Origin of the sequence: Pseudomonas sp. 9.2(2024), from assembly GCF_039695385.1 — a bacterium.
Lineage (GTDB): Bacteria > Pseudomonadota > Gammaproteobacteria > Pseudomonadales > Pseudomonadaceae > Aquipseudomonas > Aquipseudomonas paraglycinae.
In genome coordinates this window covers 3,950,606-4,064,099 of the sequence record NZ_CP155585.1, presented here as the reverse complement: position 1 = coordinate 4,064,099, position 113,494 = coordinate 3,950,606, and the positions used below count along the sequence as shown (strand labels likewise).

At 61.1% G+C, this 113,494-nt stretch carries 100 protein-coding genes and 1 pseudogene (2 of these 101 cut by a window edge); 42 read left to right on the top strand and 59 right to left on the bottom strand.

Features of this window, described 5'->3' with window-relative positions; all coding sequences use genetic code 11:
- Positions 1-435 carry the 3' portion of a Bkd operon transcriptional regulator BkdR gene (gene bkdR, locus ABFB52_RS18130; RefSeq protein WP_085602691.1) on the top strand. It extends 54 nt beyond the left edge of the window, so the window shows 435 of its 489 coding nt (coding positions 55-489); its start codon lies beyond the left edge, outside the window; the stop codon is at positions 433-435.
- 14 nt (positions 436-449) lie between these two features.
- On the opposite strand, the gene ABFB52_RS18125 is transcribed toward bkdR, so the two are convergent.
- Together ABFB52_RS18125 and ABFB52_RS18120 are read right to left on the bottom strand one after the other, a co-directional pair.
- A complete protein-coding gene (locus tag ABFB52_RS18125; RefSeq protein ID WP_085746063.1) occupies positions 450-1,310 on the bottom strand; it encodes a tyrosinase family protein in 861 nt (286 codons plus the stop codon).
- Positions 1,311-1,437: 127 nt separating this feature from the next.
- A complete protein-coding gene (locus ABFB52_RS18120) occupies positions 1,438-2,301 on the bottom strand; it encodes an MBL fold metallo-hydrolase (RefSeq protein ID WP_129973998.1) in 864 nt (287 codons plus the stop codon).
- Between the two features lie 98 nt (positions 2,302-2,399).
- On the opposite strand from ABFB52_RS18120, the gene ABFB52_RS18115 reads away from it, so the two are divergent.
- Genes ABFB52_RS18115 through ABFB52_RS18105 form a run of 3 tightly spaced genes read left to right on the top strand, consistent with a single transcriptional unit; the run spans position 2,400 to position 4,831 of the window.
- The gene (locus ABFB52_RS18115) at positions 2,400-2,738 is read left to right on the top strand and encodes a metalloregulator ArsR/SmtB family transcription factor (RefSeq protein ID WP_007952897.1); all 339 of its coding nucleotides are present in this window, start codon (positions 2,400-2,402) and stop codon (positions 2,736-2,738) included.
- A 38-nt stretch (positions 2,739-2,776) separates the two neighbouring features.
- Positions 2,777-4,021, top strand: a complete 1,245-nt coding sequence (locus ABFB52_RS18110) for an FAD/NAD(P)-binding oxidoreductase (RefSeq protein ID WP_129973999.1) — start codon at positions 2,777-2,779, stop codon at positions 4,019-4,021.
- A gap of 9 nt (positions 4,022-4,030) precedes the next feature.
- Entirely contained in the window at positions 4,031-4,831 is an 801-nt protein-coding gene (locus tag ABFB52_RS18105) for a sulfite exporter TauE/SafE family protein (RefSeq protein WP_129974000.1), read from the top strand.
- A gap of 47 nt (positions 4,832-4,878) precedes the next feature.
- On the opposite strand, the gene ABFB52_RS18100 is transcribed toward ABFB52_RS18105, so the two are convergent.
- From ABFB52_RS18100 to ABFB52_RS18070, 7 genes are all read right to left on the bottom strand, one after another.
- Complete coding sequence (locus tag ABFB52_RS18100) at positions 4,879-6,159, bottom strand: TRAP transporter large permease (protein ID WP_129974001.1); 1,281 nt, start codon at positions 6,157-6,159, stop codon at positions 4,879-4,881.
- Complete coding sequence (locus ABFB52_RS18095; protein ID WP_129974002.1) at positions 6,159-6,686, bottom strand: TRAP transporter small permease; 528 nt, start codon at positions 6,684-6,686, stop codon at positions 6,159-6,161. The genes ABFB52_RS18100 and ABFB52_RS18095 overlap by 1 nt, the downstream gene beginning before the upstream one ends.
- A 78-nt stretch (positions 6,687-6,764) precedes the next feature.
- Positions 6,765-7,736, bottom strand: coding sequence for a TRAP transporter substrate-binding protein (locus ABFB52_RS18090; protein ID WP_129974003.1), 972 nt, complete (start codon positions 7,734-7,736; stop codon positions 6,765-6,767).
- A gap of 57 nt (positions 7,737-7,793) precedes the next feature.
- Positions 7,794-8,687, bottom strand: a complete 894-nt coding sequence (locus ABFB52_RS18085) for an SMP-30/gluconolactonase/LRE family protein (RefSeq protein WP_129974004.1) — start codon at positions 8,685-8,687, stop codon at positions 7,794-7,796.
- 46 nt (positions 8,688-8,733) lie between these two features.
- Complete coding sequence (locus tag ABFB52_RS18080) at positions 8,734-9,558, bottom strand: NAD(P)-dependent oxidoreductase (protein WP_129974005.1); 825 nt, start codon at positions 9,556-9,558, stop codon at positions 8,734-8,736.
- A 149-nt stretch (positions 9,559-9,707) separates the two neighbouring features.
- Positions 9,708-11,003, bottom strand: coding sequence for an OprD family porin (locus ABFB52_RS18075; protein ID WP_129974006.1), 1,296 nt, complete (start codon positions 11,001-11,003; stop codon positions 9,708-9,710).
- 172 nt (positions 11,004-11,175) lie between these two features.
- Positions 11,176-12,126 carry a polysaccharide deacetylase family protein gene (locus tag ABFB52_RS18070; protein WP_085746073.1) on the bottom strand — a complete coding sequence of 317 codons (951 nt, stop codon included), beginning with the start codon at positions 12,124-12,126 and terminating at the stop codon, positions 11,176-11,178.
- 210 nt (positions 12,127-12,336) lie between these two features.
- Between ABFB52_RS18070 and ABFB52_RS18065 the strand changes: the two genes are divergently transcribed.
- Together ABFB52_RS18065 and ABFB52_RS18060 are read left to right on the top strand one after the other, a co-directional pair.
- A complete protein-coding gene (locus ABFB52_RS18065) occupies positions 12,337-13,992 on the top strand; it encodes an MFS transporter (RefSeq protein ID WP_085746074.1) in 1,656 nt (551 codons plus the stop codon).
- On the top strand, positions 13,989-15,131 hold the full coding sequence (locus ABFB52_RS18060) for an HlyD family secretion protein (RefSeq protein WP_039767224.1): 1,143 nt from the start codon (positions 13,989-13,991) through the stop codon (positions 15,129-15,131). The genes ABFB52_RS18065 and ABFB52_RS18060 overlap by 4 nt, the downstream gene beginning before the upstream one ends.
- A gap of 2 nt (positions 15,132-15,133) precedes the next feature.
- Here the strand turns inward: ABFB52_RS18060 and copD are convergent, their stop codons facing one another.
- The 3 genes from copD to ABFB52_RS18045 are packed head-to-tail and all read right to left on the bottom strand — an operon-like array spanning position 15,134 to position 16,839.
- Complete coding sequence (copD, locus tag ABFB52_RS18055) at positions 15,134-15,991, bottom strand: copper homeostasis membrane protein CopD (protein ID WP_085746075.1); 858 nt, start codon at positions 15,989-15,991, stop codon at positions 15,134-15,136.
- A gap of 3 nt (positions 15,992-15,994) precedes the next feature.
- Positions 15,995-16,357, bottom strand: coding sequence for a copper homeostasis periplasmic binding protein CopC (copC, locus tag ABFB52_RS18050; protein WP_129974007.1), 363 nt, complete (start codon positions 16,355-16,357; stop codon positions 15,995-15,997).
- A 47-nt stretch (positions 16,358-16,404) separates the two neighbouring features.
- Positions 16,405-16,839, bottom strand: coding sequence for a GNAT family N-acetyltransferase (locus ABFB52_RS18045; RefSeq protein WP_129974008.1), 435 nt, complete (start codon positions 16,837-16,839; stop codon positions 16,405-16,407).
- 146 nt (positions 16,840-16,985) lie between these two features.
- On the opposite strand from ABFB52_RS18045, the gene ABFB52_RS18040 reads away from it, so the two are divergent.
- The gene (locus tag ABFB52_RS18040; RefSeq protein ID WP_007952885.1) at positions 16,986-17,606 is read left to right on the top strand and encodes a TetR/AcrR family transcriptional regulator; all 621 of its coding nucleotides are present in this window, start codon (positions 16,986-16,988) and stop codon (positions 17,604-17,606) included.
- Between the two features lie 295 nt (positions 17,607-17,901).
- Here ABFB52_RS18040 and preA read toward each other — a convergent pair whose 3' ends face one another.
- The 3 genes from preA to hydA form a co-directional block, all read right to left on the bottom strand.
- On the bottom strand, positions 17,902-19,176 hold the full coding sequence (gene preA, locus ABFB52_RS18035) for an NAD-dependent dihydropyrimidine dehydrogenase subunit PreA (protein WP_129974353.1): 1,275 nt from the start codon (positions 19,174-19,176) through the stop codon (positions 17,902-17,904).
- Positions 19,177-20,544, bottom strand: coding sequence for an NAD(P)-dependent oxidoreductase (locus ABFB52_RS18030; protein WP_085746078.1), 1,368 nt, complete (start codon positions 20,542-20,544; stop codon positions 19,177-19,179).
- A gap of 177 nt (positions 20,545-20,721) precedes the next feature.
- Entirely contained in the window at positions 20,722-22,161 is a 1,440-nt protein-coding gene (hydA, locus tag ABFB52_RS18025) for a dihydropyrimidinase (protein WP_129974354.1), read from the bottom strand.
- 620 nt (positions 22,162-22,781) lie between these two features.
- Between hydA and ABFB52_RS18020 the strand changes: the two genes are divergently transcribed.
- From ABFB52_RS18020 to ABFB52_RS18010, 3 genes and pseudogenes are all read left to right on the top strand, one after another.
- Positions 22,782-24,266, top strand: a complete 1,485-nt coding sequence (locus ABFB52_RS18020; protein ID WP_129974355.1) for an NCS1 family nucleobase:cation symporter-1 — start codon at positions 22,782-22,784, stop codon at positions 24,264-24,266.
- A gap of 30 nt (positions 24,267-24,296) precedes the next feature.
- Positions 24,297-25,580, top strand: a complete 1,284-nt coding sequence (locus ABFB52_RS18015; RefSeq protein WP_007952875.1) for a Zn-dependent hydrolase — start codon at positions 24,297-24,299, stop codon at positions 25,578-25,580.
- A 75-nt stretch (positions 25,581-25,655) separates the two neighbouring features.
- Positions 25,656-26,576, top strand: a pseudogene (locus ABFB52_RS18010) (DHH family protein).
- Positions 26,577-26,581: 5 nt separating this feature from the next.
- On the opposite strand, the gene ABFB52_RS18005 reads toward ABFB52_RS18010, so the two are convergent.
- Complete coding sequence (locus ABFB52_RS18005) at positions 26,582-26,791, bottom strand: hypothetical protein (RefSeq protein WP_085746082.1); 210 nt, start codon at positions 26,789-26,791, stop codon at positions 26,582-26,584.
- Positions 26,792-27,095: 304 nt separating this feature from the next.
- Between ABFB52_RS18005 and ABFB52_RS18000 the strand changes: the two genes are divergently transcribed.
- A complete protein-coding gene (locus tag ABFB52_RS18000) occupies positions 27,096-32,948 on the top strand; it encodes a DUF3320 domain-containing protein (RefSeq protein ID WP_129974133.1) in 5,853 nt (1,950 codons plus the stop codon).
- A 134-nt stretch (positions 32,949-33,082) separates the two neighbouring features.
- Here the strand turns inward: ABFB52_RS18000 and ABFB52_RS17995 are convergent, their stop codons facing one another.
- The 8 genes from ABFB52_RS17995 to ABFB52_RS17960 form a co-directional block, all read right to left on the bottom strand.
- Positions 33,083-34,471, bottom strand: a complete 1,389-nt coding sequence (locus ABFB52_RS17995; protein ID WP_129974132.1) for an amidohydrolase family protein — start codon at positions 34,469-34,471, stop codon at positions 33,083-33,085.
- 12 nt (positions 34,472-34,483) lie between these two features.
- The gene (locus ABFB52_RS17990) at positions 34,484-35,839 is read right to left on the bottom strand and encodes a nucleobase:cation symporter-2 family protein (protein ID WP_085746084.1); all 1,356 of its coding nucleotides are present in this window, start codon (positions 35,837-35,839) and stop codon (positions 34,484-34,486) included.
- Between the two features lie 91 nt (positions 35,840-35,930).
- On the bottom strand, positions 35,931-36,995 hold the full coding sequence (locus ABFB52_RS17985; RefSeq protein WP_129974131.1) for a GTP-binding protein: 1,065 nt from the start codon (positions 36,993-36,995) through the stop codon (positions 35,931-35,933).
- Positions 36,992-37,615: a UbiX family flavin prenyltransferase gene (locus ABFB52_RS17980; protein ID WP_129974135.1), complete on the bottom strand. Its 624-nt coding sequence runs from the start codon at positions 37,613-37,615 to the stop codon at positions 36,992-36,994. Before ABFB52_RS17980 ends, ABFB52_RS17985 begins: the two co-directional genes overlap by 4 nt.
- Before the next feature lie 11 nt (positions 37,616-37,626).
- Entirely contained in the window at positions 37,627-39,012 is a 1,386-nt protein-coding gene (locus ABFB52_RS17975; protein ID WP_085746087.1) for a UbiD family decarboxylase, read from the bottom strand.
- A 146-nt stretch (positions 39,013-39,158) separates the two neighbouring features.
- Positions 39,159-40,064 (bottom strand): amidohydrolase family protein, encoded by a 906-nt coding sequence (locus ABFB52_RS17970; RefSeq protein WP_007952854.1) that lies wholly within the window; start codon positions 40,062-40,064, stop codon positions 39,159-39,161.
- A 4-nt stretch (positions 40,065-40,068) separates the two neighbouring features.
- Positions 40,069-40,998: an amidohydrolase family protein gene (locus ABFB52_RS17965; RefSeq protein ID WP_007952852.1), complete on the bottom strand. Its 930-nt coding sequence runs from the start codon at positions 40,996-40,998 to the stop codon at positions 40,069-40,071.
- A gap of 367 nt (positions 40,999-41,365) precedes the next feature.
- Complete coding sequence (locus ABFB52_RS17960) at positions 41,366-42,298, bottom strand: LysR substrate-binding domain-containing protein (RefSeq protein ID WP_085746089.1); 933 nt, start codon at positions 42,296-42,298, stop codon at positions 41,366-41,368.
- Between the two features lie 118 nt (positions 42,299-42,416).
- On the opposite strand from ABFB52_RS17960, the gene ABFB52_RS17955 reads away from it, so the two are divergent.
- The 6 genes from ABFB52_RS17955 (at position 42,417) to ABFB52_RS17930 (ending at position 49,527) form a co-directional block, all read left to right on the top strand.
- The gene (locus tag ABFB52_RS17955) at positions 42,417-42,881 is read left to right on the top strand and encodes a (2Fe-2S)-binding protein (RefSeq protein ID WP_085602752.1); all 465 of its coding nucleotides are present in this window, start codon (positions 42,417-42,419) and stop codon (positions 42,879-42,881) included.
- Positions 42,881-45,088, top strand: coding sequence for a molybdopterin cofactor-binding domain-containing protein (locus tag ABFB52_RS17950; RefSeq protein ID WP_129974130.1), 2,208 nt, complete (start codon positions 42,881-42,883; stop codon positions 45,086-45,088). The genes ABFB52_RS17955 and ABFB52_RS17950 overlap by 1 nt, the downstream gene beginning before the upstream one ends.
- Before the next feature lie 6 nt (positions 45,089-45,094).
- Entirely contained in the window at positions 45,095-45,985 is an 891-nt protein-coding gene (locus ABFB52_RS17945) for a LysR family transcriptional regulator (RefSeq protein WP_011334794.1), read from the top strand.
- Between the two features lie 77 nt (positions 45,986-46,062).
- Entirely contained in the window at positions 46,063-47,553 is a 1,491-nt protein-coding gene (locus ABFB52_RS17940) for a helix-turn-helix transcriptional regulator (RefSeq protein WP_085746091.1), read from the top strand.
- 179 nt (positions 47,554-47,732) lie between these two features.
- Positions 47,733-47,975: a DUF1652 domain-containing protein gene (locus tag ABFB52_RS17935; protein ID WP_011334792.1), complete on the top strand. Its 243-nt coding sequence runs from the start codon at positions 47,733-47,735 to the stop codon at positions 47,973-47,975.
- 898 nt (positions 47,976-48,873) lie between these two features.
- Entirely contained in the window at positions 48,874-49,527 is a 654-nt protein-coding gene (locus ABFB52_RS17930; protein ID WP_256656687.1) for a TRIC cation channel family protein, read from the top strand.
- A 45-nt stretch (positions 49,528-49,572) separates the two neighbouring features.
- Here the strand turns inward: ABFB52_RS17930 and ABFB52_RS17925 are convergent, their stop codons facing one another.
- The gene (locus ABFB52_RS17925; protein ID WP_085687598.1) at positions 49,573-50,340 is read right to left on the bottom strand and encodes an SDR family oxidoreductase; all 768 of its coding nucleotides are present in this window, start codon (positions 50,338-50,340) and stop codon (positions 49,573-49,575) included.
- Positions 50,341-50,378: 38 nt separating this feature from the next.
- Positions 50,379-51,446 (bottom strand): phosphotransferase family protein, encoded by a 1,068-nt coding sequence (locus ABFB52_RS17920; protein WP_129974129.1) that lies wholly within the window; start codon positions 51,444-51,446, stop codon positions 50,379-50,381.
- A 190-nt stretch (positions 51,447-51,636) separates the two neighbouring features.
- On the opposite strand from ABFB52_RS17920, the gene ABFB52_RS17915 reads away from it, so the two are divergent.
- Complete coding sequence (locus ABFB52_RS17915; RefSeq protein ID WP_007958887.1) at positions 51,637-52,032, top strand: DUF4280 domain-containing protein; 396 nt, start codon at positions 51,637-51,639, stop codon at positions 52,030-52,032.
- Between the two features lie 225 nt (positions 52,033-52,257).
- Here ABFB52_RS17915 and ABFB52_RS17910 read toward each other — a convergent pair whose 3' ends face one another.
- The 12 genes from ABFB52_RS17910 to tssB all read right to left on the bottom strand — a co-directional run bounded on the left by ABFB52_RS17910 (position 52,258) and on the right by tssB (position 65,507).
- Positions 52,258-52,800, bottom strand: coding sequence for a toxin-antitoxin system YwqK family antitoxin (locus tag ABFB52_RS17910; RefSeq protein WP_129974333.1), 543 nt, complete (start codon positions 52,798-52,800; stop codon positions 52,258-52,260).
- A gap of 12 nt (positions 52,801-52,812) precedes the next feature.
- Entirely contained in the window at positions 52,813-54,822 is a 2,010-nt protein-coding gene (gene tssI, locus ABFB52_RS17905) for a type VI secretion system tip protein TssI/VgrG (RefSeq protein ID WP_129974332.1), read from the bottom strand.
- A 15-nt stretch (positions 54,823-54,837) separates the two neighbouring features.
- Positions 54,838-55,212 (bottom strand): hypothetical protein, encoded by a 375-nt coding sequence (locus ABFB52_RS17900; protein WP_007958880.1) that lies wholly within the window; start codon positions 55,210-55,212, stop codon positions 54,838-54,840.
- Positions 55,213-55,219: 7 nt separating this feature from the next.
- The gene (locus tag ABFB52_RS17895) at positions 55,220-55,846 is read right to left on the bottom strand and encodes a DNA/RNA non-specific endonuclease (protein WP_007958878.1); all 627 of its coding nucleotides are present in this window, start codon (positions 55,844-55,846) and stop codon (positions 55,220-55,222) included.
- A 170-nt stretch (positions 55,847-56,016) separates the two neighbouring features.
- The gene (locus tag ABFB52_RS17890) at positions 56,017-57,063 is read right to left on the bottom strand and encodes a hypothetical protein (RefSeq protein WP_085746096.1); all 1,047 of its coding nucleotides are present in this window, start codon (positions 57,061-57,063) and stop codon (positions 56,017-56,019) included.
- A gap of 46 nt (positions 57,064-57,109) precedes the next feature.
- On the bottom strand, positions 57,110-59,650 hold the full coding sequence (tssH, locus tag ABFB52_RS17885) for a type VI secretion system ATPase TssH (protein WP_102717619.1): 2,541 nt from the start codon (positions 59,648-59,650) through the stop codon (positions 57,110-57,112).
- Between the two features lies 1 nt (position 59,651).
- Positions 59,652-60,677: a type VI secretion system baseplate subunit TssG gene (gene tssG / locus ABFB52_RS17880; protein ID WP_129974331.1), complete on the bottom strand. Its 1,026-nt coding sequence runs from the start codon at positions 60,675-60,677 to the stop codon at positions 59,652-59,654.
- Positions 60,641-62,434 (bottom strand): type VI secretion system baseplate subunit TssF, encoded by a 1,794-nt coding sequence (gene tssF / locus ABFB52_RS17875; RefSeq protein WP_129974330.1) that lies wholly within the window; start codon positions 62,432-62,434, stop codon positions 60,641-60,643. Before tssF ends, tssG begins: the two co-directional genes overlap by 37 nt.
- A complete protein-coding gene (gene tssE / locus ABFB52_RS17870; protein WP_085746100.1) occupies positions 62,418-62,861 on the bottom strand; it encodes a type VI secretion system baseplate subunit TssE in 444 nt (147 codons plus the stop codon). The genes tssF and tssE overlap by 17 nt, the downstream gene beginning before the upstream one ends.
- A gap of 15 nt (positions 62,862-62,876) precedes the next feature.
- Positions 62,877-63,374 (bottom strand): Hcp family type VI secretion system effector, encoded by a 498-nt coding sequence (locus ABFB52_RS17865; protein ID WP_007958866.1) that lies wholly within the window; start codon positions 63,372-63,374, stop codon positions 62,877-62,879.
- A 76-nt stretch (positions 63,375-63,450) separates the two neighbouring features.
- Positions 63,451-64,935: a type VI secretion system contractile sheath large subunit gene (gene tssC / locus ABFB52_RS17860; RefSeq protein ID WP_007958864.1), complete on the bottom strand. Its 1,485-nt coding sequence runs from the start codon at positions 64,933-64,935 to the stop codon at positions 63,451-63,453.
- A gap of 29 nt (positions 64,936-64,964) precedes the next feature.
- Positions 64,965-65,507 carry a type VI secretion system contractile sheath small subunit gene (gene tssB / locus ABFB52_RS17855; protein ID WP_129973155.1) on the bottom strand — a complete coding sequence of 181 codons (543 nt, stop codon included), beginning with the start codon at positions 65,505-65,507 and terminating at the stop codon, positions 64,965-64,967.
- 228 nt (positions 65,508-65,735) lie between these two features.
- Between tssB and ABFB52_RS17850 the strand changes: the two genes are divergently transcribed.
- From ABFB52_RS17850 to tssA, 5 genes are read left to right on the top strand one after another with little or no spacing between them, the layout of a single operon-like run.
- Positions 65,736-66,182 carry a hypothetical protein gene (locus ABFB52_RS17850; protein ID WP_039767163.1) on the top strand — a complete coding sequence of 149 codons (447 nt, stop codon included), beginning with the start codon at positions 65,736-65,738 and terminating at the stop codon, positions 66,180-66,182.
- A 46-nt stretch (positions 66,183-66,228) separates the two neighbouring features.
- On the top strand, positions 66,229-67,560 hold the full coding sequence (gene tssK, locus ABFB52_RS17845) for a type VI secretion system baseplate subunit TssK (RefSeq protein WP_129973156.1): 1,332 nt from the start codon (positions 66,229-66,231) through the stop codon (positions 67,558-67,560).
- Positions 67,561-67,578: 18 nt separating this feature from the next.
- Entirely contained in the window at positions 67,579-68,343 is a 765-nt protein-coding gene (locus ABFB52_RS17840) for a DotU/TssL family secretion system protein (protein ID WP_129973157.1), read from the top strand.
- Positions 68,340-72,161 (top strand): type VI secretion protein IcmF/TssM N-terminal domain-containing protein, encoded by a 3,822-nt coding sequence (locus ABFB52_RS17835; RefSeq protein ID WP_129973158.1) that lies wholly within the window; start codon positions 68,340-68,342, stop codon positions 72,159-72,161. Before ABFB52_RS17840 ends, ABFB52_RS17835 begins: the two co-directional genes overlap by 4 nt.
- Entirely contained in the window at positions 72,158-73,246 is a 1,089-nt protein-coding gene (tssA, locus tag ABFB52_RS17830; protein ID WP_129973159.1) for a type VI secretion system protein TssA, read from the top strand. The genes ABFB52_RS17835 and tssA overlap by 4 nt, the downstream gene beginning before the upstream one ends.
- On the opposite strand, the gene ABFB52_RS17825 is transcribed toward tssA, so the two are convergent.
- Together ABFB52_RS17825 and ABFB52_RS17820 are read right to left on the bottom strand one after the other, a co-directional pair.
- Entirely contained in the window at positions 73,243-74,211 is a 969-nt protein-coding gene (locus ABFB52_RS17825) for a 2-hydroxyacid dehydrogenase (RefSeq protein ID WP_007958849.1), read from the bottom strand. The two genes, tssA and ABFB52_RS17825, sit on opposite strands and share 4 nt — an antisense overlap.
- A 172-nt stretch (positions 74,212-74,383) precedes the next feature.
- Positions 74,384-74,767, bottom strand: a complete 384-nt coding sequence (locus tag ABFB52_RS17820; protein ID WP_007958838.1) for a tautomerase family protein — start codon at positions 74,765-74,767, stop codon at positions 74,384-74,386.
- Between the two features lie 273 nt (positions 74,768-75,040).
- Between ABFB52_RS17820 and ABFB52_RS17815 the strand changes: the two genes are divergently transcribed.
- The 3 genes from ABFB52_RS17815 (at position 75,041) to ABFB52_RS17805 (ending at position 76,990) form a co-directional block, all read left to right on the top strand.
- Positions 75,041-75,235 (top strand): hypothetical protein, encoded by a 195-nt coding sequence (locus ABFB52_RS17815; RefSeq protein ID WP_007958836.1) that lies wholly within the window; start codon positions 75,041-75,043, stop codon positions 75,233-75,235.
- A gap of 48 nt (positions 75,236-75,283) precedes the next feature.
- Positions 75,284-75,454 (top strand): hypothetical protein, encoded by a 171-nt coding sequence (locus tag ABFB52_RS17810; protein ID WP_007958834.1) that lies wholly within the window; start codon positions 75,284-75,286, stop codon positions 75,452-75,454.
- 255 nt (positions 75,455-75,709) lie between these two features.
- Positions 75,710-76,990 carry an HAAAP family serine/threonine permease gene (locus ABFB52_RS17805; RefSeq protein WP_129973160.1) on the top strand — a complete coding sequence of 427 codons (1,281 nt, stop codon included), beginning with the start codon at positions 75,710-75,712 and terminating at the stop codon, positions 76,988-76,990.
- A 299-nt stretch (positions 76,991-77,289) separates the two neighbouring features.
- On the opposite strand, the gene acnB is transcribed toward ABFB52_RS17805, so the two are convergent.
- Complete coding sequence (acnB, locus tag ABFB52_RS17800; RefSeq protein WP_041475328.1) at positions 77,290-79,899, bottom strand: bifunctional aconitate hydratase 2/2-methylisocitrate dehydratase; 2,610 nt, start codon at positions 79,897-79,899, stop codon at positions 77,290-77,292.
- 468 nt (positions 79,900-80,367) lie between these two features.
- On the opposite strand from acnB, the gene ABFB52_RS17795 reads away from it, so the two are divergent.
- The gene (locus ABFB52_RS17795) at positions 80,368-80,838 is read left to right on the top strand and encodes a DUF1289 domain-containing protein (RefSeq protein WP_039767141.1); all 471 of its coding nucleotides are present in this window, start codon (positions 80,368-80,370) and stop codon (positions 80,836-80,838) included.
- Between the two features lie 124 nt (positions 80,839-80,962).
- Here the strand turns inward: ABFB52_RS17795 and ABFB52_RS17790 are convergent, their stop codons facing one another.
- Entirely contained in the window at positions 80,963-81,826 is an 864-nt protein-coding gene (locus ABFB52_RS17790; protein WP_007958823.1) for a universal stress protein, read from the bottom strand.
- A 159-nt stretch (positions 81,827-81,985) separates the two neighbouring features.
- Here ABFB52_RS17790 and miaE point away from each other — a divergent pair, with 159 nt between their 5' ends.
- The 3 genes from miaE to ABFB52_RS17775 all read left to right on the top strand — a co-directional run bounded on the left by miaE (position 81,986) and on the right by ABFB52_RS17775 (position 84,729).
- Entirely contained in the window at positions 81,986-82,594 is a 609-nt protein-coding gene (gene miaE, locus ABFB52_RS17785) for a tRNA isopentenyl-2-thiomethyl-A-37 hydroxylase MiaE (RefSeq protein ID WP_129973162.1), read from the top strand.
- A 140-nt stretch (positions 82,595-82,734) separates the two neighbouring features.
- Positions 82,735-83,442: a response regulator gene (locus ABFB52_RS17780; protein WP_085746108.1), complete on the top strand. Its 708-nt coding sequence runs from the start codon at positions 82,735-82,737 to the stop codon at positions 83,440-83,442.
- Positions 83,443-84,729, top strand: a complete 1,287-nt coding sequence (locus ABFB52_RS17775) for an ATP-binding protein (RefSeq protein WP_129973163.1) — start codon at positions 83,443-83,445, stop codon at positions 84,727-84,729. It abuts the gene before it with no gap.
- Positions 84,730-84,762: 33 nt separating this feature from the next.
- Here the strand turns inward: ABFB52_RS17775 and ABFB52_RS17770 are convergent, their stop codons facing one another.
- Positions 84,763-85,662 (bottom strand): bestrophin family protein, encoded by a 900-nt coding sequence (locus ABFB52_RS17770; RefSeq protein WP_129973164.1) that lies wholly within the window; start codon positions 85,660-85,662, stop codon positions 84,763-84,765.
- 29 nt (positions 85,663-85,691) lie between these two features.
- A complete protein-coding gene (moaA, locus tag ABFB52_RS17765; RefSeq protein ID WP_129973165.1) occupies positions 85,692-86,690 on the bottom strand; it encodes a GTP 3',8-cyclase MoaA in 999 nt (332 codons plus the stop codon).
- 357 nt (positions 86,691-87,047) lie between these two features.
- Here moaA and ABFB52_RS17760 point away from each other — a divergent pair, with 357 nt between their 5' ends.
- The 4 genes from ABFB52_RS17760 to ABFB52_RS17745 all read left to right on the top strand — a co-directional run bounded on the left by ABFB52_RS17760 (position 87,048) and on the right by ABFB52_RS17745 (position 92,073).
- Positions 87,048-89,372: an FdhF/YdeP family oxidoreductase gene (locus ABFB52_RS17760; protein WP_102687027.1), complete on the top strand. Its 2,325-nt coding sequence runs from the start codon at positions 87,048-87,050 to the stop codon at positions 89,370-89,372.
- Positions 89,373-89,481: 109 nt separating this feature from the next.
- On the top strand, positions 89,482-90,897 hold the full coding sequence (locus ABFB52_RS17755) for a cytochrome ubiquinol oxidase subunit I (RefSeq protein ID WP_129973166.1): 1,416 nt from the start codon (positions 89,482-89,484) through the stop codon (positions 90,895-90,897).
- A 17-nt stretch (positions 90,898-90,914) separates the two neighbouring features.
- Entirely contained in the window at positions 90,915-91,931 is a 1,017-nt protein-coding gene (gene cydB, locus ABFB52_RS17750) for a cytochrome d ubiquinol oxidase subunit II (protein ID WP_129973167.1), read from the top strand.
- Positions 91,918-92,073, top strand: coding sequence for a DUF2474 domain-containing protein (locus tag ABFB52_RS17745; protein ID WP_102687029.1), 156 nt, complete (start codon positions 91,918-91,920; stop codon positions 92,071-92,073). The genes cydB and ABFB52_RS17745 overlap by 14 nt, the downstream gene beginning before the upstream one ends.
- 46 nt (positions 92,074-92,119) lie before the next feature.
- Here the strand turns inward: ABFB52_RS17745 and ABFB52_RS17740 are convergent, their stop codons facing one another.
- Positions 92,120-92,971 carry a CAP domain-containing protein gene (locus tag ABFB52_RS17740; protein ID WP_102687030.1) on the bottom strand — a complete coding sequence of 284 codons (852 nt, stop codon included), beginning with the start codon at positions 92,969-92,971 and terminating at the stop codon, positions 92,120-92,122.
- A 199-nt stretch (positions 92,972-93,170) separates the two neighbouring features.
- Between ABFB52_RS17740 and ABFB52_RS17735 the strand changes: the two genes are divergently transcribed.
- Positions 93,171-93,791 (top strand): cell wall hydrolase, encoded by a 621-nt coding sequence (locus tag ABFB52_RS17735; RefSeq protein WP_085746115.1) that lies wholly within the window; start codon positions 93,171-93,173, stop codon positions 93,789-93,791.
- Here the strand turns inward: ABFB52_RS17735 and ABFB52_RS17730 are convergent.
- Positions 93,788-94,675, bottom strand: a complete 888-nt coding sequence (locus tag ABFB52_RS17730; protein WP_102717605.1) for a LysR family transcriptional regulator — start codon at positions 94,673-94,675, stop codon at positions 93,788-93,790. The genes ABFB52_RS17735 and ABFB52_RS17730 overlap by 4 nt on opposite strands.
- Before the next feature lie 103 nt (positions 94,676-94,778).
- Between ABFB52_RS17730 and ABFB52_RS17725 the strand changes: the two genes are divergently transcribed.
- Positions 94,779-96,179: an MFS transporter gene (locus tag ABFB52_RS17725; protein WP_129973168.1), complete on the top strand. Its 1,401-nt coding sequence runs from the start codon at positions 94,779-94,781 to the stop codon at positions 96,177-96,179.
- Here the strand turns inward: ABFB52_RS17725 and ABFB52_RS17720 are convergent.
- From ABFB52_RS17720 to ABFB52_RS17705, 4 genes are all read right to left on the bottom strand, one after another.
- On the bottom strand, positions 96,124-97,539 hold the full coding sequence (locus ABFB52_RS17720) for a heavy metal sensor histidine kinase (protein WP_129973169.1): 1,416 nt from the start codon (positions 97,537-97,539) through the stop codon (positions 96,124-96,126). The two genes, ABFB52_RS17725 and ABFB52_RS17720, sit on opposite strands and share 56 nt — an antisense overlap.
- Entirely contained in the window at positions 97,536-98,207 is a 672-nt protein-coding gene (locus ABFB52_RS17715; RefSeq protein WP_007950581.1) for a heavy metal response regulator transcription factor, read from the bottom strand. The genes ABFB52_RS17720 and ABFB52_RS17715 overlap by 4 nt, the downstream gene beginning before the upstream one ends.
- A 12-nt stretch (positions 98,208-98,219) precedes the next feature.
- Positions 98,220-98,477: a DUF2790 domain-containing protein gene (locus tag ABFB52_RS17710; RefSeq protein ID WP_129973170.1), complete on the bottom strand. Its 258-nt coding sequence runs from the start codon at positions 98,475-98,477 to the stop codon at positions 98,220-98,222.
- A 147-nt stretch (positions 98,478-98,624) separates the two neighbouring features.
- Positions 98,625-99,338 (bottom strand): murein L,D-transpeptidase catalytic domain family protein, encoded by a 714-nt coding sequence (locus ABFB52_RS17705; RefSeq protein WP_085746119.1) that lies wholly within the window; start codon positions 99,336-99,338, stop codon positions 98,625-98,627.
- A gap of 151 nt (positions 99,339-99,489) precedes the next feature.
- Between ABFB52_RS17705 and ABFB52_RS17700 the strand changes: the two genes are divergently transcribed.
- The gene (locus tag ABFB52_RS17700; RefSeq protein WP_102687034.1) at positions 99,490-101,103 is read left to right on the top strand and encodes a L,D-transpeptidase family protein; all 1,614 of its coding nucleotides are present in this window, start codon (positions 99,490-99,492) and stop codon (positions 101,101-101,103) included.
- A gap of 3 nt (positions 101,104-101,106) precedes the next feature.
- Here ABFB52_RS17700 and ABFB52_RS17695 read toward each other — a convergent pair whose 3' ends face one another.
- On the bottom strand, positions 101,107-101,622 hold the full coding sequence (locus ABFB52_RS17695; protein WP_129973171.1) for a DoxX family protein: 516 nt from the start codon (positions 101,620-101,622) through the stop codon (positions 101,107-101,109).
- A 57-nt stretch (positions 101,623-101,679) separates the two neighbouring features.
- Positions 101,680-101,883 carry a hypothetical protein gene (locus ABFB52_RS17690; RefSeq protein ID WP_085746122.1) on the bottom strand — a complete coding sequence of 68 codons (204 nt, stop codon included), beginning with the start codon at positions 101,881-101,883 and terminating at the stop codon, positions 101,680-101,682.
- Between the two features lie 241 nt (positions 101,884-102,124).
- On the opposite strand from ABFB52_RS17690, the gene glsB reads away from it, so the two are divergent.
- On the top strand, positions 102,125-103,033 hold the full coding sequence (glsB, locus tag ABFB52_RS17685; RefSeq protein ID WP_064379522.1) for a glutaminase B: 909 nt from the start codon (positions 102,125-102,127) through the stop codon (positions 103,031-103,033).
- 69 nt (positions 103,034-103,102) lie between these two features.
- Positions 103,103-104,605 (top strand): aldehyde dehydrogenase family protein, encoded by a 1,503-nt coding sequence (locus ABFB52_RS17680; RefSeq protein WP_129973172.1) that lies wholly within the window; start codon positions 103,103-103,105, stop codon positions 104,603-104,605.
- Between the two features lie 48 nt (positions 104,606-104,653).
- Here ABFB52_RS17680 and ABFB52_RS17675 read toward each other — a convergent pair whose 3' ends face one another.
- The 3 genes from ABFB52_RS17675 to cynS all read right to left on the bottom strand — a co-directional run bounded on the left by ABFB52_RS17675 (position 104,654) and on the right by cynS (position 106,109).
- Positions 104,654-105,313 carry a carbonic anhydrase gene (locus tag ABFB52_RS17675; RefSeq protein ID WP_129973173.1) on the bottom strand — a complete coding sequence of 220 codons (660 nt, stop codon included), beginning with the start codon at positions 105,311-105,313 and terminating at the stop codon, positions 104,654-104,656.
- 11 nt (positions 105,314-105,324) lie between these two features.
- Positions 105,325-105,561, bottom strand: coding sequence for a DUF2790 domain-containing protein (locus tag ABFB52_RS17670; protein ID WP_085746126.1), 237 nt, complete (start codon positions 105,559-105,561; stop codon positions 105,325-105,327).
- 83 nt (positions 105,562-105,644) lie between these two features.
- A complete protein-coding gene (cynS, locus tag ABFB52_RS17665) occupies positions 105,645-106,109 on the bottom strand; it encodes a cyanase (RefSeq protein ID WP_011334741.1) in 465 nt (154 codons plus the stop codon).
- 120 nt (positions 106,110-106,229) lie between these two features.
- Here cynS and cynR point away from each other — a divergent pair, with 120 nt between their 5' ends.
- Complete coding sequence (cynR, locus tag ABFB52_RS17660) at positions 106,230-107,108, top strand: transcriptional regulator CynR (RefSeq protein ID WP_129973174.1); 879 nt, start codon at positions 106,230-106,232, stop codon at positions 107,106-107,108.
- A gap of 72 nt (positions 107,109-107,180) precedes the next feature.
- Here cynR and ABFB52_RS17655 read toward each other — a convergent pair whose 3' ends face one another.
- Complete coding sequence (locus tag ABFB52_RS17655; protein ID WP_047293552.1) at positions 107,181-107,510, bottom strand: hypothetical protein; 330 nt, start codon at positions 107,508-107,510, stop codon at positions 107,181-107,183.
- Between the two features lie 127 nt (positions 107,511-107,637).
- Here ABFB52_RS17655 and ABFB52_RS17650 point away from each other — a divergent pair, with 127 nt between their 5' ends.
- Entirely contained in the window at positions 107,638-108,009 is a 372-nt protein-coding gene (locus ABFB52_RS17650; protein WP_052026217.1) for a hypothetical protein, read from the top strand.
- A gap of 12 nt (positions 108,010-108,021) precedes the next feature.
- On the opposite strand, the gene ABFB52_RS17645 is transcribed toward ABFB52_RS17650, so the two are convergent.
- Together ABFB52_RS17645 and ABFB52_RS17640 are read right to left on the bottom strand one after the other, a co-directional pair.
- Entirely contained in the window at positions 108,022-108,525 is a 504-nt protein-coding gene (locus tag ABFB52_RS17645; RefSeq protein ID WP_129973175.1) for a GNAT family N-acetyltransferase, read from the bottom strand.
- Positions 108,526-108,572: 47 nt separating this feature from the next.
- Complete coding sequence (locus tag ABFB52_RS17640; protein WP_129973176.1) at positions 108,573-110,516, bottom strand: DNA topoisomerase III; 1,944 nt, start codon at positions 110,514-110,516, stop codon at positions 108,573-108,575.
- A gap of 277 nt (positions 110,517-110,793) precedes the next feature.
- Here ABFB52_RS17640 and ABFB52_RS17635 point away from each other — a divergent pair, with 277 nt between their 5' ends.
- Entirely contained in the window at positions 110,794-112,200 is a 1,407-nt protein-coding gene (locus ABFB52_RS17635) for a serralysin family metalloprotease (RefSeq protein WP_129973177.1), read from the top strand.
- Positions 112,201-112,294: 94 nt separating this feature from the next.
- Here ABFB52_RS17635 and ABFB52_RS17630 read toward each other — a convergent pair whose 3' ends face one another.
- Positions 112,295-113,494 carry the 3' portion of an MFS transporter gene (locus ABFB52_RS17630; protein ID WP_102717595.1) on the bottom strand. The gene runs 15 nt beyond the window's last position, so 1,200 of the gene's 1,215 nt are visible here — the last part of the coding sequence; the start codon falls outside the window, past its right edge; the stop codon is at positions 112,295-112,297.

Sequence of the window (113,494 nt, the reverse complement as noted above, 5' to 3'; positions counted from 1 at the left end):
GCGCGCATCACCAACGCCGACCTGGCCCGTTCGGTCAATCTGTCGCCGACGCCGTGCTTCAACCGGGTCAAGGCAATGGAAGAGCTGGGGCTGATCCGCGAGCAGGTGACCCTGCTGGATGCCGACCTGCTGGGGCTGCACGTCAACGTGTTCATCCACGTCAGTCTCGAGAAGCAGGTAGAGGAAGCGCTGCAGCATTTCGAAGAGGCGATTTCCGACCGCCCCGAAGTCATGGAGTGCTACCTGATGGCCGGCGACCCGGATTATCTGATCCGCGTGCTGGTGCCGACCATTCAGGCGCTTGAACGCTTCATGATGGACTTTCTGACCAAAGTCCCCGGCGTGGCGAACATCCGGTCAAGCTTTGCCCTCAAGCAGGTGCGCTACAAAACGGCACTACCATTACCGGCCAATGGCCTGATCCTCGGGAGCTGAGTGCTCAGCCCTGATCAGAGATCGGCATAGCCGTAATCCAGACTTGCCGTGTTCAAGGTCTGTTCCACCCTGAAAGGCTGAAGCCAGGGCGCAGGTTCATTGTCCGGATTGAACATCAGCGTTGAACCGAGCATCCCGTGTGGTGCGTTCTCGGGAAATGCGATCACCGGCTCGGTCGGGTGTTTGCGCTTCCAGCGCTCCCAGAGAAAGTCGAGATAACAGTGGTGCAAGAAGAACAACGGATCGTTGGGAGAGGAGGCTTCGCCCATGTTGCCTCCAACCCAGGCATGCACATCGTTGTGCATCATTTCCGTCAGATTTTCCCATCCGGTCGGTTCGAGCCAGTAGGGCGTTCTGTTCAATAAGGTTTCGACATCCAGCGCAGAGGGGAGCGGTGAGGGGCCTGCTCCGAAGTTGCGCCGCAAGCCAGGATCTCCTGTCTCACCATCCCAGACCTTTATGCCGAATAAACGACGCTCGAGGGCAAACGGGCCAATGGTTACCCGCTGGTTTTGCGTCGGGTCGCCGTCTCTGCCCATGAAATCGTCAGTAAAGGGGTCATCCGCACCATTCATGCTCCAGTTCCAGTACGGCAGCGTGATGGTCGGGTTGTCTGCGGCGGCTTGCAGTTCAAGCTCGAACTGGCGAATCAGGACGCGATGCCAGGGAAAAAATAAAGGGGTTCCATGGGGGTTGGGGAAGATCGGGTTACCTCGTCCCATGGAATTCTTGTGGATCTGTACAAAGTCATCGTAGCGACTCTGCTGGCCCGGGCGCAGCACGCTGGGCGTCTGGTTTTTCAGTATCAGAATGGCATTTACGAAGGCGTGTTTCTGTTCCGGCGTCAGGTCGCGATGGTTACGGCGAATATCCATATTGCCAAATCTCCATGGGTTGATTACCCCATGAAGTCTGCCTGTCAGCCAAGATTACGCCCAGTTCATGGGGTCCGACGTGCCAGGTACGAATCCCCTTGATTCGAATTGCTTCACTGATCTTTTCTTACACGGTGTTGATCGGAATCTTCAGGTAAACAACGCCATTGCCTTCCGCCGGTGGAAAATTTCCTGCGCGCACATTCACCTGAATCGCCGGCAGCAACAGCGTTGGCATGCCCAGCCCTGCATCGCGCTTGGTGCGCATCTCGACAAACGCGGCTTCATCGACGCCGTCATGCACGTGGATATTGCTTTTGCGCTGTTCGCCGACGGTGGTCTGGCACTGCGAGTCGCGACCTTGCGGCGGGTAGTCGTGGCAGACGTAGAGCTTCACGCTGGCGGGGAAGGCCAGCAGCTTGTGAATCGAATTGAACAATTGATGGGCGTTGCCGCCGGGAAAGTCGCAACGGGCGGTGCCGACGTCGGGCATGAACAGCGTGTCGCCCACCAGGATCTGTTCGCCGTCGATCAGGTAAGCCATGTCCGCCGGGGTGTGGCCGGGAACGTGCAGGGCGGTGGCCTTGAGATTGCCGATCCGGAACGACTCGTTCGGCGCGAACAGGTGATCGAACTGCGAGCCGTCGACGCGAAATTCCGGTTCCAGGTTGAACAGCGCCTTGAACACGTTCTGCACTTTGCTGATCGATTCGCCAATCGCGATTTTCCCGCCCAGTTCCCGGCGCAGATAAGGCGCGGCGGACAAGTGATCGGCGTGGGCGTGGGTTTCCAGCAGCCACTGCACTTGCAGGTTATGGGCGTGCACGAAGGCGATGATCTTGTCCGCTTGAGCCGTGCAGGTGCGGCCGGCGGCGCCGTCGTAATCAAGCACCGGATCGACGATTGCGCACTGCCCGCCGTCGGCCTCGTAGACCACGTAGCTGTAGGTCGAAGAGGCGGGGTCGAGGAAAGCTTCAATCAGCGCGGGCATGTACGCGGTCCTGTGCAGGAAGGTGAAAAGTCAGGTTGCAACACTTTATGTAAACACATAATGTCCGCAGCTTAAGTGACGTTGAAGGCATCCTGCAAATGCAATCCAGTCTGACCGAATGTGAAGTCGCCCAGCTGAGGGCCTCGGCCTCCAAGGCCTGTTCACTGCTCAAGGCATTGGCCAACGAAGATCGGCTGCTGATCCTGTGCCAGCTGACCCAGGGCGAGCGCAACGTCGGCGAGCTGGAGAAAATGACCGGCGTGCGTCAGCCGACCCTCTCCCAGCAACTGGGCATCCTGCGCGATGAAGGGCTGGTCGCGACCCGTCGTGAAGGCAAGTACATTTTTTACGGTCTCGCCAGTCACGAAGTGATCCAGGTGATGAAAACCCTCTCTGGACTCTACTGCGGAGCCGTGCTCAAAAGCTGGGCGCAATAGACCCGGCTATCCTTGCGTGCAGCCATAAGGAACAAACAATGAACGATCAACACTGGGGCCCATCCATCAGTGCGGACATCGTGGTCATCGGCGGCGGCACTGCCGGCATCGGTTTTGTCGCGAGCCTGCTCAAGCGCGATCCCGGCCTGAAAATCACGGTGATCGAGCCGAGCACCCTGCATTACTACCAACCGGCGTGGACGCTGGTCGGCGGTGGCGCCTATGACGCCAAAGACACCGCCCGACCGATGAACAAGGTGCTGCCGCGCCAGGCCACCTGGATTCAGGCCGCCGTGACCGGCATCGACCCCGACCAGCGCCGTCTCACCCTCAACGATCAACGCACCATCACCTATCAGAACCTGATCGTCTGCCCCGGCCTGCGCCTGGCGTGGGAGAAGATCGAAGGCTTGCAGGACAGCCTCGGCCAGCACGGCGTCACCTCCAACTACAGCTATCAGCACGCGCAATACACCTGGGATCAGGTGCAGAAACTGAGCGGCGGCAAAGCGCTGTTCACCCAGCCGCCGATTCCGATCAAGTGCGCCGGCGCGCCGCAAAAGGCGCTGTATCTTTCCTGCGATCACTGGCTTAAGCGCAATGTGCTGAGCAAGGTCGAGGTCGAGTTCAATCTGGCCGGAGCTGCGTTATTCGGTGTGCCGACCTTTGTGCCGCCGCTGATGAAGTACATCGACAAATACAACGCGCGGCTGGCGTTCAATTCCAATCTGGTGAAGGTCGACGGCCCGGCGAAAACCGCCTGGTTCGACGTCAAGGATGCGGAGGGTAACGTCACCCGCCAGGCCAAGACTTTCGATCTGCTGCACGTCGTTCCGCCGCAGGTTTCACCGGATTTCATCGCGCAAAGTCCGCTGGCCGATGCCGCCGGCTGGTGCGAGGTCAACCCGCACACCCTGCAACACCCGCGCTATCCCGAAGTGTTTGCCTTGGGCGATATCTGCGGCACCACCAATGCGAAAACCGCCGCGGCAGTGCGCAAGCAAGTTGTGGTGGTGGCGGAAAACCTGCTGGCCCTGCGCAAGGATCTGGCGCTGCCACTGAAGTACGACGGCTACGGTTCCTGCCCGCTGACGGTGGAGAAGGGCAAGGTGATCCTCGCCGAGTTCGGCTATGGCGGAAAACTGCTGCCAACCTTTCCCCTCGACCCGACCGTGCCGCGCCGCTCCGCGTGGTGGCTGAAGGCGACGTTGCTGCCGTGGTTCTACTGGAACGGCATGCTCAAGGGCCGCGAATGGCTGACAAGCCTGTCCAGGATCGACTGAGAACACTCTATGTTGCTGGCAAGCCTGTTTGGCGTGGTGATGGGATTGATCCTCGGTCTGACCGGGGCCGGCGGCGGGATTCTCGCCGTGCCGGCGCTGGTGCTCGGGCTGGGCTGGACGATGACGCAGGCGGCGCCGGTGGCGTTGTTTGCGGTGGGTAGCGCAGCGGCGGTCGGCGCGATCGATGGTTTGCGCCATGGTCTGGTGCGTTATCGCGCGGCGCTACTGATCGCGGCGCTCGGCGCGGTGTTTTCGCCGGTGGGCATCTACTTCGCCCATCAGTTGCCGGAAAAGGTCCTGATGATCCTGTTCAGCCTGCTGATGGTGATGGTGGCGTGGCGCATGCTGCGCCGCGAACGCCAGCAGCAGGGACCCAGCGATCATGGCCACGCCAGTTGGGGCCAGAAGAACTGCATGCTCAATGAGCAGACCGGCCGTTTCGACTGGACCGCCAAATGCACCGCGACCCTCGCGGCACTGGGCGCGGTCACCGGCGTGGTGTCCGGGTTGCTGGGGGTTGGCGGCGGGTTTCTGATCGTGCCGGCGTTCAAGCAACTGACCGATGTGCAGATGCGCGGGATCGTCGCCACGTCCTTGATGGTCATCAGCCTGATTTCCGCCATCGGCGTGATCGGCGCGTTCCATGCCGGGGTGCGGATCGATCATCTTGGCGCGTCGTTCATCGTGGCCAGCATCGTCGGCATGATCATCGGCCGCAAACTCTGCGCGCGGGTGCCGGCGAGGACGTTGCAGGTGGGGTTTGCCAGCGTATGTCTGGTGGTCGCCGCTTACATGTTGCTGTGTGCGTGAGACAAAACCTGTGGCGAGAACCAGGCGCCCTCGCCACAGCGTCAGCGTTACAACACCAGATGCGGTAACCACAGCGACAGCGCTGGAACGTAGGTCACCAGCATCAGCACCAGGAACAGCACGGCGTAGAACGGCAGCAGCGCCTTCACCGTACTTTCGATACTGACCTTGCCCACCGCCGAACCCACGAACAGCACGGCTCCCACCGGTGGCGTTATCAGGCCGATACCGAGGTTGACCAGCATGATCATGCCGAACTGCACCGGGTCGACGCCGATACCGAGGATCACCGGCATCAGGATCGGCGTGAGGATCAGGATCAGCGGCGCCATGTCCATCACGGTGCCGAGCAACAGCAGCATGACGTTGATGCACATCAGGATCACGTAGCGGTTGTCGGACAGGGTCAGGAACAGCGTGGTGATCTTCGCCGGGATCTGCATCAGGGTCATGATGTAGCCGAAGCTGGCGGCGAAGCCGATCAGGATCATCACGATGGAAATGGTGCGCACCGTGCGATGCATCAGTTTCGGCAGCTCACTCCATTTGTAGTCGCGGTAGATGAACATGGTGACGAAAAACGACCACAGCACGGCGATGGCCGCCGACTCGGTGGCCGTGAAGATCCCCGACAGAATCCCGCCGAGAATGATCACCATCGCCATCAGCCCCCACAGCGCTTCGCCGCAGATCTTCAAGGCTTCGCGCATCGGGATCACTTCGCCCTTGGGGTAGTCGCGTTTGCGCGCAAAAATCAGACACAACACCATCAGGCACGCGCTCATCAGCAGACCCGGCACCACGCCGGCCATGAACAGCGAAGCAATCGAAACGGTGCCGCCGGCGGCCAGCGAGTAGAGCACCGAGTTGTGACTCGGTGGAGTCAGCAGAGCCTGCACCGAACCACTGACGGTGACCGCTGTAGAGAATTCCCGAGGGTAGCCTTTGCGCTCCATTTCCGGGATCAGCACCGAACCCACCGACGCCGTATCAGCAACCGACGACCCGGAAATCGCACCGAAAAAGGTCGAGGCCATGATGTTGACCAGCGACAGCCCGCCACGCACGAACCCCACCAGCACCCCGGCGAACGCCACCAGCCGTCGCGACATGCCGCCCTCGGCCATGATCGCGCCCGCCAGCACGAAGAACGGAATCGCCAACAGGGAGAATTTGTTCACCCCGCCCGCCACCTGGATCATCAAGGCCTGAAACGGGATGTCGATCCACCATGCGCCGATCAGCGCCGACAGCCCGAGCGCGTAGGCAACCGGCATGCCGATCAGGATCAGTGCGATAAAACTGCCCAGCAGAATCAATGCGTCCATCAGGCAGCCCCTTCGTTTTCTTCAACCAGGTCGAACCGCACCACGCGGCGATTGCTTTGATCGCCGAGCAACAGTTTTTCCAGCACGAAAATCAGCGTCAGCGCACCACCCACGGGGATCGGCATGTAGGTGATGCCGACCCGCAATGTCGGCAGGGCGCTCATGAACTGGTTCCACGTCGACAGGCACAGCTTGGTGCCCCAGATGGTCATGAACAGGCAGATGGTGCCCATGAGCACTTGCGAAATAATGCTCATGGTTCGGCGCATCTTCGGTTGCAGGCGATCGGTGACCATCGCCACCGCCATGTGCGCACCGGCGCGATAGCTGGCGGCGGCGCCGATGAAGGTGAAGACCATCATCAGCAGGATGGCGGTGGGCTCCGGCCAGCTTGAACCGGTGCCGAGGACGTAACGGGCGAACACGCCCCAGGGAATGATCAGGGAAATGGTCAGCACCGACAGACCGGCGACCCAGATGCAGGCCATGTAAATCCGGTCATTGATGCGCAGCAGCAAATTCTTCATCGGGTTCCACCGTAACCGGGCAGGCGTGAGCGTCGAGCGACGCCAGCGCTGCCGGGCCTTGTATTGAGGGCAGGGAGGTTACTGAACGGCTTCGATGCGTTTGATCAGGTCGACGTAGGGCGCGCCGTATTTTTCGCGGATCGAAGCGGTGGCCTCGTAGAAGGGTTTCTTGTCGACGGTGATGAACTCGACGCCGGCGGCCTTGAGTTTCTCTTCACTGCTGGCCGACTTGGCATCCCACAAGGTGCGCTCCTGGGCCTGCGCAACCTTGGCGGCTTTTTTCACCAGGGTCTGCTGATCGGGGCTGAGTTTTTCCCAGGTGATTTTCGACATCACGATGGGCTCGGGCAGGATCAGGTGCCCGGTCAGGCTGTAGAACTTGGCGTTCTGGTAGTGGTTGTGTTCAAGCAGGGTCGGCGGATTGTTTTCCGCGCCGTCGATGACGCCGGTCTGCAGGGCACTGAAGATTTCGCCGGTGTCCATGGCAATACCGTTGCCGCCCATGGCGTTGATCGTTTCGATGAACATCGGGTTGCCCTGCACGCGGATTTTCATACCCTTGAGGTCTTCGAGGCTGCGCACCGGTTTCTTGGTGTAGATGTTGCGCGTGCCGCCGTCCATCCACGCCAGCGCCACGAGGTTGAATTCGGAGTTAGTGATCTTGTCGAGGATTTCGTCACCGATTTCACCGTCGATGATCTTGCGCATGTGCGCCTGATCACGGAACACGAACGGCATGTTGAACACGTTCACGTCCGGCACCACCGGACCGACGATACCGAGGCTGACGCGGGCCATCTGGATGGCGCCGACCTGAGCCTGTTCGACCACTTCCTTTTCCGAGCCGAGCACGCCGCCAGGAAACATTTTGAAGGTCAGCTTGCCGTCACTTTCGGCAACCAGGGTCTTGCCCAACTGTTCTTCAGCGACCACGGTCGGATAACCGGCGGGATGGATGTCGGCGAATTTGATTTCCAGCGCATGGGCGGCGCTGCCGAAGGTGAGCGCGAGGGGGAGAGCGGCGGCGAGCAACGTGCGTTTGAAGTCCATGAGGGGTTCTCCAGTCTTGTTATTTTTGTGTTCAAGGCACAGCGATGCAGCAGGGGGTTACAGCAGGTCGTCGAACAATGGCTCCGGCAGGCCTTTGACGCCGGGGTTGAGGGCGAACACGCCGCCGGCCAGCGATTGCGGATCCTGGTCGTCGCCGGGGCGGATCGAGGTCACGAACAAAGTGTCCATCCGGCTGCCACCGAAGGCGCACATGGTGGGTTTTTTCACCGGTACCTGCAGCGAGCGGTCAAGGCGACCGTCGGGGGTAAAACGATGGATCAGGCCGACATCGTTGGCGCAGATCCAGTAGCAGCCATCGGCATCCACGGCAGCGCCGTCGGGACGGCCGTAAAAATGGTTCATGTCCACGAACACCCTGCGGTTGGAGGGTGTGCCTGTCTCGGTGTCGTAATCGAAAGCCCAGATCAGTTGCACGTTCGGGTGCGAGTCCGACAGGTACATGGTTTTGCCGTCCGGGCTGAAGCCCAGACCGTTGGGCACGATGAAGCCATCAAGCTGTGCCTCGATCACGCCTGTTTGCCCGGCACCGTAACGATAGAGCCGGCCCTCGGGCAGATTCAGGCCCATGTTCAGCACCATGCTGCCGGCCCAGAACCGGCCCTGACGGTCGCAGCGACCGTCGTTCAGACGCATGTCCTGACGGCTGTGTCCGACGCTCGCCAGTTGCTCGCTGTCGAGGCTGCCATCGCTGTGCGGTTGCAAGTGAAAGAACCCGCTCTCCATACCGGCCACCCAGCCGCCCTTGCTGTGGCGGGCGAGGCAGGCAAGCATTTCGGGAGTCTTCCAGGCATGGACGTGGCCAGTGTCGGCGCTCCAGCGTTGCAGACCACCGTTGGGGATATCGACCCAGTACAAGGCGTTTTCCTGTGGCACCCAGACCGGGCTTTCACCGACCGCGTTGCGGGCGTCGACGATCAATTCGGCTTGCATACTCATTCCCTTGGTTTGTGCTTTTGGAGACGGACAAGCGCAGCGATCAATCGCCGAACGGGCCGGCCGCAACGAAGGCGCCGCCCTGATAGATCCGCGCCGGGTCATCGCTGGCGGGCATCGGCTGCGCCTCGACCTTGTCGCGAAACACTTCGGACGTGTCTTTGGCCTCGAAACCGAGGTGGCTGGCGAAGCGGTTGTCCCACCACACGTCCTTGTTGGCGGACATGCCATAAACCACGGTGTGGCCGACGTTGGGGGTGTACAGCGAACGTTCGAGCAGTTGAGTGAGGTCGTCGAAGCTCAGCCAGGTGTGCATCATTCGGCGGTTCTGTGGTTCGGGAAACGACGAGCCGATGCGGATGCTGACGGTTTCGATGCCATAGCGATCGAAGTAGAAACTGGCCATGTCTTCGCCGTAGGACTTGGACAGACCGTAGTAGCCGTCGGGGCGGCGAGCGGAGCTGGCGTCGAGGTGTTCGTTCTGTTTGTAGAAGCCGATGACATGGTTGGAGCTGGCGAAGATCACCCGCTTCACACCGTGTCGGCGTGCCGCTTCATAGATATGGAACACACCGCAGATATTGGCGCCGAGGATTTCTTCGAAGGGGCGCTCCACCGAGACGCCACCGAAGTGCAGGATCGCATCCACGCCTTCGACCAGTTGATGCACAGCGGTTTTGTCAGCGAGGTCGCAGAGCACGATTTCTTCGCGGTCATCGATGGCCGGGGCGAGGGCAGCGATGTCCGACAGGCGCAGTACGTTGGCGTAGGGGCGCAGACGTTCGCGCAAGACTTTGCCCAGGCCACCGGCGGCGCCGGTCAGCAGCAGGCGATTGAACGGAGTTGGGGCGGTGGGGGTGGACGTCATGGCAATCCCTTACACGTTGTTATTAGGTTTGTTGTAGGTTGTCGTATGACTGCGCTGAAGTATCGGTAGGGTTTCCGGAACTTGTCAACGCGACTTTCGGTGTAAGTGACGGAAGGCCGATTCACCCTCCGTTCACCCCATGCCGGGGTTTACAACAACGAAATCGGGTAACTGATGAAGATCCGGTTCTCGTCGAATTCATTGGTGCTGAAGTCCCGGCGAATCGTCGCGTTGCGCCATTTGACGTTGAGGTTTTTCAGCGGACCGCTCTGCACGGTGTAGGCCAGCTCCGACTCGCGCCCCCATTCCTTGCCATCGGTGATGGTGCCGGTGTGCACGTTGTCGCCGCTGATGTAGCGGTTCATCAGCGTCAAGCCGGGGACGCCGAGGACGACGAAGTTGTAGTCGTGGCGGATCTGCCAGGAACGCTCCTGCGCGTTGTCGTAACTGGCGTTGTAGCTGTCGTTGGCCAGGGTGCCGCCGCTGGTTCCGTTGACGCGCATCCAGGCATCGTCGCCGCTGAGCTTTTGCAAGCCGATGTAGAACGTGTTGCCGCCGTACCGGGCCGAGAGCATGGCGAATGCGGTTTTGTTGTCGAGGTCGCCGGCCTGGGCGCTGCCGTCTTCCTTGCCGGTGAAGAATCCGAGGTTGGCGCCCAGTGTCCAGTCGCCCAGCGGCTGGCTGTGGCTGAGGTTGAAGTACTGCTGCTGGTATATGTCGCTGAGTTCGGCGTACCACACACCGACAAGGGTGCGTTTGTCGTTGAAGGTGTATTCGCCGCCACCGAAGTTGAAGCGGTCGGACGTGAATGCGCCGCGGCCGTTCATCGACATGTCTTCCATGCTCGCGTCGTTACGCGGGCTGTTGCCATGGAACTGGCCACCGTAAAGGGTCAGGCCATTGATTTCGGTAGACGTGATCTGGCCGCCGCGAAAGGTCTGGGGCAGTGATCGACCATCATCCGAGCGCAGGATGGGCAGCACCGGCATCCATTCACCCACCTTCAATTCGGTCTTCGACACCTTCGCCTTGAGCGCTACACCCAGACGCCCGAAATTGTCCGCCGGGCGCCCGTCATCGTGGATCGGCAGCAGCTGCGTACCGCCCGTGCCTTTGCCGCCATCGAGCTTCTGCGAATACATGCCCAGCACGTCCAGGCCAAACCCGACCGTGCCCTGAGTGAAACCGGATTTGGCGTCGAGGATGAAGTTCTGTGTCCACTCTTCAGCCTTGCCCTGCGGATAGTTCGGGTTGACGAAGTTGCGATTGAAGTAGGCGTTGCGCAGGTTCAGGGTGGCTTTGCTGTCTTCGAGGAAACCCTCGGCATCGGCGCTCATCGGCAAGGCGAGGGCGAGACTGCCGCAGCCGATCAGGCTCAGGGTGGAACGCGGGCGGGGGATAGAAAAACGGGACGTGCGAACGGAATTGCGGACGAGTGTGCTCACTGTGACGCTCCCTGTTTCATTTGTTGTTTTTATTATTTGTTATACGTCGTCGTACAACGTGGTTGCGGATATTTGCGAGGTTTTCCGGAAAAGTCAACAGGGCGTCGTACGATGACTTCCCGTGAGCGAGCAGCCCTCCAAATGCTGTGAGGAAGGCTGCTTCGGGCCGCTTTTATTGGTTGTAGAGCGCCTCCGTGTTATCGATCAGTGGATTTTTTTCGGTCAGCACGATTTGTGCGATCTGATCCTTGCGCATGAAACTCACCTTCGGATGCGACTGGGCGTACCGGATAAAACGCTCCATGGCCTCGACCATCGCGGGCGTGCCGCCAATACGGTCGTGCAGGCTCACCGACATCATCCGCCGCTTGCTCGCGCCTTCGGCGTAGAGGCGATCAAATTCCAGCACCAGTTGCTGATAGAACTGCTCGGCGGAGTAGTGACGGCCCTCGATCAGCACGATGTCGTTGTTGCGCAGGGTGTACGGCACCACGGCGAATTTGCGCCCACGGACCATGGTCACGAACGGCTCGTCGCGGCTGACGTCGTCGATGTGATAGGTGAAGTTCAGATCCTGCAGCACCTTCAGCGTATTGGGGCTGCGGCGCAGCCAGTTGGCGTTGTAGCCGACTGAACGCTGGCCGGTGATTTTCTCCACCGCTGCGACACCGTCTCCGATGAACTGTTTTTCCTGGGCGTAGTTCATGTTGTACGAATCGGCCCAGCGCATGCCGTGGGCCGCCAGTTCATGACCGCGCTCGGCAATCGCCTTGGCCAGTTCCGGGTGCTTGAGCGCCGCTTCGCCGACCACGTGGGAGGTCACTTTGATGCCGGTGCGATCCCACAGATCGAGCATGCGCCACAGGCCTTCCTTGTAGCCGTAATCAAACCAGGTCTGTGCCGGCAGGTCCGGGTAGCCTTTTGGCAGCGGTGTGCCGGAGAACGGGCTTTCAGCGCCTTCGGGCTGGCCGCCGGTTTCGAATTGCATCGACACCGAAATCACCAGTTGCGAGCCGTCCGGCCACGGGCGTTCTTGGGCAAAGGCGAGGGCGGGCAGCAACAGCGTGGCGGCCAGCAGGTTTTTCAGCAGACGCGGGGAGCGTTGCCAGCGGGGAGTGGTCATATCGGGCACCTTGCAGGTTGAGAAGTGAAGCAAGGTTGGCATTCGCCAGGCCCGGGAAAAATCCGCTGCGGGCGAGATGACTTTTAAACAAAATTTACGAATTGCGATGCACGAATTTCTGGTGGGAGCGAGCAGGCTCGCTCCCACAGGGATATGTGTTTGGCTGCAGTTTTGCGGCAAACTCAAGCCATCACCGTATAAGGCCAATCAATGAACCAATACGCCCCGCGCAACTGGCAGCCGCACGAGAAGCCCAGTCTGCCCGGTTCCCCCTCGACGCCGCTGCATTCCAACCCCAAGCGCCTGGCTTATGCGCTGGTGGGCGTGCTTGTGGCGGTGACCGGTGGGCTGGGTAATGCGCTGGTGGTCGCCAACCTGCCTTACCTGCAAGGCGCGCTCGGGGCGACCACGGCGGAGATGGCCTGGCTACCGGCGGCGTACGTGATGACCAACGTGTCGATGAACCTGCTGCTGGTGAAGTTTCGCCAGCAGTTCGGCTTGCGCGCGTTCACCGAGGTGTTTCTGGTGCTGTATGCGCTGGTGACCTTCGGCCATCTGTTCGTCAATGACCTGAATTCGGCGATTGCCGTGCGTGCGGCCCACGGCATGGTCGGCGCGGCGTTGAGCTCGCTGGGCCTGTATTACATGGTGCAGGCGTTCCCGGCCAAATGGCGGATGAAAGCGCTGGTGCTGGGCCTCGGCACTTCACAGCTGGCCTTGCCGCTGGCGCGACTGTTTTCCGAAGACCTGCTGCAGATCGCCGAATGGCGCGGCCTGTACCTGTTTGAGTTGGGCATGGCGTTGCTGTCGCTGGGCTGCGTCCTGATGCTCAAACTTCCGCCGGGTGACCGGTTCAAGACCTTCGAACCGCTCGACTTCCTGACCTTCGCGATCCTCGCCAGCGGCGTCGCGCTGTTGTGCGCGGTGTTGTCCTTGGGGCGGATCGACTGGTGGCTGGAAGCCGACTGGATCGGTATCGCCCTGGCCGCGTCGATTGCGCTGATTCTCGCGGGGCTGGCCATCGAACATAACCGCAGCAACCCGATGCTGATGACCCGCTGGCTCGGCAGCGGGGTGATGATCCGCCTGGCGCTGGCGGTGATCCTGATTCGCATGGTGACCTCGGAGCAATCCACTGGCGCCGTGGGCTTCATGCAGAACCTGAACATGAGCAGCCAGCAGCTTCATAGCCTGTATGTGGTGATGCTGATCGGAAGCGTCGCCGGGCTGCTGACCAGTGCGCTGACCATCGACCCGAAACACCTGTTGATGCCGCTGATCATTTCGCTGGCGTTGATGGCCACCGGCTCGATCATGGACAGCTCATCGAACAACCTGACCCGCCCCGGCAACCTGTATTTCAGCCAGTTCCTGCTGGCGTTCGGCAGTACCTTTTTCCTCGGCCCGACCATGGTGCTGGGCACGCGCAACGTGCTGACCAACCCGCGCAACCTCGTGAGTTTTTCGGTGTTGTTCGGGATCTGCAACAACCTCGGCGGTCTGATCGGCGCGGCGTTGCTGGGGACGTTCCAGATCGTGCGCGAGAAGTTTCATTCCAGCCACATCGTCGAGCAACTGGTGATGTCTGATCCCCGCGTCGCCGCCCGGGTGCAGAGCGGCGGGTCGGCGGTCGGTTCCGTGATTGCCGACCCGAGTCTGCGCAATCTGCAGGGCATTCGCAGCCTGGCCAACGCCGCTACCCGCGAAGCCAACGTACTGGCCTATAACGATGTGTTCATGCTGATCGCGGTGATCGCGATCCTGACCATGATCTGGATTTCCATCCGTGCGCTGTGGCTGATCAGCACCACCAAAGCCGTCGCCCCGACACCTTCCGTACCTTCCAGCGGTGCCACTTCTTCATGACCGAACCGACTACCACGACCACCAATGCCATCGCCGCCACCCCTGAAGGTGTGGCGCCGCCGTCATCACCGAACACCGAGCCGCGCTCGTTGCGGGTGCGGATCATCTCATCGCTGGGGTTTGCCGCGATTGCTATCGTCGGCGTGCTGATCGTGCTTTACGCCTGGCAGCTACCGCCGTTCAGCAGCGCAGTTGAGACCACCGAAAACGCCTTGGTGCGCGGTCAGGTGACGATCATCGGCCCGCAGCTCAGTGGCTATGTGTTTGAAGTGCCGGTGCAGGACTTCCAGTTTGTGAAGGAGGGCGATTTGCTGGTGCGTCTCGATGACCGCATCTATCAGCAACGCCTCGATCAGTCGCTGGCGCAACTGGCGGTGCAGAAGGCCTCACTGGCCAACGTGGTGCAGCAGCGCAACAGCGCCGAGGCGACGATCAAGTTACGTCAGGCGGTGGTGGCCGACAGCGAAGCGCAGCTACGCAAAAGCGAGGCGGATCTGCGACGCAACAAAGCGCTGGTCAATGACGGCTCCGTGTCCAAGCGCGAGATGGACGTGGCGCTGGCCGCCAACGCCCAAAGCATTGCGGCGGTGGCGCAGGCCAAGGCCAATCTGGAAATCGCCCGGCAGGATCTGCAAACGGTGATCGTCAATCGCGGCTCTCTGGAAGCGGCGGTGGCGAGCGCCGAGGCGGCGGTGCAGCTGGCGCGGATCGACTTGTCCAACACTCGGATCATTGCTCCACGTGACGGTCAGTTGGGGCAGATTGGCGTGCGCCTCGGCGCCTACGTCAACTCCGGGGCGCAGTTGATGGCGCTGGTGCCGAACCAGAAATGGGTGATCGCCAACCTCAAGGAAACCCAGATGGACAATGTGCGCGTCGGGCAACCGGCGAGCTTCACCGTCGATGCCTTGAACCACCGCAAATTCACCGGCCACGTGCAGCACATCTCGCCGGGCACCGGTTCCGAATTCGCGTTGTTGCAGGCCGACAACGCCACCGGCAACTTCGTGAAAATCGCCCAGCGGGTGCCGGTGCGCATCACCATCGATCCAGATCAGCAGGAGAGCGAGCGTTTGCGGCCGGGGATGTCGGTGGTGGTCAGCATTGATACGGCGGCGGGCGACACCCAGAAACACTGACCTCAGGCGGCGATCATTGGCGGCAGGGTGCCGAGCACGGACACCGCCGCCACGGCGCCGATCCCCAGCAGCCATTCGAGCATGACGCTGTGCTTGAGGGTGTCGAGCCGTTGTTCACAATCGTTGATCCGCACGCGATTGAACAGCGCCAGTGCAAGCATGCCGGACACCAGCAGCGCCTTGATCAGCAGTATTAGGGCGAATCCCGAGAACAGCGGTGTCGGCCACCATTGGCCGGTGAGCACGCGCACGTTGATCAGCCCGGTGATCAGCAGGCCGGCGACCAGTGCGTAACCGAGTCCGCTGAAACGCTGCAAGATTTCGCGCATGTCTTTGTCAGGTTGGCGCAGGATCATCACCAGCATCAGCAGCCCGCCGAGCCAGGCGCCGACACACGTCAGGTGAATGACTTGATTGAGGATCAGCATTTGCCCGCTGAAGCCATCGAGCATCGCCCCGTGTCCGACCGGTGCCAGCGTCATCAGCAGCAGCGCGCTCAGGCCCAGCCGCAATGGCCGGTTCGAACGCCACGGCGTAAACAGCAACGCCAGCAACAGCGCATTGATCAACAGATGCCAGCGCCAGACCTGACCGAAAAACGTATGACCGAGAACCAGCTCGACGGTGGCCGGATCAAAAGCGGCAGCCGCCGAACCGGCCATGCTTGCAGTAATCAACAACGCCCAGATGACGCCGCTGAGCAGGGCAATCGCCACCAGCCAGCGAGCCAGTCGCGCCAACTGCCGATCCAGTGCCGGCGCTTCACCCTTGAGCAGCAGCGGCCGGAACAGCCAGGCCCCGAACAGCATCAACACCACGATGAAATGCAGGAACCGGCACAGCACCAGCGCTTCACTCATGAATTACTGGCCAACCTTGAACTGATAGGCGCCTTCGCTTTTGTGCGTGTCGACCGACACCGCATGCCATTCGACCTTGTATTCGCCAGCGGTCAGTGGTGCTTCGGGGGTGACGATCAGGGTTTTCTTGTCACCTTCGGTGGTCAGCGGTTTGACCGCCACCGGCTTGCCGTCGTGGGTCACGGTAACTTTGGTGAAGCTGGCTTCGACGCCTTCGGAAAACACCAGGCGCAGATCCGCCGGTGCCGCGACGGTGCTGTCGGCGGCCGGGGTCTGGCTTTCCAGATGGGCGTGGGCGAAGGTCTGGGAAGTGACGATCAGCGAGGCCAGCAGCGCGCCGGTGGTAAACAGTTTTTTCATCGACATGGAAAGATTCCTTTCAGTGAAATGGCGGGCTGAGTATAGAACCTGGATCACAGGGCTTTCAGGCGCATGTGAATGACCGGAAAGGGCCGGCCTTCGCCGTCGAGTGCCGAGCGGCCGATGTCTTCGAATCCGTAGTGCCGATAGAAGCCGTGGGCTTGCGGGTTCTGTTCGTTGACGTCGACCTTCAGCAACGGGCGCCGGACGTGGTCGAGCAAGCGGCGGCCGATCCCCTGGCCACGGTAAGCCGGGTCGATGAACAGCATCTGCACAGTGTCATCGTCGGTAGCAATGAAGCCTGCCTGGGAGTGATCGGGGTTCTCGAAAACCTGCACATCCAGCGCAGGCAGGTAGGTGTCACGCACCAGCGGGAACAGCCGGTGAATGTCATCTTCCGGGAGGAAATCGTGGGTGGCGCGGACCGAGCGCTCCCACAGTGCGGCGAGCTGCGGATCATCCGCAGCGATGCGCTTTCGAATGGTCATAGACAGATCCTTCAGTGTCTGACGGGGAGAAGGAGGGCGATCCTAAACCAGAAAAAAGCCCAAGTGTGTGAAGAATCGTTCTCGGCTGTCGCCCCTTGCCCAGAGCGGATGCTAGTCTTCAACAACGTTGTCTTCAGGGAGCCCTCATGGGCAATCACAAGATCGAAATCCGCCGCACCAACGTCGACAAGATCCTGCTGGCGGCGGAAAAAGTCTTCGCCGAAAAAGGTTTCGGCGGCACCGCCATGGCGGACATCGCGGCTGAAGTGCAGCTGCCGCGATCCAACCTGCATTACTACTTTTCGACCAAGAGCGAACTGTACAGCGCAGTGCTGTTCGACCTGCTGGAAGTGTGGAAGCAGGACGCGCTGTGCTTCGAGATGTTCGACGATCCGCGCGTGGTGCTCAGCAGCTACATCCGCGCCAAGATGAACCACTCGCGCAGCCGGCCTTACGGGTCGAAAGTCTGGGCCAATGAAATCATCCACGGCGCGCCGACATTGGGCGAGGCGCTGGATGTGAGCCTGTACGACTGGGCGAAGATGAAGGAGGCGAAGATCCGCCAGTGGGTGGAGGACAAGCGGATTCTGCCGGTGGAGCCGTCGAGCCTGCTGTACATGATCTGGGCGTCGACGCAGCACTATGCGGACTTTGATCATCAGGTGAATATTTTGAATGAGCATCAGCCGCTGTCGGACATGCAGTTCGAGCGGGCGGTGCAGACGGTGACCAGCGTGATCTTGCGGGGGATTGGATTAGAACCTTGAAAGTCAAAAGCTGGCCCTCACCCCAGCCCTCCCGAAACGTCGGACCGCCCGGAGGGAGAGGGAGCCGACCGAGGTGTCTTGCGGGTTACATCGACCTGAACCAGCGAGTTGATTATGGTTTCAAAGCCTTGTTCCGGCCGTTTCGGTTATGGATTCACAGCGTAGTTCTATCTGTTTCGGTTATGGATTCAACGCAAAACTCTCACGTCGGTGCAGTTCGTCAGTATCCCCCAATCAGTCCCCTCTCCCTCGGGGAGAGGGTTAGGGTGAGGGGACTTCTGGATCAGCAGGCAATCTAGACAGCAACGTGATACGGATTCCTCGGATCATGATTCCAGTCCAGAAACGGCTTGCCCGTCTCCATCGGCACCATCTCGATGCAATCCGCCACCGGGCAGGTGATCTGGCACAGATTGCACCCCACACACTCATCATCGATCACTTCATATGTGTGCGTGCCATCGGCCTGTTTCAGGCTGCTGATGGCCTGGTGTGAAGTGTCCTCGCAGGCAATGTGGCAACGCCCGCAACCAATGCACGCCTCCTGGTCGATCTTCGCAATCACCTGATAATTGATGTCCAGGTACTTCCAGTCCGTGGTATTGCCCACCGCGCGCCCGGAAAACTCGGCAATGCTGGCGTAACCCTGGCTGTCCATCCACCGCGACAAGCCATCCTTCATTTCATCGACAATCCGGAAACCGTGCAGCATCGCCGCTGTGCACACTTGCACCGCGCCGCTGCCCAAGGCGATGAACTCCGCCGCGTCACGCCAGCTGCCAATGCCGCCAATGCCGCAGATCGGCAGGCCCTGGGTCTGCGGATCACGGGCGATTTCCGCGACCATGTTCAGCGCGATCGGCTTCACTGCCGAGCCGCAATAACCGCCGTGGGTACTTTTGCTGCCGACGGTGGGCAGGGCGACCATGTGTTCGAGGTCGACGCTGGTGATCGAGTTGATGGTGTTGATCAGCGACACTGCATCGGCGCCGCCCCGATGCGCGGCGCGGGCGGCGACGCGGATGTCGGTGATGTTCGGTGTGAGTTTGACGATCACCGGCAGCGAGCAATAGGTCTTGCACCAGCGCGTAACCTGCTCGACATACTCCGGCACCTGACCGACCGCCGCGCCCATGCCGCGCTCGGGCATGCCGTGGGGGCAGCCGAAGTTCAGCTCGATGCCGTCAGCGCCGGTGGCTTCCACCAGTGGCAGGATGTGTTTCCACGACTCTTCGACGCACGGCACCATCAGCGACACGATCAGCGCGCGATCCGGCCAGTCCTTCTTCACCTGGGTGATTTCCCGCAGGTTGATTTCCAGCGAACGGTCGGTGATCAGTTCGATGTTGTTGATGCCCAGCACTTCGCGGTTGGCGCCGTAGTGCGCCGAATAACGCGACGACACGTTGACCGCCGCCGGGTCTTCACCCAGGGTTTTCCAGACCACGCCGCCCCAGCCGGCCTCGAAGGCGCGCACCACGTTGTAGGCCTTGTCGGTCGGCGGCGCGGAGGCCAGCCAGAACGGATTGGGGGCTTTGATACCGGCGAAGACAATCGAGAGATCGGCCATTTACGCAGCCTCCACATTAAGCATCAGTTGAGCGTTGATCGCCTCAGCGGCGCGCTTGCCGTGTTGCACCGCTTGCACGGTCAGGTCCTGATCGAGGCTGGTGCAGTCGCCGCCTGCGTACACGCCGGGGATACTGGTGCGCAGGTTTTCATCGACCTGGATGCGTTCGCCCTGACGCTTGAGTTCGCGGGCCAGCGGGTCGGCGAGGGCGCTGCCGTCGAAGGCCTGACCGATGGCTTTGAAGATCGCATCGGCGGCCAGTTCGAACGTCTCGCCAGTGGTTTGCAGGCGACCATCCACCAGATGGGTGCGGGCGAAACGCATGCCGCGCACCTTGCCTTGCGCGTCGAGCAGCACTTCGTCCGGTTGCGCCCAGGTCAGCAGTCGCACCTGATTGGCCTTGGCGATGTCTTGTTCATGGCCGGTGGCGCCCATGTCCGCCGCGCCACGGCGATAGACCAGATTGACGTCGCGGGCGCCGAGGCGGGCCATTTGCACGGCCATGTCGATGGCGGTGTTACCGGCGCCGAGGACGATGCAACGTTCGGCCAGCGGCAGTTGCGACAGGTCATCGGCCTGGCGCAATTCGCGGATGTAGTCAGTGGCGGCGAGCAGGCCGGGGGCGTCTTCGTGGGCCAAGCCGAGTTGCTTGCTAGCGTTCAGGCCTAGACCGAGGAACACCGCGTCGAACTGTTGGTGCAATTCGCTGAGGGTCAGATTCTCACCGAGTTTCTGGCCGTGGCGGATTTCGATGCCGCCGATCTGCAGGAGGAAATCCAGTTCCTTCTGCGCGTAGTCGTCGACCAGTTTGTACTTGGCGATTCCGTATTCGTTGAGCCCGCCAGCCTTTTCCCGTGCCTCGAAAATCACCACGTCGTGACCATGCATGGCGCTGCGATGCGCGCAGGACAAACCCGCCGGGCCGGCACCAACCACGGCGATGCGTTTACCGGTGGCGGCGGCGCGCTGGAACGGGTGCTCGGTGAAGTGCGCGTTGTCCACGGCATAGCGTTGCAGCAGGCCGATCAGCACAGGCGCGCATTCGTGGGCGTTGTTGCGCACGCAGGCTTGCTGGCAGAGGATCTCGGTCGGACAGACCCGCGCGCAACTGCCGCCGAGGATGTTTGCCGAAAGGATTTTCTGCGCGGCGCCTGGCACGTTGTCCTGATGGATATTGCGGATGAACGACGGAATGTCGATCTCACTCGGGCACGCATTCACGCACGGCGCGTCGTAGCAATACAGGCAGCGCGAGGCTTCCAGATGCGCCTGACGGTCGTTGAGCGGCGGCGCCAGATCGGTGAAGTGGCCGGCGAGGGCGGCCGCACTTTCGTGCGGGTGCGGGAGATGGTTCAGGGTCTCGATCACGGTTTTTTGCCTCACGGTTATTTGAGGTTTTCTGCCTCTGTCGGGCAGTGGTTTTTTGATCGTTCCCACGTCGAGGCGTCGAACCGTCCGCGTGGGAATGCCTCAAGGGACGCTCCGCGTCCAGTGACGCGGAGCGTCACGGGCTGCATTCCCACGCAGAGCGTGGGAACGATCTGATCAGCGCTTGACGGCCGCAGGCCTGTGCAACTCAGCCCGCTTGCTCAGCAAATCAAACACCGCCGGATACGCCGGCCGTTCGATATACCGCCCGGCCCCACGCTCGGCGCGCAGGTCGCCGTCGGCCCAGACTACCCGGCCCTGGCTGACGGTATGGCTTGGCACACCGGTCACGGTCTTGCCTTCGAAGATGTTGAAGTCCACCTGCTGATGGTGGGTCTTGGCGGAGATGGTGCGAGTGCCTTGCGGATCCCACAGCACCAGGTCGGCATCGGCGCCGACGCGGATCGCGCCTTTGCGCGGGTAGAGGTTGAAGATCTTCGCGGTGTTGGTGGAGGTGAGGGCGACGAAGTCCTGCATCGACAACCGTCCCGAGTTCACCCCTTCATCCCACAACACCGCCATGCGGTCTTCGATGCCGGCGGTGCCGTTGGGGATCTTGCTGAAATCGTCGCGGCCGGCGGCTTTCTGCTCGGCGCAGAAGCAGCAATGGTCGGTGGCGGTGGTGTGCAGATTGCCGCTTTGCAAACCATGCCACAGCGCGTCCTGATGCCCGCGCGGACGGAACGGCGGGCTCATCACGTAACCGGCGGCGGTCTGCCAGTCCGGGTGCTGGTAGACGCTGTCGTCCAGCAGCAGATGCCCGGCCAGCACTTCGCCATAGACCGGTTGGCCCTTGCTGCGGGCGTAGGTGATTTCGTCGAGGGCCTCTTTTGTCGAAACATGCACCAGGTACAGCGGCGTGCCGATGGTTTCAGCGATACGGATCGCCCGGCTCGCGGCTTCGCCTTCAACCTGTGAGGGCCGAGACAGCGGATGCGCTTCCGGCCCGTTGATGCCCTGGGCCATCAACTTGCGTTGCAGGTGATAGACCAGCTCGCCGTTTTCCGCGTGTACGGTCGGCACGGCGCCGAGTTCCAGGCAGCGCTCGAAGCTCGCCACCAGCGTGTCGTCGGCGGCCATGATCGCGTTCTTGTAAGCCATGAAATGCTTGAAGCTGTTGATCCCGTGATGGCTGACCAGCTCGGCCATTTCCTCCCGCACCTGCTCGCTCCACCAAGTGATCGCGACGTGGAAGCCGTAGTCGGAGGCGGACTTTTCCGCCCAGCCGCGCCACTGGTGAAACGCTTCGAGCAGCGACTGCTGCGGATTGGGAATCACGAAATCGATGATCGAGGTGGTGCCGCCGGCCAGGCCTGCGGCGGTGCCGCTGTAGAAATCTTCGCTGGCCACGGTGCCCATGAACGGGAGTTGCATGTGGGTGTGCGGATCGATGCCGCCGGGCATCAGGTATTGGCCGCTGCCGTCGAGTACTTCGGCGCCGGCGGGAACATCCAGGTTTTCACCAATGGCTTTGATCACGCCGTCAGCGCAATAGACATCGGCGCGGTAACTTTCATCATGGGTAACAACGGTGGCGCCACGGATCAACAGAGACATTCCGAGTTCCTCGCAGGCATGACCGACTTGTGCCGGTTCTAGTGTTTTATTGTTTGCAGCGCCAAATGCGTAATCTTGTCAGCGCTGTCAGGAATAGACGCTAGTCGCAGTTCTGCAATTGATCAAGATTATTTTTTATAAGCTTATTATTGTTTTAAATCGTTGATAAATAACGATAAAAATACAAAATCACCAAAATGGTGAGGCGCTTCACCATTTTGACGCACTTGACAGGTTGGAAATATGAGCAAGATTTCCTATGTGAAATCAGCCGCTTGAAGTTGAGCTGCGGGTGACGCGTTCTGAAGAAAAATAATGCAGTGCACCAGATTGAGTCCTGACAGTTCGGACAACTTGCCTGGCATTTAGCCTGAGTGTTCAGTCAAGTTTTCGCGGCCTCACAGGTGAATAATTAAAACTGATAAACATCAGTCGGTTACAAAAAAATAGAAGCACGGCCCGATGCGCAAGCGGGGCACCCGGCACGTTTATTGATGCCGCCGCTGACACCATGGCCGGTGCATGAAAGTTGTCAGTTCCTCCGGCCATCGTCCGGCTCGCACCTGCGTGTGCAGCCGCCTGATGAGCAAAAAAATAATCAGAAGAACAGTGGAGCGGCCATGCAACAGAACAGATCGCAAGTGACCGAGCGCGACGGCTTGTTCGAACTCGAAACCGGCAGCGACGTCCTCGACAGTCCCCGTTACAACCACGACATGGCACCGACCAAGGTGCGCGAACGAACCTGGAACAAATGGCACATCACCGCGCTGTGGGTCGGCATGTCGATCTGCGTACCGACCTACACCCTCGGCGGCGTGCTCACCGCGTATTTCGGCCTGAGCGTCGGCGAAGCCTTGCTGGCGATTCTGTTTGCCAACGTCATCGTCCTGATTCCCCTCACGCTCAACGCGTTTCCCGGCACCAAGTACGGGATTCCGTTTCCGGTGCTGCTGCGTTCGTCATTCGGGATTCTCGGCTCCAACGTGCCGTGCCTGATCCGCGCGCTGGTGGCGTGCGGCTGGTTCGGCATCCAGACCATGTTCGGCGGGCTGGCGATTCATCTGTTTCTCGGCTCGGTGTTCGACGGCTGGAAATCCCTTGGCGGGACGGGGGAGGTCATCGGTTTCATGATTTTCTGGGCGCTGAACCTGTGGGTGGTGATCCGTGGCGCCGAGTCGATCAAATGGCTGGAAACCCTGTCGGCACCGCTGCTGGTGGCGGTCGGCATCGGGTTGCTGGTGTGGGCCATGCCGAACGTGTCGATGACCGAGTTGCTGGCGATTCCGCCGAAACGTCCCGAGGGCGCGAGCGTGGTCAGTTACTTCGCCGCCGGGCTGACGGCGATGGTCGGTTTCTGGGCCACCCTGTCGCTGAACATTCCTGACTTCAGCCGTTATGCCCGTAGTCAGAAGGATCAGATCCTCGGGCAGATTTTCGGCCTGCCACTGACCATGTTCCTGTTCGCCGCACTGGGCGTGGTGATGACCGCCGCCTCGGTGAAACTGGTGGGCGTCAGCGTCTCGGATCCGGTGACTTTGATCGGCCATATCCAGAGCCCGGTGTGGGTCGCGGTGGCCATGGCACTGATCATCATCGCCACGCTGTCGACCAACACCGCCGCGAACATCGTTTCGCCGACCAACGACTTCCAGAACATCGCGCCCAAGGTGATCAATCGCACCAAAGCGGTGATCCTCACCGGGTTCGTCGGCCTGGCGCTGATGGGGCATGAACTGCTGAAAAAGCTTGGGTTGATCGTCTCCGATGTCAGCCTGGAAACCGTGTATTCGAACTGGCTGCTGGGCTATTCCAGCCTGCTCGGGCCGATTGCCGGGATCATGGTGGTGGACTATTTCCTGATCAAGAAACAGCAACTGGACCTGGCCGGCCTGTACCGCGACGACGTGTACCCGGCGTGGAACTGGGCCGGGTTCATCGCCTTCGGCGTGCCGGTGGTGCTGACCCTGCTGTCGTTGGGCAGCAGCGCATTCAGCTGGTTCTACAGCTACGGCTGGTTCACCGGCTCGGCGCTGGGCGGGTTGATCTATTACGGGTTGTGCGCGATGCGTGCGACGCCGGTGGCCGTCAAATCGCCGATGTAATTCCCATAAGAACTGCCTGAGGAGACCCCCATGAACGCAGCCGTAGACGTTCTGCAATCGACCCATCAGCACATCAACCGCGACCGCTTGTGGGCGTCGCTCATGGAGCTCGCCAAGCTCGGCGCCACGGTCAAGGGCGGGGTCTGTCGCCTCGCGCTGACCGACCTCGATCGCCAGGCCCGCGACCTGTTCGTGCAGTGGTGCAAGGACGCCGGTTGCAGCGTCACGGTCGATGAAGTCGGCAACATCTTCGCCCGTCGCCCCGGCCGTAACCCGAACCTGCCACCGGTGATGACCGGCAGCCACATCGACACCCAGCCCACCGGCGGCAAGTTCGACGGCTGCTTCGGCGTGCTGGCCGGGGTCGAGGTGCTGCGCACCCTCAACGACCTCGGCGTGGAAACCGAGGCACCGCTGGAAGTGGTGGTCTGGACCAACGAGGAAGGCTCGCGCTTCGCCCCGTGCATGATGGGCTCCGGCGTGTTCGCGGAAAAATTCACCCTCGAAGAGACCCTGGCCAAGGTCGATGCCGACGGCGTCACGGTCGGCGAAGCACTGAACGCCATCGGCTACGCCGGGCCGCGCAAGGTCAGCGGGCACAAGGTCGGCGCCTATTTCGAAGCACATATCGAGCAAGGCCCGATCCTTGAGGACGAACAGAAAACCATCGGTGTTGTGCTCGGCGCACTGGGGCAGAAGTGGTTCGACCTGAAACTGCGCGGCGTCGAAGCCCACGCCGGTCCGACCCCGATGCACCTGCGCAAGGATGCTCTGGTCGGCGCCTCGGTGATCGTCGGCGCGGTCAATCGCGCGGCGCTCGGGCACCAACCCCACGCCTGCGGCACCGTCGGTTGCCTGCAAGCCTATCCGGGTTCGCGCAACGTCATTCCCGGTGAGGTGCGCATGACCCTCGACTTCCGCCACCTGGAACCGGCACGCCTCGACTCGATGATCGCCGAGGTCAAGCAAGTCATCGAAGCTACCTGCGAGGAGCACGGCCTGACCTATGAACTGACCCCGACCGCCGACTTCCCGCCGCTGTACTTCGAAAAAGGCTGCGTCGAAGCCGTGCGCGGCGCCGCCAAAGGTCTGGGCCTGTCGCACATGGACATCGTCAGCGGCGCCGGCCACGACGCGATTTTCCTCGCCGAACTGGGTCCGGCCGGGATGATCTTCGTACCGTGCGAAGGCGGCATCAGCCACAACGAAATCGAAAACGCCGCGCCGGACGATCTGGCGGCCGGCTGTGCGGTGTTGTTGCGGGCGATGCTGGCGGCTTCTGCGGCGGTGGCCGGGGGACAACGCGCTGCCTGACGTTCATTAATCGTTCATGAAAATGTGCGACGTTGCCGCCCCTGAAAAGGAAGTCAGGGACGCGCAATGTCGCTCATAAAAGTCATCACCTCAGGCTCGGCGTATCTGGACATCGACGCCTACGCCTGCTGCATCGCCTACGCCGAACTGCTCAACCTGCAGGGCATTTCGGCCCGCGCCGTCAGCAGCGCAAAACCCAATGCCAGCGTTTCGACAACCGTGCTCGGCTGGGGCGCTGTTTTGCACGACTACCGCCCGACATCCAGCGATGAGTTTGTGCTGGTCGACGTATCCGATTACCACTATTTCGACCCAATGGTCGCGCTCGATCGGGTGGTGGAAGTCATCGACCATCATCCGGGCTTCGAACAGCATTGGGCACAGACACTCGGATCTGCCGCCGACATCTGCCCGATCGGCGCGGCGGCGACGCAGGTTTTCCAGCGCTGAAAAGCCACAGGATGGCTGTCGAGGATCAGCGAACAAAGCGCCGCGCTGCTGGCCACGGCGATTCTGGACAACACACTGAATTTCACCGGGCAGATGACCACGGCGGCGGACATCGACGCCTATGCTGAACTTGTACCCCACGCAAAACTCACGGAGGACTGGCCCGAGCAATATTTCCTCGAATGCCAGACCGCTATCGAATCAGACATCTGCGCCGCATTGGCCGCAGACTTGAAACGGATGAAACCCGACAGCCTCCTGCCGCAGGTCTTCGCTCAAATGACGGTGTGGGACGCCGATGCCTTGCTCGAAAGGCATCGCTCGACGATCAACGATGGGATGGGCGGGCAGGGCGATGACTGGTTGCTGAACGTCATCTGCATCAGCCAACGCAAAAGCTGTTTGCTGGCCGAACCCGTGGTCAGCCAGCAGAAGTTGAGTCGTTTGCTGCCGGTGGAATGGCAGGCTGGATTAGCGGCTCTAAAGCCCTCGATCTTGCGCAAGGAGTTACTGAGTCTGGGGCTGAGCGCAAACTCAGGCGGGTGAAGTGATTATCCGGGATTGCCGGTTTTACTCGCCGCACTCTTACGCCGTTCAACGCCTTTCGGATTGCCAACGTCCAGCAATCGTCTTTCCACCAGCACATTCTCGAGCGCCTGGCGTTCGGCCGGCGCCATCTCGTGCTCGCGCTTTTTCAGCTCCAGCAGGATGGGGCTGGACCAGGTGCGATAGGTCTGTTCGATGAGGCGGCTGGATTTCATCAGTCTCTCCTTGATCAAGAGCCCGATCTTGCTGGTTGGGGCTCAATCCGATGAGGTACTAACGTTAGTCGACAAAACCGCAAGGCGCTAATGCTAGGTTTTTATGGAGGGCGTTGGTGAGCTTGTGAAACGCGCATGAGTTAAACAGGCATATTTCCTGTTCATTAATGGAGTAAATCTAGAGGCTCGACTGTAGGAGCGAACATATCTCTACCTTTGATCGAAAAAGCAGTTTCAAAATCCCCCCTTGTCGGTGAGTATGGCCTCTGTTTGTTTCATCGAATTTTCCATGGAGAAGTGGTTCATGACCATCAAGATCGAGGGAGTGATCGCCAGCAAGATTGGCTTTGCTTCTCACCAAAATTCTGTCCCGGTCCTCAGAGAACTGACCGTACACAACGATGGTGAAGCTGATTACAGCGATCTTGAACTGGAGCTTGTTGCGGACCCTCCCTTCCTTGAAGGCAAGACTTGGCGTCTGGATCGATTAAACAAAGAGTCGACGCTGCATATTTCAGAACGAAATTTGAAGCTGAATGCCGCTTATCTCGCCGATCTGACGGAGAGCCTCAGCGCGACCCTTTCGCTGCACCTACGTTTCAATGGTGAAGTTCTCAATAGTCAAATCTTCCCGGTTGAGCTTTTGGCACGAAATGAGTGGGGGGGCGTTAACTCCATGCCAGAGCTTCTACCGGCGTTTGCAATGCCAAATGACCCTGCGGTAGATCGGATACTCAAATCTGCTTCTGATGTTCTGCGCCGAGCTGGCAAGGCAGATGGCATCAACGGTTACGAAAGTAAGTCCAGAACCAGAACCTGGGAGCTCACGTCCGCAATATGGTCCGCAGTCTGCGGACTTAAATTGAGCTACGCACTACCACCGGCAAGCTTTGAGACTTACGGTCAGAAAGTAAGAACTCCGAGCCTCATATTGGAGGGTGGTGTTGCAACGTGCCTGGACACAGCATTGCTTTTTGCCGCAGCACTGGAGCAAGCCGGACTGAACGCACTTCTGTTGCTGACGAAAGGTCATGCTTTTGCAGGAGTTTGGTTGCAGCCCCAAGAGTTTTCTCAACTGATTACAGATGAGGCGTCCGCGGTACGAAAGCGTATCGATCTGAAAGAGGCCCTCGTATTTGAAACCACTCTCGCAACACAATTTCCTGTTCCAGGTTTCAGTCAGGCGATTAGTACAGCTGAAAGACAGGTCAACGATGAAGATTTCATCATGGCCATTGATATGCATCGAGCACGCATGCAGCGCATCCGTCCTTTAGCAACGTCAATTCCCGCGTCTAAATCAGATGTGATTCAAGAGGCGGAGACACCACTCGAGGCATTGGAGATTGCGCCACAATTACCGGGCTTTGATGTAGAGATTCTTACTGAGTCAGAATCTCCCGCCGGTAAGCTTACGCTGTGGCAACGCAAGCTTCTCGACCTGACTACTCGAAATCGACTTTTACACTTGCCGGATAGTGCTAAAGGCGTTCGCTTGATCTGTCCTGAGCCCGCTGAGCTGGAAGACCAACTGGCCAGCGGCAAGCGAATCAGGATCGTGTCTATACCGGATCTGGAGGCTGGAGGCAGAGATGCGGCACTCTATGAGCAACAAAATCGAGAGTCGCTCAGAGATGAATACGCTCGCAGTGCATTGTCTCGTGGTGAGGTACTGGCCACGCTTGATAAAACCAAGCTCGAAGTAGCGCTGATTGACCTGTACCGGAAAGCTCGCAGTGATCTTGATGAAGGCGGAGCGAATACTCTCTTTCTTGCACTCGGGTTTTTAAAGTGGAAAAAGTCGGCAGACGACCCGAAAACCTATTCCGCTCCTTTAATTTTGCTACCCGTAAAACTTGATCGTAAAAGTGCGTTGTCTGGCGTGACAATGACTTTGCTTGAAGATGAGCCTCGCTTCAATTTGACTCTGCTCGAACTGTTAAGACATGACTTTGAACTTGTTATTCCGGGGCTTGAAGGTGAACTTCCCTCCGACGACAGTGGCATTGATGTCGCTGGGATCTGGAATACAGTGCGCCGTGCAATCAGAGACGTGCCGGGTTTTGAGGTCACCACTGAGCTCGTGCTGGGAACGTTCTCTTTCGCGAAATATTTGATGTGGCAGGATCTGGCTGCTCGCTCTGAGCAGCTTTTGAAGAGCCCGATGGTCAAACATTTGCTGGAAAGAAGTGTCGGCGGTGATGGCTTTGCAACGTCGGGGGAGTTTCCACAGCCTCACGAGCTGGATAGAAAAGTCAGCCCGGCCGATCTGTTTACACCGTTACCTGCTGACTCCTCCCAACTGGCTGCAGTTGTTGCCTCCGCCAGCGGTTGTGATTTCGTTCTTGATGGACCTCCCGGCACCGGTAAGTCCCAAACCATCGCCAACATGATTGCCCACAACCTGGCTCTAGGTCGCAGGGTCTTGTTCGTAGCAGAAAAAATGGCCGCTTTGGACGTTGTCTATCGTCGGCTTGAAGAAAAAGGACTAGGCGAATTCTGTCTTGAGCTGCATTCCAGCAAAACATCCAAGGTTGAAGTACTTAAACAATTGGAGCGGGCTTGGGATGTTCGCGATGCGTTGACCGCTGAAGAGTGGGCTGTCGAAACGGCAAAACTGCACAAACTACGAAATCGATTGAACGAAGTCGTGGGAACCTTGCATCGTCGGCAACCTAATGGATTAACAGTCCATCAGGCTATAGGTCGTGTCGTACGAGATGGGCACGCCGCGTTACCGCATATTGCATGGCCAGAGGGAACGTCTCACGACGCGGAAGAGTACGCGCGCCTGCGTGATCTTGCCCGACGTCTCGATTTGAATAGTCAGGCTGCCCGCGATCTGTCAGCTGACTTCTCGCCCATCTCTCCCACCGAATGGTCAAACGGCTGGCAAGAGTCGATCGCTGCAGTTTCCAGGGAGCTGCCGGGAGTCATTGAGCGGCTGAAGATTGCCTGTAACAACTTGTTGAGAGCCACCGATCTTCCCCTAGCCGTTTCGAGTGAGGAGGAAATCGAACGTTTTTGCCAGTTTGTTGCGCTCTTGGTAGATACGCACGGTATCGATCTCTCTTTTGCATTCACGTTGAATGCAAGTGCCAAGATCGTTGCAGCCAAGAAAGCTGTGCAGATCCTCACAAATTACCAAGAAATTGAACACTCGCTGTCGGTGCGCTACGCCTCAGAAGCCTGCCGCACCATCAACCTCGAACAAGTCAAAAGCGATTGGGAAACTGGCAAGACCAAGTTTTGGTTCCTCGCGACTTTGGCCAAGAAAAAGGTGGGTAAAAACCTTGCGGGTCAGGGCGGAGTGGTTGGCTTTCCGGACGTTGAGCAGGATCTTGCCAGACTCTTTGAAATGCGTGATCTGCTCATCTCGCTGGACAGCTTGTCTGCAGATTTAAACGCTGTGCCTGGGTGGAGCGGAGTTTCAAGTGATCAATCCGCGATGGCGGTAGCTTGGGAGCTCGCTGAACGCTTGAGAACGTTGATCAGCTCGCGCGCAGAGTCCCCTGAAGATCTCATTGCACTGCGGGGGGCCACACAAAAGCTCGTCGTTGAAGCCAATGAGTTATTAGGCGGGGGTGGTTTTATCGCAGCAGCGCTTCACCAATTAAAAGATGCATTGGAAGCGTTCAGTCAAACGAGCAAACGCTTCTATGAACTGAGTAATCGCCCGATAGAGGGCAAATTAACAATTGAGTCATTGCTCGATGCGGCCAGTGCTATTTCTCGGCATGAGTCAAAGCTGAAAGGCTGGTGCGATTGGTGTCGGGTGCGTGAAGAGGCGATAGCGTCCGGGCTTCAACCGTTAAGTGATGCATTGGCAATTAAAGGGTTGCCAGAGGGCGGTACTGTAGACGCATTCGAAACATCTTACGCACGCTGGTTTGCAAGGGTGATGATCGACGCGGACCCTCTGCTTCGTAACTTCGTGCCAGCGGAGCACACTAGCGATATTGAGGCGTTTGTACGTCTGGATGAGGACCTGTCCAAGCTTACTGTTCGATATATTCGAGCGAAGCTGTGTGGATTGATCCCGTCGAAAAACGAGATCGGTAAGCAAGGTGGTTTCGGCATCTTGAAGCACGAGCTGCAAAAATCACGTCGGCACAAACCCGTGCGACAGCTTGCTGTTGAGATGGGCGATGCCATGTCGAAACTCGCTCCTTGCATGCTGATGAGCCCTCTATCGATTGCGCAGTATCTTCCAACAGATCTCGCACTTTTTGACTTGGTGATATTCGATGAGGCCTCGCAAATTGCTCCATGGGATGCCATCGGGTCGATCGCGAGGGGTAAGCAGGTGGTCATTGCGGGTGATCCACGTCAGATGCCTCCAACCAATTTTTTCAATCGCGCCGCGTCTGCCGCAGAGGATGATACTGCTGAGGACATGGAGAGCATCTTGGATGAGTGTCTGGGCGCAGGCATCCCAAGTCATAGCCTCAGTTGGCACTACCGGAGTCGCCATGAAAGCTTGATCGCGTTCTCGAACCATCGCTACTACGACAGTAATCTCATTACCTTCCCTGCGGCTGAAACGCGTGCAAGCGCTGTGGAGTGGCGACGTGTTGATGGCGTCTATGCGAAAGGCAAGGGCAGGCACAATCAGGCCGAGGCCGAGGCCATCGTTACCGAGACTGTGAAGCGTTTGATGGATCCGGCGTTTGTTGCGAGCGGTCATACGATTGGGATCATCACACTCAATAGCGACCAGCAAAGACTGATCAACGATCTGCTGGATAGGGCGCGGCAACAGTTCCCGCAGATCGAGCCGTTCTTCCAGCATGACATTGCTGAACCCGTCGTCGTAAAAAACCTGGAGACAGTCCAGGGCGATGAGCGCGATTTGATCATGCTTGGTATCGGGTATGGCCCAACCGAGCCTGGTGCGCAGGTTATGTCGATGAACTTCGGTCCATTGAACAAAGAAGGCGGATGGCGTCGTTTGAACGTGGCGATAACCCGCGCGCGCAGGGAGATGATGGTTTTCTCCTCTTTTGATTCTTCAATGATTGATTTAAATCGCACCAACGCCCGGGCTGTTCGTGATCTGAAGCACTTCATTGAATTTGCTCAGAGAGGGCCGAGGGCTCTTGCTGAGGCAGTGCAGGGTTCAGTGGGCGGTTATGACTCACCTTTTGAGGAAGCAGTTGCTCATGAGCTGAGACGGAAAGGCTGGCAAGTCGTGCCGCAAATAGGCGTATCACGTTTCCGCATTGATTTAGGCATTGTCCATCCAGACAGACCCGGCGATTACCTGGTTGGTGTTGAATGTGATGGTGCCACCTATCACAGCGCGGCGACCGCGCGAGATCGCGACAAGGTTCGTAGCGCAATCCTGCAAGGTTTGGGCTGGAAGCTGGTTCGGCTCTGGTCGACAGAGTGGTGGATTGATAAGTCCGGCGCGCTGGATCGCTTGCATGCATCGCTTGAGGCTCTTTTGGAAGAGTCGCGTGCATCGGCTCTTGTTAGCAAAACAGTTGAGCAAGAGTCCTCAATACCTCATTTGTCGTTAGTGCATAGTGCTCCACTGGCAAACGACGTAGAGAAAGAGGAAGTTTCTGCTGTATCAGAGGGCGATGCTACTGATGAACGACCTCCCGAACTCAAAATCGCGAAGTCGTTCACGTTGCACGCCTCACCCGCAATCAAAGATGAATATCGTGTCACCGACTTCACAAGCGTCGGCGACAGAATCAATGCTGAGGCGTTTTACTCGCCTGAATATGATGCAGTTCTAGCCGAACTGATTGCACATGTGTTGTTGCAGGAGGCTCCGATCCTCGATTCAGTATTGGTACAGCGCGTAGCCCGGGCACATGGTTTTCAACGCTCTGGCCGTCTCATTCGAGAACGAGTTCTAGATCTGACAGAGCAAAATCATCATCTGAAAACTGATCCGGTTGATGGTCAATTTGTTTGGCATTCCCAAAGTGATATTGCGGGTTGGAACAAATATCGGATACCTGCGACATCGGATGATGGCAGGTCGGTGGAGGAGATCGCCGCTGAGGAACTACTGATGGTTGCGTCTTTGATTTCCGCCGGCGACATGCCTTTGGAAATTGCCAAAACTTTCGGCGTGAAGCGTTTGACTGGAGCAGCGCGTGAAAGGATAGAGCTGGCAATCAAGTCGATGTCAGATTTGTGATTTTTTAAAGCACTACAACAAAAGGAGAGCATGGTGTTTGCCAGCTCTCCTTTTTATTGCCTGTTTACACAGTCGACTGAAAGTCTGCCATCGCTGGCAAGCTAGCTCCCACAGGGTTATGCAGTGGGTTTGTGTTAATCGTCGACCTTCATCATCGCCTGCACACCCTCCCAGGCCTCGGCCCGCATCCGCTCGATATCCAGCCCCGGAATCACGCCGTTGTCGACGACGATCCGCCCACCCACCAGGCTGTATTTCACGGCAATCGGCTCACCCGCGACGACCGGTGCGACGGCGCTGTCGTGGAAACCGTAGAAGCGTGGGTGGTCGAGACTGTACATCACCAGATCCGCTGCCTGGCCGACTTCCAGCGTACCGACCGCGCCGAGGCCGAGCACTTGCGCGCCGCCGGCCGTACCCCAGTGGATGACGTCTTCGGCGGTGGTGGCCGAGGCGCCTTGTTCGGCGCGGTGGATCAGCCAGGCGGTGTTGGCTTCGCCGACCATGCTTCCGGATTCGTTGGAAGCTACGCCGTCGACGCCGAGGGAGATCGGCACGCCGGCTTCATACATCTGCGGGATTGGCGCGACGCCGCTGCCCAGCCGGGCGTTGCTCACCGAGCAGTGGGAGACGCCGGTGCCGGTCTGGGCGAGCATGCGGATTTCCCCCGGTTGCAGGTGCACGGCGTGGGCGAACCAGACGTCCGGGCCGAGCCATTCGTGTTCGGCGACGAATTCCACCGGCAGGCAGTTGTACTTGTCGCGACAGAAGTTCACGTAGTTTTCGGTTTCAGACAGGTGCGTGTGCAGGCGCAATCCCATGCCTCGGGCGGTGTGCGCCAGTTCGCGCAACAGCGTTGGCGGCAGCGAGAAGGTCGGCGTGGTTGGCGCCACCACCACCCGGCGCAGAGCATCCGGGGTGTCCTGGTGGTAGCGCGATTTCAGCCGTTCGATATCGCCGACCATTTGCTCCAGTGATTCCGGTTGCAGCGCGGTTTTCGAGAAGCCTGGGTGTGCGCTCGCCGACTCCAGCGCACCGCCACGGCAGAGCACGAAACGCAGGCCGAATTCCTCGGCGAGGTCGAACAGCAAGTCGCCGGTCTCGGTGCTGCCGTGGGCGTGGTAGAGGTAATGGTGATCGGCGCAGGTGGTGACGCCGGACAGCAGTAGTTCGACCATCCCCAGCCGTGCGGCGATCCGCGCCAGTTGCGGGGTGAAGCGGTTTAGGCGCGGATAGGGCACGCTGGCCAGCCAGCCTTGCAGGTCCTGATTCAAGCCTTCGGGCACGGCTTTGAGCAGGTTCTGGAACAGGTGATGGTGGGTGTTGATCCAGCCCGGGTAGACCACCGAATTTCGCGCGTCGATCACTCGTTCACCGGGTTGCGGCTCAAGGTTGGCGGCCATTTCCGCGATACGGCCGTTGACCACGCGGATGTCCACGGCGCCGGCCCGGGCACGGGGGCCGCGCAGACCGGTCATCACCGCCACCGGGTGCTTGATCAGGATGTTTTGAAGTTGAGTCATGGGCAGCTCCAGTCAGAGGATATGCGAGGCGGATTTGCCGGGTGTGGTTTCTGGCACGCTGACGCCGTTGAGCGCCGCGTTGAGCAGCACCGACACCAGGCAGGCGATGACCACGCTGCTGTGCAGGAACGGCTGTGACCACTCGGGCAGTTGTTTGAACAGGGTAGGGGCGAGCACCGGCACCAGGGCGGCGGCGATGGTGAAACCGACGATCAGCACGTTGTAGCGATTGCGTTCGTAATCGACCTTGGCCAGGGTCTGGATGCCCGCTGCCGCGACCACGCCGAACATCGCGATGCCGGCACCGCCCAGCGCGGCGGTCGGCATCGAGGCGATGATCGCCCCGGCTTTCGGCACCAGCGCAATCGAGCACATCAACAGACCGCTGATCGCCACCACCCAGCGGCTGCGCACGCCGGTCAGGATCACCAGACCGACGTTCTCCATGAAGGCAATGAACGGAAACGCGGCGAACATCCCGGCGATGGTGCTGGCCAGGCCATTGGCGCGCAGGCCGTTGATCACCTGTTTGTCTTCCACCGGTTTGTCGACGATGTCGCCGATGGCCACGAACAGCCCCATGGATTCGACCATCTGCACGATCATCACCACCACCATGGTGGCGATGGGGATCAGACTGAAGGTCGGCAAGCCGAAGTAGAACGGATAGGGCACGGTCAGCCACGGCGCGTCCTCGACGCTGTGAAAGTTGCCCATGCCCAGACCGTAAGCCAGACCGGCGCCCACCAGCATCCCGACCAGCACTGCCATGTTGCGCAGCAACGGGCTGCCATAGCGGTTGACCAGCAGGATGGTCAGCAACACCACCACGGCCACGGCGAGAAACGCCGGCGCGCCGAAGTTGCTCGCGTTGCGCCCGCCGCCGACCCATTCATAGGCAATCGGGAACAGCTGCAGACCGATCACCGTGACGATGCAGCCAGTTACCACCGGCGGGAAAAACCGTCGCAAGCGGCCCACGAACGGCGCGATCAACATGGTGAAAATCCCCGCACCGATCACCGCCCCGCAGACCCCGGAGAACCCCACCTCCGGGTTGCTGCCGATGGCGATCACCGGCCCGACGCTGCTGAACGCCACGCCTTGCAGAATCGGCAGGCGTACGCCGAACTTCCAGAAACCGACGGTCTGCAACAGGGTGGCGATGCCGGAGCAGAACAGCGTGGTGCTGATCAGCACCACCGTGTCGGCGTGGGACATCTTCAAGGCACTGGCAACAATCAACGGCACGGCGATGGCGCCGATGTACGAGACGGCCATGTGCTGCAGGCCGAGGGTGAGCATCTGTCGCACCGGCAAGACGCGGTCGACAGGGTGGACGGTGGAGGAGGAACTGGCTGACGACATGGGGAATCACCTCTAGCTGTTGTTATTCGGTACAGAGGGGTATTCGTTCTGTGTGCCCGGAACCGCCATCCACCGGCTCCGATGCCGGGTTTCAGCCGGCCAGGCAGGCGGCGAAGCCCTGGTTCAGCGCCGCTCGATCCAGGTCGCGGCCGATGAATACGATCTTGCTTGAGCGCGGCTCGCTGCCCCACGCGGTCGAAGCGCGGAACTCCACCAGGCTGTGCACGCCTTGCAGCACGTAGCGCTGGTCTTCGTTGGCCACCGTCAGCACGCCTTTCATGCGGTACAGGTTGTCGGCTTGGGAACTGCGCAACTCGCTGATCCAGCGGTGGAAGGCCATCAGGTTGACTGCGCCGTCCACGGCGATGCCCACTGAGGACACGCTCGGGTCGTGCTCGTGATCGGGCTCTTCAGCGTGATGGTCATGGTCGTGATGGTCATGCTCGTGGTGATCGTGATCGTGCTGATACGCGCCGATTTCCATCAGCTTCTGCGTGCATTCGAAGGCGCCGATGCCGAGGATCTTCGACAGGTCGATCTGTGCGTGGGTCGAGGTCACCAGATCCGCCGTGGCGTTCAATCCGCGGATCTTGCCGCGCAGGGTTTCCACCTCTTCGGAACTGACCAGATCAACCTTGTTGATGACGATGCGGTCGGCGCAGACGATCTGATCCACCGCCTGATTGTCGACGCCGTCCAGTTGCAAATCTTCCAGATGCTGGGCGATGTGTTTGGCATCGACCATGGTCACGATGGCGTCGAGCTCGACTTCCTCGGCGATCGGGTCGTTGATGAAGAAACTCTGGGCCACCGGGTACGGGTCGGCCAGGCCGCTGGTCTCGATCAGGATGTGGTCGAGCCGCACCGGACGCGCCACCAGTTCGCGGACGATCCGCACCAGGTCTTCACGGACTTCGGCGGTGCAGCAGACGCAGCCGTTGACCATTTCGTAGATCTCTTCGGTCTCGGAACTGAGCACCAGATCGCCGTCGATGCCGACTTCGCCGAACTCGTTTTCGATCACCGCGATCTTGCGACCGTGGTTCTCCTTGAGGATGTAATTGAGCAGGGTGGTTTTGCCGGCACCGAGGAACCCGGTGAGGATGGTGACCGGGATTTTGGTGTTCGGGGTCGGGGCGTTGAAGGGGGTGTTCATGTGAGGCTCCTTGGTATTGATAGACCGGTGCACGATGAAGGGGAGTGAGGCTGGATTTGGCTGGGGGCCGGAGTTTCACCCCAGCGCAGCGCAGTGCCGGCATCGAGGCCGAACAGGTCGAGGACGCGGCCGAGGCTGTGGTCGACCATTTGCGCCAGGCTGTCTGGGCGGGCGTAGAAGGCCGGGACCGGCGGGGCGATGATGCCGCCCATCTCGGTGACAGCGGTCATGTTGCGCAGGTGGGCGAGGGTCAGTGGCGTCTCGCGGGCCATCAGCACCAGGGTGCGGCGCTCCTTGAGGGTGACGTCGGCGGCGCGGCCGATCAGCCCCGATGAGGTGCCGGTGGCGATCTCCGCCAGCGTCCTCATTGAACACGGCGCGACCACCATGCCCAGGCAGCGGAACGAACCGCTGGCGATCCCGGCGGCCACGTCGTCGGCGCGGTGGTAATGGCTGGCGAGGGCGGTGACGTCGGCCAGTTTGTAGTCGGTTTCGTGGGCCATGGTCAGCAGCGCGGCGCGGCTGATGATCAAGTGGCTTTCGATGTTCAGCTCGGCCAGCAACTCCAGCAGGCGCACGCCGTAGATGAAGCCGGACGCGCCGCTGATGCCGACCACCATCCGCTGGCGGTTCACGATGGCAGACCTTCAAGCAGTTGCCGCGCGCGTTCGAGCACGTCCTGATCGAGCTGTGCCTTGATCCCGTCAAACCCAGAACCGCGCGTGGCATCCAGGCCCATGCGCGACGTGGTGCCATTGACCGAGGACGACGGGTCCAGCGGGCTGCCGGGCAAACCGTCAATCGTGAAGATGTCGAGGTGCGGCTGGAAGTGAGTGGCCAGTGCCCACAGCACCTGGCTGTCGTCGGTGAGGTCGATATCGCTGTCCACCGCGATCACGGTTTTCAGGTACGGATCCCAGCCGAGCAGGGCCAGCATGATCTGCCGGGCCTCGCCGTCACGGCTTTGATCCAACGCCACGTAGCAATGAAAATGCGTACCGGAGTTCGGGTAATGCACGGCGGTGACGGCGGGGAAACGTGCCTTGAGCTTCTCGCTCATTTCCGCTTCGCGAGGCAGCCGCGCCAGGGTCAGGTGCTCGGCGTAACGTCCGCCCATCACGTCCACCAGCCAAGCGTCCTTGCGCCGCAACAGGGTATCGACGCGCAGCACGTTGTTGGTCGAGCGATCCGAGGAGTAGCCGCTGAACTCGCCGAACGGGCCTTCTTCGGCATAGGCCGTCGGGTCTATTGCGCCTTCGAGCACAAACTCGGCGTAAGCCGGCACGCCGATGCCGTAGCGCGGAGTCTTCACCAGTTCCAGCGGCGCACCGAACAGCCCGCCGGCCACCGCGCGTTCATCGCTGCCATAGGGCAGCCGTGCAGCAGCGGCGAGCATGAACAGCGGATGCGCGCCGACCACCATGGCCACGCGCAGTTCTTCACCGCGTTCGCGGGCGGTCTGCAACATCCGCCACAGATGCCCGCGCGAGTGCAGGCTGGTAGCCAGGGCCTGACGGGCGTGACGCATCGAGCGGTGGTAGCTCATGTTGGCGATGCCGGTCTGCGGGTCCTCGGCGATGATGATCGCGTTGGTAATGTACGGGCCGCGATCACTGTCGAAATGCTTGAGCATCGGCAGCAGCGCCAGGTCCAGGGTTTCGCCTTCGAAGACTTCGTCGAGCACTGGGCCGGTTTCGACGTAGCGCGGCGCGATCGGCTGGTTGGCGCGGGTCTGGAAGGTTTCGTGCAACTGCGCGGCACTGACGCCGAACAGCCGGGCGATGCGCCGACGGGAGGCGAACAGATTGGTCGCCACCGGCACACCGAGGTTGCTGACGTTTTCGCAGATCAGCAGCGGATCGCGACCCTGGGCGGCGAGGGCATCGACCAGGGCGGTGACGTCCTGATCGGCAGAAAGGGGTTGGGTGATGGTCAGCACATCGTCCGGGTACTGGCGGCGATAGGCGTCGATGAATACGTGAAAATCCTGAGAGTCGCCGAGCGTCGAACGGGTCATGGTTTCACCTCGTAAAAAGCAGGCGCGCAGGGGTGAGGCTGGCGTTCGATCGACAAGCCGTTGGCCTGCCGGTCGAGCGAACGCCGGGTCATCTTCGCGCCTGTAAAGTCGCTGTGTGGCTGGGTTGAAGCCGGGTCAGACCCTGTTTAGAGATAGGTCGTGGTCAGACGAATGTCCGCTTCGGCCAGATCCTTGGGCGGCGGGGTCGGTTCGATCCCGCACAACCGGGCGATGTTGTTGCCCAGGTAATCCTCAAGGTGATCCTCGTCGATCCCCAGGCCCTGCGGCGCCGGCGAGCACAGCACTTCCAGCTCGCGCAGCCACATGCCCGGTTCGTTCGGCGGCGAGTCAGTGCCGAACACGATCTTGTTGCGCGGCAGCTCCTTGGCGAACTCGACGATCCGCGACTGGAAGCACCAGCCGGATTCGCAGTACACGTTCGGCGTGTCCATCGCCATCCAGAACGCTTCGAACGAGTAGTTGCCGCCGGTCTGGATGCCGAAGTGACCGATGATGAAATTGACCATCGGGAACTCGCGGATGATCGGGTAGAACATCGTCGGAATGGTGTACGGGCCGTCACCGGTGTGGATCAGCACCACGATGTTGTACTTGGCGCAGACCTTCATCGCCGGACGCAGCCAGTCGAGTGCGCGATCCGGGCGATAGCCGTGCATGTTGGCGTGCAGCTTGAGCATCTTGAAGCCGTATTCCTTGATGTGGAATTCCAGCTCTGCCGCACCGTTTTCCGGTCCCCAGCGCGGGTTGAAATTGAAGTTGCCGATGAACCGGTCCGGGTACTTCACGCACAGTTCGGCGACGTACGACATGTAGTCGCGCACGCCCTCGCGGCCACGGCGGTTGCCGTCGCGATAACCGGTGTTGCCCGGTGGCGGCTGGATGAAACCCATGTCGATCCGGCGCGGCTTGCCGTTGATCATGTACGGGCCGTCCATCAGCTTGAGCATGCGCTCGCCGGTGAACGGTTCGCCGGTGTGGCGCCAGGCCTCGTCGACCAGATTGGTGGGGTGCAGATGGGTGTCGATGATCATCGGTTCAGCTCCTGGCCAGTTGGGTGGTGACGGGGCGCTTGAGTTGCGCCTCTGCTTCGGAAACGGAACGCGGCGGCGGGGACGGCTCGAGGCCGATCATCCGTGCGGTGTTGTTGCCCAGGTAGTCTTCGAGGGTGTCCTCGTCGAGGTTAAGGCCCTGCGGCGGCTCGTGGCAGAGCACTTCGAGCAGGCGCAGCCACATGCCCGGTTCGTTCGGCGGGGTGTCGGTGCCGAACAGGATCTTGTGGGTCGGCAGGACCTTGGCGAACTCGACGATCCGCGATTGCAGGCACCAGCCGGACTCGCAATAGACGTTGGGCAGCTCCATCGCCCACTGCATCGGTTCGAACACGTAGACGCCGCCGGTCTGCACACCGAAGTGGGCCATGATGAAATCGACGTTGGGGAACTCCTTGATCATCGGCACCCATTCCGACGGGATGCTGTAAGGCCCGTCGCCGGTGTGCAGCTTGACCGGGATGCCCAGCTCGGCACATTTCTCGAAGGCCGGACGGACCCAGTCCAGCGCGCGGTCAGGACGGTAGGCGTGCATGTTGGCCTGCATCTGCACCATCTTGAAACCGTGTTCTTTCACGTAACGCTCGATCGCCTCGACGCCGTTTTCCACGCCGCAGCGCGGGTTGTAGACGAAGCAGCCGATGAAACGGTCCGGGTAGGTCTGGACCATTTTCAGGGTGTAGGCCATGTAGGCGTCGATGGATTCGCGGCCCGACAATTCGCCGTCGGTCCAGGTGTAGATGGTGTTGCCCTGCGGCGGCTGGATGAAGGCTTTGTCGATGCGGCGAGGCTTGCCGTTGACCATGTACGGGCCATCCATCATCTCCAGCAGACGCTCGCCGGTGAACGGGTCACCGTCATGCCTCCAGGCGAGGTCCACGAGATCCGTGGGATAGCAGCTGATATCGATGATCATTGAAGTCGATCTCCTGATAGCGGGGAAGGGAGCCTTGCGGCTCACAGCATCCACGTCCCGGGCAATCGGCCGTTTCTATGCGCAGCACTCGCGCATTCCCTCGCCTGTTCGCATCCGGCCCGGGTGGGTGGTTGCTTGAGGCGAGTATTGGAAGGCGGGGGAGGGTTCGTACAATATTAATTGGGTGGGGTGGTGATACTTCTGGGATATAGGGGAAGATCAAAAGCCTGCCCTCACCCTAGCCCTCTCCCGGAGGGAGAGGGGACCGATCGGGGAATATTGATGAATGACACCGACGTGACAGTTCAGCAGTGAATCCATAATCGACTCGGTCGTTCAGGTCGATGTATGACGCAAGACACCTCGGTCAGCTCCCTCTCCCACCGGGAGAGGGCTGGGGTGAGGGTTGGTTTTCGAGAGTACTCAGGGCCAACTGTTTGATGATCTCAACCACCGGCGCGACCCGGTCAGCCTGCCCATGCGGCCACACCGCATACAGGTTGTAATGCGCCGCAATCTGCGCCTCGTTCAACGCCACCAGCCGCCCGCTGCGCAACGCATCGGCAGCCAGTAATCCACGCACCAGCCCCGCACCAACACCCGCTTCAGCCGCCGCAATCAGATTCGCCGCATTATCGAAAATCACCCGCGCCGGCGGTTCGGTCGGTGTCATCCCGGCCGCATCCAGCCATGGAATCCACGACCTGCGCGTATACCCCAACAGTGGCAGTTCAAGAATCTGCGCCGGGCTCAGTGGCACCTGCAAACCCTGCCGCTCAAGCAACGCCGGAGACGCCACCGCCAACACCCGATCCCCGCAAATCTGGGTCATCTCGCAATCATCCCAATCGCCATAGCCATAGCGCAGCGACAGGTCTACCCGCTCGAACGTGCTGCGATCACTGCGCGGCATCGACAGGATTGTCACTTCGTAATCCGGCAATCCGTCGAGCAATTGCGGCAGGCGTGGATTGAGCCAGCTCTGCGCCAGTTCGCTGTCCACATCCAGGGTCAGTCGCTGGGCCACGCTGCGGTTTTTCACCGAGGACAACGCGCGGTCAATCTGCGCCAGGCCATCCGACAACACGCTGGCAAACAGCTGCCCGGCGTCGGTCAGGTTGCTGCCGCCGCCTTCGCGCACGAACAGCGGCTGGCCGATGAAGTCTTCCAGGGCGCGGATCTGCTGGCTGATCGCGCTGTGGGTCAGGTCGAGCTTGCGTGCGGCACTGGAAAAACTGCCGCTGCGCGCCGCGTGGATGAACGCGCTCATGGACTGCACCGACGGGTATCGCTTGTACATGTTGTTAGTCCTGCTTACACCGGTTGGCAGAAATCGTCGCTGGCCGCGCGTTGCCGGGGGTTCCAATAATCGGTCACCAGGCCCGCACAAAGACGGGCCGCTCTTTTGGAGCCTGACAATGATTGCATTCACGGTTAACGGCGAACGACGCGAGCTGGATGAGGCGTCCCCCTCCATGCCCTTGTTATGGGTGCTGCGTGATCAGTTGAAACTCACCGGCACCAAGTTCGGTTGCGGCATGGGCCTGTGCGGTGCCTGCACCGTGCACCTGAACGGCGTCGCGGTGCGTTCCTGCCAGTTGCCGCTGGCCGCCGTCGCGGGCCACAGCATCACCACCATCGAGGGCCTGTCGCCCAGCGAAAACCATCCGCTGCAACTGGCCTGGGTCGCCGAAGATGTGCCGCAATGCGGCTACTGTCAATCCGGGCAGATCATGTCCGCCGCCGCACTGCTCAACACCGGCGCACCGGTCAACGATGACTCGATCCGCAACGCGATGTCCGGGAATATCTGCCGTTGCGGCACTTACGGGCGCATCAACAAAGCGATCAAACGTGCGGCGAATGCGCCGAAGGAGGCGTGATGAGCCTCATCGACGGCACGCTTCATGAACCCTCGCGCCGAGTGTTTCTCAAGCAGGCGGTGACGGTGGCGTCCGGTCTGGCGATTGCGCTGTACCTGCCTTCCGGTGCGGCGGCGACTGAAGCGAAAACCTCGGCCACTGAATTCGAACCCAACGCCTGGGTGCGCGTGCTGCCCGACGGCACGGTGAAACTGGTGGTGCACAAGCACGATTCCGGCACCGGCACCCAGACGGCTTTGGCCGCGTGCGTGGCCGAGGAACTGGACGTGAACCCGATGACGGTGCAGGTCATCACCCCGGAAGATCCGTTCTTCGACACCTACATTCATCCGGTCTGGAAAGTCTTCTCCACCGGCGGCAGCACCAGTGTGTCGCTGGAGTACGATCGCTTGCGCATGGCTGGCGCCACGGCGCGGGTGCTGCTGATCAGTGCGGCGGCGCAGCAGTGGAAAGTCAGCCCCGACAGTTGCTCTACCGAGGAAGGTCGGGTCGTGCATGCATCGAGCAAACGCAGCCTCGGCTACGGCGAACTGGCCGGCGCGGCGGCGCATCTGCCGGCACCGACGAACGTCACGCTGAAGGATCCGGCGCAGTTCAAATACATCGGCAAGTTGCGCCACAAACGCGATGCGGCGGCCAAGGTTTGCGGGCGTTTCAAGTACAGCATCGACGTGCAGTTGCCGGGGATGCTGGTGGCAGTGATTCAGCGCGCACCGGTGGTGGGCGCGAAGGTTGTCGCCGTGGATTCGGCGGCAGCCTTGCAGGTGCCTGGCGTGCGCAAGGTGATCGCTATTCCCGGTCGGCCGGACGTGCTCGGTGGCAACCTCGAAGGCGTCGCGGTACTGGCCGAAACGTTCTGGGCCGCGCAACAGGGACGCAAGCTGCTGGAGATCAAATGGAGCGATTCCCCGCTGGCCGGCTTCGACAGCGCCGATCTGGCCAGGGCGCAGATCGCAGCGATCAGCGACCCGGCAACGCAAACCGTCAAAGCCATGGCCCAGGGCGATGTCGCGGGACGATGGCCGGGTGCGGCGAAGCTGCTCGAAGCCGATTACACCATGCCCTACAAGGTGCAGAACCCGCTGGAGCCGATCTGCATCACCGCGCAGCTCAAGGACAAGGCAATCACCTACTGGGGTGGCGTGCAGGTGCCGTCGTCGGCGCTGGAAGCGGCGCAAACCGTGTGCGGCATCGGCAAGGAAAAAGTCACCATTCATGAGCTGGTGTCCGGTGGCAGCTTCGGTGCGCGGGAAGCCAAATACTGGTTGTTCGAGGTCGCGTATCTGGCGCAGAAGACCGGCGTGCCGGTGAAACTGCTCAACAGCCGCGAAGACGAGATGCACGCGCTGTTCAATCACCCGGCCACGCTGCATCGGGTAAAAGGCGCGCTGGATGCCCAAGGCAAACTCACCGCGCTGCAACTGCACGCGGTGTCGCCTGCCTCGCCGGAACAGTGGGAGCCGGGCTATTTCGAGCGTCCGGATCACATGGATTACAGCACCACCGAAGCGATCACCGCGTGGGACTTCGCCTACCGTCCGCCGCACCTGGAGCTGAACTGGGTCAAACACGAAAGCAACGTGCCGAGCGGTTGGTATCGCTCGGTGAGCTTCATTCCCAACGTGTTCGCCGTGGAAAGCTTCATGGATGAACTGGCCCATGCGGCCGGCAAAGATCCGCTGGCGTTCCGGCTGGCCAACATGCAGGAGCGGCCACGGCATGTGGCGGTGTTGAAGCAGGCCGCCGAACGCGCCGGTTGGGGCCAGAAACTGCCGCCGGACACGGCGCTGGGGATCGCCACCAATCAGGGCTACACCAGTTTCATCGCCGTGGTGGCGCGGGTCGCGAAAGTGGACGGCAAGGTGCGGGTCGAGAAGCTGACCTGTGTGGTCGATTGCGGTCTGGCGGTGTCGCCCGGCGGGGTCGAGGAGCAGATTTACGGCGGATTGATGTGGGGCCTCGGCCACGCGCTATTCGATCGTCTCGACATCCAGCAGGGCAGAGTGGTGCAGAGCAATTTCCACGACTATCGCGTCACCCGCATGTCCGACATGCCGCCGGTGGACATTCTCGTGCTCGATGGCCAGCCGGACAAACCGGGCGGCGTCGGGGAGCTGGGCAGTCCGTCGGTGGTCCCGGCAATTGCCAATGCGCTGTTCAGCCTGACCGGGGTGCGTCAGCGTTCCACGCCACTGAACCTGGGGTAAGTCGCCATGGACCTGCGTTTGCTGCGGTACTTCATGGCCCTGGCCGATGAGCTGCACTTCGGTCGCGCCGCCGAACGGCTGCACATCTGCCAGCCGCCGCTGAGCCAGCAGATTCGTTTGCTGGAGGAAGAACTCGGCACGCCGCTGTTCGAGCGCAGCCACCATCGGGTCGAGCTGACAGCGGCGGGGCAGATGCTCAAGGAGCAGGCGCCGCTGGTGTTCGAGCAACTCGAGCGGGCGCTGGACCTGACCCGCCAAACTGGTCGCGGGCAACTGGGCGAGCTGGAAATCGGCATGATCAGTTCGGTGATGGTCGGCGTGCTGCCCAAGGCGCTGCACCTGTTTCGCGAGCGCTATCCGCAGGTGACCTGGCGTTTGCATGAAATGACCCCGGCGGCCCAGGTCAAGGCGTTGAAGGAAAAACGCATCGACGCCTGCGTGTTCCGCGTCGGTTATGACGACCCGCAATTGCGCAATGAATTGCTGATCCATGAACCGATCCATGTGGTGATGCCGCAGGATCACCCGCTGGCCCGACGCGAGGTGCTGGCGCCGGCTGATCTGGCGCAGGAGCCGTTTGTGGCGCTGGAATTGAAGCAGTCGCGGTTCGCCAATTTTCTCTATCAGTGCTGCATTCAGGCCGGGTTCACTCCGCAGATCCGCCAGCAGGTGATCGAGGTGCAGACCTTGCTCAGTCTGGTTCGCGCCGGGTTTGGCGTGGCGCTGTTACCCGCATCGATCGAGCAGTTGGCTCCCGCCGGACTGGTGTTCCGGCGCCTGACCCCGGCGCTGCCGCAAGTGCCGCTGTACGCGACGTATCGGGCGGACGATGCCTCGCCGGTGCTCAAGCTGTTTCTCGATACGCTGCGCGAGCTGGTCGATCACTCATCGCGGTAATCAGGGACAAAGTTGCCCGGCACGATCACAACCGCCTGCGGTCGTAAACTTCACATGCGCGAACTTGTGGAGAACCAATGAGCCGGGACGTCCTGACCACCGAAACCAATCGCCGTCAGTTGCAGCAGATCATTGCCGGGCTGTCCGACGGGGTGATTCTGCTGGAACTCGACCAGACGATTCTCTGGGCCAACGAAGCCGCGCTGGCGATGCATGGCGTCAGCCGGATCGGCGAGCTGGGCAACAACGCCGGGGAATACGTCGAGCGCTTCAACCTGCGCTATCGCAACAACCACACGCTGACGCCGGAGCAATACCCGATCAGCCGTGTGGCGACCGGTGAAACGTTCAGTGATGTGCTGGTGGAGGTTTCCTCGCGCAGCGATGAAGAACGTACCTGGGTGCACAGCGTGCGCAGCATGGTGCTGACCGATCGCGACGGCGACATCGAGTCGCTGGTGCTGATCATGAGCGACGTCACCGACTGGGCCAACGCCGAGCAGCGCTTCGAAAAAACCTTCAACGCCAACCCGGCGCCGGCGGTGATCTGCCGCCTCAGCGATCTGCGTTACATCAAGGTCAATCCGGGTTTTCTGGAAATGACCGGCTACACCCGCGATCAGGTGATCGGCGTTTCGACCTATGAGCTGGATATTCTCGAACAGGCCGAGCGCAAGGACCTGGCGATCCAGCGCCTGCGCGATGTCGCGACGATCCCGCAGATGCAGGCCGAGCTGCGATTGCCGGACGGTGGCATTAAACAGGTGATCGTCGCGGGGCAGCCGCTGGTGCTCAATGACGAGGATTGCATGCTGTTCTCGTTCGTCGACATGGAGCTCAGGCATAAGGCCGAAGTCGCCCTGCGCCAGAGTGAAGAGCGGTTCGCCAAGGCCTTTCGTCTGACGCCGGTACCGATCCTCATTTGCAGCGCCGATGAGCAGCGGCTGATCGACGTCAATCAGGCCTTTCTTGATACCCTGGCTTACGAGAGCGACGACGTGCTCGGCAAGACCGTCGCGCAACTGGACTTCATCGATGAACCGGCGGAACGCGCCCGGTTACTGGCGGCACTGGAGAAAACCGGCCGCGTTGACCGCGTCGATATGCGGATCCGCAGGAAAGACGCCGAGCTGCTGGAGTGCGCGATGTCCGCCGACACCGTCAACATCCAGGACGCGGTGTGCTATCTGCTGGTGCTGATGGACATCACCGAGCGCAAGCGCACCGAGCTTGAGCTGGTGGCGGCGATTGAAGAGGTGATGAAGGATGCATCCTGGTTCAGTCGGACGTTGATCGAAAAGCTGGCCAATGTGAAGAAGGTCAACTCGCCGCAGCTGCCGAGCGTGTCGTTCACCGATCTGACGGCCCGGGAGCGTGATGTGTTGGCGCTGATCTGTGAGGGGCTGGCGGACAAGGAGATTGCTGCGCGGCTGAAGCTGGCGCCGAACACGGTGCGCAATCATGTGGCGACGGTGTATTCGAAGCTGGATGTGCACAGTCGCAGCGAGGCGATTGTCTGGGCTCGCGAGCGCGGGTTGTTTTCGGGGGGCGGTCGGGGGCAGCGGTAAGGTGCAAATGCACTAGTTCATGGGGTGCAAATTCGGGTGTTTGATCGGGCGGGGTGTTCTTAGTCTGTTGAGGTGCGATGCATTTTTTTGGTGATCGTGTCTTTTTGGAACCTGCTAATGGATCAGCCCTTTATGAATGTGTTGTTGGTTGTTGAGTCTGGTTGTGTGGAGCTGGCGCGATGATTTATCTGGCGCAGTTGCGGGCTCGGCTTGAGCGTAGTTTTTCGCCGTTGGCTTGTGAGTGTGTGGTGGATGGGGATCATTCGCTGACTGTGAAGCTTTATGAGCCGGTTTCGGGGCGGGTGGATCTGGTGATTAGTGGGTTGAGTCTTGGTGCCTTGCGAACTCCGGAGGCGGTGGATGCTTTGATCGATGAATTGCAGTATGAGCTTGAGAGTAATTCTCTGCGATCGCCCAGTTGAACTTGGCGGCCTTTGGGCCGACCAGGTTTTTGTTCGGTTTGGGTGAATATCCGGTTCTTCGGGTGCAGCCGCTGGCGGTTTCGCCCTTACGGCGAGTCACCTTTTCCAAACGCCGAAAAGGTAACCCAAAAGGCTTTACCCTGACGTTCGGCCCTCGCTGTGGCTCGGGTTCCTTCGCTCCGGGATTGATCCGGGGGCATCGCCTACGGTTTGCTTCGCTGCACCTCCTCTCGATGCATGCGGCTGCGCCGCACGGTCGCTGCGCTCCCACCCCCGGATCAATCCCTCCACTCAGCCTGCCGACGGGCCCTGCGATCAAAAGCTCTACTCGAGCTAACGCTCATCGTGGTGAGTGGTGAAGAGCACGAAGCCGACGTGTGTGCTCTTCAAAACCTGAGTTCGCCTCGATGGTTCAGGTCGATGTATCTCGAATCAACAACCCCGTAGGCTCCCTCTCCCTCTGGGAGAGGGCTGGGGTGAGGGCTGGCTCTTGAGGTTGTCCTCGATTTTTCGGAACCCACGATCCATTCTGTAAACCCACCCCAAAATCGACAGCCAATTCCCCCCAATCCCACCATTTCACTGGCACTCACCCCCCACTGGTCTATAAGGAATGAGTGGTTCGGTTTCCATAACCGGGCGTTGTCCTGCTCGGCGACGGGAGTTTTCTTCCATTCATCGCGGGTCATCCTATGAACAATCCTGGGAAACGCGTGTGTTTTTCGTTGTTGTCGGCTGTCGGTCTGGTGCTGCTCAGTGGTTGCGCCAGTCCTCCACCCCCTCCGCCGGCAGCACCGCCTCCGCCGCCTGAGCGGACTTGTCAGGTCATGGAAAATACCGAGGTCGCCGGTGATGCGTATGCCGACGGGCAAGTGACTCGACACATCACCAAGACCCGTTGCGTCACTCAATAAGCCGTGCGCCTGTGAAGGCGCGGGTCGAGTGGATTGTGCTGGTGGCCGATCTGGTCGGTACGGCGGTGTTTGCGGTTGAAGGCGCGATTGCGGCGATGCGCAGTCAGCTTGATCTGCTCGGGGTGATGGTGATTGCGTTCATCGTTGCGCTCGGTGGCGGGGTGACGCGTGATCTGTTGATCGGTGCGACGCCGCCCAAGGCTGTGGCGGACTGGCGCTATCCGGCGCTGGCGTTTGCCATGGGCGGGGTGGCGTTTGTTTTTCATGAGCAGGTGCTTGGGTGGTCCGGTTCGATGCTGATCGTGCTGGATGCGGCGGGGTTGGCGTTGTTTGCCGTGGCCGGGGCGCAGAAGGCGTTGAATTTCGGGATCTCGCCGTTTGTGGCCATGCTGATGGGCACGATTACCGGGGTCGGTGGCGGGGTGCTGCGTGACATTGTGCTGGCGCGAGTGCCGGTGGTGTTGCAGGCGGATTTGTATGCCAGTTCGGCGTTTGTTGGCGCGGCGGTGTTGATTGTCGGGCGCAGGCTGGGTGTGCCGCCGGTGGCGGCTGCGTTGCTGGCGGGGGCGGCGTGTTTGTTGTTGCGGTTGTTGTCGGTGCATTTCGGCTGGCAGTTGCCGAAGGTTCTGGAGGCATGAAAAAGGCAGCCCTTGGGCTGCCTTTTGTTTTGCGTCAGAAGCGGATCAGGACAGGAAACCGCCGTCCACGTTCAGCGACACACCGGTGGTGTAGCTCGAGGCGTCGCTCGCCAGGTACAGCACGGCGCCGGCCATTTCGCTTGGGTCGGCTACGCGCTTGAGCGGGATCTGCGTCAGGGCCTGTTTCAGGATCGCGTCGTTTTTCACCAGCGCCGAGGCGAACTTGGTGTCGGTCAGGCCTGGCAGCAGGGCGTTGCAGCGGATGCCGAATTGCGCGCATTCCTTGGCGAAGACTTTGGTCATGTTGATCACGGCGGCTTTGGTCACCGAGTAGATGCCCTGGAAGATCCCCGGCGAAATGCCGTTGATCGACGCCACGTTGATGATGCTGCCGCCGCCGTTTTCGCGCATCAGCTTGCCGGCTTCCACCGACATGAAGAAGTAGCCGCGAATGTTCACGTCGACGGTTTTCTGGAAGGCGCCGAGGTCGGTGTCCAGCACGTTGCAGAACTGCGGGTTGGTCGCGGCGTTGTTGACCAGGATGTCCAGGCGCCCGAACTGTTCCTTGATCCCGGCGAAGACCTGGCTGATCTGTTCCATTTCGCCGATGTGGCAGGCGACCGCCGTGGCCTTGCCGCCGGCGGCGATGATGGCGTCGGCCACGTGTTGGCAGCCTTCGAGTTTGCGGCTCGAAACGATGACGTGGGCCCCTTGCTGGGCCAGCAGTTTGGCGATGGCTTCACCGATGCCACGGCTGGCGCCGGAGACGAAAGCGATCTTGCCGTCGAGGTCGAACAACTGAGTCTTGGACATGGGATTCCCTTGTAGTAAGCCTTGTTATAACGCCGTCATCAGAGGCTGGATTTGGCAATGACCTGCAGGCTCATCTGCTCCAGTAGTTTGTTCATGTGAATGAACTGCGCGAAGCGTTTGTCCTGGGTCTGGCCATGGAAGAAGCGGTAGTAGATCTGCTGCACGATGCCGGCCAGGCGGAACAGGCCGTAGGTGTAGTAGAAGTCGAAATTGTCGATCTGGATGCCCGAACGCTCGGCGTAGTAGTCGACGAATTCGCGGCGGGTCAGCATGCCCGGCGCGTGGCTTGGCTGGCGGCGCATCAGTTGCACCGGTGCCGGGTCGTCGGCCTGGATCCAGTAGGCGAGGGTGTTGCCCAGGTCCATCAATGGATCGCCGAGGGTGGTCAGTTCCCAGTCGAGTACGCCGATGATCTGCATCGGGTTGTTCGGGTCGAGGATGACGTTGTCGAAGCGGTAGTCGTTGTGCACGATGCTGGAGGTCGGGTGATCGGCCGGCATCTTGTCGTTGAGCCAGGCTTTGACCTTTTCCCAGTGCGGTGCGTCCGGGGTCAGGGCTTTTTCGTAACGCTCGCTCCAGCCTTTGATCTGGCGGGCGACGTAGCCTTCCGGTTTGCCCAGATCGCCGAGGCCGCAGGCGTTGTAATCGACGCGGTGCAGTTCGACGAAACGGTCGATGAAGCTCTTGCACAGGACTTCGGTTTTGGCCGAGTCGAGGCCCAGCTCCGGCGGCAGGTCCGAGCGCAGGATGATGCCCTTGACCCGTTCCATCACGTAGAACTCGGCGCCGATCACCGAATCGTCGGTGCAGTGCACGTAGGCTTTCGGGCAATACGGGAAGCCATCGCGCAACTGGTTGAGGATGCGGAATTCGCGGCCCATGTCGTGGGCGGACTTGGCTTTGTGGCCGAACGGCGGACGGCGCAGGACGAATTCCTGGTCCGGGTATTCCAGCAGGTAGGTCAGGTTCGACGCGCCGCCGGGAAACTGGCTGATCTGCGGCGTGCCTGTCAGGCCCGGAATGTGCGCCTTGAGGTACGGATCGATCAGGCTGGCATCGAGTTCTTCGCCAGAGCGGATACGGGTGGACTGGTCAGTAAGCGCCATGCTTATCCCTTCTGCTTATTTTGGAGGCCAGACATCATTGGCTAATCTAATGGCGCGCTCGGGTCGTCACAAGCGCGGTTCGGTCTTATAGGTTAGCGTGTTGGACGATAATCACCTTTGGGAATGTGCGCGCGGGGCCGCTGGCGACTAAGGTTTAGCGCGTATGCCTTGTTCACGAAGGAGCTTTGAAATGGGCTGCCCGCAAGTCTGTGCCAGCGCCACCCTGCAATGCAGTTTCGGTGCCGCACCGGCGGTGCTCAACGTGCTGCCGGTCAACCGCACGCTGACCGGCGGGATGCCGGCGGCGAACATCATGGATCACATTCCGCTGGTCAACGTCACCACGTTCGGCATGTGCATGAGCATGGCCAACCCGATGGTCGCCGCCGCCACGGCTGCAGCATTGGGTGTACTGACGCCGATGCCGTGCATTCCGGCGACCGCCACGCCGTGGATCCCCGGCGGTGCGCCGACCTTGCTGCTGGGCGGGATGCCGGCGATCGATGCCAACAGCACGTTGATGTGCAACTGGGCGGGGGTGATCAAGATCGTGATGCCGGGGCAGATGCAGATGTTGATTCCCTGAGCTTCTTCGCTTGTCGTTAAATCCATGGCCCTCACCCCAGCCCTCCCGAAACGTCGGACCGCCCGGAGGGAGAGGGAGCCGACCGAGGTGTCATTCGGCTTACATCGACCTGATCGACCGAGCCGATTATGGATTCAGCGCAAATCTTTCACGTCGGTGGAACTCGCCAATATTCCCGAAACGGTTCCCTCTCCCTCCGGGAGAGGGCTAGGGTGAGGGGGCTTTTCAGGCCTGCTGCGGATCCGTCCATTTGCGAAACCACCAGCGCACCCGGGAAATCGGTTTGCCATCGGCATCCAGCGGCCGCCCGTCCTCGGCAAACCCTTGCTCCGGTTCCATCAACTGCCCATTCAGATAACGCGCATCCACCGCCGGCTTGCCGTTGGGATGAAAGCGCTGATAGCGCCCCTCACGCACGCCATCGCGATAGAACTCGGCCTCCGCCACTTGCCCGTCCGGAAAGTAATTGAACGCCTCGCCATGCAACAACCCGCGCCGATAGCTGGCCTTGCGCTGCAACCAGCCTTCGGGCGCATAGAAACTGGCGATACCTTGCAGCTTGTCACGCACAAACGGCATCTGCGCCGAAACCTTGCCATTGGGGTGATAGAGCAGGGACTTGCCCTGCAATTCGCCCTGGCTGTAATTCAGATCCGCCTGCGGGCGCCCGTCATCCTTGATGTTCAACGGGCCATCGAGTTGACGGTCCTGCAAACGACCCTTGAGGTGTTTGTCATCCTGCTGCAGATCCAGTGGTGTGATCGCCATGGCTTCTCCTTGTCAGTTGACCTGCACCAGCCCGCCCTTGATGGTCAGCATGCCGCCGCCGTCCACGGTCTGTGAGGCAGCGCCCTTGTTGGTCAGGCTGATGCCGGCGTCGTTGGTCAGCGTGGTTCCGGCCTTGTTGTCCAGCGAAGTGCCGGCCTGATTGGTCATGGCGGTGCCGGCCTTCTGGGTGATCGAGGTGCTGGCGGACGTGGCCAGATCCGCGCCGCTCTTGATCGTGAAACTGCCGCCGCTTTGCAGGGTGAGGGTGCCGCTGACCTTGATCGTCAGGTTGCCGTCGACCGTCAGGCTGTAATCGCCGGTGACCTTGTCGGTGTAGTTGCCGCCGGTGCTGTGGTTCTGGTCGGCGCCGACCTTCACGGTGCGGCTGTCCTTCACATCGAGGCTGTCGCTGCCGGTCTGGATCGTCACGCTGCGTTTGCCTTTCTCCAGCGTGACGGTTTCGTCGCCTTCCTTGACCGTGCGGGTGCGGGCGTGCTGCACCGTGAGGGTTTCGTCGTGGCCGACGGTGGCGGTGGTGTCGTTGAGCACGTTGATCTTCAGATCTTTCTGCGCTTGCAGGAACACCTCTTCGGCGTCCTTCTTGTCCTCAAAACGCAGTTCGTTGAAACCACCGCCACCCTTGGACGATTGGGTCTTGATTCCGGATTGGGTCTGGTTGGCGGGCAAGGCATAGGGCAGGGCGTTGTCACCGTTGTACACGCAACCGGTGACCAGCGGCCGATCCGGATCACCGTCGATGAAGGTCACGATGACTTCCTGACCGATCCGCGGCACGAACTGCATGCCGAAGCCCTTGCCGCTCCACGGCAGCACCACGCGCACCCAGCAGGAACTGGTTTCATCGTTCTTGCCGTCGCGATCCCACGGGAACTGCAACTTGATCCGGCCGTATTCGTCGGTCCAGATTTCCTCGCCGGACTTGCCGACTACGATGGCGGTCTGCGGGTGCATGCGCGGTTTGGGCGTGAGGCGTTGCGGACGAAACGGCGTGGCCTTGGGGATTGCTTCGAAGCGATTGCGATAGCTTTCGTGGCTGGCGTCATGGGTCACCCGAGTGACGACCCAGTCGATGTTCAGGCTCGCGTTTTCGTGGCCGTCGAGGGTGAACCAGTGGCCTGGAATCAGCCAGCGGCAGTCGCTTTCGCCAACAAAGCGTTTCTCTTCACTGCGAAGCCCGTCGACCCGCTGTTTGGTCAATGCATCGCCCCGAGCCTTGGCGTTGTAACCGCCGGGATGCTCGTAGATCGAACGCGGTCCGGCCACGGCTTCGGCCTGGCCATAGAGTGAAGTGGTCGGCGTGGTGAACTCGTAATCCGTCGCCTTGTACACCTCGGCCACCGCTTGCAGACACACCTGGCCTGAGCGGATGCCGTGCAGCTCGCGCTCACCCAATTGCTGACCCAGATACTTGACCTTCGGCCCGTTGGGGATCTGTACGAAAGCATCGTTGCTATCACCCAGCACCAGCGTGTGCTTGCCGTCCTCGTGGGTGAAGAACCAGAAAATGCCTTCCTCCTCCAGCAGGCGCGAGACGAAGGCGAAATCGGTTTCTCCGTACTGCACGCAGTATTCACGTGGGGTGTAACTGCCGGTCAGTGAGAGTTTGAAATCGGTGAAACCGTGAGCTTTGAAGATTGTGGTGACGATGTCGGAGGTGGTGAGGTTCTGGAATACGCGGTTGTTGCTGGCCAGGGTCAACCACCAGAGCCACGGTCTTAAAACCAACTGATAGCGCTCGGCGGTGGCATCGGCAGGCAGTTGGCGAATTTCAGCGACCAAGGCATCGAACGGGCGCAATTGAGCGTCGTTGTGCAGGGTGGTGGTGACGTGGGTGGCAACGGCGCTGGTGAGGGTGAGCGAGGTACCGTCATTCAATCCGTTGAGGGTTTGAACGCCGAGGTTGTTCAGGGTTTCCTCACCGGAGAGCGACTCAGGGTAAAGCGCCGACAGCGAGGTGGCGGTGAGGGAGAGCGTAGTGTTGCTGTCGGTGGAGCGGGGCATCCGCATTGCCTCCGATCAAGAATTCGCAAAAACAAGTTGTGAGGATGCGATGCCATGTTGAACTTTGATGACCTGCATTGGCGTCCCGTGGGGGCAGCTCCATCCATTGAGTGAGTCAGATACTTTTTTCAAATATTTTTTCTTGACGCTGACAAACACCATGACCCGATCGCGGCTGTCCGTCTGTGCGCGGATCACACTGGAGGTAAATATCCAGGACTGAGTTTTTCGCTGTTCGGGTCTGGAGCCAATGAGTGTTTGATAGACGGTTTCACGAACATTGAATCGGCCGATTTCATTGGTATTGCAGGCAGCGATCAGTGTGACCGCGCGCTCAGGAGGGCTCAGCCTTATCTCGTGTTCGAGTGTCGGGAAAATATCGAAGCTCATAGTCACCTCACGATGCCCAGCAGCCTTGGGCGACATGTTTCGGGCTACCTTCGTGAAACTTGTACACGCCGTTGAGAATATAGAGCGGTCCAGTGTTCCAGCCTTCACCATGCTCCGTCAAAACCCGATATATCAATGGGTAATTCAACTTTCCAGGTGCTTCTGCGTAGAAAAAGTCGATTCGTAAAGATTCCGGGCAGGGAAGCGGGCAGTAAGGATTGTTGGCAGCCCCGGATGTCGAACCACCGGGTGCAACTTGCGCAACCAAGTAGCGCGAGGTGTCGTACTGTGCGGTGACTTGATACACAAACTCGATCCCGGGATTCTTCTTCACGTACTCGTAAACCATGGCTTCGTACTCATACATGATTGGATGGTTGCTACCTTCGGTCAGTGTTACCAGATTCCGAAGATCGGTTCCGCTGCCGCCCAGCTTGTTTCCAATCAGATGCCCTCGTTGATGATGTTCCGGGCAAGTACCGGACACGAATCCCGGTGGTCGCAAGGACTGATCCGGACCCGAGCCGCCGGTCATGTTGGTCGATGTCAAAGTTGCCTTTGCATAAAGAGGCACCGTGACGTTGCTACCGTTTACGTTGACAGTGGTGGATTTGTATTCCGGATTCAATGGCATTGGCGTTAGTCCCGTTAAAGGCCTGCAATCTTGAAAATTTACCAATAGGCTTGCTGCTCTCCTGAAGGGGACGGATTTATTTGTTTCGCATAAATAAATCTGTCCCCTTAAATCCCCTAAATCCCCTGAACGTAGACGTTGGCGACTCTGTTGTGATGGGCTGACCAGCCTCAAGTGAATTCCATGAGTTCTTCTTCTGCGCTTGTCGTGACCTTGCCGGCGCCTTCATACACCGTTTTGAAAACAGTGAAGTCAGTCGAGGAAAAAACGTGGGGGGAGAACTTTGGCGCCGCCCAATTGGTAGGTGATTGTCGTTGTGGTCGCAAATTACCGAATTCAGCTTCGTTTGGAAAAGAAGGATCAATCTGATTCGCCGACAGCGTTTTAACCTTGCTGAACCAGGCGCTGCACTTTGCGCATGCGGCTTTTTTACCGCCCAGATTTCCCTTGATAACGGGTTTGAAGCCACTGCCGATAATCAAAGCTCGCATCAGCGAAATTTCCGCATGGTAGCCATCATTCTCTACATATTGCAGGGCATGCGGTGTTGGAGGAGTGTTGGTTATTTTTGTTATCGGGCTCAGCACCACCGTACGTGGCAATGGTTTCTGCTCTTTGAATGCCTTGACCAAATTCAATAGGTTATTGAGTTGTTTGGTGTTGAGGCGGGGGTTGTAGGTCAATTCAAGAATTTTTTCGGCGACCTTTGCCTTTTCCTCCGCGGTCTTGCTGGGCATGTTGGTAACGTAAAGTTTGGTGTCAGGAATGATCGGCGCGCGATCGAGAAACTTCCATCTGACCAGTTTGGAGTTTTCGTCTGTCGCCCAATTGCCATTTTTATTACCAACCTGATTGCTCTTCAGCCAGCTTTCCTGCAACTCGTATTCCGGGATGTTCTGATTGATCACTCGGTCCGTTTCCGAGAACAACACATGGAGAATTCTGGCCGCTTCCATGAGTGCATTACTACCACCGGGGTGTATGGCGGTTAGAAGCACCTCACAGGCGGCAATCAATGACTCGCCATTTTTGTTCGCTGCAACATAAATGGTACTTTCACCAGGGTGAGTGTAGGCCTGTACCTCTTCCGGGCTCTTGGTGGTGACATGCTGCCCGATGACACCCAGCACAACACTGAGGATGCAGAGATGGTTGGGATTGTGCGGTGACAAAACGTTGATAACAGGTCTCTGTTGAGGCGCGCTGGGTAACGGCATTCCATTAACTCCTGTATTTTTTTAGCTTTCAATGACAGTACGTCATTTACTCCAACACCCACTCCGCCAATTTCCCTGTCACCTGCGTCATCAGCACGTTCTCGACATCCCGCGCGCCTGCCGCACTGCATTTGGCGAGCACCGCTTTCACAATTCCCGAATCGAACTCGAACTGCTTGCCCGTCGCAGCCTTGTAACGGCCGCGCAATTTCTCCAGCTTCGCCAACACAATCCCTTCCAGCGTCTGCTCATCCAGCGGCCGATACGCGACCACCGTCATGCGTGCCAGAAACGCCGGGCGGAAGGCTTGCAGGAGGACTTTGTGCAGTGCTTCGTTGAAGGCTTCCGAGCCGAGTTGTGCAGTCGGTGTATCGAGCAGCAACTCGGCGCCGACATTGCTGGTGGCGAGCATCACGGTGTTCTTGAAGTCCACCACCAACCCCGTCCCGTCTTCCATCAAGCCCTTGTCGAACACGTTGTAAAACGCTTCCAGCACATCCGGATGCGCCTTTTCGATTTCATCCAGCAACACCACCGAATACGGTTTGCGCCGCACGGCTTCGGTCAGCACGCCGCCGCTGCCGTAACCGACATAGCCGGGTGGTGCGCCCTTGAGCTGGCTGACGGTGTGGGCTTCCTGATATTCCGAGAGATTGATGCTGATCAGGTTGCGTTCGCCGCCGTACAAGGCATCGGCCAGCGCATACGCGGTTTCGGTTTTGCCAACGCCCGTGGGGCCGACCAGCAGAAACACGCCAACCGGTTTTTGCGGATCGGTGAGACCCGCACGATAGGCCTGCAATCGTTGGGCGATGGTGTTGAGCGCAGTGCTCTGGCCCATCACTCGCAGGCCCATGCGTGTGCCGAGGGTGCGCACGGCGTGGGCTTCGTCGGCGAGCATTTTGCCGACGGGGATGCCGGTCCAGCCGGCGATCACGGCGGCGACGGTTTTGCCGTCGACCTGTTCGGGCACCAGCGGATCGTCCTGGCGAATCGCATCGAGCCCGGCTTCCAGGCGCAGCAGTTCGGCGGCGAGGTGATCGATGCGGCTGTCGGTGGCTTCATCCGGTTTGTCGCTGTCGGCGCGTTCACTGAGGTCAAGTAATTCGCGGCGAGTGTCGAGCAGTTCACGCACCGCCACGCGCTCTTCACTCCAGCGGGTTTCAAGTTCGCGGATGGCCTGGACGTTGGTCTTCGATTCGCTTTCCAGCAGGGTGATGCGCTCGCGGTGATCAAGCCCCGTGGCCTGTTCCCGGCGCAGGCGTTCAACTTCTTCTTTGAGGCTTTGCTGACGGTGGCGCAGGCTCTCCAGCGGTGGCGGCACGTCGTGCTGGCCGAGGGCGACCCGGGCGCAGGCGGTGTCGAGGACGCTGATGGCCTTGTCCGGCAACTGGCGGCCGGAGATGTAGCGGTGCGAGAGTTTCACCGCTTCGTGGATCGCGGCATCCAGCACTTGCACGCCGTGATGCTGTTCGAGTTTGGCGGCGACGCCACGTAGCATTTCCACGGCGGTGGTTTCGTCCGGCTCTTCCACCTGCACCAGTTGGAAGCGGCGGGCGAGGGCCGGATCTTTCTCGAAATATTTTTTGTATTCCATCCAGGTCGTCGCGGCCAGCGTGCGCAACTCTCCTCGGGCCAGCGCGGGTTTGAGCAAGTTGGCCGCGTCGCTGCCACCCTCGGCACCGCCAGCGCCGATCAGCGTGTGGGCCTCGTCGATGAACAGGATGATCGGCTTGTCGGCGCTGCGAACCGCGTCAATCACACCTTTGAGCCGCTGTTCGAATTCGCCTTTGACCCCGGCCCCGGCCTGGAGCAAACCAAGGTCGAGCACCCGCAAACTGACTTCCTGCAACGACGGCGGCACATCCCCGGCGGCGATGCGCAGTGCCAGGCCTTCGACCACGGCAGTTTTGCCGACTCCGGGTGCGCCGACCAGAATCGGGTTGTTCTGCCGGCGTCTCAGAAGAATGTCGACGCACTGGCGGATTTCGCCATCGCGACCGACGATCGGGTCGATGCGCCCGGCATGGGCGTCGGCGGTCAGATCCTGGGTGTATTGATCGAGCACCGAGTCTTGCCGTGGCGTTGGACTCCCCGAAGACACAGAGCGCGGGCCTACGTGCTCACGGGAGTTTGCCGTCCATTCCAGCAGGTTTGCGCGCAGCGCTTCTTTCGGAATTCGCAGCAATGACGACGCGCTGTTGAGCAGCAGGCTGCGGCGTTCGTCGCGATCGATCAGCGCCAGCAACAGCAAGCCGGAACGAATGCTGTCGATGCCCAATACACTGGCCTGCACCACCGCGTCTTCCAGCAATCCCAGCGTGTGCGAAGACAGCGCAGGCGTGCGGGTGCTGCCAGACTTGAACAGGTCCAGCGCCTTGTTGATCTCCGCCGTCAGCGCATCACGCTCCAGCCCGAAGCGCGGCAGCAGGAAAGCAAAATCGCCGCCCTCGATATCGAGTAGTTCCAACAACAGATGCTCGATCTCGACAAAGTGATGCCCGCGCTGCAAACACCGTTGCGCGGCACGTTCGAGGGCGCGGCGGTTGTCCGGGTTGAGGCGTCCGATCAGGCTGGCCAGTTCCATTTCAGGTAATCTCCAGCTGACGCAGGCGGGTTTCGATCCGTTGCACGGCGAGGCTGGTCTGGCGTTGCAGGCCACCGTTCCAGCTCAGCAGGGCCGGGGTTTGTCGGCCGAGTTGCAGCGGCCCCGCACCGCGCACCAGCAGCACCAGTTTCACGTCCAGATCCGGGCCGAAATACAGCGCAGCAAGGCTGGCCAGTGCCGGATGCGCTTCGCCTTCCGGCAGGAATCGCGCGGCCTGCGTCGATGGCAGCGGCCCCAGCGTCAGACGAATTCCGGCATGTTCATCCCAGACCCGAGTACCGGCGACAGCACTGCGGCCGAGCTGCAGATTGCGTCCGCCGGCCTTCATGACGCTGCGGCTGGCACGTGGAATCTCACGCCACGCCCCCTCGTAAGCGCTCAGTTCCACCGCCACGGAAAACTGCTCACGGACAATCGCCGCAAACCCCGCCAATGACCGGCGGCCATCGGCGTACAACGCGGTGCAGGCCAGAACGGCGCAGTCGGGAATCGCCTGGCGTTCCTGCAAGGATTTTGGCAGCAAACCGGTCAGCGCCCGCAATTGCGCCTGCACGGGCGAAGCGCCGGGCGTGGTGAAACCGAGGGCGATCCGGTGTTTGCGCATCACCTTGTACAGCATGCTCAGCAGCCGATGCTGGAACAGGTCGAGGAACTCGGCGGGCGCGTGATCCTTGGCCCGCGCGCGTTGTTGCAGCCATTCCTGATAGGCGTAAGGCAGCGGGCCGTCGGGGCCGCCGAGGCCGAACATCGGCGAGTTCAGGGTCAGCGGTTCACCGGGGTTTTCTTCCAGGCTTTCGATCTGGCTGGCGGCGAACAACGGCGTCAGCGGCCCGCGCAATTTCAGCGCTTCGGCCTGTGGCGATGTACCCGAACCAAGGGCGTCGGCCTGGGGCTGTTCGCGCTCCAGCAACAGCAACGCCTGCAACCATTCGAACGCCTGTGGATCACGGCGCAGGCGCTGGCTCAGGGTCAGAGCGACAGGGGCATGCCGGCTTGGGGTTGCCATGCCTTGACCTCCTTGTCTGCCTGCATGAGCACCGTGCGCACAAAGCGATTGGCCGTGGCGTACACCGAAAAGAATTGCGCGAGCACCGCTGAAAACAACACCGCGCTGCTGCCGACGAAATGCTGTGGATCAAGCTGCAATTGCACTTCAAGCCCGTTGCGCCAGCCGCGCCAGGCGTCGGCGCCGACATGGCCGATTACTCGTTCGCAACCGAGACTCAGCAGACCTTCAATCTGGCGCAGGGCGCTGGCTTCATCGCGCAGGTTGTGCAGGGTCAGGATTTCCTTCAGCGCATCCAGTGCCTGCGGCCCTTCGACCAGCGACAGATGATTGAGGGTCAGTTGCGAGACCAGCCGCCAGCGCGAATCACCGTCCAGACGCGGCAGGCTCTGCGGGCTCGGGGGATTGCGCAGGCGTGCCCACGCCACCGGGCCCGGCCGTTCGAAACCCAGCGGTGTACCGGCGGGCAGGCTCTGGGCCAGATGCCGATTGGTGCAGAGCAGTTCGGCGGTCAGGCTGTAATCGGGCAGATCGGTCTGCGGTTCGAAACGGGTGTCGACGACGCTGACCAACAGATCGCTGCCGAGCCGGTTCGGCGTCTGCCCGTTGACCCGCCGCGCATGCCAGTAACGTTGCCGGTCACCGCTGCTGTGCTGGCTGCCGAAATACGCCGGCAGCCGCTGCACACCGCTGGCGGAGCTGGCGCGCACGCTGCGGATGCTGTGGATCTCGACGCTGTTTTCCCGGTGGCTGTCGGCGATCAGTCGATACTCACTGCGGGTGCCGTCCGGGCGCAGCGGCTCCGAAGTGCGCGGGAACAGGTTGATCAGCGGCGCGCAGCCCAGCGCTATATCGCTGGCCTGCAAGTGCAATCGGCCGGCCGGGGCCCGGTCAAAAACGATGTACAGATACAGCGTCTGGCTGTCACTCGAAACGCCAGACAGTGGCAGATCAAAGAAGTGGAATTTGTCCGGGAACGCGAAGTACTCGGCCAGCAGGCGCATACCTGGATGCACGCCGTCTTCGTCCGGCAGCAGCACTTCGTCGTCGGCGAAACCGATGATCTTCGGCAGGCCTTTCACGCGGGCGGGAATGCTCCCCGGCGAGCCGGCCAGCACCTGCACCGCGTGGGCGCCGAGCAGGTCATAGAGGCTGGCGTTGACGACCGGTGACGCGGCCAGGTGAATGCGCAATTGTTCGATGCCAAGTTCCGACCACTGGCTGTCGCCGAGGCAATGCAGGCTCAGACGCAACGCCGAACGGGACTGCGCAACGCCAGTTAGCGCCTGCGCCTCATCGCTGCCCAGCAACAAGGCTTCGCTGATTTCTATCGGCCACAACCGCACGGCAGCACTGGTGCGAAAGTGAATGCTTTCGCCCTTGCTGGTGGTGACGAACAGCGGCGTGTCCCGGGGCAGGGGATAGCCGCCGTCGAGGTTGCCTTTGCTCGGGTCCGGTTCGAACTGGACGATCGCGCACGACGGCAACGGGCGCATGGCCAGGGGATAAAGCTGTTCGAGCAGCGCGTCGCTGAATTCGGCGTAGTCGTCATCCAGCCGCCGTTGCAGGCGAGCGGCGAGCAGGGCGAAACCTTCCAGCAATCGTTCGACGTGCGGATCGGGGCATTCGCCGGGGGACAGTTCCAGCCGTCGTGCGACTTTCGGATAGCGTTCGGCAAACTGTCCGCCGGCATGTCGCAGCCAGGTGAGTTCGCGCTGGTAGTAGTCGAGCAATTGCGGGTCAATCGAGTCGCTCATGGCGCACCTCCAGCCCTTCGTTGCCGGGCTCGATGACAAATGCCACCGGCCAGTGCTGCGAGCCGCTGCGCAATTCACCGGTCAGGCGAATGCTCAAACGCTGCGGGTGCTCGGGCAGGGGATTGACCTGAACCTCGCCGAGCAGCAGGCGTGGTTCGAAATGGGTGATGGCTTCGCGAATGTCCCGCGCCAGACGACGCCGGTCATCGCTGCGTTGTTGTTGCAGGGCGCTCCAGTCGGCGATGCCGTAATCGATGACGCTGGGCGGGGAGGTGAGGGGGCGCGGGCCACGGCGGGTGTTGAACAGGCGCCCGAGCTCGGCGTGCACCGAGTCGAGCAAATCCTGCCGATCGAACTCCCGCGCCTCGTCGCCCTCGCTCGAGGCGAGGCGTTCGAACAGCGGTGGAAGGAAGCCGGTGCCTGCCATGGCCGCGCCGCCGGGTTAGCTGACGAGCTTGTTGGCGGCCATGTCCCAGGTCGAGGCCGCTGTGCCTTCCTTGGTGCCGTCGTCTTTCTGCGCGGTGAGTTCCCATTTGATCTTGGTGAAGTTCAGGGACAGGGTTTCCACCGGTTTGCCGCCGGTACCGCCACTGACGCTGACGTTGGAAATCACCACGTTGGTCAGGGTGTAGATGATGAACGGCAGCAGTTGCCCGCTGCCTTCGGCGGCGTTACGGCCGATGGTGATCTTGGCTTCCGGGATCGGCTTGCCGGCGCAGCAGTATTCGTTGAGGGACGGTGTGGAGGTGTCGACGAATTTGGTCAGGGTGAACTCGCCGACGTGAGGCTTGCCGGAGGTGCGCTCCGAGTTGCTGACGTCGTTGGTGACTTGCATCGCCACGTTGTGGCTGTAGGACATGACTTCGATCTTGTCAGCGTAACCCTCGAGCAGGCTGTCGCCTTTGATGTCGCCGCCGAGGTCGAGAATGATTGCATCCATCGCTTGAAACTCCTGAAAGGTGTCGTGCCAGGCAAACAGGGGCGCGCCCGCAGGAAATCCTGCGGGCGCAGGCAGGTCAGGCGGCTACCGGTGGCGGCAGGGTCGCGACCAGGCGGATCGACGCGGTCAGCTCTTCGAGCTGGAAGTGCGGCCGCAGGAATACCGTCGCGCGATAGGCACCAGGCTTGCCGGCGACTTCGGTGACGTCCACCCGCGCTTCACGCAACGGGTACTGCGCCTTGATTTCCTGCGGTGCGTTGTCGTTGATCAGCACGTAGTCGGCGATCCAGTTGTTGAGGTAGGTCTGCACGTTGTCGCGGGTCATGAAGCTGCCGACCTTGTCGCGCATGATCACCTTCAGGTAATGGGCGAAACGCGAGGCCGCAAGCACGTACGGCAACATCGCCGAGATCCGTGCGTTGGCGTTGGCCTCGTTGGTGTTGTAGACCTTGGATTTGTTGGTGGTCTGGCCGCCGAAGAACACCGCGACGTCGCTGTTCTTCTTGTGGCACAGGGCGATGAAGCCGAGGTCGTTGAGTTCCTTCTCGCGGCGGTCGGTGATCGCCACTTCGGTCGGGCATTTCAGCGACAGATCACCGGAGCTGGTGCGGAAGGTGTGCGCCGGCAGACCTTCAACCGCGCCGCCGCCTTCAGCGCCACGGATCGCCGCACACCAGCCGTATTTGGCAAAGGCTTCGGTGATACGTTGCGACAGCGCCCACGCGGCGTTGCCCCACAGGTATTTGCTGTGGTCGGTGCCGTTGGTGTCCTCGACGTAATTGATGCCTTCCACTGGCGAAGTGTCCGGGCCGTAAGGCAGGCGCAGCAGGAAGTGCGGCAGCACCAGGGAGACGTAACGCGAGTCTTCGCTTTCGCGGAACGAGCGCCACTTGATCAGCTCCTGGCTCTCGAACACTTTCGACAGGTCACGCGGCACCGCCAGTTCGGTGAAGCTGTTCATGTCGAACAGGCGCGGGCTGGCGGCGGCAATGAACGGCGCGTGGGCAGCGGCGGCGACGTTCGACAGTTTCTCCAGCAGGCCGATGTCCTGCGGGTGCCGGCCGAAGGTGTAGTCACCTACCAGCAGGCTGAACGGATGGCCACCGAAGGTGCCGTATTCCTCTTCGTAGATCTTTTTGAATAGCGCGCTCTGGTCGAACTCGACGGCTTTTTCCAGATCGTTCTGCAGCTCTTTCTGGGTCACGTTGAGCAGGCGCAGTTTCAGCCGGGTGCTGGTTTCGGTGTTCTGCACCAGCATGTGCAGGCCACGCCAGGACGCTTCGAGTTTTTGCAGGTCCGGGTGGTGCAGCACTTCGTTGAGCTGGGCGCTGATCAGCTCGTCGATCTGGCTGATGCGGTCGTTGATCATCGCCACGGTGTCCTTGTCGATGGCCATGCCTTCGTCCAGCACCTGGGTGGCGAATTCCGCGAGCATGTCGCGGGCGTAATCCTGCTGACTGTCGTCATGGGCCATGCGGCCCTCGGCGATGATTCGATCGAGCAGGGATAAAGTCTCGGCGGCAGCATTTTCGCTGGCTTGATTCTGGGCGGCGGCGGGCATGGCGAATTCTTCCTCGGTCAGGTGGACGATCAGGCTTGCGGTTCGGCCGGAGCTTCGGCATCAGCGGCCGGGACAGCGGTGTCCGGGCGGGCCGACTTGATCTCTTTCAAGCCTTCGGTGTTGGCGATGACGTCGCGCAGCAGCTTGTCCAGATCGTCATTGCCGTCGAGTTTGGTCAGCAGGTCGCGCAGGCGCTGGCGGGCTTCGAACAGGCGCCGCAGCGGCGTGACTTGCTCCACCACCTTGACCGGGTCGAAGTCGTCGATGTGCTTGAAGTTGAGTTCGATGTTGAGCTTGCTGTCGTCGCCGCTGAGGGTGTTGTTGACTTGCAGCGTGGCGCGGGGCGCGATGGAGGCGAGGACGTCGTTGAAGTTGTCGCGGTCGATTTCGGTGAAACGGCGTTCGGTCAGTTTTGCCAAGGGTTCGAGCGGCTTGCCCGAGAGGTCGGCCAGGATGCCGACTACCAGCGGCAATTCCTTTTTCTCGATGGCGTTGCCGATTTCGACGTCATAGGTGATTTGCACTCGGGGCGGGCGAACCCGGTCGAGCTTGTGCTGGGTACTTTCTGCCATGTCGGCGGACTCCGATGCGATGAGCGGGCGCAATGCATCGGGGAGGCCCGTTCATCGCTTTCCCTTGCTGGACCACAGGTTAGAAAGGGTGGCAGATGACCTGTCGTTCCTTTGACAAACCTTCCTCATTCGGCTGTAGGAACCGAACTACCCAAGACGCTAGAACAGGTCTATAAAAATGCAAGCGAAAAACTTTTTTGGACTGACTGGCGAAAAGGAAAATTCATTTTGTCTGCACGACTTTTTCTAACGATCGGGTTTGCGCTGCTCGCCGGCTGTTCGTTTTTCGGGCCGAAAGTCGATCTCGACAGCCTGACCCTCGACGTCGCCCCCAAGGCCAATGACGACACCCCGATCGCCGTGGATTTCATCGCGGTCAACGATCCGGATCTGCTCAAGCAATTGTCGGGCATCAGTGCCCGCCAGTGGTTTGCCGAGCGCGAGCAGTACCAGCGCGACTATCGTCAGCTGATGAGCGTGTGGGGACTGGAGCTGGTGCCGGGGCAATTCATCGACCGCCAGCCGTTCCCTTTGGGGGGCAAGCGGGCGGCTGGACTTTTGGTCTTCGCCAGCTATAACACTCCCGGAGCGCACCGCCTGCGGCTGGACGATCAGAGCGACGCATGGCTCAAGTTCGACAGTCGCGAGATGAGCCTGGTCAGCAAGGAAAACTGAAACACACCGTCCGCCGCCGGTTCGCGGTGCAGTCGAAGGGAGTCGTATGAGTCTGCTACCTGACGCGGTCTGCTGGCATGAAGGCATGCAATTGCTGCCACAGCATTTTCAGTTGCAGGGCCTGCGGGCCGAGGCGCTCGGCGCGCATCTGGCTCAGGCGTGCAATCCGTGGTTTTTTGGCGTCAGCCACATGGAGTTCGACCCGTCGGCGATGAGCGCCGGGGTGGTGCGGGTGCTGTCGTTGCAAGGGACGATGCCGGACGGTTTACCGGTCAATCTGCAAGTCGGCGTTGACCCGACGCTGGAGCTGGACGTCGCTGCCGCGATCGACGCCACGGACGATGCGACGGTGACGGTTTATCTGGCGATCAGTCCGCTGTGGCGCGCCGGACAGTTGCTACCACTCAAGGGGCGTCTGCAATCGGTGGTCGGCGAGGCGTTACCGGATCTTACCAGCGGTGAATTTCCTGAATCGATCACGGTGTGGCGTCCCAATCCACGGCTGTGTACGCAACTGAACAAAGCCGATTCGATCTGCCTGCCGCTGCTGAAAATCCGCAAGGAGGGCGGCGGTTTCCTGCCGTTGCCGTATACGCCGCCGACACCGGTCCTGTTGCCGGAATCGCCATTGGGTCGACGGGTGGCCGGGCTCTGCGCGCGGGCGCGGGAGAAGTGCCTGTTTCTCGGCGGGCGATTGCGCCAGGCGCTGCAGGCCGGCAATCAGGATGACGCGCTGGAAATCCGCCGGCAGATGACGGCGTTGTGGGCGCGGTTGCCGGAAGTGGAAGGGGCGCTGATCAGCCGTGTCGCTCATCCGCAAAGTGTTTATGTGCAACTGCTGGGACTCGCCGGTGCGTGGTCGGCGCTGGATCCGCTGGCGGGCGTACCGGCCTTTGCGCCATTGGATTTTCTCGAATTGCAGCGTGGTTACGAACCGTTGCTCGACTGGCTGGAAAACACCCTGGAACTGATCCGCGCCGGTTACCGCAGCATCGCGTTCGAGCGCGGCGAGCAGAGCTTTTCCATTCAGTTGCCGGACGAGCAACCGAGCCAGCGTCTGGTCATCGGCCTGCGCATGCCCAACGGTGCAAGCGAGCAGGCAGCCGGCGAGTGGTTGCGGGGCGCGATCATCGCTTCGGCGCCGTACATCGCGTTGCTCAGCCGCCAGCGCATGAGCGGTCTGACGCATCAGGCCATGAGCCGCAGCGAGCAGGTGGCTTACAGCGTCGGCGACGACACCCGGTTGTTCGTGGTGACCGCCGAAGGCAGCTGGTTCGACGCGCAACTACCGCTGATGATCGCCGCGCCGGCCACCCGGCTGACCAGCAGTCCGTGGCAAGTGGTGTTGTTTGTCGCCCAGAACAGTGAACGTGCCTGATCACACAAGGAACGTCGTATGTCGCAAGGAAGTGCCGCAAGCCTCGGGTTGCAGGACGCTCCGCTGAGCAGTGCGTTCCGCCAGACGTGGCAGCAGTGGTCGCAGGACTGGAGCCAGTTGCCCAAGGACAGCGAGGACGAAGCGGCGCTGGTCGAAACCGTGGTCGAACTCTCGACCCAGGCTTCGCAACGGCTGTGGCGTACCGCGTTTGCCCGAGTGGGCGATTCGGCGACCGCACAGGTCAAGGCGTTGGTGTATGCCTTTGTCGCGCTGGTCGATGAGACCCTGTTGTTCAGCCCGTGGCCGGGCCAGAGTGCCTGGCAGGAAAAACCTTTGGAGTCGCGACTGTATTCCAGCCGTCAGGCCGGCGAGCAAGTGCCGGCGGCGATCCAGACCTTGCTCGATGAACAGCAGCCCACCACTCGCGATCTGGCCAACGTGTATTTGCAGTGCCTGATCCTCGGTTTCCACGGACGCCTGCGCGGTGAGCAGGGTCAGGTGCAACGGGAAAAATGGCGGCGGGCCCTGTTCACGTTTGCCTGGCAGGACGAGGCCGATTACGCGGGTGTCAGTCAGCGACTGGTTCAGCCTTCGCTGGCGACACCCTTGCAGTTGCCGGTGCGCACGGCGTTGCCCGATGGCTTTCGTCTGGCGCTGGGCATTCTGGCGATGATTCTGCTGCTGACCGGGCTCGGGCAGTTTCTGTGGCGCGACATCCGTCAGGAACTGGAGCCGGTGTTGCAGGCGCCCGACACGCTGACGGCGCCGGAGCAAGACTCATGAGTACCCTGACGATCGTGGCCTGGGCGGTCGCCATCCTCCTGCTGCTGGTGATCATCGCGGTGGCGGTGTGGTGGCTGCGCACCCAGAGCGGCGCGGCGATCCGCAGTTTCTACGCCGCCGTGCGGCACATGGAACAGGAGCAGGGCGCCCACGACCGTTATCAGATGCCGTGGCTGCTGATGCTCGGCGATGAAACCCAGGGTGCGCAACTCGCCAGTCAGTGGCGTTTGCAACCCACCGACAAACCGGCGTGGTTCGGCCGTTGGTGGTCGGACTCCGAAGGCGCGGTGCTGGTGGTGCCGCAGGCGCTGTTTCTGCCGGAAGACGGCATGCACCTGCAACGCGGCGGCTGGTGGCGCCTGCTCGGGTTGATCCTGCGCCTGCGCAGCAAGCGGCCGCTGGACGGGGTGATCTGGACGGTACCGGTCAGTCGGCTGAGCAATCTGGAGCAAGCCACGCAGCTCGGTCTGGCGGCGCGTCGGCGTTTCATCGATCTGTTGCAGCGCTTTGGTCTGAGCCTGCCGGTGTACGTGGTCATCACCGGGCTGGAAGAGCTGCCGGGATTTCAGGAGCTGATCAGCGCCTTGCCGGACGAGGCCCGCGATCGCACCTTGGGCTGGTCGTCGCCCTATGCCCGCGATGCGGTGTGGCAGGGGCAATGGAGTGATCAGGCGCTGGATCGGCTGCACCGTGCGGTGGCGGAAGCGGTGATCGAAATCGGCACTTTGTCCGGGCATCTGAGTGCCGATCTGTACGCCTTGCCGGAACGTCTGGAAACCCTGCGCCGTGGTTTGCAGAACGTGCTGGAGCCAGTGTTTCAAGGCAACGCTCAGGGCGAAGCACCGTGTTTTCGTGGCGTTTACCTGACGGCCAATCAGCCGGCCGACGATGCGCTGGACGGTTTTTCTGCCGATGACAGCGGCCTGCAGCAAAGTGCGTTTGTGCGTCAGTTGTGGCGCCAGCGAATCGTCGGCGAACGCGGACTGGCCCAAGGCGTGCCGCGCCTGATGCGCTTGCGCCAGCGCTGGCAGCGAGTCACCGCCGGGGTGGCGCTGGTGGTCGGTGTGGTCTGGGCGGTGGCGATGCTCTGGGTCTGGCAGGCGTCGGTCAAGGACGCCCATGAACTGGCGCGGCTGCTGCAAGGCGCGCAGAAGAATTACGTGGCGGTCACCGACGACGAGCATCGGGTCGAGCCGACCCGGCGCAACGTGCAGAACTTCTGGCGGGTGCTGGAGCGGGCACCGCACTGGCACTACGTTTCGCTGGCCTTTCCGACGTCGTGGTTTTCCTCGCTGGACGGGCGACTCGAACAGGAAGTGTTCAGATCGACCCAGCGCCACATGCTGCAACCGCTGCACGATCTGCTGGTCGCGGAGCTGGCGAAAATCAAGGCGATCCGCGCCACCGACCGGCGCACCAGCGTCGAAAGCGAAGACCCGGCGCAGTGGCAGAATTATCAGAAGGCCACGGATCTGGTCGAGCGGGCCTTGCGTCTGGAACAACAGAACCAGTTGTTCGCCCAAGTGCAGAACAATCAGCGGACACCGCTGGAGGATTTGGCGCAGCTGAGCAACAGCGCGCTGTCACTCAACCTCAACGCCGGCACCTTGCCCCATGCCGCCTACTACAACCGGCTGCTCGCGGCCAATGATGGCGGCGACTTGCAGTCGCTGGATCTGAGCGTTGAACGGCCGTTGATCGTGAGTAATTTCACCGGGCTGATGGAGCGCTGGCTCGATCAGTATTTTCTGGCCGACAACTTCGTCAGCAAGGCCGGTTACCTGAAATTGCATCTGGAACAGCTTGAAGCCGGGAGTGGCAACAGCCTCACCGAACTGGAAGACCTGCGCGCGCTGATCGACGACCTGCAAGCGGCGATCGCCCTGACCAACTCGACCTGGAGTCGCGGCAAGGGCCAGGAGCTGGTGCCAGGTTATCGCGAGTTTCTCGACAAGGTACGCAAGAGTTCATTGCTCGGCCCGGCGGTCGAACAGCATCTCGATGCGCAGGCCGGCAAGTTGCAGCAGAGTTTTCGCGATCAATGGATCGCCCAGGTGGGGTCGCGGGGCAATCTGCTGGTGCAGCAGGGCAGCGGGCAACTGGCGTTGCAGGATCAGGTGGTCAAGCTCAACAACGCGGTGCAGGCGCTGTTCAAGCGTGACTTCGTCTCGATTGCCCTGCGCGCCAGTCAGGACAGCGTCAACAGGCAGGGTCAGACCGTGGACGGCGATGACCTCAACGAGTCGCTGAATTATTTCGCCAGCTACAAGAGCTACGTCGCCGAAGAGTTGCCGCGCATTCCGCCGGCCTATCGCGAAGCATTGCTGCAAGCCGCCGAAACCGCCGCCGCGCAAGCGATGTGGTTGAGTCTCAAGGATCACGATGACCAGACTCATCCCTACGCGGTGTTCAACGTGCAGGCCGTGCAGGCGATGAACCTGCAAAAAGCCTTTATCGAAGTCCATCGCAGTGATCTGGCGGCACGTCTGCAAGGGGCGCTGAACCGCCGGGCGATGGCGCAGATCGTTGGCGGGCTGGATGAAATCACCGCGCAGCCGCTGTTCGGTGGCCGCACGGAAATCAGTCAGTGGGACGGCTCGAAAAACCTCGGCCTGCAACTCTACGGCGCCAGCGACGTGCAGGATCTGAAACTGAGCCTCAAGCAGCAATTCAACACCATGCTCGGCATCACCGAGCGTCGCGCTCCGGCGCTGGAGTGGCTGAAGACCCAGCAGGGCAATCTGTCGGCGCTGGATTACGAGCGCGTGACCCAGTTCAGCGCGCTCAATGACGAATTGCTCAAGTACAAGGATTCCAACCCCGCCAGTTCACCGGCGCAGATCGAGCAACTGGTCAGCCGCGACTTCATTGAAATGGACACCGGTTCCTGCGTGCAGGTGTTGCAGACCGCCAATCTGACCGGCGGGCGCGGCACCCTGGCGATGCGGGCGGTGGAGTTGCAACAGTCGGCCCTGCAACGCTGCCAGTTTCTGCAACAGCAACAGGCGGCCGCCGCGTGGAACGAGCTGGCCACCTACTTCAATCAATACCTGGCCGACCGCTTTCCGTTTGCCAACGGCGTGCAGGCGCAGGATGCCGACCCGGCGCGGGTCCAGCACTTTCTGGAAATCATCGACAAGCGCTTGCCGGTGGCCCAGGCCGGACTGGTCCTGAGCCAGACCCCGGAGCGGCTGGCGGCAGAAGATTTTCTCAACCGGGTGAAGCAGGCCAGCGTCTGGCTGACGCCACTTTTCGTGCGCGACAAGAGCGGGATTCTCGGCGTCGAGCTGGACGTGCGCTGGCGCACCGACCGCGAAGAGGAGAAGGGCGCCGATCAAGTGATTGCCTGGGGCTTGCTGGCCGGCAATCAGCAGATCAGCTATCCCGCTGCCGATCAGCCGAACCTGCGCTGGATGCCTGGTCAGCCGATCCGCCTGACCTTGCGCTGGGCGCGCAACGGCAAGGAGCGTCCGGTCAATGACCCGCTGCAACCGAACCTGGTGGTGCGCGATCTGGAGGCCGGTTGGGAGTACGGCGGGCCATGGTCGCTGCTGCGCCTGATGCGCGCGCATTTCTCGGTGCAGCGCCAGCCGAGCATGGATTACACCGACTTTCCGCTGAGCCTGCGTCTGCCGGTTACCGCGCAGAACGACAGCGTCACCAGCGAATTCACCCGGATGTTCGTGCGCGTGTCGCTGATGAGCCAGGGCTCGAAACTGCCGTTGTCGATTCCACCATTGCCGACCCGCGCGCCGCGTTCACCGTTCCAGGTGACCGGCACCACCGCCGCCCTTGAAGTCCAGAAGGAGGATTTGTGAGCCTGCCATCGACCCCGTTGCCGGACCTGATCGATCAGTTGCTCGCGCCCATCAGCGACGACGCGCCCTGTGGTGCGGATCTGCGCTATGAGCGCGAGTACGACCAGTTGCGCGATCTGCGCCGCGAGGACGACGCGAGTTTGCCCACGGGTGTCTGGCAGTCGACCCTGAAACGCGCCAACTGGCCGGAAGTCGAGCGGCTGACCACCACGTTATTGCTCGAGCGCAGCAAGGACCTGATGCTCAGTGCCTGGCTGGGCGAGGCCTGGCTGCATTTGCAGGCACTCGATGGACTGCCGGGCAGTCTGGCGCTGATTGCCGGTCTGTGTGAGCGCTATCCCGAACATCTGCATCCGCAGGCCGACGACGGTGACCAGTCGTGGAGAGCGATTCCGCTGGAATGGCTAGTGCGTCGCTACAGCGAAGTGTTGCTGACCCGGGTGCCTTTATTTGGCGCCAACAACAGCGATTTTGAGGGCTACACCCTCGAAACCTGGCGGCGGATTCAGGTGCGGCAGGTGCAGGCCAACGACTCCAAAGGCGCCAAGGCGTCGGCCGAAACGGCGCGCAGCGAGCACAAGAAACTCATCGAGCAGGTGCGTGCCACGCCCATGGCGTTCTGGCTGCGCCATCAAGGCAATCTGCTGCTGAGCCTGCAACACCTGCAGCGTCTCGATGACTGGTGCGATGCGTATCTGGGAGATCAGGGGCCGGGGCTCGGGCCGTTGCAGGACACCCTTCAAGCGTTGTTGATACTGGTTCAGGAGTTCATCGCCATGCACCCACAACAACCACTGTCGGCACCGCCGCCTGCGCCGGTCGCAGTCTCACCGGTTGAAGCGTCTGTCGCGGCCACGCCCGAAGCCGCGCCAGTGCCGCGCGAACCGGCCAGTCGAGAAGAGGCTTATCGGCAATTGCTGCTGATCGCCGAGTACCTGGCCCGCACCGAACCCCACAGCCCGGTGCCGTATCTGATCCGGCGCGGGGTGGAGTGGGGCAACAAGCCGTTGAGTGAGTTGCTCGGCGAGCTGATTTCGGCAGACGCCGAATCCCGGCGTCTGTGGACCTTGCTCGGCGTGCTTTAGTGCACGCGCTGGTTGTTGAGTTTCGGCGGCAACTGGAGCGGCGTCAGCACCGGTTGTCCGGAGAAGAACGCCACCAGATTTTTGCCCACCAGCTCCACGGTGCCTTGGGTGGCTTCCGGTGACAACCCGGCGACGTGAGGGGTAAGAAGCACGTTGCTCAGGCCCTTCAGCGCATCGGGTACTTGCGGTTCGTGATCGAAAACATCCAGCGCTGCGCCGGCGATTCGCCGCTGTTCCAGCGCGCTGATCAGGTCGGCGGTGGCGATAACACTGGCGCGGGCAATGTTGACGATAAAACCGTTGGGCCCCAGGGCATCGAGCACCGGGCGGGTTACCAGATGCTGGCTGCCGATGCCGCCGGGCGTGGCGACCACCAGAAAGTCCGAGGCCCGGGCCAGTTCGGTCGGGGTCGAGCAGAACGCGTAAGGCACGTCACTGCGCACCTGACGGTTGTGGTAGCTGATCTCCATGTCGAAGCCCAGGCCTGCGCGTTTGGCAATCGCCATCCCCACTGCGCCCAGACCGAGAATCCCCAGGCGCTTACCGGCCAGCGACGGGCGCATGATTTTCGGCCACTCGCCCCGACGCACCGCGGCATCGCAGCGCGGAATGTCCCGCACCAGCGCCAGCAGCATCGCCATGGCGTGGTCGGCCACCGACGAAGCGTTGACACCGGCGCCATTGGTCACGGTCAGACCACGGTCGCTGGCGGCCTGCAGGTCGACCTGCTCGTAACCGGCGCCGATCACGCAGATGATTTTCAGCGCGGGCAAGGCCGCGATTTCTTCAGCATATAAACCCAGCGGGCCACGGGTCAGCACTGCGTCGATCCTTGCCCCATGGGTGGCGATGGCTTGCGCGCGCTCGGCAGGGGTCGGCGCGAGAATCAGGTGAAAACCCTGACGTTCGAGGATCGGCAAATAGTCATTGATGGTTTCAACCAGTACCAGAACGGTGGCGGGCATTGCTCGGCTCCTGTGATCGTCGGTATTCGGGCGCAAAAGTCGGTTCAGAGTGCTGATTCCAGAGCGGTTTGGCAATGGCTGGCACGGCCCCGCATCAGGCAGTGTAGGAGCTGATGCGGGGAGCGCGCGGGTGCTTCGTCAGAAGGTGATGTCTGCGCTGGTGGTCACAGGATCAGGTCACGTACTGGGCGATGCCGTTGCCGAATGACCAGTTCTCTTTTTTCACTTCCACCAGATTGATGAACACGTCTTCCTGACGCACGGCCAGTTGCTGGTTCAGGTTGCGCGCGATGGTCTGGAACAGCCGTTGTTTCATTTCTACGGTGCGGCCTTCGCTGATGGTCAGCTGGATGAACACGATGCCGTCGCTGCGCTGGATCCCCAGGTATTGCGGGTCATAGACGAAGTGCTGGTCGTCGTGCTCGGCCAGCACCTGGAAATTGTCGTGTTCCGGCACATTGATCTCGCTGCGCAGGGCGGCGTAGATCACTTCGCCAATGCGTTTGGCGAACGTCGGGTCCGGGTTTTTCTTGATGTCGACGCGGACGAGGGGCATGGGATGGCTCCACAGGCGAGGGGACTGGACGGGGATGTCAGTCAATTCGCCATTGGGTATAGCCGAAAAATGCCAGACGGTGAGGTTGTTTAAAAACGTTAGGAAATGGACGCACCGTCCTGCGGGATTTACGGATGTTGCCTACGAGTGCTGCCGGATTCATCCGCTATACGGCGGGGTGAGAAGCGCGGAATTATAGAGAGCAGGACGGGATGCGTTCTTCATGACGAAGCAGTAATCCGGACGGAAATTGCCATCAGCCAAGGAAGGCCAATGCTTCAGAACAACCGCGAAAACCTGGAACTCGACAGGCTGCATAACGAAACGCGAAAACTGATAGCTGAGCGGCAGAAGCTTATGGCGGAACAGAAGAAGCTGAAGTGGGAGACGTATTTTTATCCAGTTGCGGTGGTGGCCGGCGTGTTGACGGCAAGCGCGGCATTGGCAGGCGTCTTTTTCAAGTTTTGAGCGTTCGTTTTCGCAATCTTCAGACACATGACTCAAAAGGAAATCAACATGAGCACCTATGACGCCAAAGCCAGAATGGAACAACTGGAACGGGAACACGATGAGTGGGCCGAAAAAATACGTATCAAAGACAGGAAAGAAATGCGCCCGATCTGGGGGTTGATGGGTCTGGGCATCTTTTGCATGTTCCTCGGCTTCATATTGGCCCGATCGATCTGATCGGGCTTTCCCATGGCTCATTCGGCGCCGGTGCATGTCATAAAACGACATGTCGCGTATCTGGCGCCGACAGGCTTTTTCCCAAAAGCGACAAGCCTCCGATCTGCTCCGTACAACCATTCCTCAGCTAAGTCTTTGCTTCTGCTCATTTATCGCGGAGAATCGCGCCCCTGTTTCGGCCGGAGCATGTCTGTCGGTTTTTTCCGACGCGTCCTGACCGAGTGGCAAGTGACCGGAATGCGGAGATCCGACCGGATGAATGATCAGGCCAATAGCGTCGAACAACGCTTTGAGGCGGTAGCACCAGCCGAACTGTCGAGCTGGAATCGCCATGACACTACCTGGATGTTGGGACTGTTTGGGACGGCCATCGGCGCCGGTACCCTGTTTTTGCCGATCAACGCAGGTCTGGGTGGCTTCTGGCCGCTGGTGATCCTCGCGCTGCTGGCCTTCCCGATGACGTTCTACGCACACCGCGGCCTGACCCGCTTCGTGCTTTCCGGTCGCGAAGGCGCCGACATCACGGACGTGGTGGAACAGCATTTCGGCATCAAGGCCGGCGCGCTGATCACTCTGCTGTACTTCTTCGCGATCTTCCCGATCCTGCTGATCTACAGCGTCGGCCTGACCAACACGGTCGCCAGTTTCCTCGAACACCAACTGCACATCACGCCGCCACCGCGCGCGCTGCTGTCGTTCGTGCTGATCCTCGGCCTGCTGGCCGTGGTGCGCTGCGGCGAGCAAGTGATCGTCAAGGCCATGAGCCTGATGGTGTATCCGTTCATCGTCGCGCTGCTGTTCCTGGCGGTGTACCTGATTCCGCACTGGAACGGCGGCATCCTGACCACCGCTTCGCAAGTGCCGGCACCGTCGGCGCTGCTGCACACGCTGTGGCTGGCGATTCCGGTGATGGTGTTCTCGTTCAACCACTCGCCGATCATCTCGGCATTTGCGGTGGATCAGAAGCGTCGTTATGGCGTTCACGCTGACGAGCGCAGCTCGCAGATCCTGTCCCGCGCCCATCTGCTGATGGTGGTAATGGTGCTGTTCTTCGTGTTCAGCTGCGTACTGACCCTGTCGCCGGAGCAACTGGCGGAAGCCAAGGCGCAGAACCTGTCGATCCTGTCGTACCTGGCCAACCACTTCAGCAACCCGACCATCGCGTTCGCGGCGCCGCTGATTGCGTTCGTGGCGATCTCCAAGTCGTTCCTCGGTCACTACATCGGTGCCAGCGAAGGCCTGAAAGGCTTGATCGTCAAAAGCGGCAAGCGTCCGGGCGCCAAGTCGCTGGATCGCATTGTGGCGGCGTTCATGCTGGTAGTGTGCTGGATCGTGGCGACCCTGAACCCGAGCATCCTCGGCATGATCGAAACCATCGGTGGCCCGGTCATCGCGGCGATCCTGTTCCTGATGCCGATGTACGCGATCCGCAAAGTGCCGGCGATGGCCCGTTATCGTGGGCAGATGTCGAACGTGTTTGTCACCGCAGTGGGGCTGGTGGCGATTTCGGCGTTGATCTACTCGCTGACTGCTTGAGGTTCAACACAGGATCCCGTTTGATCTTGTGAAACAGAAAGGTCGACCTGCCTCGCAGGTCGGCCTTTTTTGTGCCTGTATGGTTTGTGGTTGATCGTTCCCACGTCGAGGCGTCGAACCGTCTGCGTGGGAATGCCTCTTGTGACGCTCTGCGTCACGGTTCGGGACGCAGAGCGTCCTTGGCTGCATTACCACGCGGAGCGTGGGAACGATCAACGCGGGGATAGGCCTTACTCGGTAGGCATAAAAAAAACGCCGCTCATCTCGCGATGGGCGGCGTTTTTCATTGCGTTGCAGCGTTAGGCTTGAACGACAGGGATCTTGGCGTTCGCAGCAGCTTCACGGAACTCGGCAATCTGATCGAAGGACAGGTAGCGGTAAACGTCGGCCGCCATGCTGTCGATCTTGCCAGCGTACTCCATGTACTCCTCGACGGTCGGCAGGCGACCCAGGATCGAAGCAACGGACGCCAGCTCAGCCGAAGCGAGGTAGACGTTCGCGCCGTCGCCCAGACGGTTCGGGAAGTTACGGGTCGAAGTCGACACCACGGTGCTGTTCGGCTCAACGCGTGCCTGGTTACCCATGCACAGCGAGCAGCCTGGCATTTCCATGCGGGCGCCGGCCTTGCCGTAGATGCCGTAGTAGCCTTCTTCGGTCAGTTGGTGAGCGTCCATCTTGGTCGGCGGCGACAGCCACAGACGGGTTGGCAGCTGACCCTTGACCTGATCCAGCAGCTTACCGGCAGCGCGGAAGTGACCGATGTTGGTCATGCACGAACCGATGAACACTTCGTCGATCTTCTCGCCAGCAACGCTGGACAGGAGACGGGCGTCGTCCGGGTCGTTCGGCGCGCACAGTACCGGTTCGCTGATGTCGGCCAGATCGATTTCGATGACTTCGGCGTACTCGGCGTCGGCATCGGCTTCCATCAGTTGCGGGTTGGCGATCCAGGCTTCCATCGCTTGGGCACGACGCTCCAGGGTACGCGCATCGCCGTAGCCTTCGCCGATCATCCAGCGCAGCAGGGTGATGTTGGACTGCAGGTACTCGGTGATCGACTCTTTCGACAGCTTGATGGTGCAACCGGCAGCCGAACGTTCGGCCGAGGCGTCGGACAGTTCGAACGCCTGTTCCAGGGTCAGACCTTCCAGGCCTTCGATTTCCAGGATGCGGCCGGAGAAGGCGTTTTTCTTGCCTTTCTTCTCGACGGTCAGCAGACCGTTCTGGATGGCGAAGTAAGGAATGGCATGAACCAAGTCACGCAGGGTGATGCCAGGTTTCATTTTGCCTTTGAAGCGCACCAGGATCGATTCCGGCATGTCCAGCGGCATGACGCCGGTGGCAGCGGCGAACGCGACCAGACCGGAACCGGCCGGGAACGAGATGCCCATCGGGAAACGGGTGTGCGAGTCACCACCGGTACCGACGGTGTCCGGCAGCAGCATGCGGTTCAGCCACGAGTGGATGATGCCGTCGCCCGGACGCAGGGAAACACCGCCGCGGGTCATGATGAAGTCAGGCAGGGTGTGGTGGGTGGTTACGTCGATCGGCTTCGGATAAGCCGCGGTGTGGCAGAAGGACTGCATCACCAGATCAGCGGAGAAGCCCAGGCACGCCAGGTCTTTCAGTTCGTCACGGGTCATTGGACCGGTGGTGTCCTGAGAACCTACGGTGGTCATCTTCGGTTCGCAGTAGGTGCCAGGACGAACGCCTTTGCCTTCTGCCAGACCGCAAGCCTTGCCGACCATTTTCTGCGCCAGGGTGAAGCCCTTGGTGCTTTCAGCCGGTGCTTCCGGCTTCTTGAACAGGTCGAACGCTGGCAGACCCAGTTCGGCGCGAGCCTTCTCGGTCAGGCCACGGCCGATGATCAGCGGGATACGGCCGCCGGCGCGGACTTCGTCCAGCAGGACCGGGGTCTTCATTTCGAAGGTGGTGATGACTTCGTCGGTACCGTGCTTGCAGACTTTGCCTGCGTGCGGGTACAGGTCGATCACGTCGCCCATGTTCATGTTCGATACGTCGAACTCGATTGGCAGTGCGCCGGCATCTTCCATGGTGTTGTAGAAGATCGGAGCGATTTTGCTGCCGAAGCAGAAACCGCCAGCGCGCTTGTTCGGCACGTAAGGGATGTCGTCGCCGAAGAACCACAGCACCGAGTTGGTCGCCGATTTACGCGAGGAACCGGTACCGACCACGTCACCGACGTAGGCGATAGGGAAGCCCTGGCCGCGCATTTCTTCGATCTGCTTCATCGGGCCGGTCTTGCCTTGCTCGTCCGGAACGATGCCGTCACGGGCCATTTTCAGCATGGCCAGGGCGTGCAGCGGGATGTCGGGACGCGACCAGGCGTCTGGAGCAGGGGACAGGTCGTCGGTGTTGGTTTCGCCGGTCACCTTGAAGACGCGCAGGCTGATCTTGTCGGCCAGCACAGGGCGCTTCTTGAACCACTCGCCGTCAGCCCAGGATTGCAGCACGGCCTTGGCGTGAACGTTGCCGTTCTTGGCTTTTTCAGCCACGTCGTGGAAGGCATCGAACATCAGCAGGGTGTGCTTGAGTTCTTCGGCGGCCACTGGTGCCAGCTCGGCGTCGTCCAGCAGTTCAACCAGGGTCACGATGTTGTAGCCGCCCTGCATGGTGCCGAGCAGTTCTACAGCGCGTTTCTTGTCCAGCAGAGGGGAGGAGACTTCGCCCTTGGCCAGTGCGGAGAGGAAACCGGCCTTGACGTAGGCGGCTTCGTCCACTCCTGGTGGTACGCGATTGGTGATCAGGTCAACGAGGAAAGCTTCTTCGCCAGCCGGAGGATTCTTCAGCAGCTCGACCAGGCCTGCAGTTTGTTCGGCGTTAAGCGGCTGGGGAACGATACCCAGGGCTGCACGCTCTTCGATATGTTTGCGGTAGGCTTCAAGCACAGTTATTACCCTCATCAGTGGTCCCAAATGGGTGTCCGGGACGCTCATCCCGAAATGCTCGTACTCATGCGCTGCGTGGCGTTGTGGGCCGCTTAGCCAGAATTACCGGGCATTCCTTACAGAAGCTGCTTTCAAAGTTTTACGCCTGCAGAACGGGGAGCTGATGAGGGTTGGCGTTGGGCTTTTCCCCGCTGGAAAAACCCTACGCCAACACCGCTCTGAAGGAACGACTGTGCTCGTGACGCTTTGAAAACAGCTTCTAACGGACATTGGCGCCTAAAAAGGCTGGCTGATTCTACGGCAAAAAAAATTTAAAGGTAAGTCGCGCTCTATTGGACTTTGGTTGCGTTGTGCGCGGCTCGGGCAAACCTTGATCCAGCGCTTGCCCCTGACGTTTGAGGGGTGATGAATGGCGGACAAAGGGCTAACATGCCGACCTGTTCCGCGTTTCAAGTGTTCTGCCCATTTATGCCCAATCAGACCATCAAGACCCCCTGCGTCGGCCTCTGCTCCACCGTTTACGGTGATCTGGTGTGCCGTGGCTGCAAGCGTTTCCACCACGAAGTGATCCATTGGAACGGTTACAACGAGGAAGAAAAGCGTGCGGTGTGGCTGCGTCTTGAGCAATTGCTGTCACAAGTGATGGCGAGCAAGGTCGAGGTCTTCGACCCGGCGCGCCTGCGTCTGCAACTGGAACAGCGCAAGATCCGCTTCGTGCCGCATCAGTCGGAATATTGCTGGGCTTATCAACTGATCGCCCGGGGCGCGCGGGTGATCATTAATCTGGAAGCCTACGGAATGGTATTGCTGCCGGAGTTTCGCGACTGGAACCTGCCGGAACTGCGCGATGCCATTGATCGGGAATTTTTCCTGCTGTCGGAAGCGCACTATCAGCGCTACATCGCACCCGGTTTCCTCAAGGACGCCCTCGGCGACTGACCTATTGCTATCGCTGGCAAGCCAGCTCCCACAATAATGGTGTAAAGCTCTCCCTGGAGTGCACACCTAAGTCCCTGTGGGAGCTGGCTTGCCAGCGATAACGGCCTTACAGGCGCCCTAATACTTAATGCTTCACCGCCAACTCCACCAAATGGTCTTCAACCTCTTGGGGTTTGAGCACCAGCACATCACTCTCCAATTGATCCAGCACCTGTTCGGCCGTATTGCCGATCAACGCCCCCGACACACCGCTGCGCGCCACGGTGCCAATCACCGTCACCGCCGCCTGCAGCTTGTGCGCCATGAACGGAATCAACACATCCGCCGGGCCTTCCTCGACGTGCAGGTGAGCGTCATCGATGTCGAATTCAGCCTGAAACGCCCGGCATTGTTCGCGATAGCGCGCCTCGATGGTTTCCTTGAGCTGGAACGTCGGGTCGGCCGCCGACAGCATCGGTGACGGATGAGCGGTAATCACGTGCAGATGCCCCTTGGCCAGGCTGGCAATGTCGAACCCATGGTCGATGATCGTGGTGTGCAGATGACGGTGTTCGCCATCGGCATTGCCCACGTCGACCGCTGCCAGAATCACTTTGTCCTTCCACGAACCGGCGGTTTTCACCAGCAGCACGGGAGTAGGGCAGTGGCGCAGCAGTTTCCAGTCCGCCGGGGTCAGCAGGGCCTTCTTCAACGAGCTGTCGGGGAAGTGCTGCTTGATCACCAGTCCGCAGCCTTCGGCCTGCTGCACGTCGATGATGGTTTCGTGCAGGCTCTCGTTCCACGCCTGTTCGGTGGTGACGCTGTAGCCGTCCGCCAAAAGCGCGGCCTTGAGCACGCTGAGCATGCCGGCGTGATCGTGCTTCTTGTCGCAGACCAGCAGGTGCAGATGGGCCTGGGTCACCCCGGCGATCAGCTTGGCGCGCTTGAGCGCCAGGCTTTCCGCGTGTTCAGGTTCAATGACCACCAGAATGCTGCGAATGGCTTGCATGAGTGAGTCTCCAGCAATGAAAAGGCACGGCGTTGCACAACTATAGTTGCTGCGCATCCGTCTGCGACTTGATGCATATCAACGCAGGCCGCTGGTGGTCTGCGGGCAGGCCGGTATAATCGGCGCCCTTCGCTCGAACACCTTTTGACCGTGAGCCCCATGATCCTTCCCGAAATCCACGAATTCCTTGGTTGCCGCACGCCTGACGCCTGGGTTGAAGCCGCGCTGGCCGATCAGGAAACCCTGCTGATTGACCACAAGAACTGCGAGTTCAAGGCCGCCAGCACCGCGTTGAGCCTGATCGCCAAGTACCATTCCCACGTCGATCTGATCAACATGATGTCGCGTCTGGCCCGGGAAGAACTGGTGCACCACGAGCAGGTGATGCGCATCATGAAGCGACGCAAGATCGAACTGCGCCAGCTGCACGCCGGCCGTTATGCCTCGAGCCTGCGCAAAGTGGTGCGCAGCCACGAACCGGTGAAACTGGTCGACACCCTGGTGGTCGGCGCCTTTATCGAAGCGCGCAGTTGCGAGCGATTCGAAGCGCTGGTGCCGCATCTGGACGAAGAACTCGGCAAGTTCTACTTCGGCCTGCTGAAAAGCGAGGCCCGGCATTTCCAGGGCTACCTGAAACTGGCTTACCAGTACGGCGACGCCAAGGACATCGCTCAGGTGATCGAGAGAGTCCGCGCCGCCGAGCAGGACCTGATCGAGTCGCCGGACGAGGAATTCCGTTTCCACAGCGGTGTACCCGTTGTGGCATGAATTGTTAAAAACTCTTAAGAGTATGAAACATCAACGAAAACCGGCCCAAGTGGCCGGTTTTTGCTGCCTGCGATAAACGTCTCGCCATTGAATGCCCGCATAATGTTGCCCACTTCACAAAGCGGTTGGCGGCGGTTGTTATGGATAACCTGGGTTTTGGCAGAGTCCTGCTGGTGGAAGACGATGAGCGGCTGGCCACGCTGATCGCTCACTTTCTCGAACAACACGGCTACGAGGTTCGCACGGTGCATCGCGGCGATCTGGCCGTGGCCGCGTTTCTCGAATTCAAGCCCAAAGTGGTGGTGCTCGACCTGATGCTGCCGGGGCAGAGCGGCCTGCACGTGTGCCGGGAAATCCGCAGCGTGTCGGACACACCGATTGTTATTCTGACGGCCAAGGAAGATGACCTCGACCATATTCTGGGCCTCGAGTCCGGGGCCGACGACTACGTGATCAAACCGATCAAGCCACCTGTTTTGCTCGCGCGCCTGCGTGCCTTGCAACGCCGGCAAGTACCGGAAAGCGGCGTAGTGAGTTCGCTGGAGTTCGGCAATCTGATCATCGACCGCAGTTGCCGCGAAGTGCGTCTGGCGGGTGAGCTGATCGAACTGACCACCATGGAATTCGAGCTGCTGTGGCTGCTGGCCAGCGCCGCCGGCAAGATCCTGTCGCGCGATGACATTCTCAACCGCATGCGCGGCATCGCCTTCGATGGCCTCAATCGCAGCGTCGACGTGTACATCAGCAAGTTGCGCAACAAACTCAAGGACAACCCTCGCGAGCCGGTCTGCATCAAGACCGTGTGGGGCAAGGGTTATCTGTTCAATCCGTTCGCGTGGGAGTTGTAGATGCTGCGGTTATTTCTCGGGCTGTTTCTGGTGATGACCGTCGGGCTGGTGGCGGCGCTGCAAACCGTCGAGCACACCTTCAACGCTTTGCTCGACAACCAGATGCAGGCCTACAACCGTGAGGCGGTTCGCGGCCAAGCGTGGTCGCTGGTCGAACACATGCGCGACCAGCAGGGCGCGGCGCGCGAGGCGCAACTGGAAGCCTTGCGGCCGCACTACGGGCTCACGCTGAGCCTGGTCGAGGCTGACCAGTTGAAACTCAACGATCAGGAAAAAGCCGAACTGGCCCAGGATGTGTTGGTGATCCGCGATGACTACACCCAGTTCATCAGCAATATCGACGGTGGTTCGCAGTTGCTCAGCATCAAGCTGCCGCCCGAGCCGAGCCTGATGCCGTTCTACATTGCCGGGGCCTATATGATGTTGGCGGTGCTGCTCGGCATCGTTTTGTACTTCTGGGTTCGCCCGCACTGGCGCGATCTGGAAAAACTGCGCCTGGCCGCCGAGCGCTTCGGCGACAACGACCTCTCGGTGCGGATCCAGCTGTCCAAACGTTCCAACATCCGCGACCTCGCCGGTCACTTCAACCTGATGGCGGCGCGCATCGAAGGCCTGATCGCCAATCAGCGCGAACTGACCAACGCGGTCTCCCACGAACTGCGCACGCCGATTGCCCGGTTGTCGTTCGAACTCGACCAGCTCAAGCAACAACCGGACGCCAGCCAGAACCGCGAACTGATCGCCGACATGTACGCCGACCTCGGCGAGCTGGAAGAAATGGTCTCCGAGCTGCTGACCTACGCCAGCCTCGAACGCGGCGCGACGGTGATCACCCGCGAAAACATTCAGGCTGCCAACTGGCTCGACAGCGTGGTCGGCAGCGTGGCGCTGGAAGCCGAGGCCGCCGGGGTGCAGCTGTTGATCGTAGATTGCCGGGTCGATGAAGTGCGGATCGAACCGCGGTTCATGGCGCGTGCGGTGATCAATCTGCTGCGCAATGCCATTCGTTATGCCGAGCAGCGGGTCGAAGTGTCGCTGGTGCGCATCGGCGATCAGTACGAAGTTCAGGTCAACGACGACGGGCCGGGTGTGCCGCTGGCAGGCCGGGAGAAAATCTTCGAACCGTTCTCGCGCCTGGACGCCAGCCGCGACCGCCGCACGGGCGGCTTCGGCCTCGGTCTGGCGCTGGTGCGGCGGGTGTCGCAATCCCATGGCGGGCAGGTCGAGGTCGGCGATTCGCCGTGGGGCGGCGCGTCGTTTCGCATGACCTGGGCGCATCTGGATTGATGAGTCTCCCTCCCCGGAAGGGGAGGCAGTCGATTAACTGAGCACGTAGTCCACCGGTTTCAGCGCCGGCGGCAACGGCTCAGTCCCCAGCTCCGAGAGAATATCCCGCTCGATACCCCGCACCAGCGCATCGGTCGGCAAATCGTTTTCATCCCGGCCGAACGGGTCCTCCAGCTCATCGGCAATCGCATCCAGCCCGAAGAAGGTGTAGCTGACAATCGCCGTGAACAGCGGCGTCAGCCAGCCCAGCGGTTCTGCCATGGCGAACGGCAGCAGGATGCAGAACAGGTAAATCGTGCGGTGCAGCAGCAAAGTGTAGGGGAAGGGCAGCGGCGTGTTCTTGATCCGCTCACACACGGCCTGCGCCTGGGTCAGGCTGGTCAGGTGATTGGCCAGCAGCATGTAGCGCCATTCGCTGAGATCGCCTGATTCGTGCAGATCGGAGCATTGCTGACCCACCGTCTGCAGGATGCGCCCGCTGTAATCCGGCACCTGCGCATCGTGCTGCGGGGTGATCCATTGGGCGCTGGCGGCGGCTTCGTCTTCCCGGCGCAACCGCGCATTCAGTGCATGGGCGAAACCAGCGAGGTTGAGCAGCAACAGGCGACGCTGGGCCGATTCGCGGATCACGTGAGTTTCGCGGATTACCGAGCGCACATGAACGATCACTTCGCCCCAGGCCTTGCGCGCTTCGTACCAGCGGTCGTAGCAGGCGTTGTTGCGAAAATTCATGAAGATCGAGAGCGACAGGCCGAGCAGGGTGAACGGCGTGGCATTGACCTTGGTGAAGTTGCTCGGGTGGAGCATTTCCACCAGCACGATGGCCGACGCCAGCAGCGTGACCATCAGGGCGCGCAGGGCGATGCGCTTGGCAATCGAGCCCTTGAGGGTGAAGAGAATGGCGAATTGATTGACCTTGGGTCGGATGATCATGCGGCTCTCTGCCTTGAAAACGTGGCGGATCAACCGCCGGTCATGTTCATGAAACGCACCACTTGCACGTCGTCGTTCACTTCAAAGTTGTGCCGGTAAGGCTTGAGTTTCATCGCTTCAATGATGGCTTTCTCCAGCCGTTCCGGTTGGCCTGGATGGGCGCGCAGTACCGCCTTCAAGTCCACCGAATGCTCGTTCCCCAGACACAGTAGCAAACGCCCCTCGACGGTCAGACGCACCCGGTTGCAGGTGCCGCAGAAGTTGTGGCTGTGGGGGGAGATGAACCCCAGCCGGATGTGCGGCGCTTCCGCCAGCCGCCAGTAGCGCGACGGGCCCTGAGTCGACTCAGCGGAGTCGATCAGGGTGTAGCGCTCGGCGATCTTTTCGCGCACCTGGGTGCTGGAAAAGAACGACTCGGCGCGGCTGTGTTCGCTGATGATCCCCAGCGGCATTTCCTCGATGAAGGAAATGTCCAGATCCCGTTCGATGGCGAACTGCACCAGATCGTTGATCTCGTGATCGTTGCGGCCCTGCATCACCACGCAGTTGAGTTTAGTGCGGGTAAATCCGGCGGCGCGGGCGGCGTCGATGCCGTCGATCACCTGGGCCAGGTCACCGGTGCGGGTCATCTGCTTGAAGCGCGTGGCATCGAGGCTGTCGAGGCTGACGTTGAGGCGTTTGACCCCGGCGTCGAACAGCGGACTGGCGAGTTTGTCGAGCTGCGAGCCGTTGGTGGTCAGGCACAGTTCGCGCAGGCCGGGCAGGGCGGCGATCTGCTTGCACAAGCCGACGACGCCGGGGCGAATCAGCGGCTCGCCACCGGTCAGGCGGATCTTGCGGGTGCCCAGCGCAACGAAGCCCTGCGCCAGTTGATAGATCTCCTCCAGCGTCAGCACCCGTTGGCGCGGCAGGAACTGCATGTCTTCGGCCATGCAATACACGCAGCGAAAGTCGCAGCGGTCGGTGACCGACATGCGCAGGTAGTCGACGCGGCGGTTGTAACCATCGATCAAGACGCGCTCTGACATGACAGCCTCGCTTGGGTGAAATCCGCTATTGAAGGGATTGGGTCGGCGCAGGTTATGAGCAACTTGAGACAGCGTCCAATCACTCTTAATGACCGGCCGATTGATGCTGTCGATGATGAAATAATTATTCCGGGTTTATCGCTTGTTAGTTTTGCAAGTGCCCGTATTTAAAGGGTTTAACGCCGTGATAGATGCTTTCGATAACGCAGTCATTAATAGCGATTAGACAAGTTTTTGCAGCGGTTCCTATCCTTGGCCCCGTCAAACGAAACGACCGCTCTTTTAACTTGAAAGTCAGTCGTCGCTGTTTAAACCCGATCAGGTTTTTGCCTGTGTGCATCGTCATGGAGAAGTCCCATGTCACAAGTCGACCGTTACAAACCCTACAAGGGCGCCGCTGCGGGTTGGGGCGCTGTCATCAGCCTCACCAAGAACTGGTTGGGCAGTGAAAACGCCCTGAAAAACATCCGCGCCATGCTCAAGACCAACCAGAACGGCGGCTTCGACTGCCCCGGTTGCGCCTGGGGTGAAGCACCCGGCGCGAGCATGCTGAAGTTCTGCGAAAACGGCGCCAAGGCGGTGAACTGGGAAGCCACCGGCCGCCTGGTCGATCCGGCGTTCTTCAACAAGTACACGGTCTCGACCCTGGCCGAACAAAGCGATTACTGGCTCGAATACCAGGGCCGGATCACCCATCCGATGCGCTACGACGCGCGGGTCGACCGCTATGTGGAAACTACCTGGGACGATGCCTTCGCGCTGATCGCCAAGCACCTCAAAGGCCTGAAATCGCCTCACGAGGCCGAGTTCTACACCTCGGGTCGTGCCAGCAACGAAGCGGCGTTTCTCTATCAGTTGTTCGTCCGCGCCTATGGCACCAACAACTTCCCGGACTGCTCGAACATGTGCCACGAAGCCAGCGCGGTGAGCATGGGCGAGAGCCTGGGCGTCGGCAAAGGCACGGTGGTCTATGAAGACCTGCACCACGCCGACGCGATTTTCGTGATCGGCCAGAACCCCGGCACCAACCACCCGCGCATGCTCGAACCGCTGCGCGAAGCGGTGAAGCGTGGCGCGCAGGTGGTGTGTATCAACCCGCTGAAGGAGCGTGGGCTGGAGCGTTTCCAGAACCCGCAAAACCCGATCGAGATGCTCAGCAACGGCTGGGAAGCGACCAACACCGCGTACTTCCGCCCAGCCTTGGGCGGCGACATGGCGATGATTCGCGGCATGGCCAAATTCCTGCTGGAGTGGGAGCGCGAAGCCCAGGCCATCGGCGGCGAACCGGTGTTCGATCACGCCTTTATTGCCGAGCACACGTCGGGCCTCGACAGCTACCTGGCCGAAGTCGATGCCACGAGCTGGGAGCATATCGTCGAGCAGTCCGGCGTGCCGCTGCATGACATCGAACTGGCCGCGCGCATGTATGCCCGGGCCAAGAGCGTGATCATGTGCTGGGCCATGGGCCTGACCCAACACGTGCACTCGGTGCCGACCCTGCAGGAAGTCATCAACCTGCAACTGCTGCGCGGCAATGTCGGCCGTCCGGGTGCCGGGCTGTCGCCGGTGCGCGGCCACAGTAACGTGCAGGGCGACCGCACCATGGGCATCAACGAACTGGCCCCGACCGAGCTGATGGACGCCCTGGAAAAACGCTTCAACTTCAAAGTGCCGCGGATGCACGGCCACAACACGGTCATGGCGATTGGTGCCATGGAACGTGGCGAAGCCAAGGTGTTTATCGGGCTCGGCGGCAACTTCGCTCAAGCTACGCCGGACACCCCGCGCACCCACGCCGCGATGCGCAAACTCGACCTGAGCGTGCATATCTCGACCAAACTCAACCGCAGCCATCTGGTGACCGGGCGTGATGCGTTGATTCTGCCGTGCCTCGGCCGTACCGACATCGACGTCCAGGCCGAAGGCCCGCAAGGCGTGACGGTGGAAGACACCTTCAGCATGGTGCACTTGTCGTTCGGCCAACTGAAGCCGAAGTCGGCCCATCTGAAATCCGAGCCGGCGATCATTGCCGGGATCGCCGCCGCCACTTTGGGCAAGCACCCGATCGACTGGGAATGGGCGGTGGGCGACTATGGGCGCATCCGCAACCTGATCGCCGACGTGATTCCGGGCTTCGAGAATTTCAACGAGAAGCTGCTGATCCCGGGTGGTTTCCACCTCGGCAACAACGCTTCCGACCGGATCTGGAAAACCGAATCCGGCAAGGCCCAGTTCACCCCGTGTGTGCTGCCGGAACATCTGATCAGCGAAGGCGTGCGCAACCTGCCGGTCAAACCGCATCTGATCCTGCAAACCATGCGTTCTCACGATCAGTACAACACCACGCTGTACGGCCTCGACGACCGTTATCGCGGTGTATACGGGATGCGCGACGTGGTGTTCGCCAACGAGCAGGACATCCGCCGGCTCGGTTTTGAACCGGGACAGAAGGTTGATCTGGTAGCGCTGTGGGATGACGAGCGTGAGCGTCGGGTCAGCGGTTTCACCCTGATCGCCTACGACATTCCGGCCGGGCAGGCTGCCGCGTACTACCCGGAAACCAATCCGCTGGTGCCGCTGGAAAGCTACGGTGACCGCACCTACACACCGACCTCCAAGTTCGTGGCGATCCGCCTCGAAGCGGCCGAGGCGAGCAACCTGATCCCGTCGTCGGTGGCGTAGCCGACTCACGCGATCCAACCCTTTTGCATTTTGACTGGCTGCAGGCGTTCGCGCCTGGCGGTGGCCCGGCCGTGTGCTGCCGCTTTTCAGCCTGGATGAGGACATCATCATGTTCAACCTGGAGGCACTGGACCTGGCGCGAATTCAATTCGCGTTCACGGTTTCGTTCCACATCATTTTCCCGGCGATCACCATTGGTCTCGCGAGTTTCCTGGCGGTGCTCGAAGGCCTGTGGCTGAAAACCCGTAACGACACTTACCGCGATCTCTACCACTTCTGGTCGAAGATCTTCGCCGTCAACTTCGGCATGGGCGTGGTCTCGGGGCTGGTCATGGCGTACCAGTTCGGCACCAACTGGAGCGGATTCTCTGACTTTGCCGGCAGCGTCACCGGGCCGTTGCTGACCTATGAAGTGCTGACCGCGTTCTTCCTCGAGGCCGGGTTCCTCGGGGTGATGCTGTTCGGCTGGAACCGCGTCGGCCGAGGGTTGCACTTCTTCGCCACGGTGATGGTCGCCATCGGCACGCTGATCTCGACCTTCTGGATTCTTGCCTCCAATAGCTGGATGCAGACTCCGCAAGGCTTCGAAATCGTTGACGGTCGAGTGATGCCGCTGGACTGGCTGGCGATCGTGTTCAACCCGTCGTTTCCGTTCCGTCTGGCGCACATGGCGATTGCCGCATTCGTCGCCACGGCGTTCTTTGTCGGCGCTTCGGCGGCCTGGCATTTACTGCGTGGCAACGACACCCAACCGGTGCGCAAGATGTTCTCCATGGCGCTGTGGATGGCGCTGATCGTCGCGCCGATTCAAGCGGTGGTCGGTGACGCCCATGGCTTGAACACTCTGGAACACCAACCGGCAAAAATCGCCGCCATCGAGGGCCACTGGGAAAACGCCGACAACGGGCCGACCCCGCTGGTGCTGTTCGGCATCCCGGACATGCAGGCGGAGAAAACCAAATACGCCATCGAGATTCCGTACCTCGGCAGCCTGATCCTCACCCACAGCCTCGACAAGCAGATCCCGGCACTCAAGAGCTTCCCGAAAGAAGACCGGCCGAATTCGACCGTGATTTTCTGGAGCTTCCGCGTGATGGCCGGGCTGGGCATGTTGATGATTCTGGTCGGCGTGCTGGGGCTGGCGTTGCGGCGCAATGGCAAGGTCTACCGCCATCGCGGCTTCCAGCGGCTGGTGCTGCTGATGGGGCCGAGCGGCCTGATCGCGCTGCTGGCGGGTTGGATCACCACCGAGGTCGGGCGTCAGCCGTGGGTGGTGTACGGCCTGATGCGAACCCATAACGCGGCGTCTCATCACTCGGTGGCGCAGATGAGCACCTCGCTGGCGCTGTTCGTTGTCATCTACTGCTCGGTGTTCACCGTGGGCATCGGCTACATGATGAAACTGGTGAGCAAGGGCCCGCAGCCGCACCACGAGCATCCGCCCGAAGGCACCCAGGTGCAGACCCCGCGCCGGCCACTGTCGGCGGTCACCGACAACCTCGAATCCGCGACCCGGATCCACTGAAAAAGGAGCGTTGAGTCATGGGTATTCAAGGTATCGATCTCTCGTTGATCTGGGGCGTGATCATTGCCTTCGGGGTAATGATGTACGTGATCATGGACGGCTTCGATCTGGGCCTCGGGATCCTGTTCCCGATGATCAGCGACGAGCAGGAACGCGACGTGATGATGAACACCGTCGCACCGGTCTGGGACGGCAACGAAACCTGGCTGGTGCTCGGCGGCGCGGCGTTGTACGGCGCGTTTCCGCTGGCTTACGGGGTGATTCTGGAGGCGCTGTATCTGCCGCTGATCTTCATGCTCGCGGGGCTGATTTTCCGCGGTGTGGCGTTCGAGTTTCGCTTCAAGGCGCCGGCTGAAAAACGTCATCTGTGGGACTGGGCGTTCATCGGCGGTTCGCTGCTGGCGACGTTCTCCCAGGGCGTGGTGATCGGCGCGTATGTGTCGGGGATTCCGGTGGTGGATCGGCAGTTCGCCGGTGGCGGTCTCGACTGGCTGGCGCCGTTCCCGCTGGTCTGCGGCGTCGGTCTGGTGATTGCTTACGCCTTGCTCGGCAGCACCTGGCTGCTGGTCAAGACCGAAGGCATGCTCGAATCGCGGATGCGTCACTACAGCCGTCCGCTGGCGTGGCTGCTGCTGGCGATGGTGGTGGTGATCGGCGTGTGGACGCTGCAACTGCACCCGGAACTGGCCGGCCGCTGGTTCAACCATGCGCACCTGACCGTGTTTGCCGGGCTGGTGGTATTGGCGGTGCTGGCGTTGTTCGGTCTGTTGCGCTCGCTGCGTCAGCGCCACACTCACTGGCCGTTCGTGTTCACCCTGGTGCTGATGTTCCTTGGTTACATCGGGCTGGCGCTGAGCATCTGGCCGAACATCATCCCGCCGTCGGTCAGCCTGTGGGCGGCGGCTTCACCGGCCACCAGCCAGCTGTTCGCCCTGATCGGCGCGCTGTTCATCCTGCCGGTGATCCTGATGTACACCTTCTGGAGCTACTACGTGTTCCGCGGCAAAGTGAGGATTGGCGATGGCTACCATTGATTCGCGTGAGGTGAAATCCAGCCCCTGGTACAAGCGTCTGGGCTGGCTGCTGCTGATCTGGTTGGGCAGCGTGGTCTCGCTGGCGGTAGTGGCGAGCCTGCTGAAGCTGGCGATGTATGCGGCGGGGATGAGAACCCACTGAAAACAAAAAAACCGGAGCCTGGCTCCGGTTTTTTATTGTGCGGGATTTACTCCCCGCCAAACATCGCAGTCCAGTAAATCCCGGCGCTGCTCTTCGGATCGACTGCGTAGGCAGCGCCCAGTTCGCGGTACTGCGGGTTCATCAGGTTGGCACAATGGCCGGGGCTGGCGAGCCAGCCGGCGACGACCTTCTGCACCGTGTCCTGCCCGGCGGCGATGTTCTCGCCGACCTGCTGGCCGCTGTATCCGGCCAGTTCGGCGCGGTCGCCGGGAGTGCCGCCGTTGCGGTCCTTGTGGTCGAAATAATTGTTGTTGGCCATCTCGCGGCTATGCTCCTGGGCAACGCCACCGAGCACCGAGTTCCACGCCAGCGGCGCTGTCGCTGCGAATGCCTGACTGCCGCACTGGCGCGGTTGGGCGCGGGCGGCGTTGAGTTGTTCGAGGAGTTTCTGGCCTTCCGCCTGACCGTCGCCGAGGCGGGCGGACAGCAGTGGTCGGGCGAGGGTGATGCGCCAGTCACGGTCGGCGCGACTGACGCCGATATCGACGAACTGCGGATCCAGCACCACCTGACAGAAACTCTCCTGAATCGCCTTCATCGCCGACGCCGCATCCCTTGGCCCGTTCAGGGTAATCGCCTGCACGTTGACCATCGGGTAGCGAGCGCTGGACATCGCCTGCTGCAAATCCACCACGCCGCTGGCCGGCAGAATCAGGCGCGGATCGGCCGACAGCGGCGGCAATTCGCTGGACGCCTGGCTGCCACAACGCTGCGGCTGGCTGCGGTAGCTGTTGATCGATTCGATCAATTGCGACTCGTCGGTGGCCATGGCCGAAGTGGCCAGCGCCAGGCCCACGGACAACGCGGCGAGTCGCAGAACGGATGGCATGAAGCGCATGGAAATCTCCCTTGGGCTGAGTGCGCACATCATGCGCGAAAGGGCCCCGGTTCGTGCAATGTCTTTTTCTTCACGACGCGGATTTTTCTGCGGAACGATGCCGTGAAAATTGCCGTCTACACTTCGCGAAGAGCCCGGGATCCGGGCGTCTCAACCACGTAACACTTTGCCCGCATCGGGCCCTGCCGGAAGAATGATCATGCAATTGAACGGGTTGCTTTGCTGTCTTGCGTTGACCTTGCTGAGCGGCGCGGCACTGGCCACCGATCAGGCACCGATCAAGGAAAAGGCCGAAGCGAAAGCCGAGGTTCTGGAAGAGAAGGCCGCCGACAAACCCGACGCGCCCCCGGCACCCAAATCCGAAGCCATCACCCCGACCGAAGCGCAGGCGGTCGACCCCGCTGGCGCCGCTCCGCTGGACGACCCGATCACCTGTCTGGCGCGCAGTATCTATTGGGAAGCCAAGGGCAAGGACAATGCCGACATGGAAGGCGTGGCCAGTGTGGTGATGAATCGCCTCGGGCATGACGGCTTTCCGGGCACGGTGTGCGAGGTGGTCAAGCAGGGCTCGGAAACCAAGAGCTGCCAGTTTTCCTGGTGGTGCGACGGGCGTCCGGATCAGGTCAAGGAAGATGCCGAATACGCGCTGGCCAAGGAAATCGCCGGCAAGGCGCTGAACCGCCAGCTCACCGACCGCACCCATGGCGCCCTGTATTTCCACGACCGCAACGTTCATCCAAGTTGGGCCAAGGAATACAGAAAAACCGCCGAGACCAGGAAATTTCTGTTCTACAAACCTGCTGGCGGGGATGCGCGTTAGGCGCAAACTTCGCGCACACAATGGCGCAACCAGCGGTGCGCCGGGTCGGCGTCCATGCGCGGGTGCCAGAGCATCGACACGCTGATGTCCGGCATCCGGAATGGCAGGGCGAAGCTGTGCAGGCCCGTGCGCAGTTTGCTGGTGTGACGTTCCGGAACGGTGGCGATCAGGTCCGACTCACGGACCAGCGTCAGCGCCGCCGAAAATCCGCCGAATGAAGTGACGATGTCCCGCGTCAGGCCTAAGGCGAGCAGCGCTTCGTCCACCGGTCCGCTGCTGCGCCCACGGCGTGACACCAGAATGTGCTGGCCCGAAGCGAAGCGTTTGGCGCTGATCTTTCCGCTGCTCAACGGATGCCCCTCACGCACCACGCCAATCCACTGATCGTGGAACAGGATGCGGCTGTGGAGCGTCGGGTCGGTGCTGTCGTCGACCACGCCGGTTTCCAGATCCACCCGGCCTACGCGCAGCAGCGTGCTGTCCTTGTCGGCTTTTTGCACAAAGCGCAGGCGCACGCCAGGCGCCTCTTCGGCGATGCGGGCGAGCAGGGCGGCGGCGAAGGTTTCGACAAAACCGTCGGTGTTGCGCAGGGTGAAGGTGCGCCGCAACTGGCCAGGATCGAGCACTTCTGCCGGGCGCAAAACCGCTTCGGCCTCCTGCACCAGATAACTGACCCGGTCGCGCAGCTCCAGCGCACGCGGGGTCGGCACCAGTCCGCGACCGGCGCGCACCAGCAGCGGATCGCCGGTGGTTTCCCGCAGCCGGGCCAGCGCCCGGCTCATGGCTGACGGACTCAAACGCAGGCGCTCGGCGGCGCGGGCGACGCTTCCTTCGCTCAGCAGCACGTCGAGGGTGATCAACAGGTTCAGATCCGGTGCATTCATGACGTGGCGTTCCATGCAGGTATCAAGTGCGAAGCATGCGTCTTGCGCCTTGTATTGTCGAGGCTCAGGCTGTGTCGCATGACCTTTGCCCTGTGAGCCCCCCATGCACCGAGAACCCCTGAGCCCTTCAGCCTGCTGGGCGTTGACCAGTCTGGCGCTGTCGATGTTGATGCCGTCGCTCGATACCAGCATCGCCAACGCCGGATTGCCCACGCTGGCGGCGGCATTCGATGCGACGTTTCAACAAGTGCAGTGGATCGTTCTGGCCTACCTGCTGGCGATCACCACGTTGATTGTCAGCGTCGGGCGGCTCGGTGACGGCTTCGGTCGACGGCGCTTGTTGTTGATCGGCATCGGCATCTTTACCGCTGCTTCGCTGGCTTGCGCACTGGCGCCGAGCCTTGCCTGGCTGATCGGTGCGCGGGCGGTGCAGGGCCTCGGCGCGGCAATCATGTTTGCGCTGACGGTCGCGCTGGTGGCCGATGCGGTGCCCAAATCCCGGGCCGGCAGTGCGATGGGGTTGCTGGCCACGATGTCGGCCACCGGCACCACCCTCGGGCCGTCGCTCGGTGGGCTGTTGATGGCGCATGTCGGCTGGCAGTCGATTTTTGTGATCAACGTGCCGTTGGGATTGCTCAATGCGTGGCTGGTGTATCGCTACCTGCCGAAGGATCGGAGCGTGCGCTCGGGTGTTGCATTTGATTATCCCGGCACCGCCGTATTGATGCTGACGCTGGCGGCCTATGCACTGGCGATGACGGTTGATGGATTCACCACGACGTTGCTGTTGCTCAGCCTGTTGGGCGTGGGGGTATTCATCCTGGTCGAGAAGCGGAGCAAGGCGCCGCTGATTCATCTGTCATTGTTCACCGACACGCGAATCAGCAGCAGTCTGGCGCTGACCTTGCTGGTCACGACGGTGATGATGACCACGCTGGTGGTCGGGCCGTTTTACCTGAGCCGAGGCCTGGGTCTCACCAGCACGCAGGTAGGACTGGTGCTGTCGATCGGGCCGTTGCTGGCGGCGTTCAGCGGCGTACCGGCCGGGCGGCTGGTGGATCGTTTCGGCGCGCGGCGGATGGTGCCGGGCGCGTTGTTCGGTCTGGCTTGCGGTTGCGGTCTGCTGGCGCTGTTTCCGGTGAGTTTCGGAGTGCTTGCATACGTGCTGCCGATCACGGTGGTGGCCTTGAGTTATGCGCTGTTCCAGGCTGCCAACAACACCGGGTTGATGTCCGGCGTTGCTCAGGATCAGCGCGGCGTGGTCTCGGCCATGCTCGGGCTGTCGCGCAATCTGGGGTTGATCACCGGGGCGGCGGCGATGGGCGCGGTGTTTGCACTGGCCACGGACGATCCGACTCAGGCACCGGCCGAAGTTATTGCGGCCGGGTTGCACATGACTTTCGGCGTGGCCTCGGCATTGATGTTCGCGGCGTTTGCGCTCGGTGCCTTCACGCACCTGCGTCTCGCGTCTCCCGTGCCGGAAAGAACAGTTCAAAGCAGGTGACGCCGTCGGCGCTGCTGACGCTGTAGCGGCCCTGATGCAATTGCATGATGGTCGCGACAATCGACAGGCCCAGTCCGTTGGATTGGGCCGAACGCTCGCGGGACGGATCGACGCGGTAGAAGCGCTCGAACAACCGCGACAGATGTTCCGCCGGAATGGTCGCGCCCTGATTGCGTACCCGCAGGTAGCTGCCGTCCGCTTCGGCGATGGCTTCGACCTGCAGCGTCGAATCCGCCGCGCCGTACTTGATCGCATTGGCGCACAGATTGGCCAGGGCCCGACGCAGCAGCATCGGTTCGGCCCAGATCACACCGCTGCCACTGGCCTCGATGGTGACGCCGACATCGGCGGCCAGGCCTTCGAAGTAATCGGCAATGCGTTGCATCTCATCGCCGGCGTCCAGTTCCTGCCGCTGGCTCAGCGCGCTGGCCGGGTCGGTGCGGGCGAGAAACAGCATGTTGTCGAGCATCCGCGCCAGCCGTTCGAGTTCTTCGACGTTGGAGGCGAGCAACTGCTGATAGGCGTCCACACTGCGGTTCTGTTGCAGCGCGACCTGGGTTTCCCCGAGCAGGTTGTTGATCGGTGTGCGCAGTTCGTGGGCCATGTCGGTGGAGACTTGGCTCAGTTGCGCAACCCCTCGGTCGAGCCGGTCCAACATCGCATTGAAGGCTTCGATCATCGGCTGCAATTCCCGAGGCGTGCCGTGGCGGTCGAGGCGTTCGCCGAGGTTGGCGATGCCGATCCCGTGGGCGTGCCGGGCAATCCGCCGCAACGGCAGCAGTCCGCGATACACCAGCAGGCAGCCGACCAGCGCCAGCACAATCGCCGCCAATGATGCGAGGCCGTACACGCTGAGCCGGTAATTGGCGAGCATTGCCGTGCGCTCGGTCATCAGGCGTCCGGTGAGCACCTGCAGGTTGCCCAGATCGCCCGAGTCGATGGTCGCCGCCACCGCCGAAAACGGCACACCGTCGACGCTCGGCAAGTGCTGTACATCGCTCAGGGCCATCGGGTGATCGATCGGTACGGCGGGCAAGTTCGGAGTGGCGAGGTTGCCGGGGTTGACCACCAGCAACGGCGGCTGGCCGGGTGCGCCGATGGTCAGCAAGGCTTCGCGGTTGCCGAGCATGTTCTGAAACAGCGCCGGCTTGTTCTTGATCAGTTCCAGGGTGTTGCTGTCGTTGAGGAAGGTGCGCAACTGATCGACGCGACTGACCAACTGGATGTCGTCGCGGCGAATCAGAGCTGCTTCCAGTTGGTTGTACAGCGCCGCGCCCAGGCCTGCCAGCGCCGCGAAGGCAAGCACGGCGAAGACCAGCGCCAGACGCAAGGTCAGGGAATAAGTGCCGGCGATTTTCATGGCTGGGTATCGAAGCGGTAGCCGATGCCGCGCACGCTGTGGATCAGCTTGAGCGGGAACGGATCGTCGATTTTCGCCCGCAGGCGGCGCACGGCGACATCGACCACATTGGTGTCGCTGTCGAAATTCATGTCCCACACCCGCGAGGCGATCAGCGAGCGCGACAGCACTTGCCCGGTGTGGGTGGCGAACAGTTGCAGCAGGGCGAATTCCTTGTTGGTCAGGGTGATCCGGTTGCCGGCGCGGGTGACTCGGCGCTTGAGCACATCGATCTGCAGATCGGCCACCTGCAATTGCTCCTCTTCATGGATCGGCCCGCGCCGGGTCAGGGTGCGCAGGCGCGCCACCAGTTCGGCGAAGGAAAACGGCTTGATCAGGTAATCGTCGGCGCCCAGTTCCAGGCCCTTGACCCGGTCGGCAATGTCGTCGCGGGCGGTGAGGAACAGCACCGGCGTGTCGGTCTCCTTGCGCAGCCGGCGCAGGACTTCCCAGCCGTCCATTTTCGGCATCATCACGTCCAGCACGATCACGTCGAAGTCGAACTCCAGCGCCAGGTGCAGACCGTCGGCGCCGTCCCGGGCCAGACTCACGCTGTAGCCCAGTTCCTGCAGGCCGTTGAGCAAGTAGTTGCCGGCCTTGGGTTCGTCTTCGACAACAAGGATATTCATGGGCACTGCGCCTCAATGGTCGTTGGTGCAGCCGCTGCCTTGCACTTGATAGTCCAGCACATGTTCACGGCCCTGGTGGTCGAGGTAGTTGAGTCGCGCGGGGATCACGCCGCAAGCCTGGGAAATATCGGTGCTGGAGAGGACTTTGTCGACATCCAGGTGCACGAAGAAACCGGTTTTGTCATGAATGACGGCAGCGTCCGGTGCAGGGGCGGCGAACACGGAACCGGTGGCGAGGAGGGCGGTGAAGGCGAGGATCAGGGTTTTCATGATGGGTCACTCGAGTCGTTGAAGTTGATCGGCGTTTGGGCCGGGACAACTTCAAGCTACCGGGCGATCCGCTCGGCAAACCGACAACTCGATGACAAATCTGTAATAAACCGAACCTGTGGGAGCCAGCGCACTCCCACAGAGTATTCAGCTGGCGTGCGTGCTGAGAATGCTCGCGATCTGTTGTGGCTGGCAGTTGAGGTACGGCGAGGATTTCAGCCACTGCTGATCCGGGTACCAGGAGAACATGAATTGGCCATTCTTCAGACTGTCGATCACCCGTTTGGCCACCTGCGGTCGCACGGCCGGGCAACCCTGGCTGCGGCCCAGACGGCCGGTACGTTTGCTCCAGAACGGGTTCACGTAGTCGGCGGCGTGGATCACGATGGCGCGGTCACGGGCCATGTCGTTGACGCCCGGTTCCAGACCGTCCATGCGCAGCGAGTAACCGTGGGTGCCCTGGTAACTTTCCTGGGTGCGGAACAGGCCGAGGCTGGACTGAAAACTGCCTTCACGGTTGGAGAACCGGGTGGCGAAGTTTTCCCCGGAGTTCGAGCCGTGGGCGACCAGATCGCGCAGCACCAGTTTTTTCCGGGTCAGGTCGAAGATCCACAACCGACGCTCGGTGGACGGCTGCGAATAGTCGATGATCGCCAGGTGACGGGACTGCTTCGCGCCGTTGTTGATCGCACATTGCATGGCGTTCAAGGCACCTTTCAGCGCCTGGGGATTGAGTTCCGGAGCGGCGTGCGCGAGGCTGGTGTACAGAACCGGCGAAGTGGTGCCGGCGGCAAAGGCTGGACTGGTCAGCACGCCAATGGCGGTGGCAGTCAGCAGAAGTCGGCGCAAAAACGTCAACATTTAAAGTGAGTCTCCACTTGCTACTTGTTTGGCACTTAGGCTCCTGACGTCCAGTCGTTCCCGGCAAGCCCGCGAATCGGGCCTGACTGTGCACCGCACCTGAGGTAAGGTTGACCGTCAATCAAGACGGCCATGGATTGGAGTAAAGCAGTTGTTCAAAAAGTACGCATGCTACTTGAGCATTTGTTTGCTCGCTGCGCCGTTTGTCGCTTGCGCCGAAGAGCCGTTGCCGGGACTCCCGACGCTGCCGCCCGTGCCGACGGAAATGCCCATCGAGCCACAGAGCCCGCTGCAGGCTGCGCTGATCAGCCTGCCCCAGGCGTGCCCGACGATCGGCACCAGCCTCAACGGCCCGGCGCTGGATCAATTGCGCGCATTCTACCAGCAGCAGGACTGGCTGCCGGTGTGGGCCGATGGCGGGCAATTGCCGGCCTTGCATGCGCAATTGCAGCTGTTGGCCGACGATGGCCTGAATCCGAAACGCTATCCGGTGGCGCTCACCGCCCCGCAGGACGGCGAACTGTGCGCCGACATCGAGATCAGCCGTTACTACCTGCAAGCCCTGCAGGATCTGCATTACGGCCGCCTGTTGCAATCGCACTTCGAACCGCTGTGGCATTCCGACGAAACGCCTCGCGACCGTCAGGCTGAATTGCTGGCGATCGCCGTGCCGGGCGTGCACAACGTTCCGGCTGCCTTCGATCTGGCCCGACCGCAGCTGGCGCAGTATCAGAATTTGCGCCATCTCTACGCAGCTCAACGCCTGAAAGCCTTGCCCCAATGGACGTCGGTGGGCAACGGCCCGTTGCTGCGTCCGGACATGGAAGACAAACGCGTGCCGGAACTGGCCCGCCGGCTCTACAGCGAAGGCTACCTGAGCAGTGTGGTCGGCACGCCGGACAACGCTTATCACGGCGTATTGGTGGAGGCGGTGAAGAGCTTTCAGGCCAACCATTCGTTGCAGGCCGACGGGGTGGTCGGGCCGGGGACGATTGCCGAACTCAACATCAGTCCGCTGACCCGCCGCGAACAGTTGCGGGTCAACCTTGAACGTTTCCGCTGGATGGCCCAGGACATGGAGCCGGACGGTTTGTTGGTCAACGTCGCCGCTGCCGAGCTGACGCTTTATCAGGGTGGCCTGCCGGTGTGGCAGACCCGCACCCAGGTCGGGCGCGCCGAACGCCAGACCCCGCTGCTCAAATCCCGGGTCACGCGCCTGACCCTGAACCCGACCTGGACCGTGCCGCCGACCATCTGGAAGGAAGACAAGCTGCCGGAAATCCGCAAGGACCAGACCTTCCTCAGCCGCCAGAACCTGCAAGTGCTCGACGCCAACGGCCAGCCGCTGGCCGCCGCCGACATCGACTGGGACAACCCCGGCAACATCCTTCTGCGTCAGGACGCCGGGCCGCGCAACCCGCTGGGGCAGATGGTCATTCGTTTCCCCAACCCGTTCTCGGTGTACCTGCACGACACGCCGAGCAAGGCGCTGTTCGACAAGGGGCCACGGGCGTTCAGTTCCGGCTGTGTGCGGGTCGAGCATCCGATGAAACTGCGCGATTTCCTGCTCAGCCCGGCGGAGAAGGCGCGCACCGACACCTTGCTCGCCACCGGCACCACCCATGAATTCCGCCTGAGCAATCCGGTGCCGATCCTCATGACTTACTGGACGGCACAGGTCGATGGCCAGGGTCGCGTGCTCTACGCGCCGGACATTTACAGCCGAGACAGCGCGTTGCTGGCGGGGCTGGACCGGGCGCATTGATCCTCAGCGGCTGGCGCGTTTCCAGAAAAACCGCGCCAGCCACGCATCCACGCTCAACTTGCCGGCCCCGGCAAATACGAGCGGCACCAGCGAAGCCAGGTAGATCGCCGGCAGCTTGAAGTTACCGAAGCCCTTGTTGGTGATCGCGTAACCCTGGGCCAGTTCACTCAGCGATGACCAGTCCGCCGGCCAGTGCACGGCAGCGGTGGCGACGACGGTCACGACAATCAGCGAAATCGCCGAAATCCGCGTGCCGAATCCGATCAGGATCGCCAGCGCGCAGATCAGCTCTGCCCACATCGACAGCTCCCAGTTCAGCGTCGCCGGCAAGTGGTCGAAGGGAAACGGGAACCGCTCCTGAATGTCTTCGAACCAGTTCTGGCCGTTGAATTTCTCCAGTCCCGATTCGAAAAACTCCCAGGCGATGAACAGGCGCAAGGTCAGCGGCGCGAGCCACTGGCCGGCGCGGTTGAGGTTCCAGTGCAGGCCTTTGACGGCCGACGAGAGAGCTGTGGTCATGGGAAGGCTCCATTCATTCAAAAGAAAACGGGGCACCAACGTGCCCCGTGAAAAGGGTTACTCGCCGGCGCCGCACTTGCCTTCGCCGCATTTGCCTTCCGAGGTTTTTTCCGCCGAGTCGGCCTTGGCCTGGGACTGGCTGTAGCCGTGATCCAGTTGCTTGACGCTGAACGCTTCGGAAGCCGAAGCCGCGTTGGACAGGGCCAGGCCACCGGCAAGCAGCAGGCCGAGGGTCAGGGAGGTTTTCGAGCGCTTGGTCATGGTGAATCTCCGATGCGATGTTTGAGTTCAAAGGCTTGATCGGGGCTGCCGATCGACAGGTTCATTTGAGCGCCGGGCTGTATCGCTGATGTGTCGCGAAGGGCCGGATTTGTGCGCGGGATGTGTCGGGCGTCGGGCCGTACACACTGCGATACAGAGCGCCGGTGTGATTCGATTGCCGGGCGCAGCGTCTAGCCACGGTGTCCCCGCAATCCCATGGGGCGAGACTTCGGAACCCGGCATGCAAGCGCTGTTGAACGAGATCCTTGACGCTGTCCGGCCCCTGATCGGGCAGGGCAAGGTGGCTGACTACATTCCCGCACTCGGCACCGTGCCGGCCAATCAATTGGGCATCGCCGTGTATGGCAACGACGGCGAGATGTATTGCGCCGGCGACGCCGAGACGCCGTTCTCGGTGCAAAGTATTTCCAAGGTGTTCAGCCTGGTGCAGGCCATCGAACATTCCGGCGAGGCGATCTGGGAGCGTCTGGGCCACGAGCCATCCGGCCAGCCATTCAACTCGCTGGTGCAGTTGGAGTTCGAACGCGGCCGTCCGCGCAATCCGTTCATCAATGCCGGGGCGCTGGTGATCTGCGACATCAACCAGTCGCGCTTTGCGGCACCGGCGTTGTCGATGCGCGATTTCGTGCGGCGGCTGTCGGGCAACCCGCAGGTGATGGTCGACGGCAAGGTCGCCGACTCCGAGTACCAGCACCGCGCGCGTAACGCAGCGATGGCTTACCTGATGCAATCCTTCGGCAATTTTCACAACGACGTCGAAGCGGTGCTGCGCAGCTACTTCAGCCACTGCGCGTTGCGCATGAGCTGCATCGACCTGGCCCGGGCGTTCTGCTTCCTGGCCAACGACGGTTTCTGCAAACACAGCGGCGAACAGATCCTCAGCCGACGCCAGACCCAGCAAGTCAACTCGATCATGGCCACCAGCGGCCTCTACGACGAGGCCGGCAACTTCGCCTATCGCGTCGGCCTGCCGGGCAAGAGCGGCGTCGGTGGCGGCATCGTTGCGGTGGTGCCGGGGCAGTTCACGGTGTGCGTGTGGTCGCCAGAACTGAACACGGCGGGCAACTCGCTGGCGGGGATGGCGGCGCTGGAAATGCTCAGTTCGCGGATTGGCTGGTCGGTGTTCTGAGCCCGTGTTGCTTTGAGGGAGGCCAACCTATACATTTTCCGGCCGCCCTCAATATGGTGAATCCGCTCCATGTCTCTCGCGCTCGAACGTCTCGTCGCTGGCACGCCTATCCCTTTCGCCGGTAACCGCGTCACCGTGGTCAGCCCCGAACTGGCCGAGCGTTTCCGACCCGGCGACCACCTGTTGGTGGAGCAAGTGAGCGGCGAGCTGTTGCTGATTCCGGTGGTGGATCAGCAGGCCGCATCGGTGGCGATCGAGCGTGCAGCGGCGGCGTTTACCGCGTTGTCTGCGGTGCCGGATGAGGCCATCAGCCGCTTCTTCGATCTGTTTGCCCAACGTCTGGAAAACCCGGACGCCTGGGCACTGATCGAAACCGCCAACCTCGCCGACATCGAACGGGCCAAGGCGCGCGGTCGTTCCACCACCCGGTTGCTCGCCGACGAGCGCATGCGCCGCGACATGATCGCCGGCCTGCGCGCCTGGCGTGATGCGCCGGCCACCCGTGGCAAAGTGATCAGCAGCGTCGAGCATGACGGCTGGAAGGTCGAGCAGGTGGTGTCGCCATTGGGCATCGTCGCGTTCGTGTTCGAAGGCCGGCCAAATGTCTTCGCCGACGCCGCTGGCGTTCTGCGTACCGGCAACACCGCCGTGCTGCGCATCGGTAGCGATGCGCTGGGCACCGCGCAAGCCATCGTCACCCACGCCCTGAACCCGGCGCTGGCCGATGCCGGTCTGCCGGCGGGTGCGGTGTCGCTGGTGGAGAGCGTCAACCACGCCGCCGGTTGGGCGATGTTCGCCGACCGGCGTCTGTCGCTGGCGGTGGCCCGTGGTTCGGGCCGTGCGGTCAGCCAGTTGGGCAGCATCGCCCAGCAGGCCGGTACCGCCGTCAGCCTGCACGGCACCGGTGGCGCGTGGTTGATCGCCGATCGCGATGCCGACGCCAAGCGCTTTGCCGCTGTGGTGCGTAACTCGCTGGATCGCAAGGTCTGCAACACCTTGAATGTCTGCCTGATCCAGCGCGAGCGTGCTGCCGAACTGGTGCTGCTGTTCCTCGATGCCTTGCAGCAGGCCGGTACCGCGCGCGGTCAGGGCTGCAAATTGCACATCGTCGAAGGCAGCGAAAGCTACCTGCCGAGCGATTGGCAGAACGCGACGGTCGAGGTCTATCGCGCCGAGGGTTACCAGACCGAAGCCCTGGCCGAGCCCTTGCCGAAAGCGCAATTGGGCCGCGAGTGGGAATGGGAAGAAACCCCGGAAACCAGCCTGATGATCGTCGACGATCTGGATCAGGCCATCGCGCTGTTCAATCGCTACAGCCCGCAGTTCACGGTGTCGCTGATCAGCGAAGACGCGGCGGTTCAGGAGCGTTTCTACAGCGCGGTCAACGCGCCGTTCGTGGGCAACGGGATTACCCGTTGGGTCGATGGCCAGTACGCGCTGAACAAGCCGGAGCTGGGGCTTTCGAACTGGGAAAGCGGCCGGTTGTTTGCCCGCAGCGCGATTCTCTCCGGTGACGGTGTGTTCACCGTACGCAGCCGCATGACGCAAATCGATCTGGGCGTAAAACGCTGAACAGAACAACGCCGCGCCCGTCGCAATGACGGGCGCGGCGTTGTGTTTTCAAGCAGCATCGACTGCCTGACCGTACACCGCGCACGTCGACGGTTGCTCGGCCAGCGAGACGAAGGTACGGCGGTCGGCACTCAGCGCGTCGATCGAGCCGGTCTCGATGTCGTAGACCCAGCCGTGCAGATTCAGCAGGCCTTTCTCCTGGGCCAGGCGCACGCTCGGGTGAGTCTGGATGTTCGCCAGTTGCGCGATCACGTTTTCCCGCACCATCGAACTCAGTTTGGCGGCGTCGTTGGCGTGCGGTCGCGATTCATTCACCACTTTCGCCGACTCGGCGTGTTGCAGCCAGCCGCTGACGGCGGGCAGGTGATCCATGCATTTGCACTGGGCGATGGCGGTCATCGCGCCGCAATCGGAGTGGCCGCAGATCACGATGTCGGTCACGCCGAGCACGGCGACCGCGTATTCCACCGTCGCCGAAACCCCGCCCGGATGCGGGCTGTAGGACGGCACGATATTGCCGGCGTTGCGGATCACGAACAGCTCGCCGGGCTCCTGCTGGGTCAGCAGTTCCGGGACGACGCGGCTGTCGGAGCAGGTGATGAACAAGGTGCCCGGGGTTTGGGTGGTCGCCAGGTGTTTGAACAGTTCGGTGCGTTGTGGAAACGCCTCCTTCTGGAACTTCAGGAAGCCTTCGATCAGGTTTTTCATGGTGTGTCCTCTCAGTTCGAACAGCCGGTGCCGAATTCGCTGTATTGAAGAATGTGTTTTGCGCCGTGGCTGTCGAGGTAAGTCATCTCGACCGGCACTACGCCGCAGACGTCGGCGACCGGGGTGATGCTCACGACTTCAGCGATATCCAGAGACATGCCGTAGCGGTAAGCGACGGCTTCGTCATCGGCCTGGGCTTGAGTGCAAAGGCCGGCGAGCAGGGCAAGGGTCAGCAGAATTTTTTGCATGGGGCAGCCTCCAGGCAGATGTGGTGATGACTTGGCAAATCAGGTTTGGAGGGGCCCGCACGCGGGGTGCGGGCCCGGAGGGGTCAGAACGGACGCAGCGGGAGGAACTTGCCGTCGAGGGTGACCACGGCGCGGGAACCGCCTTCAGGGTCTTCGACTTTCTTGATGTCGAGCTTGAAGTTGATCGCGCTGATGATGCCGTCGCCGAACTGCTCGTGAACCAGTGCTTTCAGGGTGGTGCCGTAGATCTGGATCATCTCGTGGAAGCGGTAGATGGTCGGGTCGGTCGGCACACCGTCGAGGCTGCCGCGCAGCGGGATGATTTGCAGGGCGGCGACGTCTTCGGCGCTCAGCTCAAGCTTGTCGCCGACCACTTCGGCGGCGGCTTTCGGCAGTGGATGCTGGCCGAGGAGTGCGGCGGTCACGTAGGCCAGGCTCAGGCCGGTGCCGTCGGCCAGATCCTGCCACGACAGGTTTTTCTGAGCCTTGGCATCCAGGGCGCGGGTGGTCAGGGCGATGCGGCTGTCGTTGTAGGCTTGGGATTGCATGGTGCTTCTCCTTTCGGGGTTGGCTTGCTGTGTGGGATTCATCTTCTGCCGATTGATCAATAGCGTCCAAGACCGATATACAATGCAAAGCATAAGCACTGCCTATAGATGGAGCGTCCCATGCTGCTGCGACATTTGCGATACCTGCTGGCCGTGGCCGATCACGGCGGCTTCACCCGGGCGGCCGAGGCGCTGCACGTGTCGCAGCCGACCCTGTCGCAACAGATCCGCCAACTGGAAGAAAGCCTCGGTGTGGATCTGTTTGATCGCACCTCGCGCTCGGTGAAGCCGACTGATGCCGGGCAGGCCTATATCGAATGCGCGCGACGGGTGCTGGTGGAGCTGGAGGCGGGCAAGCGCGCGTTGCATGACGTGAAGGATCTGTCCCGAGGCTCACTGCGCTTGGCCATGACCCCGACGTTCATGGCGTATCTGGTCGGGCCGCTGGTGCGCGATTACGTGGCGCGGTATCCGGGGATTCACCTGGAGATTTTCGAGTTGTCGATGGACGACATCGAGGCCGGGCTGGCGGATGACTCGCTGGATATTGCGATTGCCTTCACGCCGGTGCGCAATCCGGACATTGAGTGCATTCCGGCGTTTGTCGAGACGTTGGGGGTGATGGTCGGGCGTGAGCATCCGCTGTACGACAGCTCATCGGTGTTGACCCCGGATGACATCGCGCAGCTGGATTTCGCCTTGCTGGCGCCGGATTTCATCACGCGGCTATCGATTGACGAGTATTTCCGTCAGCACGGCATCACGCCCAAGGTGCAGATCGAGGTGAACTCGGTGAGTACGTTGCTGGAAGTGATCCGGCATGCGCCGATTGCGACCATGTTGCCGGAGGCGATTGCGACCGAGGACCGGGCGTTGCGCCGGTTGCTTGTCGAAAGCGAGGCGCCGCAGCGGGGAGCGGCGTTATTGCGGCGCCAGAATAACTATCACAGTGCGGCGGCTGAGGCGTTCATGAAGCTGGTGCTGGAAACTCGTTCATGAGTTTTTTTGCGAGCAATAAAAAGGGCCTGCTTCGTTTTCGAAGCAGGCCCTTTTGTTTATTGAAGTTTTAACTTAGCAGAACCGATCAATCACCCGAACTTCGTTCTTGTTCTGCATCGAGTCCCACGCCTGTTTCAGCGTCTGCAGAACATTACCGATGAAGTCCTTGTCGGCCGCGGCTTTCTTGCCGACATAGCCGTGGCCGCGGCGGTACATCTTCAGGCGGGCCAGCAGGTTCTGGTTGTTCCGGTCGAACTCTTCTTCACCAGCATGGGGCGACAGGCAGTCGATATGGACCTGACCCGACTTGCTGATCCACAGAATATGGCTGTCGTGGCTGTCTTTTTGCGCCGCGAACATACGAGCCAGTTCTTCGATAGTAGGTTGATTGTTCAGATTCATGATATTGCCCCTTGACCAGTCTGGTGATCTTTCAAAGTTGATTCGCTAATACAGGTAGCCCATCGGTTAGTTGATCCCTGGCACCGAAACCAGGACGTCAGCGGTCGCCCGTGTGAAGTACGGGGTCATGCGTCTGTTGCATGTAGTCGTGTTGAATAACTGCTACGCAATAGCGTCACAACGAGGAGAAGCAGCGAAAACCGGGAGGCTCCTTGACGACGTTTTCAGGGTCGACCACAAGCGTCTTGAGAATTTTCGCCAGCGCTTCTCGTCCTTGTACTGGACGTTCAGGCCAGGTCAGCTTCTTCAATCTGCCTTGTGGGCAGCGTGTATCCGGAAAAAACAGCTCGGCGGTCAGACGAGCTTGCTCAAGCGTGTTGCCAGTGCTCCCGATCGGGGAGACGTCTGCATCATGCAAAAGCAAAACGATGCCGTCAACGGTTTTGTAGTGATTATTTTTGGTCACTACATATTGTCGGACAAAGTCATTCTGGAATGAAAAAAGCGGCGGTCAGGCAGCGGGAGAGAGGCTGCGCAGGCAGTAGAACGTGCAGGGATAGCCGTCCACTGTTTTGGTCTGGCGGGTAAAGTAGCCGCCGCTCAGCTCAGGGATGAGCCGGGCCCAGAACCGCTGTGCAGGCAGGTTGGCGTCGACATGGAAAATCTGCCATCGACCGGGCAGGTGGCTCAAGAGGGCAGAGGCGACAAACTGCGCGACGCCTTGGCCACGCCAGCGTCGGCTGACGAAGAAATAGCCGATGTTGTAGTCGGCGCCTTCGATGAGGAGGTGGTCATCCACGGTCACGAATCCCGCCAGTTCACCGTCAACGTGGATCAGGAATGGCCGCGTCGCCGGCTGGCGCCAGTAATCGTCTTTCAACTGGATCGGGAAGAACCCATGCCCGCCGAGCTTCAGCGGCAGCCACTCGCTGAAGTCATAGGTGTAGAACTGCATCAGGTTTTCGAGGGTGTCCAGTTCGTCACGCCGGGCGACGCGCAGTTCGATGACAGACATGCGGCTGCCTCCTGACCATCACTGCAGAAACAGTAGCGTGCAGCGGGCTATTTGGCTGCCGGTTTTGCCGCACGCTTGCTGGTTCCGGTGGTTTTGCGCCGGGTGGTCTTGCGTTTGTTCTTCCATGGCGCAGCGGCCTTACCGGCAGGCGGCGGGCCGCTGATGGTCAGGCTCAGTCCGGCGCAGCGGGTCACTTGTTTGCTCATCCACGCGGCCTGCTTGGTGACGAACTCTTCCAGACTCATTTCGCCGCTCTGCACCATGTCCAGCGCCTGCTCCCAGATCGCCGTGGTGCCGGGGTCGGCAATCGCGCGCGGCACGGCGTCGATCAGGCTGAACGCAGCGGGTGTGGCGGACAGCGCCTTGCCGTTCTTCACCAGATAACCGCGATCCAGCAGCCCTTGAATGATCGAGGCGCGGGTGGCTTCGGTGCCTATGCCCGTGGTGTCCTTGAGTTTCTGCTTGAGCAGCGGATCTTCCACCAGTTTGGCGACGTTCTTCATCGCCTTGATCAGGTCGCCTTCGGTGTAGGGCTTGGGCGGCTGTGTCCACAGGTCCTTGAGCTTCACGTCCGCCACGGCGCATTCGGCACCTTGGGTCAGCGTCGGTAGCGTTTGCGGCGCGGGGGCTTCTCGGCCCTTGGCCGGGGCCAGCGCTTCGGGCAACGCGCGTTTCCAGCCCGGCTCGATGATCTGCTTGCCAACCGCGCGCAAGGCTTCCCCGGCGCAATCGAAATCGGCCTGGGTGCGGTCGTATTCGTGATTGGGCAGGAACTGCGCCAGATACCGTGCGCGAATCAGCGTGTAGACCGCGCGGTGCTTGCCGGTCAGGCGCTCCATGTTTTTCGCAGCAGCGGTCGGGATGATGCCGTGGTGGGCGCTGACCTTGGCGTCGTTCCAGGCGCGAGAGCGGCGCTGTGGCTCCAGATGCTCACGCAGCGCTTCGAGGCTAGGGTCGGCCTGACGCAACGCCGCGAGAATCCCCGGCGCCTCGCTGTGCTGGCTCAGGGGCAGGTAGCCGCAATCGCTGCGCGGGTAGGTGATGACTTTGTAGGTTTCGTAGAGGGCCTGGGCGATGTCGAGGGTTTCCTGGGCGCCGAGACCGAGTTTCTTCGAACAGACTTCCTGCAAGGTGCCCAGATCGAAGGGCAGGGGCGCCACTTCGCGCATGCGTTCGGTGCGCAGCTTGATCACCCGGGCGCTGGCAGCGCTGCTGATTGCGGCGGCCGCTTGCTGGGCGAGGGCTTGATTGAGGCAGCGATCCTGATCGTCACAGGCATCGTTTGGCGCACGCCATTGCGCAGTGAATGGCGTGCCGTTGTGCAGTAGTTGCACGTCGATGGCCCAGTACGCGACCGGCACGAAATCGGCAATGCTGCGGTCGCGATCCACCACCAGTCGCAAGGTCGGCGTCTGTACCCGGCCCACCGGCAGCACGCCTTGATAGCCCGATTGCCGGCCGAGCAGGGTGAACAGCCGACTCATGTTCATCCCGATCAGCCAATCCGCCCGCGAGCGCCCGAGTGCCGAGTGATACAGGCTGAAGGTTTCAGCACCCGGTTTGAGCGACGCCAACGCCTTGCGAATCGACGCTTCGTCCAGCGCCGACAGCCACAAACGGCGGATGGGTCCGCGATAGCGGCAATGCTCGACCAGCTCCCGGGCGATCATCTCGCCCTCGCGGTCGGCGTCGGTGGCGATGATCAGTTCGCTGGCCTCGCCGAGCAGGCGCTTGACCGCCTTGTACTGGCTGGCGGTACGCGGCTTGACGGTCATTTTCCATTTGTCCGGGATGATCGGCAGGTCGGCCAGCACCCAGCGCTTGTATTTAGCGTCGTAGGCGTCCGGCGGCGCGGTTTCCAGCAGGTGGCCGATGCACCAGGTCACCGTGACATCCGTTCCCAGCCAGCAGCCGTCGCCCCGACGCTTGGCGCCGAGCACGGCCGCAATATCCTTGGCCTGGGAGGGTTTTTCACAGAGGTACAGCCGCATAACCACCGTCGTCGATCATTGCCCGAAGAGGCGCACAGGATGGCCTGAGTCGGGCGATCGGGCAACTTTTATCTGTATGGATATACAGATAAAAAGATTGCCGGTCATGACAGCCGCGTCGGGGCAATCCGGGACGCTATCGAGAAATTGATTAGCGCCCCCGTTGGCGGCTGTGGCAGGTTCAATCTGCCTGACAAGGCGAGTGACAGGACGATCTCGCCAGAAGATCGCTGTTTTTCTGTCTGACACTGACTCTTCAGAAACAAGGACGTACACCATGTCTCAACCTTTCTCTCAGGCCAGCGGCGCCTTCACTGCTGTCGACACTTTCAGCCACCTGTACGACCGGGGCACCGGCAGCGTCAATGGCAAACCGTCGTTCACCGCCGACCAGGCCGCCGACGAAATCCTGCGCAAGGGCATGTCGTGGCAGGACAAGAATGCCGACGGCAAGATTGATCTGACCTACACGTTCCTGACCGACAAACCGTCGAATTACAACCCGAAACTCGGCAACTTCAGCGAGTTCAGCGCCCAGCAGAAAGCCCAGGCCGTGCTGGCGATGCAGTCGTGGTCGGACGTGGCCAACGTGACCTTCACCGAGGGCAAGGGCGGGGACGGTCACATGACCTTTGGCAACTACGACGTCAGCACCGGCGGCGCGGCGTTCGCCTACCTGCCGCAGGGCAGCAGCTATGACGGTCAATCGTGGTACCTGATCAACGATCAGTACCAGGTCAACAAGACTCCGGACACCAACAACTACGGGCGTCAGACCCTGACCCACGAAATCGGCCACACCCTCGGCCTGTCGCACCCGGGCGCCTACAACGCCGGCAACGGCAACCCGACTTACGGCGACGCCAAATACGCCGAAGACACCCGTGGCTACAGCCTGATGAGCTACTGGAGCGAAGCCAACACCGACCAGAACTTCAGCAAGGACGGCAGCGGTGCCTACGCCTCGGCACCGTTGATGGACGACATCGTCGCGGTGCAGAAACTCTACGGCGCCAACTTCGAAACCCGTGCCGACAACACCGTGTACGGCTTCAACTCCAACGCTGATCGCGACTTCTACAGCGCCACCTCGAACACCTCGAAAGTGGTGTTCTCGGTGTGGGACGGCGGCGGCAATGACACCCTGGATTTCTCCGGCTTCAACCAAAACCAGAAGATCAACCTCAACGAAGGCTCGTTCTCCGATGTCGGCGGTCTGGTGGGCAACGTGTCCATCGCCCACGGCGTGACCGTGGAAAACGCGATTGGCGGTTCGGGCAATGACCTGTTGATCGGCAACAGCGCAGCCAACGAACTGATCGGCGGTGCCGGCAACGACATCATTTACGGCGGTGGCGGCGGTGATTCGCTGTGGGGCGGTGAAGGCGCAGACACCTTCGTGTTTGGCGCGGCCAGCGACTCGACCATGACCGCGCCGGACTGGATCATGGATTTCACCAGCGGCCTGGACAAGATCGACCTGTCGGGCATCGTCGGTTTCGCCTCGGGCGCAGCCACGCTGAACTTCGTCAGCGGCTTCACCGGGCACGCGGGTGACGCGATCCTCACTTACTTCGAACAGACCAACCAGACCAGCCTGATGATCGACCTGACAGGCCAGGGTTCGGTGGACTTCGCCGTGGGTGTGGTGGGGCAGGCCGTGGCGACCGATATCGTCGCCTGATCTGAAAACGGAAAATCTGAAACGAAAAAACCGCAGTCCTTCGCAGGCTGCGGTTTTTTTGTTCTTGGACATCGCTCTACGACAGTGAAATCCGTTACTGCTCGGTCTCGAGGATCGACGTGGCGTGGGCATTACGTACTCTGGCAAACCACCAGAGAGCCGCCACGCCCAGCAGCGTCGCCAGCACGGCCAGAATCAGAATCACACGTTGCGTCCCCAATGGCGCGGCGAGCAGTGCGACCAGCAGACCGGCCAGCGGTTGCGACAAGTTGTTGAGCAGGGTGATCACGCCCACGGTCTTGCCGAAGTCCTGCGGGGGAATGACTCGCTGGCGAATGCTGCGCATGTAAACGTTGAACATCTTGTCGAAACCGACGATCAGCAGGAAACCCAGCACATAACCCGCCAGGTTCGGGCTCAGGGCGCTGATGAAGGCGCCGGCGGCGAGCATCGAACAGGCAACGCCACCCAGTACGCGCAACGGCAATACCACCCGGGCGAGGAAAAACAGAATCACGATGGTGGTCACCGCGCCAGCCGCTTGCAGCACGGCGTAGTCGTCCTTGCCGGCGCTGTATTGACCGAGCACCATGGCCGCCGAAGTGGCCAGGGTGACCCCGACAATCAGGTTGACCCCGACTGCCAGGGTGATGATCTTTTTCAGCTCCGCCAGTTCGCGGATATGCCTGAAAGCGATGCGCAGAGGCTGCAGCCAGATGTCCTGATGCTGCTCGAACACCTCCAGAGTGATACGGCTGAAACGTTGCCACACCAGCATGCTGAGGTCGGCCAGCAGGAACAGTCCGGCCACCCACAGCACCACCCAGTGCCAAGCCGAAAACTCCAGCAGCAATGCCGCCACCAAGGGCCCCAGAACCAGTCCGGTCTGGTCGGCTATCTGCGAGTAGGAAAGGGTTTTGGTGTAGCTGTAGTGCTGGAAAATATGCGGCATCAGCACTTCGCGGGCCATGATGCCCTGAGTCGTCAGCACGCCGCATAGCGCCGACAGCACCACCAGCCATGCGATACCGCCGAAGACGGCATAAAGCCCTACTGCCAGCACGCAGAGCAGCGCCCGGTAGACCTGACTGATGTGCAGGATTCTGATGGGCGAGAACTTGTCGCACAGGGCCCCGCACAGCGGAAACGCGAGAAAGCGCGGCAGCGACTCGACGAAGAATGCAAGCCCCGCCCAGGACGCGCTGTTGGTGGTCTGGAATACCACCAACGGCACGATGAACAACAGGATCTGGTCCGCCAGCCGCGACAGGAACAGCGAGATGAAAAAAGCCAG

What these genes read in the sequence shown, in the direction of transcription:
- ABFB52_RS17810 (WP_007958834.1), top strand. Translation starts at nt 75,284, where the DNA reads ATGAGCACCTATGACGCCAAAGCCAGAATGGAACAACTGGAACGGGAA.
- ABFB52_RS17740 (WP_102687030.1), bottom strand. Translation starts at nt 92,971, where the DNA reads ATGCGCTTCATGCCATCCGTTCTGCGACTCGCCGCGTTGTCCGTGGGC.
- ABFB52_RS17710 (WP_129973170.1), bottom strand. Translation starts at nt 98,477, where the DNA reads ATGAAAACCCTGATCCTCGCCTTCACCGCCCTCCTCGCCACCGGTTCC.
- ABFB52_RS17815 (WP_007958836.1), top strand. Translation starts at nt 75,041, where the DNA reads ATGCTTCAGAACAACCGCGAAAACCTGGAACTCGACAGGCTGCATAAC.
- ABFB52_RS18060 (WP_039767224.1), top strand. Translation starts at nt 13,989, where the DNA reads ATGACCGAACCGACTACCACGACCACCAATGCCATCGCCGCCACCCCT.
- ABFB52_RS17670 (WP_085746126.1), bottom strand. Translation starts at nt 105,561, where the DNA reads ATGCAAAAAATTCTGCTGACCCTTGCCCTGCTCGCCGGCCTTTGCACT.
- ABFB52_RS17940 (WP_085746091.1), top strand. Translation starts at nt 46,063, where the DNA reads ATGAGCCGGGACGTCCTGACCACCGAAACCAATCGCCGTCAGTTGCAG.
- ABFB52_RS17755 (WP_129973166.1), top strand. Translation starts at nt 89,482, where the DNA reads ATGTTCAACCTGGAGGCACTGGACCTGGCGCGAATTCAATTCGCGTTC.
- ABFB52_RS17900 (WP_007958880.1), bottom strand. Translation starts at nt 55,212, where the DNA reads ATGAGCTTCGATATTTTCCCGACACTCGAACACGAGATAAGGCTGAGC.
- copD (WP_085746075.1), bottom strand. Translation starts at nt 15,991, where the DNA reads ATGAGTGAAGCGCTGGTGCTGTGCCGGTTCCTGCATTTCATCGTGGTG.
- ABFB52_RS18115 (WP_007952897.1), top strand. Translation starts at nt 2,400, where the DNA reads ATGCAATCCAGTCTGACCGAATGTGAAGTCGCCCAGCTGAGGGCCTCG.
- ABFB52_RS17980 (WP_129974135.1), bottom strand. Translation starts at nt 37,615, where the DNA reads ATGGTGGTCGGCATCAGCGGCGCGTCCGGCTTCATCTACGGCGTGCGC.
- ABFB52_RS18120 (WP_129973998.1), bottom strand. Translation starts at nt 2,301, where the DNA reads ATGCCCGCGCTGATTGAAGCTTTCCTCGACCCCGCCTCTTCGACCTAC.
- ABFB52_RS17760 (WP_102687027.1), top strand. Translation starts at nt 87,048, where the DNA reads ATGTCACAAGTCGACCGTTACAAACCCTACAAGGGCGCCGCTGCGGGT.
- ABFB52_RS17735 (WP_085746115.1), top strand. Translation starts at nt 93,171, where the DNA reads ATGCAATTGAACGGGTTGCTTTGCTGTCTTGCGTTGACCTTGCTGAGC.
- ABFB52_RS17890 (WP_085746096.1), bottom strand. Translation starts at nt 57,063, where the DNA reads ATGCCGTTACCCAGCGCGCCTCAACAGAGACCTGTTATCAACGTTTTG.
- ABFB52_RS17780 (WP_085746108.1), top strand. Translation starts at nt 82,735, where the DNA reads ATGGATAACCTGGGTTTTGGCAGAGTCCTGCTGGTGGAAGACGATGAG.
- ABFB52_RS17695 (WP_129973171.1), bottom strand. Translation starts at nt 101,622, where the DNA reads ATGACCACAGCTCTCTCGTCGGCCGTCAAAGGCCTGCACTGGAACCTC.
- ABFB52_RS17680 (WP_129973172.1), top strand. Translation starts at nt 103,103, where the DNA reads ATGTCTCTCGCGCTCGAACGTCTCGTCGCTGGCACGCCTATCCCTTTC.
- ABFB52_RS18005 (WP_085746082.1), bottom strand. Translation starts at nt 26,791, where the DNA reads ATGAAATCCAGCCGCCTCATCGAACAGACCTATCGCACCTGGTCCAGC.
- ABFB52_RS18080 (WP_129974005.1), bottom strand. Translation starts at nt 9,558, where the DNA reads ATGACGTCCACCCCCACCGCCCCAACTCCGTTCAATCGCCTGCTGCTG.
- ABFB52_RS18015 (WP_007952875.1), top strand. Translation starts at nt 24,297, where the DNA reads ATGAACGCAGCCGTAGACGTTCTGCAATCGACCCATCAGCACATCAAC.
- ABFB52_RS18105 (WP_129974000.1), top strand. Translation starts at nt 4,031, where the DNA reads ATGTTGCTGGCAAGCCTGTTTGGCGTGGTGATGGGATTGATCCTCGGT.
- tssI (WP_129974332.1), bottom strand. Translation starts at nt 54,822, where the DNA reads ATGCCCCGCTCCACCGACAGCAACACTACGCTCTCCCTCACCGCCACC.
- tssB (WP_129973155.1), bottom strand. Translation starts at nt 65,507, where the DNA reads ATGGCAGAAAGTACCCAGCACAAGCTCGACCGGGTTCGCCCGCCCCGA.
- ABFB52_RS18040 (WP_007952885.1), top strand. Translation starts at nt 16,986, where the DNA reads ATGGGCAATCACAAGATCGAAATCCGCCGCACCAACGTCGACAAGATC.
- ABFB52_RS17990 (WP_085746084.1), bottom strand. Translation starts at nt 35,839, where the DNA reads ATGTCGTCAGCCAGTTCCTCCTCCACCGTCCACCCTGTCGACCGCGTC.
- ABFB52_RS17650 (WP_052026217.1), top strand. Translation starts at nt 107,638, where the DNA reads ATGCGTCTGTTGCATGTAGTCGTGTTGAATAACTGCTACGCAATAGCG.
- ABFB52_RS17910 (WP_129974333.1), bottom strand. Translation starts at nt 52,800, where the DNA reads ATGGCGATCACACCACTGGATCTGCAGCAGGATGACAAACACCTCAAG.
- tssE (WP_085746100.1), bottom strand. Translation starts at nt 62,861, where the DNA reads ATGGCAGGCACCGGCTTCCTTCCACCGCTGTTCGAACGCCTCGCCTCG.
- ABFB52_RS17945 (WP_011334794.1), top strand. Translation starts at nt 45,095, where the DNA reads ATGGACCTGCGTTTGCTGCGGTACTTCATGGCCCTGGCCGATGAGCTG.
- ABFB52_RS17820 (WP_007958838.1), bottom strand. Translation starts at nt 74,767, where the DNA reads ATGCCCCTCGTCCGCGTCGACATCAAGAAAAACCCGGACCCGACGTTC.
- ABFB52_RS17770 (WP_129973164.1), bottom strand. Translation starts at nt 85,662, where the DNA reads ATGATCATCCGACCCAAGGTCAATCAATTCGCCATTCTCTTCACCCTC.
- ABFB52_RS17720 (WP_129973169.1), bottom strand. Translation starts at nt 97,539, where the DNA reads ATGAAAATCGCCGGCACTTATTCCCTGACCTTGCGTCTGGCGCTGGTC.
- ABFB52_RS17895 (WP_007958878.1), bottom strand. Translation starts at nt 55,846, where the DNA reads ATGCCATTGAATCCGGAATACAAATCCACCACTGTCAACGTAAACGGT.
- ABFB52_RS18020 (WP_129974355.1), top strand. Translation starts at nt 22,782, where the DNA reads ATGCAACAGAACAGATCGCAAGTGACCGAGCGCGACGGCTTGTTCGAA.
- tssH (WP_102717619.1), bottom strand. Translation starts at nt 59,650, where the DNA reads ATGGAACTGGCCAGCCTGATCGGACGCCTCAACCCGGACAACCGCCGC.
- ABFB52_RS17965 (WP_007952852.1), bottom strand. Translation starts at nt 40,998, where the DNA reads ATGATCATCGATATCAGCTGCTATCCCACGGATCTCGTGGACCTCGCC.
- ABFB52_RS17745 (WP_102687029.1), top strand. Translation starts at nt 91,918, where the DNA reads ATGGCTACCATTGATTCGCGTGAGGTGAAATCCAGCCCCTGGTACAAG.
- ABFB52_RS17920 (WP_129974129.1), bottom strand. Translation starts at nt 51,446, where the DNA reads ATGGCGCTTACTGACCAGTCCACCCGTATCCGCTCTGGCGAAGAACTC.
- ABFB52_RS17960 (WP_085746089.1), bottom strand. Translation starts at nt 42,298, where the DNA reads ATGTACAAGCGATACCCGTCGGTGCAGTCCATGAGCGCGTTCATCCAC.
- ABFB52_RS17955 (WP_085602752.1), top strand. Translation starts at nt 42,417, where the DNA reads ATGATTGCATTCACGGTTAACGGCGAACGACGCGAGCTGGATGAGGCG.
- tssG (WP_129974331.1), bottom strand. Translation starts at nt 60,677, where the DNA reads ATGGCAACCCCAAGCCGGCATGCCCCTGTCGCTCTGACCCTGAGCCAG.
- ABFB52_RS17775 (WP_129973163.1), top strand. Translation starts at nt 83,443, where the DNA reads ATGCTGCGGTTATTTCTCGGGCTGTTTCTGGTGATGACCGTCGGGCTG.
- ABFB52_RS17825 (WP_007958849.1), bottom strand. Translation starts at nt 74,211, where the DNA reads ATGCCCGCCACCGTTCTGGTACTGGTTGAAACCATCAATGACTATTTG.
- ABFB52_RS17795 (WP_039767141.1), top strand. Translation starts at nt 80,368, where the DNA reads ATGCCCAATCAGACCATCAAGACCCCCTGCGTCGGCCTCTGCTCCACC.
- tssC (WP_007958864.1), bottom strand. Translation starts at nt 64,935, where the DNA reads ATGCCCGCCGCCGCCCAGAATCAAGCCAGCGAAAATGCTGCCGCCGAG.
- tssK (WP_129973156.1), top strand. Translation starts at nt 66,229, where the DNA reads ATGAGTCTGCTACCTGACGCGGTCTGCTGGCATGAAGGCATGCAATTG.
- ABFB52_RS18065 (WP_085746074.1), top strand. Translation starts at nt 12,337, where the DNA reads ATGAACCAATACGCCCCGCGCAACTGGCAGCCGCACGAGAAGCCCAGT.
- copC (WP_129974007.1), bottom strand. Translation starts at nt 16,357, where the DNA reads ATGTCGATGAAAAAACTGTTTACCACCGGCGCGCTGCTGGCCTCGCTG.
- ABFB52_RS17835 (WP_129973158.1), top strand. Translation starts at nt 68,340, where the DNA reads ATGAGTACCCTGACGATCGTGGCCTGGGCGGTCGCCATCCTCCTGCTG.
- ABFB52_RS18070 (WP_085746073.1), bottom strand. Translation starts at nt 12,126, where the DNA reads ATGACCACTCCCCGCTGGCAACGCTCCCCGCGTCTGCTGAAAAACCTG.
- ABFB52_RS17645 (WP_129973175.1), bottom strand. Translation starts at nt 108,525, where the DNA reads ATGTCTGTCATCGAACTGCGCGTCGCCCGGCGTGACGAACTGGACACC.
- ABFB52_RS18000 (WP_129974133.1), top strand. Translation starts at nt 27,096, where the DNA reads ATGACCATCAAGATCGAGGGAGTGATCGCCAGCAAGATTGGCTTTGCT.
- ABFB52_RS17975 (WP_085746087.1), bottom strand. Translation starts at nt 39,012, where the DNA reads ATGACCCGTTCGACGCTCGGCGACTCTCAGGATTTTCACGTATTCATC.
- preA (WP_129974353.1), bottom strand. Translation starts at nt 19,176, where the DNA reads ATGGCCGATCTCTCGATTGTCTTCGCCGGTATCAAAGCCCCCAATCCG.
- ABFB52_RS17635 (WP_129973177.1), top strand. Translation starts at nt 110,794, where the DNA reads ATGTCTCAACCTTTCTCTCAGGCCAGCGGCGCCTTCACTGCTGTCGAC.
- ABFB52_RS17865 (WP_007958866.1), bottom strand. Translation starts at nt 63,374, where the DNA reads ATGGATGCAATCATTCTCGACCTCGGCGGCGACATCAAAGGCGACAGC.
- tssF (WP_129974330.1), bottom strand. Translation starts at nt 62,434, where the DNA reads ATGAGCGACTCGATTGACCCGCAATTGCTCGACTACTACCAGCGCGAA.
- ABFB52_RS17715 (WP_007950581.1), bottom strand. Translation starts at nt 98,207, where the DNA reads ATGAATATCCTTGTTGTCGAAGACGAACCCAAGGCCGGCAACTACTTG.
- ABFB52_RS17705 (WP_085746119.1), bottom strand. Translation starts at nt 99,338, where the DNA reads ATGTTGACGTTTTTGCGCCGACTTCTGCTGACTGCCACCGCCATTGGC.
- moaA (WP_129973165.1), bottom strand. Translation starts at nt 86,690, where the DNA reads ATGTCAGAGCGCGTCTTGATCGATGGTTACAACCGCCGCGTCGACTAC.
- ABFB52_RS17725 (WP_129973168.1), top strand. Translation starts at nt 94,779, where the DNA reads ATGCACCGAGAACCCCTGAGCCCTTCAGCCTGCTGGGCGTTGACCAGT.
- ABFB52_RS17970 (WP_007952854.1), bottom strand. Translation starts at nt 40,064, where the DNA reads ATGATCATCGACACCCATCTGCACCCCACCAATCTGGTCGACGAGGCC.
- ABFB52_RS18100 (WP_129974001.1), bottom strand. Translation starts at nt 6,159, where the DNA reads ATGGACGCATTGATTCTGCTGGGCAGTTTTATCGCACTGATCCTGATC.
- ABFB52_RS17640 (WP_129973176.1), bottom strand. Translation starts at nt 110,516, where the DNA reads ATGCGGCTGTACCTCTGTGAAAAACCCTCCCAGGCCAAGGATATTGCG.
- cynR (WP_129973174.1), top strand. Translation starts at nt 106,230, where the DNA reads ATGCTGCTGCGACATTTGCGATACCTGCTGGCCGTGGCCGATCACGGC.
- ABFB52_RS17985 (WP_129974131.1), bottom strand. Translation starts at nt 36,995, where the DNA reads ATGAACACCCCCTTCAACGCCCCGACCCCGAACACCAAAATCCCGGTC.
- ABFB52_RS17675 (WP_129973173.1), bottom strand. Translation starts at nt 105,313, where the DNA reads ATGAAAAACCTGATCGAAGGCTTCCTGAAGTTCCAGAAGGAGGCGTTT.
- glsB (WP_064379522.1), top strand. Translation starts at nt 102,125, where the DNA reads ATGCAAGCGCTGTTGAACGAGATCCTTGACGCTGTCCGGCCCCTGATC.
- ABFB52_RS17935 (WP_011334792.1), top strand. Translation starts at nt 47,733, where the DNA reads ATGATTTATCTGGCGCAGTTGCGGGCTCGGCTTGAGCGTAGTTTTTCG.
- cynS (WP_011334741.1), bottom strand. Translation starts at nt 106,109, where the DNA reads ATGCAATCCCAAGCCTACAACGACAGCCGCATCGCCCTGACCACCCGC.
- ABFB52_RS17950 (WP_129974130.1), top strand. Translation starts at nt 42,881, where the DNA reads ATGAGCCTCATCGACGGCACGCTTCATGAACCCTCGCGCCGAGTGTTT.
- ABFB52_RS18110 (WP_129973999.1), top strand. Translation starts at nt 2,777, where the DNA reads ATGAACGATCAACACTGGGGCCCATCCATCAGTGCGGACATCGTGGTC.
- ABFB52_RS17995 (WP_129974132.1), bottom strand. Translation starts at nt 34,471, where the DNA reads ATGACTCAACTTCAAAACATCCTGATCAAGCACCCGGTGGCGGTGATG.
- hydA (WP_129974354.1), bottom strand. Translation starts at nt 22,161, where the DNA reads ATGTCTCTGTTGATCCGTGGCGCCACCGTTGTTACCCATGATGAAAGT.
- ABFB52_RS18085 (WP_129974004.1), bottom strand. Translation starts at nt 8,687, where the DNA reads ATGCAAGCCGAATTGATCGTCGACGCCCGCAACGCGGTCGGTGAAAGC.
- ABFB52_RS17690 (WP_085746122.1), bottom strand. Translation starts at nt 101,883, where the DNA reads ATGACCAAGCGCTCGAAAACCTCCCTGACCCTCGGCCTGCTGCTTGCC.
- ABFB52_RS17840 (WP_129973157.1), top strand. Translation starts at nt 67,579, where the DNA reads ATGTCGCAAGGAAGTGCCGCAAGCCTCGGGTTGCAGGACGCTCCGCTG.
- ABFB52_RS18045 (WP_129974008.1), bottom strand. Translation starts at nt 16,839, where the DNA reads ATGACCATTCGAAAGCGCATCGCTGCGGATGATCCGCAGCTCGCCGCA.
- ABFB52_RS17915 (WP_007958887.1), top strand. Translation starts at nt 51,637, where the DNA reads ATGGGCTGCCCGCAAGTCTGTGCCAGCGCCACCCTGCAATGCAGTTTC.
- ABFB52_RS18090 (WP_129974003.1), bottom strand. Translation starts at nt 7,736, where the DNA reads ATGGACTTCAAACGCACGTTGCTCGCCGCCGCTCTCCCCCTCGCGCTC.
- ABFB52_RS17790 (WP_007958823.1), bottom strand. Translation starts at nt 81,826, where the DNA reads ATGCAAGCCATTCGCAGCATTCTGGTGGTCATTGAACCTGAACACGCG.
- ABFB52_RS18125 (WP_085746063.1), bottom strand. Translation starts at nt 1,310, where the DNA reads ATGGATATTCGCCGTAACCATCGCGACCTGACGCCGGAACAGAAACAC.
- ABFB52_RS17805 (WP_129973160.1), top strand. Translation starts at nt 75,710, where the DNA reads ATGAATGATCAGGCCAATAGCGTCGAACAACGCTTTGAGGCGGTAGCA.
- ABFB52_RS17925 (WP_085687598.1), bottom strand. Translation starts at nt 50,340, where the DNA reads ATGTCCAAGACTCAGTTGTTCGACCTCGACGGCAAGATCGCTTTCGTC.
- cydB (WP_129973167.1), top strand. Translation starts at nt 90,915, where the DNA reads ATGGGTATTCAAGGTATCGATCTCTCGTTGATCTGGGGCGTGATCATT.
- ABFB52_RS18095 (WP_129974002.1), bottom strand. Translation starts at nt 6,686, where the DNA reads ATGAAGAATTTGCTGCTGCGCATCAATGACCGGATTTACATGGCCTGC.
- ABFB52_RS17655 (WP_047293552.1), bottom strand. Translation starts at nt 107,510, where the DNA reads ATGAATCTGAACAATCAACCTACTATCGAAGAACTGGCTCGTATGTTC.
- ABFB52_RS17730 (WP_102717605.1), bottom strand. Translation starts at nt 94,675, where the DNA reads ATGAATGCACCGGATCTGAACCTGTTGATCACCCTCGACGTGCTGCTG.
- miaE (WP_129973162.1), top strand. Translation starts at nt 81,986, where the DNA reads ATGATCCTTCCCGAAATCCACGAATTCCTTGGTTGCCGCACGCCTGAC.